The sequence below is a fragment of the Caballeronia sp. GAWG1-5s-s genome, from assembly GCF_023631445.1.
Classification (GTDB): Bacteria; Pseudomonadota; Gammaproteobacteria; order Burkholderiales; family Burkholderiaceae; genus Caballeronia.
Map to the genome: position 1 here is coordinate 228,560 of NZ_JALQDC010000030.1, position 115,343 is coordinate 343,902.

General features: G+C 63.2%; 94 protein-coding genes and 1 riboswitch (1 of these 95 cut by a window edge). Of the genes, 54 read left to right on the plus strand and 40 right to left on the minus strand.

The genetic code is table 11. The features are described from left to right. Positions 1–220: 220 nt before the first annotated feature. From NCR34_RS23430 to NCR34_RS23460, 7 genes are all read left to right on the plus strand, one after another. Positions 221–1,180, plus strand: coding sequence for a 4-hydroxyproline epimerase (locus tag NCR34_RS23430; protein WP_284506670.1), 960 nt, complete (start codon positions 221–223; stop codon positions 1,178–1,180). After that, a complete protein-coding gene (locus NCR34_RS23435; protein WP_248323397.1) occupies positions 1,162–2,382 on the plus strand; it encodes an NAD(P)/FAD-dependent oxidoreductase in 1,221 nt (406 codons plus the stop codon). Before NCR34_RS23430 ends, NCR34_RS23435 begins: the two co-directional genes overlap by 19 nt. Then, on the plus strand, positions 2,375–2,644 hold the full coding sequence (locus tag NCR34_RS23440) for a 2Fe-2S iron-sulfur cluster-binding protein (protein WP_248323396.1): 270 nt from the start codon (positions 2,375–2,377) through the stop codon (positions 2,642–2,644). The genes NCR34_RS23435 and NCR34_RS23440 overlap by 8 nt, the downstream gene beginning before the upstream one ends. Further along, positions 2,641–3,927 (plus strand): FAD-dependent oxidoreductase, encoded by a 1,287-nt coding sequence (locus NCR34_RS23445; protein WP_250501169.1) that lies wholly within the window; start codon positions 2,641–2,643, stop codon positions 3,925–3,927. Before NCR34_RS23440 ends, NCR34_RS23445 begins: the two co-directional genes overlap by 4 nt. Positions 3,928–4,152: 225 nt before the next feature. Beyond that, complete coding sequence (locus tag NCR34_RS23450) at positions 4,153–5,097, plus strand: dihydrodipicolinate synthase family protein (RefSeq protein ID WP_250501170.1); 945 nt, start codon at positions 4,153–4,155, stop codon at positions 5,095–5,097. A 224-nt stretch (positions 5,098–5,321) separates the two neighbouring features. After that, positions 5,322–5,609, plus strand: coding sequence for a DUF1330 domain-containing protein (locus NCR34_RS23455; protein ID WP_248323393.1), 288 nt, complete (start codon positions 5,322–5,324; stop codon positions 5,607–5,609). Between the two features lie 1,060 nt (positions 5,610–6,669). Then, entirely contained in the window at positions 6,670–7,884 is a 1,215-nt protein-coding gene (locus NCR34_RS23460; RefSeq protein WP_248323392.1) for a right-handed parallel beta-helix repeat-containing protein, read from the plus strand. A 104-nt stretch (positions 7,885–7,988) separates the two neighbouring features. Here the strand turns inward: NCR34_RS23460 and NCR34_RS23465 are convergent, their stop codons facing one another. Further along, positions 7,989–9,056: a tartrate dehydrogenase gene (locus tag NCR34_RS23465; protein WP_250501171.1), complete on the minus strand. Its 1,068-nt coding sequence runs from the start codon at positions 9,054–9,056 to the stop codon at positions 7,989–7,991. A 205-nt stretch (positions 9,057–9,261) separates the two neighbouring features. Here NCR34_RS23465 and NCR34_RS23470 point away from each other — a divergent pair, with 205 nt between their 5' ends. The 3 genes from NCR34_RS23470 to NCR34_RS23480 are packed head-to-tail and all read left to right on the plus strand — an operon-like array spanning position 9,262 to position 13,087. Then, entirely contained in the window at positions 9,262–9,819 is a 558-nt protein-coding gene (locus NCR34_RS23470) for a (2Fe-2S)-binding protein (protein ID WP_248323390.1), read from the plus strand. Next, positions 9,816–10,826 carry an FAD binding domain-containing protein gene (locus tag NCR34_RS23475; protein WP_250501172.1) on the plus strand — a complete coding sequence of 337 codons (1,011 nt, stop codon included), beginning with the start codon at positions 9,816–9,818 and terminating at the stop codon, positions 10,824–10,826. The genes NCR34_RS23470 and NCR34_RS23475 overlap by 4 nt, the downstream gene beginning before the upstream one ends. Continuing rightward, positions 10,823–13,087 (plus strand): xanthine dehydrogenase family protein molybdopterin-binding subunit, encoded by a 2,265-nt coding sequence (locus NCR34_RS23480; protein ID WP_248323388.1) that lies wholly within the window; start codon positions 10,823–10,825, stop codon positions 13,085–13,087. The genes NCR34_RS23475 and NCR34_RS23480 overlap by 4 nt, the downstream gene beginning before the upstream one ends. Before the next feature lie 32 nt (positions 13,088–13,119). On the opposite strand, the gene NCR34_RS23485 is transcribed toward NCR34_RS23480, so the two are convergent. The 5 genes from NCR34_RS23485 to NCR34_RS23505 all read right to left on the minus strand — a co-directional run bounded on the left by NCR34_RS23485 (position 13,120) and on the right by NCR34_RS23505 (position 15,730). Then, complete coding sequence (locus NCR34_RS23485) at positions 13,120–13,962, minus strand: alpha/beta fold hydrolase (RefSeq protein ID WP_250501173.1); 843 nt, start codon at positions 13,960–13,962, stop codon at positions 13,120–13,122. Then, positions 13,963–14,100: a DUF3563 family protein gene (locus NCR34_RS23490; RefSeq protein WP_248323386.1), complete on the minus strand. Its 138-nt coding sequence runs from the start codon at positions 14,098–14,100 to the stop codon at positions 13,963–13,965. A 76-nt stretch (positions 14,101–14,176) separates the two neighbouring features. Beyond that, positions 14,177–14,353, minus strand: coding sequence for a hypothetical protein (locus NCR34_RS23495; protein ID WP_248323385.1), 177 nt, complete (start codon positions 14,351–14,353; stop codon positions 14,177–14,179). Then, a complete protein-coding gene (locus tag NCR34_RS23500; RefSeq protein ID WP_248323384.1) occupies positions 14,350–15,183 on the minus strand; it encodes a class I SAM-dependent methyltransferase in 834 nt (277 codons plus the stop codon). The genes NCR34_RS23495 and NCR34_RS23500 overlap by 4 nt, the downstream gene beginning before the upstream one ends. 112 nt (positions 15,184–15,295) lie before the next feature. After that, complete coding sequence (locus tag NCR34_RS23505; protein ID WP_248323383.1) at positions 15,296–15,730, minus strand: GFA family protein; 435 nt, start codon at positions 15,728–15,730, stop codon at positions 15,296–15,298. A gap of 162 nt (positions 15,731–15,892) precedes the next feature. Here NCR34_RS23505 and NCR34_RS23510 point away from each other — a divergent pair, with 162 nt between their 5' ends. Next, positions 15,893–17,014, plus strand: a complete 1,122-nt coding sequence (locus tag NCR34_RS23510) for an AraC family transcriptional regulator (protein WP_248323382.1) — start codon at positions 15,893–15,895, stop codon at positions 17,012–17,014. 92 nt (positions 17,015–17,106) lie between these two features. Here NCR34_RS23510 and atzF read toward each other — a convergent pair whose 3' ends face one another. The 9 genes from atzF to NCR34_RS28085 form a co-directional block, all read right to left on the minus strand. Then, on the minus strand, positions 17,107–18,912 hold the full coding sequence (gene atzF, locus NCR34_RS23515; RefSeq protein WP_250501174.1) for an allophanate hydrolase: 1,806 nt from the start codon (positions 18,910–18,912) through the stop codon (positions 17,107–17,109). 17 nt (positions 18,913–18,929) lie between these two features. Further along, entirely contained in the window at positions 18,930–22,529 is a 3,600-nt protein-coding gene (gene uca / locus NCR34_RS23520; RefSeq protein ID WP_250501175.1) for an urea carboxylase, read from the minus strand. 177 nt (positions 22,530–22,706) lie between these two features. Continuing rightward, the gene (locus NCR34_RS23525; protein ID WP_248323379.1) at positions 22,707–23,348 is read right to left on the minus strand and encodes an urea amidolyase associated protein UAAP2; all 642 of its coding nucleotides are present in this window, start codon (positions 23,346–23,348) and stop codon (positions 22,707–22,709) included. Positions 23,349–23,362: 14 nt separating this feature from the next. Beyond that, positions 23,363–24,067 carry an urea amidolyase associated protein UAAP1 gene (locus tag NCR34_RS23530; protein WP_248323378.1) on the minus strand — a complete coding sequence of 235 codons (705 nt, stop codon included), beginning with the start codon at positions 24,065–24,067 and terminating at the stop codon, positions 23,363–23,365. Beyond that, positions 24,064–24,870 (minus strand): ABC transporter ATP-binding protein, encoded by an 807-nt coding sequence (locus tag NCR34_RS23535; protein ID WP_248323377.1) that lies wholly within the window; start codon positions 24,868–24,870, stop codon positions 24,064–24,066. Before NCR34_RS23535 ends, NCR34_RS23530 begins: the two co-directional genes overlap by 4 nt. Continuing rightward, positions 24,867–25,682 carry an ABC transporter permease gene (locus tag NCR34_RS23540; RefSeq protein ID WP_250501176.1) on the minus strand — a complete coding sequence of 272 codons (816 nt, stop codon included), beginning with the start codon at positions 25,680–25,682 and terminating at the stop codon, positions 24,867–24,869. The genes NCR34_RS23535 and NCR34_RS23540 overlap by 4 nt, the downstream gene beginning before the upstream one ends. A gap of 31 nt (positions 25,683–25,713) precedes the next feature. Continuing rightward, positions 25,714–26,784 (minus strand): putative urea ABC transporter substrate-binding protein, encoded by a 1,071-nt coding sequence (locus NCR34_RS23545; protein ID WP_248323375.1) that lies wholly within the window; start codon positions 26,782–26,784, stop codon positions 25,714–25,716. 58 nt (positions 26,785–26,842) lie between these two features. Then, a riboswitch (guanidine-I (ykkC/yxkD leader) is annotated at positions 26,843–26,939 on the minus strand. 297 nt (positions 26,940–27,236) lie between these two features. Beyond that, positions 27,237–28,406, minus strand: a complete 1,170-nt coding sequence (phaZ, locus tag NCR34_RS23550; RefSeq protein WP_250501177.1) for a polyhydroxyalkanoate depolymerase — start codon at positions 28,404–28,406, stop codon at positions 27,237–27,239. Between the two features lie 22 nt (positions 28,407–28,428). Then, complete coding sequence (locus tag NCR34_RS28085) at positions 28,429–28,563, minus strand: hypothetical protein (protein WP_256465417.1); 135 nt, start codon at positions 28,561–28,563, stop codon at positions 28,429–28,431. Between the two features lie 502 nt (positions 28,564–29,065). On the opposite strand from NCR34_RS28085, the gene NCR34_RS23555 reads away from it, so the two are divergent. From NCR34_RS23555 to NCR34_RS23570, 4 genes are all read left to right on the plus strand, one after another. Then, positions 29,066–30,244: a porin gene (locus NCR34_RS23555; protein ID WP_250501178.1), complete on the plus strand. Its 1,179-nt coding sequence runs from the start codon at positions 29,066–29,068 to the stop codon at positions 30,242–30,244. Positions 30,245–30,876: 632 nt separating this feature from the next. Further along, entirely contained in the window at positions 30,877–33,123 is a 2,247-nt protein-coding gene (locus tag NCR34_RS23560) for a multicopper oxidase family protein (protein ID WP_250501179.1), read from the plus strand. Positions 33,124–33,434: 311 nt separating this feature from the next. Next, a complete protein-coding gene (locus NCR34_RS23565) occupies positions 33,435–35,339 on the plus strand; it encodes a hybrid sensor histidine kinase/response regulator (RefSeq protein WP_250501180.1) in 1,905 nt (634 codons plus the stop codon). 240 nt (positions 35,340–35,579) lie between these two features. Then, complete coding sequence (locus NCR34_RS23570) at positions 35,580–35,852, plus strand: hypothetical protein (protein WP_248323370.1); 273 nt, start codon at positions 35,580–35,582, stop codon at positions 35,850–35,852. Here the strand turns inward: NCR34_RS23570 and NCR34_RS23575 are convergent. Together NCR34_RS23575 and NCR34_RS23580 are read right to left on the minus strand one after the other, a co-directional pair. Further along, the gene (locus tag NCR34_RS23575) at positions 35,849–37,264 is read right to left on the minus strand and encodes a sensor domain-containing diguanylate cyclase (RefSeq protein ID WP_248323369.1); all 1,416 of its coding nucleotides are present in this window, start codon (positions 37,262–37,264) and stop codon (positions 35,849–35,851) included. The two genes, NCR34_RS23570 and NCR34_RS23575, sit on opposite strands and share 4 nt — an antisense overlap. A 598-nt stretch (positions 37,265–37,862) precedes the next feature. Further along, positions 37,863–38,864 carry an SGNH/GDSL hydrolase family protein gene (locus NCR34_RS23580; protein WP_248323368.1) on the minus strand — a complete coding sequence of 334 codons (1,002 nt, stop codon included), beginning with the start codon at positions 38,862–38,864 and terminating at the stop codon, positions 37,863–37,865. A gap of 338 nt (positions 38,865–39,202) precedes the next feature. Here NCR34_RS23580 and NCR34_RS23585 point away from each other — a divergent pair, with 338 nt between their 5' ends. Then, positions 39,203–40,369 carry an extracellular catalytic domain type 2 short-chain-length polyhydroxyalkanoate depolymerase gene (locus NCR34_RS23585; RefSeq protein ID WP_250501181.1) on the plus strand — a complete coding sequence of 389 codons (1,167 nt, stop codon included), beginning with the start codon at positions 39,203–39,205 and terminating at the stop codon, positions 40,367–40,369. A 44-nt stretch (positions 40,370–40,413) separates the two neighbouring features. Here NCR34_RS23585 and NCR34_RS23590 read toward each other — a convergent pair whose 3' ends face one another. After that, the gene (locus NCR34_RS23590; protein WP_248323366.1) at positions 40,414–41,127 is read right to left on the minus strand and encodes a TetR/AcrR family transcriptional regulator; all 714 of its coding nucleotides are present in this window, start codon (positions 41,125–41,127) and stop codon (positions 40,414–40,416) included. Between the two features lie 376 nt (positions 41,128–41,503). Here NCR34_RS23590 and NCR34_RS23595 point away from each other — a divergent pair, with 376 nt between their 5' ends. The 5 genes from NCR34_RS23595 (at position 41,504) to hydA (ending at position 48,571) form a co-directional block, all read left to right on the plus strand. Continuing rightward, positions 41,504–42,784 (plus strand): Zn-dependent hydrolase, encoded by a 1,281-nt coding sequence (locus NCR34_RS23595; RefSeq protein ID WP_250501182.1) that lies wholly within the window; start codon positions 41,504–41,506, stop codon positions 42,782–42,784. Between the two features lie 85 nt (positions 42,785–42,869). Next, positions 42,870–44,204, plus strand: coding sequence for an NAD(P)-dependent oxidoreductase (locus NCR34_RS23600; protein ID WP_248323364.1), 1,335 nt, complete (start codon positions 42,870–42,872; stop codon positions 44,202–44,204). A 20-nt stretch (positions 44,205–44,224) separates the two neighbouring features. Continuing rightward, a complete protein-coding gene (preA, locus tag NCR34_RS23605) occupies positions 44,225–45,511 on the plus strand; it encodes an NAD-dependent dihydropyrimidine dehydrogenase subunit PreA (protein ID WP_248323363.1) in 1,287 nt (428 codons plus the stop codon). 88 nt (positions 45,512–45,599) lie between these two features. After that, the gene (locus tag NCR34_RS23610) at positions 45,600–47,087 is read left to right on the plus strand and encodes an NCS1 family nucleobase:cation symporter-1 (protein WP_250501183.1); all 1,488 of its coding nucleotides are present in this window, start codon (positions 45,600–45,602) and stop codon (positions 47,085–47,087) included. A gap of 20 nt (positions 47,088–47,107) precedes the next feature. Further along, complete coding sequence (gene hydA, locus NCR34_RS23615; RefSeq protein WP_248323361.1) at positions 47,108–48,571, plus strand: dihydropyrimidinase; 1,464 nt, start codon at positions 47,108–47,110, stop codon at positions 48,569–48,571. A gap of 253 nt (positions 48,572–48,824) precedes the next feature. Here hydA and adh read toward each other — a convergent pair whose 3' ends face one another. The 5 genes from adh to NCR34_RS23640 all read right to left on the minus strand — a co-directional run bounded on the left by adh (position 48,825) and on the right by NCR34_RS23640 (position 56,575). Beyond that, a complete protein-coding gene (adh, locus tag NCR34_RS23620; RefSeq protein WP_248323360.1) occupies positions 48,825–50,345 on the minus strand; it encodes an aldehyde dehydrogenase in 1,521 nt (506 codons plus the stop codon). A 575-nt stretch (positions 50,346–50,920) separates the two neighbouring features. Then, positions 50,921–52,132, minus strand: a complete 1,212-nt coding sequence (locus NCR34_RS23625) for a c-type cytochrome (protein WP_248324209.1) — start codon at positions 52,130–52,132, stop codon at positions 50,921–50,923. 93 nt (positions 52,133–52,225) lie between these two features. Continuing rightward, positions 52,226–53,965 (minus strand): methanol/ethanol family PQQ-dependent dehydrogenase, encoded by a 1,740-nt coding sequence (locus NCR34_RS23630; RefSeq protein WP_250501184.1) that lies wholly within the window; start codon positions 53,963–53,965, stop codon positions 52,226–52,228. A 459-nt stretch (positions 53,966–54,424) separates the two neighbouring features. Further along, complete coding sequence (gene pqqA / locus NCR34_RS23635) at positions 54,425–54,499, minus strand: pyrroloquinoline quinone precursor peptide PqqA (RefSeq protein WP_157695699.1); 75 nt, start codon at positions 54,497–54,499, stop codon at positions 54,425–54,427. Positions 54,500–54,637: 138 nt separating this feature from the next. After that, entirely contained in the window at positions 54,638–56,575 is a 1,938-nt protein-coding gene (locus NCR34_RS23640) for a sigma-54-dependent Fis family transcriptional regulator (RefSeq protein WP_248324207.1), read from the minus strand. A 602-nt stretch (positions 56,576–57,177) separates the two neighbouring features. On the opposite strand from NCR34_RS23640, the gene NCR34_RS23645 reads away from it, so the two are divergent. The 5 genes from NCR34_RS23645 (at position 57,178) to NCR34_RS23665 (ending at position 62,481) form a co-directional block, all read left to right on the plus strand. Continuing rightward, on the plus strand, positions 57,178–58,305 hold the full coding sequence (locus tag NCR34_RS23645) for a sugar ABC transporter substrate-binding protein (protein ID WP_248324206.1): 1,128 nt from the start codon (positions 57,178–57,180) through the stop codon (positions 58,303–58,305). A 36-nt stretch (positions 58,306–58,341) separates the two neighbouring features. After that, on the plus strand, positions 58,342–59,913 hold the full coding sequence (locus tag NCR34_RS23650) for a sugar ABC transporter ATP-binding protein (RefSeq protein WP_248324205.1): 1,572 nt from the start codon (positions 58,342–58,344) through the stop codon (positions 59,911–59,913). Beyond that, positions 59,910–60,890, plus strand: coding sequence for an ABC transporter permease (locus tag NCR34_RS23655; protein ID WP_248324204.1), 981 nt, complete (start codon positions 59,910–59,912; stop codon positions 60,888–60,890). The genes NCR34_RS23650 and NCR34_RS23655 overlap by 4 nt, the downstream gene beginning before the upstream one ends. Then, positions 60,887–61,873: an ABC transporter permease gene (locus NCR34_RS23660; protein WP_248324203.1), complete on the plus strand. Its 987-nt coding sequence runs from the start codon at positions 60,887–60,889 to the stop codon at positions 61,871–61,873. Before NCR34_RS23655 ends, NCR34_RS23660 begins: the two co-directional genes overlap by 4 nt. Positions 61,874–62,181: 308 nt before the next feature. Next, positions 62,182–62,481 carry a DUF4148 domain-containing protein gene (locus NCR34_RS23665; protein ID WP_250501185.1) on the plus strand — a complete coding sequence of 100 codons (300 nt, stop codon included), beginning with the start codon at positions 62,182–62,184 and terminating at the stop codon, positions 62,479–62,481. 36 nt (positions 62,482–62,517) lie between these two features. On the opposite strand, the gene NCR34_RS23670 is transcribed toward NCR34_RS23665, so the two are convergent. Continuing rightward, the gene (locus tag NCR34_RS23670; protein WP_248324201.1) at positions 62,518–62,859 is read right to left on the minus strand and encodes a hypothetical protein; all 342 of its coding nucleotides are present in this window, start codon (positions 62,857–62,859) and stop codon (positions 62,518–62,520) included. A 180-nt stretch (positions 62,860–63,039) separates the two neighbouring features. Between NCR34_RS23670 and NCR34_RS23675 the strand changes: the two genes are divergently transcribed. Both NCR34_RS23675 and NCR34_RS23680 read left to right on the plus strand, forming a co-directional pair. After that, complete coding sequence (locus NCR34_RS23675; protein ID WP_371747492.1) at positions 63,040–64,413, plus strand: erythromycin esterase family protein; 1,374 nt, start codon at positions 63,040–63,042, stop codon at positions 64,411–64,413. A gap of 233 nt (positions 64,414–64,646) precedes the next feature. Further along, complete coding sequence (locus tag NCR34_RS23680; RefSeq protein ID WP_248324200.1) at positions 64,647–65,438, plus strand: HAD family hydrolase; 792 nt, start codon at positions 64,647–64,649, stop codon at positions 65,436–65,438. 60 nt (positions 65,439–65,498) lie between these two features. On the opposite strand, the gene NCR34_RS23685 is transcribed toward NCR34_RS23680, so the two are convergent. From NCR34_RS23685 to NCR34_RS23715, 7 genes are all read right to left on the minus strand, one after another. Then, complete coding sequence (locus tag NCR34_RS23685; RefSeq protein WP_248324199.1) at positions 65,499–66,980, minus strand: M81 family metallopeptidase; 1,482 nt, start codon at positions 66,978–66,980, stop codon at positions 65,499–65,501. Continuing rightward, the gene (locus NCR34_RS23690) at positions 66,977–68,239 is read right to left on the minus strand and encodes a Zn-dependent hydrolase (RefSeq protein WP_250501186.1); all 1,263 of its coding nucleotides are present in this window, start codon (positions 68,237–68,239) and stop codon (positions 66,977–66,979) included. Before NCR34_RS23690 ends, NCR34_RS23685 begins: the two co-directional genes overlap by 4 nt. A 48-nt stretch (positions 68,240–68,287) precedes the next feature. Then, on the minus strand, positions 68,288–68,986 hold the full coding sequence (locus NCR34_RS23695) for an ABC transporter ATP-binding protein (RefSeq protein ID WP_248324197.1): 699 nt from the start codon (positions 68,984–68,986) through the stop codon (positions 68,288–68,290). Continuing rightward, positions 68,983–69,750 (minus strand): ABC transporter ATP-binding protein, encoded by a 768-nt coding sequence (locus tag NCR34_RS23700; protein WP_175943212.1) that lies wholly within the window; start codon positions 69,748–69,750, stop codon positions 68,983–68,985. Before NCR34_RS23700 ends, NCR34_RS23695 begins: the two co-directional genes overlap by 4 nt. Further along, complete coding sequence (locus NCR34_RS23705) at positions 69,747–70,769, minus strand: branched-chain amino acid ABC transporter permease (RefSeq protein WP_248324196.1); 1,023 nt, start codon at positions 70,767–70,769, stop codon at positions 69,747–69,749. The genes NCR34_RS23700 and NCR34_RS23705 overlap by 4 nt, the downstream gene beginning before the upstream one ends. Continuing rightward, complete coding sequence (locus NCR34_RS23710; protein WP_250501187.1) at positions 70,766–71,626, minus strand: branched-chain amino acid ABC transporter permease; 861 nt, start codon at positions 71,624–71,626, stop codon at positions 70,766–70,768. Before NCR34_RS23710 ends, NCR34_RS23705 begins: the two co-directional genes overlap by 4 nt. Positions 71,627–71,702: 76 nt before the next feature. Further along, a complete protein-coding gene (locus NCR34_RS23715; RefSeq protein ID WP_248324194.1) occupies positions 71,703–72,911 on the minus strand; it encodes an ABC transporter substrate-binding protein in 1,209 nt (402 codons plus the stop codon). 213 nt (positions 72,912–73,124) lie between these two features. Here NCR34_RS23715 and NCR34_RS23720 point away from each other — a divergent pair, with 213 nt between their 5' ends. The 16 genes from NCR34_RS23720 to NCR34_RS23795 all read left to right on the plus strand — a co-directional run bounded on the left by NCR34_RS23720 (position 73,125) and on the right by NCR34_RS23795 (position 90,362). Further along, positions 73,125–73,961 (plus strand): FadR/GntR family transcriptional regulator, encoded by an 837-nt coding sequence (locus NCR34_RS23720; RefSeq protein WP_248324193.1) that lies wholly within the window; start codon positions 73,125–73,127, stop codon positions 73,959–73,961. Positions 73,962–74,258: 297 nt separating this feature from the next. Beyond that, positions 74,259–75,491 (plus strand): urea ABC transporter substrate-binding protein, encoded by a 1,233-nt coding sequence (locus tag NCR34_RS23725; protein ID WP_206470334.1) that lies wholly within the window; start codon positions 74,259–74,261, stop codon positions 75,489–75,491. Positions 75,492–75,556: 65 nt separating this feature from the next. After that, on the plus strand, positions 75,557–76,426 hold the full coding sequence (locus NCR34_RS23730) for an ABC transporter permease subunit (protein WP_175943200.1): 870 nt from the start codon (positions 75,557–75,559) through the stop codon (positions 76,424–76,426). Between the two features lie 9 nt (positions 76,427–76,435). Next, entirely contained in the window at positions 76,436–77,515 is a 1,080-nt protein-coding gene (locus NCR34_RS23735) for an ABC transporter permease subunit (RefSeq protein ID WP_248324192.1), read from the plus strand. Further along, positions 77,512–78,222, plus strand: a complete 711-nt coding sequence (locus tag NCR34_RS23740; RefSeq protein ID WP_248324191.1) for an ABC transporter ATP-binding protein — start codon at positions 77,512–77,514, stop codon at positions 78,220–78,222. Before NCR34_RS23735 ends, NCR34_RS23740 begins: the two co-directional genes overlap by 4 nt. Then, positions 78,219–78,926: an ABC transporter ATP-binding protein gene (locus tag NCR34_RS23745; protein ID WP_248324190.1), complete on the plus strand. Its 708-nt coding sequence runs from the start codon at positions 78,219–78,221 to the stop codon at positions 78,924–78,926. Before NCR34_RS23740 ends, NCR34_RS23745 begins: the two co-directional genes overlap by 4 nt. Positions 78,927–78,938: 12 nt before the next feature. Further along, positions 78,939–79,925, plus strand: coding sequence for an acetamidase/formamidase family protein (locus tag NCR34_RS23750; RefSeq protein WP_175943192.1), 987 nt, complete (start codon positions 78,939–78,941; stop codon positions 79,923–79,925). 80 nt (positions 79,926–80,005) lie between these two features. Continuing rightward, the gene (locus NCR34_RS23755) at positions 80,006–81,160 is read left to right on the plus strand and encodes a transporter substrate-binding domain-containing protein (protein ID WP_206470330.1); all 1,155 of its coding nucleotides are present in this window, start codon (positions 80,006–80,008) and stop codon (positions 81,158–81,160) included. A gap of 1 nt (position 81,161) precedes the next feature. Further along, the gene (locus NCR34_RS23760; RefSeq protein WP_248324189.1) at positions 81,162–81,812 is read left to right on the plus strand and encodes an ANTAR domain-containing response regulator; all 651 of its coding nucleotides are present in this window, start codon (positions 81,162–81,164) and stop codon (positions 81,810–81,812) included. A gap of 44 nt (positions 81,813–81,856) precedes the next feature. Next, positions 81,857–82,621, plus strand: coding sequence for an SDR family NAD(P)-dependent oxidoreductase (locus NCR34_RS23765; protein WP_250501188.1), 765 nt, complete (start codon positions 81,857–81,859; stop codon positions 82,619–82,621). 29 nt (positions 82,622–82,650) lie between these two features. Further along, on the plus strand, positions 82,651–84,192 hold the full coding sequence (locus NCR34_RS23770) for an amidase (RefSeq protein WP_248324187.1): 1,542 nt from the start codon (positions 82,651–82,653) through the stop codon (positions 84,190–84,192). Positions 84,193–84,719: 527 nt separating this feature from the next. Further along, complete coding sequence (locus NCR34_RS23775; RefSeq protein ID WP_248324186.1) at positions 84,720–85,838, plus strand: ABC transporter substrate-binding protein; 1,119 nt, start codon at positions 84,720–84,722, stop codon at positions 85,836–85,838. 16 nt (positions 85,839–85,854) lie between these two features. Next, the gene (locus NCR34_RS23780; RefSeq protein WP_248324185.1) at positions 85,855–86,793 is read left to right on the plus strand and encodes an ABC transporter permease; all 939 of its coding nucleotides are present in this window, start codon (positions 85,855–85,857) and stop codon (positions 86,791–86,793) included. Further along, entirely contained in the window at positions 86,790–87,581 is a 792-nt protein-coding gene (locus NCR34_RS23785) for an ABC transporter permease (RefSeq protein WP_248324184.1), read from the plus strand. The genes NCR34_RS23780 and NCR34_RS23785 overlap by 4 nt, the downstream gene beginning before the upstream one ends. Positions 87,582–87,599: 18 nt before the next feature. Next, positions 87,600–88,670, plus strand: coding sequence for an ABC transporter ATP-binding protein (locus NCR34_RS23790; protein ID WP_248324183.1), 1,071 nt, complete (start codon positions 87,600–87,602; stop codon positions 88,668–88,670). 51 nt (positions 88,671–88,721) lie between these two features. Continuing rightward, complete coding sequence (locus NCR34_RS23795) at positions 88,722–90,362, plus strand: MFS transporter (protein ID WP_502800121.1); 1,641 nt, start codon at positions 88,722–88,724, stop codon at positions 90,360–90,362. Positions 90,363–90,492: 130 nt separating this feature from the next. Here the strand turns inward: NCR34_RS23795 and NCR34_RS23800 are convergent, their stop codons facing one another. Further along, positions 90,493–91,107 carry a TetR/AcrR family transcriptional regulator gene (locus tag NCR34_RS23800; protein WP_250501190.1) on the minus strand — a complete coding sequence of 205 codons (615 nt, stop codon included), beginning with the start codon at positions 91,105–91,107 and terminating at the stop codon, positions 90,493–90,495. Between the two features lie 296 nt (positions 91,108–91,403). Between NCR34_RS23800 and NCR34_RS23805 the strand changes: the two genes are divergently transcribed. The 5 genes from NCR34_RS23805 to NCR34_RS23825 all read left to right on the plus strand — a co-directional run bounded on the left by NCR34_RS23805 (position 91,404) and on the right by NCR34_RS23825 (position 98,340). After that, positions 91,404–91,568, plus strand: coding sequence for a hypothetical protein (locus NCR34_RS23805; protein WP_248324180.1), 165 nt, complete (start codon positions 91,404–91,406; stop codon positions 91,566–91,568). A gap of 462 nt (positions 91,569–92,030) precedes the next feature. Further along, complete coding sequence (locus tag NCR34_RS23810) at positions 92,031–93,329, plus strand: ATP citrate lyase citrate-binding domain-containing protein (RefSeq protein WP_250501191.1); 1,299 nt, start codon at positions 92,031–92,033, stop codon at positions 93,327–93,329. 11 nt (positions 93,330–93,340) lie between these two features. Next, the gene (locus NCR34_RS23815) at positions 93,341–96,040 is read left to right on the plus strand and encodes a CoA-binding protein (RefSeq protein ID WP_250501192.1); all 2,700 of its coding nucleotides are present in this window, start codon (positions 93,341–93,343) and stop codon (positions 96,038–96,040) included. Positions 96,041–96,208: 168 nt separating this feature from the next. Beyond that, positions 96,209–97,507, plus strand: coding sequence for an MFS transporter (locus NCR34_RS23820; RefSeq protein WP_248324177.1), 1,299 nt, complete (start codon positions 96,209–96,211; stop codon positions 97,505–97,507). A gap of 50 nt (positions 97,508–97,557) precedes the next feature. Further along, a complete protein-coding gene (locus tag NCR34_RS23825) occupies positions 97,558–98,340 on the plus strand; it encodes a substrate-binding domain-containing protein (protein ID WP_250501193.1) in 783 nt (260 codons plus the stop codon). A 14-nt stretch (positions 98,341–98,354) separates the two neighbouring features. On the opposite strand, the gene dctA is transcribed toward NCR34_RS23825, so the two are convergent. The 4 genes from dctA to NCR34_RS23845 form a co-directional block, all read right to left on the minus strand. Then, on the minus strand, positions 98,355–99,665 hold the full coding sequence (gene dctA / locus NCR34_RS23830; RefSeq protein ID WP_248324175.1) for a C4-dicarboxylate transporter DctA: 1,311 nt from the start codon (positions 99,663–99,665) through the stop codon (positions 98,355–98,357). Further along, complete coding sequence (locus tag NCR34_RS23835) at positions 99,662–100,627, minus strand: LysR family transcriptional regulator (protein ID WP_250501194.1); 966 nt, start codon at positions 100,625–100,627, stop codon at positions 99,662–99,664. Before NCR34_RS23835 ends, dctA begins: the two co-directional genes overlap by 4 nt. Positions 100,628–100,860: 233 nt before the next feature. Continuing rightward, complete coding sequence (locus tag NCR34_RS23840) at positions 100,861–101,307, minus strand: type II 3-dehydroquinate dehydratase (protein WP_250501195.1); 447 nt, start codon at positions 101,305–101,307, stop codon at positions 100,861–100,863. Positions 101,308–101,311: 4 nt separating this feature from the next. Next, positions 101,312–102,595, minus strand: coding sequence for an MFS transporter (locus NCR34_RS23845; RefSeq protein ID WP_250501208.1), 1,284 nt, complete (start codon positions 102,593–102,595; stop codon positions 101,312–101,314). Positions 102,596–102,780: 185 nt separating this feature from the next. Here NCR34_RS23845 and NCR34_RS23850 point away from each other — a divergent pair, with 185 nt between their 5' ends. Then, positions 102,781–103,566 (plus strand): IclR family transcriptional regulator, encoded by a 786-nt coding sequence (locus NCR34_RS23850; RefSeq protein WP_175943157.1) that lies wholly within the window; start codon positions 102,781–102,783, stop codon positions 103,564–103,566. A gap of 584 nt (positions 103,567–104,150) precedes the next feature. Here NCR34_RS23850 and NCR34_RS23855 read toward each other — a convergent pair. Continuing rightward, positions 104,151–104,342 (minus strand): hypothetical protein, encoded by a 192-nt coding sequence (locus tag NCR34_RS23855; RefSeq protein ID WP_248324172.1) that lies wholly within the window; start codon positions 104,340–104,342, stop codon positions 104,151–104,153. A gap of 514 nt (positions 104,343–104,856) precedes the next feature. Between NCR34_RS23855 and NCR34_RS23860 the strand changes: the two genes are divergently transcribed. After that, entirely contained in the window at positions 104,857–105,354 is a 498-nt protein-coding gene (locus NCR34_RS23860; RefSeq protein ID WP_248324249.1) for an SRPBCC family protein, read from the plus strand. 345 nt (positions 105,355–105,699) lie between these two features. Here NCR34_RS23860 and NCR34_RS23865 read toward each other — a convergent pair whose 3' ends face one another. Genes NCR34_RS23865 through NCR34_RS23875 form a run of 3 tightly spaced genes read right to left on the minus strand, consistent with a single transcriptional unit; the run spans position 105,700 to position 111,354 of the window. Beyond that, positions 105,700–108,804: an efflux RND transporter permease subunit gene (locus tag NCR34_RS23865; protein WP_250501196.1), complete on the minus strand. Its 3,105-nt coding sequence runs from the start codon at positions 108,802–108,804 to the stop codon at positions 105,700–105,702. Beyond that, entirely contained in the window at positions 108,782–109,912 is a 1,131-nt protein-coding gene (locus tag NCR34_RS23870; protein WP_250501209.1) for an efflux RND transporter periplasmic adaptor subunit, read from the minus strand. The genes NCR34_RS23865 and NCR34_RS23870 overlap by 23 nt, the downstream gene beginning before the upstream one ends. 26 nt (positions 109,913–109,938) lie before the next feature. After that, on the minus strand, positions 109,939–111,354 hold the full coding sequence (locus NCR34_RS23875) for an efflux transporter outer membrane subunit (protein ID WP_250501197.1): 1,416 nt from the start codon (positions 111,352–111,354) through the stop codon (positions 109,939–109,941). 496 nt (positions 111,355–111,850) lie between these two features. Between NCR34_RS23875 and NCR34_RS23880 the strand changes: the two genes are divergently transcribed. From NCR34_RS23880 to adhP, 3 genes are all read left to right on the plus strand, one after another. Further along, positions 111,851–114,178 (plus strand): DUF3141 domain-containing protein, encoded by a 2,328-nt coding sequence (locus tag NCR34_RS23880; protein ID WP_248324169.1) that lies wholly within the window; start codon positions 111,851–111,853, stop codon positions 114,176–114,178. Between the two features lie 108 nt (positions 114,179–114,286). Continuing rightward, positions 114,287–114,541 (plus strand): RNA-binding protein, encoded by a 255-nt coding sequence (locus NCR34_RS23885; protein ID WP_248324168.1) that lies wholly within the window; start codon positions 114,287–114,289, stop codon positions 114,539–114,541. Between the two features lie 494 nt (positions 114,542–115,035). Beyond that, positions 115,036–115,343, plus strand: the 5' end (the start) of a protein-coding gene (gene adhP / locus NCR34_RS23890) for an alcohol dehydrogenase AdhP (protein WP_250501198.1). The gene runs 718 nt beyond the window's last position; only the first 308 of its 1,026 coding nucleotides appear in the window; it begins with the start codon at positions 115,036–115,038; the stop codon falls past the right edge of the window.

Consider the following 115,343-nt stretch of genomic DNA (forward strand, 5'->3'; position numbering starts at 1 on the left):
CAAATATACGAAGCCGAAGATCGCCGCGTCTTGCGGGAAATAATCAGTGGCGATGCAGAAATCCGCATAGTTGCGCGGCGTTCGAGCGGCAGCGGCGCTATGTGCGTTGACTAGTCGGGTTTGTACCCGTGTTTGCGACACGCGAAGCTATGCCGATTTCATCACTCGCGCAGACGCGTTCGGCCAAGACGCTGGCAGTGCGCGCGCTTACCATTGCCTCATGAAAACACTCACTCACATCGAAGTCGTCGACTCCCATACCGGCGGAGAGCCGACTCGACTCGTTATCGCAGGCGGCCCCGATCTCGGTCGCGGTCCGCTGCCCGAACGCCTCGAGATTTTTCGCCGCGACTACGATCGTGTGCGCGCGGGCATCGTCAATGAGCCGCGCGGCTCGGACGTCATGGTTGGCGCGTTGTTGTGCGAACCGCACGATCCATCGTGCTCGGCGGGCGCCATCTTCTTCAATAACGTCGGCTTTCTCGGCATGTGCGGTCACGGCACTATCGGGCTCGTCGTTTCGCTCGCGCATCTCGGGCGCATCCAGCCCGGCGTGCATCGCATAGAAACGCCTGTCGGGATCGTCGAAGCGGAACTGCACAGCGATCTCAGCGTCACCGTGCACAACGTTCCTGCCTACCGTTACCGTACGCAAGTGCCGCTCGACGTGCCGAATCGCGGGCGCGTGCATGGGGATATCGCGTGGGGCGGCAACTGGTTCTTTCTCGTGTCCGATCATGGCCAGGCACTTGACTTCGCGCGCGTCGAATCGCTGACGGACGTTGCATGGGCGATCCGCGAAGCGCTCGAAGCAAACGGCATCACGGGTGAAGGCGGCGCGGTCATCGACCATATCGAACTGTTCGCCGATTCGACGACGCCCGATGTCGATAGCCGCAACTTCGTGCTGTGTCCCGGCAAGGCGTACGACCGCTCGCCGTGCGGAACGGGCACGAGCGCGAAGATCGCCTGTCTCGCGGCCGATGGCTTGCTTGCGCCGGGCGCGCTCTGGCGGCAGGAAAGCATCGTCGGCAGCGTGTTCGAGGCGCGTTATGAAAGCATGGACGATCACGCGGCGGGACGCGTGCGGCCGAGCATTCGCGGAACCGCGCATGTGAACGCCGAAGCGAAGCTCGTCTTTTCCAGCGACGATCCGTTCGCGTGGGGCATTCGCACGTGAACGCGCGTGCCGTCTCGGGACATGCCTGCCCGGATGTGATCGTGATCGGCGCGGGCATTGTCGGCGCGGCATGCGCGCGCGAACTCGCAAGCAAGGGCATGCATGTGCTCGTGCTCGATCGCGCGGGAATCGGCGGGGGCGTGACAGCGGCGGGCATGGGCCACGTCGTCGTGATGGACGATACGCCCGCTGAATTTGCGCTGTCGTCGTGGTCGCGTCAGCTATGGCTCGACCTCGCGCCGCGTCTCGACAAGCGTCAGGCTTTCGTGCGTTGCGGCACGCTCTGGGTCGCTGCCGACGACGAAGAATTCGATCTGGCGCGTGAGCGCCGCGATTCGCTCGCAAGCGAAAATATCGCATGCGACATGCTGGATACTCAGCAGTTGCGCGAAGCTGAGCCTGAACTGCGCGAAGGTTTCAGGGGCGGCATGATCGTCCCCGATGACGCCGTTGTCTACGCGCCGGCCGCCGCTGCGTGGCTGATCGCCGATGCATCGGGCGGAGGCCGCGTGAGTTGCAGGCTAGACGCACCGGTCGCGCGATTGACGCGCGAAGGCGTCGTGCTCGCGAGCGGCGAAGTCATCGCGGCGGGCGCGGTGCTCGTCGCGAATGGCTTGCAGGCCATCGACTTGATGCCCGAATTGCCAATGCAGGCGAAGAAGGGGCATCTGCTCATCACGGATCGCTATCCGGGCACCATCCGACATCAGATTCTCGAACTGGGCTATATCAAGAGCGCGCACAACGCGAGCGGTACGTCGGTGGCGTTCAACGTGCAGCCGCGTCCGACCGGGCAATTGTTGATCGGCTCGTCACGGCAGTTCGACAACGTGGATGCGGCCATCGAGCCCGAGATCATGGCGCGCATGCTTCGGCGAGCAAGCGAGTATCTTCCCCGGCTGCCGACGCTCAATGCAATTCGCGCGTGGACCGGATTCCGGCCCGCGACGCTCGACGGCTTGCCGCTCATCGGCCCGGCTGCCCAGTTCGTTAGCGACGATGCGGCGCACGTTCCGGTGTGGATTGCGACGGGACACGAAGGACTCGGCGTGACGACGGCGCTTGCCACCGCGAAGCTGATTGCCGCGCAAATGACGGGCGCGTCGTCACAATTGCCGATCGACGCGACGCCGTATCTGCCGTCGCGATTTCAGACGAGCCGCGTGACAGGTGGCATCAGCAACGGAGCCGTGCATGTCTGAGCGATCGTTGACGCTTCATATCGATGGACGCCCCTTGAGCGTGGCGAACGGCAGTTCGGTGCTGGCGGCCGTGGCGCTCGCCGCAGGTGGCGCGGGCTTCGTCACGCGGCGCTCGGTGAGCGGTGACGTCCGTGGTCCGTTGTGCGGCATGGGCATCTGCCAGGAATGCAGAGTGACGATCGATGGCGTGCGGCATCGGCTCGCTTGTCAGACGTTGTGCGCGCACGGTATGTCGGTTGAGACGGGAAGCGTAGCGCGATGAAGTTCGATGTCCTTATCATCGGCGCGGGTCCCGCTGGACTTCATGCGGCGCGTATTGCGGCAGAAGCGGGCGTGCAAGTCGGCATCATCGACGATAACGCGCTGCCCGGCGGTCAGATCTGGCGGCAAGGGCCGCAACACGCGCCGAAAGGCCCGGCGCGCGCCGCCATCGACGCGCTAGCTCGGCATAAGAACATCGCTCGTCTCTGTGGTACGCGCGTGGTGCAATCGCTGCCCGGTAAGACCTTGCTCGTCGAAGATGCGGCGCGCGGCTATCAGATCGGCTACGAGAATCTGATCGTCGCGACAGGCGCGCGCGAGCGCTTTCTGCCGTATCCCGGCTGGACGTTGCCGGGCGTGACGGGCGCAGGCGGCTTGCAGGCGTTGATCAAGGGCGGCATGCCGGTCGAGGGACAGCGTATCGTGATTGCGGGCACCGGGCCGCTTCTTTGGGCCGCGGCCATCACGGCGCGCCAACACGGCGCGACGGTGGCGGCTATCGTCGAGCAGGCTTCGGCAAGCCATGTTCGGCGCTTCGCCAGCGGCCTGTTGAAGACGCCCGCGAAGCTGTTGCAGGCGGCGCGCATGCGCTTCGCTCTGCGCGCGACGCCTTATTATCGCGGCGCTTACGTCGCGGAAGCGCACGGCGAGACGCACATGACGCGGGTGCGCGTGCGTCATGGCGACGAAGACATGAACATCGATTGCGATCGTTTAGCTTGCGCATATGGACTCGTGCCGAACGTTCAGATCGGCATCGCGCTCGGCTGTGAGGTTGTCGAGACACGATTCGAAACAGCATTACGTGTGGATGAATGGCAGGCCACTTCCGTGCCCGATGTCTATGCTGCGGGCGAGTGCGCGGGCGTGGGCGGCATGGAGCTTGCCGCGCTCGAAGGCCGCATAGCCGCGCATGCGGCGATGGGCGATCGCGAGCACGCTCGGGCGCTCTTCGCGGCGCGCGACGCGTATCGGCAATTCGCGCGACGCATGCACGAGGCGTTCGAGTTGCATCCTGAGCTTCGCACGTTAGCCCAACCGGGCACCATCTTGTGCCGATGCGAAGACGTCGCTTTCGGCGATGCCTCGAAGTATCGCTCGTGGCGCGACGCGAAGCTGCACACGCGCTGCGGCATGGGACCGTGTCAAGGGAAGATCTGCGGTGAAGCGGCTGCGTTCTGTTTCGGCTGGAGGACGGATGCGCAGCGTCCGCCGTTCGTGCCGGCGCGCATCGCAACGTTACTGGAGGTCGAGTCGTCTCTCGATGTCGATCACGCGCAATGAGCGATGCGGCAGGAGAGACAACGCGAATGCGTACCTGCAATGTTCGCCGACCGGGCGTCAGCACGCAAATCGGCAAACCCTACGTCGCTGTGCCAATTTCGTCACTGGTTTTCAGGAATCGACGCAAGCCTGAATGCTTCTGGCTTGTGATACTGCGGCATATCGCCAGTCGCATCGGCGAGTTCAATCAACGAATCATAGTCACCGAATGTCGAGGGCAACAACATGGGCAACAACATCTTCACGGGCACCATTCCGGCGCTCATGACGCCGTGCACGGCCGATCGCACGCCGGACTACGACGCGCTCGTCTCCAAAGGGCGCGAGCTCGTCGGCCTCGGCATGAACGCAGTGGTGTACTGCGGATCGATGGGCGACTGGCCCCTTCTGAGCGAAGCGCAGCGTCAGGAAGGCGTGGCGCGGCTCGTCGAGGCCGGCGTCCCGACTATCGTCGGCACCGGTGCGGTGAATTCGAAGGAAGCCGTATCGCATGCAGCGCACGCGGCGAAGGTCGGCGCCAGCGGCCTGATGGTCATTCCGCGGGTGCTGTCGCGCGGTGCGTCGCCTGCCGCGCAGAAGGCGCATTTCTCTGCCATTCTGGAAGCGGCGCCAGCGCTTCCCGCAGTCATCTATAACAGCCCTTACTACGGCTTCGCCACGCGCGCCGATCTGTTCTTCGAGCTGCGGGCCAAGTACCCGAACCTGATCGGGTTCAAGGAGTTCGGCGGCGCAGCGGACATGCGCTATGCAGCGGAGAACATCACCAGCCAGGACGAGAAGGTCACGTTGATGGTGGGCGTGGACACGCAGGTCTTTCACGGCTTCGTCAACTGCGGCGCGCGAGGCGCGATTACCGGCATCGGCAATGCGTTGCCGCGCGAAGTCTTGCACCTCGTCGATCTGTGCCGCAAAGCGAGCGATGGTGACGTGACGGCGCGTCGCCAGGCACGTGAACTTGAAAGCGCGCTTGCAGTGCTTTCATCATTCGACGAAGGCACGGATCTGGTGCTGTACTACAAATACCTGATGGTGCTCAACGGCGACAAGGAATACACGCTTCATTTCAATGAAACCGATGCACTCAGCGAAGCGCAACGCCGCTATGCAGAAACGCAATTCGAATTGTTCCGGAAGTGGTATGCCGGTTGGTCGAAAGAGATCAGTGCGTGAGCATTCAGGGGAAAGAGCGGCTTCGTAAGAGGCCGCTCAACGCGTGGGACGTCCGTAACGTACGCGCAATCGCCTTAATTGCGTCCATATCGTTTCCACGGCAGTGCGCGAAGCGTGAAAGCGAGCCATGCCGAGCTTTCTCGACATTGCTCTGTGCACCGAGGTCTTTGCCCCTTTCGTGGCATCATCGTGCACACCTTCACACCACTGCGAAAGCGATTGCCATGGCCACTTACATTGTTTTTACAAGAGAGAGCACGCAAGATCAGCAGGAACTCGACGTATATCAAAGCAAGGTCGGCGAGACCTTGCAAGGTCATCCCGTGAAAGTTCTCGCCGCTTACGGACCTCAGCAAGCCCTCGAAGGCGATGCGCCCGAGGGTGTCGTGATCGTGGAGTTCCCGTCGACCGACGCCGCGCGTGCATGGTACGACAGTCCGGCATATCAAGAGGTTGCGCAGCATCGGTTCCGAGGCGCGCGGTATCGCGCCGTTCTTGTGGAAGGCGTGTAGCGCACATCCGCAGTGACCGATTGGCTCGTTCCACCAGGTCGACCGGTCACGGCGCACTCGCGATAACCTCTGCCGGTGTCGACAACGCAACCGGCAGTCTTCACGTCCTAGATCGTGCCGATGCGCTCGCATCGGCATTGACTCCGGCATGCGTTTCGTCGATGTCGGCAGTCGCATTGCGATTCGTTATCGTCGCGTCGGTCTTCAAGTCACGTCTCGGACCATCTTCTCCCAAGCTCTGCCTTTTCTCCTTCTTCTCGTTTCGAGCTGTCCCAACTACTCTTGCTTTCGTGCGCCTCAATGCATCGCATACCGATGCGTTGTGCCGCTAGTGTGTGCGCCTTACCGGAGGTCGGAAGGGTGTCGTTTTGCACCACATAGCGGCTTCATGTAGTTAGGAACACGAATCGAAACAGCCAGTGCGCGAGCGATAACGCCCTAATTCACGCGCAAAGCTCAGAAGTAACTAGCCGCCTCAGCGCCTAGCCAAGGGAACAGAATGCCGAGAGACGTTGTAGCAAACACTTACTTCGTCGTGCAAAGCGGTAAAACAATCGCCCCGCGCATCGTGCGGCAGGCAACGGGATATATCGGTGAACGAAGGCTCATCGCTGGGTTAGAACGACCGCTTGTGCTCTTAGTCGGAAATAGCTACATCACTTGGGCAATCTGTTACACCAACTCTGAATAAGCTTATTAATAAAAGGGAATTATTTCGCCAAAACGGTCTGATCTTTGCCGTAAAGCAGACGAATGAAATAGTTTTCTCTACCTACGGTATGAATAAAAGAACGGGTTTTGCTCTTTCTTCCTGTTACAACACGAAACCCGATCGGTAGTTTGCGGACAGTACACTCCGGTCTCCTTGAGCAAACATGAATAATTTCCCGTGTCGTCGAATCGTCTACTCAAAGCACAGACCGAAAATTCCCTGATTAGCGTCTCTAACAATCTCCACGCATCCCTTACGCGTAGAAAGTTCCTGTCATTCGTGATGGCGGGTGCAGGCAGCGCCGCCTTGGCCGCCTGTGGCGGCGGTAGTGAAACAAATGCCGACGGGATGGGCGATACCGCCGCCGTCGCAAAGGCCGCGTCGTCGAACGGAACGACTATTCCGCCCGCAGCATCCATCACCGATAGCTCGGGCGCCGTCTGGACGCTCGTCGGCGGCCATGCGGTGCGCAACGGCACGGCGATGGGAACCGGCTCCCCGGTCGCGTACACGACGCTCGTCTACCTCAATGGCGCCATCTACGGCCGCAACACGGCGGGCAACTGGTTCAAGAGCGGCACGACGCCGTGGCAGAACCTCGGCACCGCAGACCCGCGTGGCACCACTGCAAGCAGCGGCTCGCAAGGCACGAGCAACACCAGCACGGCCGGCGTGCTGCAAGACAAGTCGTTCGGCGTGAAGGGCGATGGCTCGACCAACGACCGCGCGGCGCTTCAGGCTGCCATCGACGGCTCAGTCGGTCAGATTCTCCTCATCACGGGCAAGAGCCGCATCGACGCGACTGGCCTCACGCTGCGCTCGAACACGCATATCCGCTTCGCGCCCGGCGCGTCGATCAAGCTGCTGTCGCACAACAGCACCGGATACCAGATGATGCGCGTGTGGGACGTGAGCAACGTGAACATCGAAGCACCGTACCTCGATGGCAGTAAGGAATTGAACTCGGCCACCTCCGGCCAATGGGGCATGGGCATTTCGATCAACGGCTCCACTGGCGTCACGATCACGAACCCGACTACGATCAACTGCTGGGGCGACGGCATCTACATCGGCAATAGCCAGAGCGGCTCGAACAAGCCGAGCTCGAACGTGTCGATCAGCGGCCACCACGCGAACGGCTGCCGCCGTCAAGGCGCGACGATTGTGTCCGGCAGCGGCATCACGTTCACGAATCCGCTGTGGGAAAACATCTCCGGCACGGCGCCGTCGTATGGTCTCGACATCGAGCCGAACGACAACAACGCAGTGCTCCAGGGCATCAAGATCGTCAGCCCGACGACTCGGGGTTGCACCGGCGGCGGCATTCTGGTCTACCTCGGCGCGTTCCCTGGACCAGTCGCGAAGAACGTCGACATCCAGATCACGAACCATACCGACACCTGCACGAGCGATTCGTTCGCGGTCGGCGGTCTCCGGCTGAACGGCAGCGTCGTGACGGGCGCGATCACCACCACGAACCCGGTGTGGAAGCGCAACTGGTATCTCAGTCAGTGGGACAGCAACGGCCCGAAGGTGTCGGTCGTGAATCCCAAGGTCGGCTAAGCTCGTAGATCGAGCGACGTAGCGAACCGTTCTGAACAAAACGAACGGTTCGCTATGAAGCGTTTCGAATTAGTTAGCAACCCGTACGAAATAGCGATACCTGGTCAGCCGAGCCGTTGCTCGATAGCTTCGCCGACTTCCTTCGTACTGGCCTTGCCGCCCAGGTCGCCCGTGTGCGGCCCTTCCTTCAGCACGGCCTCGATGGCGGACAGAATCGCATCGTGCGCGGGGCGCTGGCCGAGGAAGTCGAGCATCATCGCGGCGGACCAGATCATCGCGATAGGATTGGCAATGCCTTTGCCCGCGATATCCGGCGCGGAGCCGTGCACGGGCTCGAAGAGCGACGGAAACGCGCGCTCGGGATTCATGTTGGCGGACGGCGCAATGCCGATCGTGCCGGTGCACGCGGGCCCGAGGTCCGAAAGAATGTCGCCGAAGAGGTTCGTCGCGACGACGACATCGAAGCGGTCCGGGTTCAGCACGAAGCGCGCGCACAAGATGTCGATATGCTGCTTGTCCCATGCGACGTCCGGATACTGCGCGGCGATTTCCGCGGCGCGGGCGTCCCACCACGGCATGCTGATGGAGATGCCATTGCTCTTGGTCGCCACCGTGATCTTCTTCGCGCGTTGCTGCGCGAGATCGAACGCGAACTTGAGCACGCGCTCCGCACCATGACGCGTGAAGATGGAGGTTTGCGACACGAACTCGCGCTCGGTGCCTTCGAAACTGACGCCGCCGACGGACGAGTATTCGCCTTCGGTGTTCTCGCGCACGATCATGAAGTCGATGTCGCCGGCCTTGCGGTTGGCGAGCGGCGAAGGCACGCCGTCGAAGAGACGCGCCGGCCGCAGGTTGATGTATTGATCGAACTCGCGGCGGAACTTCAGGAGCGACCCCCACAGCGAGATGTGATCGGGAACGCTTTGCGGCCAGCCGACGGCGCCGAACAGAATCGCGTCGGCGGTTTCGAGTTGCGCCTTCCAGTCGTCGGGCATCATCTGGCCGTGCGCGGCGTAGTAATCGCAGCTTGCCCATTCGATGTGCTGGTACTCCAGCGCGATGCCGAAGCGTTGGCTCACTGCATCAAGCGCGCGCAAGGCTTCGGGCATCACTTCCTTGCCGATTCCATCGCCGGGAATCACGGCTATGCGGTACTGGCTCTTTGACATTTCGGTCTGGCTCCTTCCTGTCTGGGCGTTTTTTCTGTTCGCGGGGCGCGGGTCATTTGCTGCGCTTGCCTGATCGTACCCGGGTTCTCGCGGTTCTTGCATTTTGAGTCAGGTGGTCTGGCGTTACCCGTCGACTCCTTGTCGCCGCCAACACGGCACAAGGCACGGCGCGTGCTGCGCACCGGGATTCCCGCAAGGAGATCCCATGAACACCTCATCGACCGCGACCACGCTGGACGCGGACGCGCCGCACGCGCAGCGCGTCGCCTGCACGCTGAAGATCAACGGCGAATCGCGTAGTTTCGACATCGAGCCGTGGACCACACTGCTCGACCTGCTGCGCGAACACTGCCAGCTTACCGGCACGAAGAAGGGCTGCGACCACGGACAATGCGGCGCGTGCACCGCGCTCGTCGATGGCCAGCGCATCAATACGTGTCTCGCGCTCGCCGTTTCGTACGACGGCGCGGCCATCACCACGATCGAAGGGCTGGCTGACGGCGACACGTTGCATCCGATGCAGCAGGCGTTCATCGACTGCGACGCCTTTCAGTGCGGCTACTGCACGCCGGGGCAAATCTGCTCGGCCGTCGGCATGCTCGCGGAAGGACACGCCCACGACGCCGCCGAGGTGCGCGAAGCGATGAGCGGCAACGTCTGTCGCTGCGGCGCGTATCCGAACATCGTGCAGGCCATTCTGCAGGCGTCGGGCGGGCAAGGCGTCGAAGGAACCGCCGTTCAGAACGAGGAGGCGCGCCCATGAACCGCTTCTCCTACACGCGCGCGAACGACGTATCCGCGGCGCTCGAAGCGCACCGCGCGCCGTCGGCGGCGTTTCTCGCGGGCGGCACGAACCTCGTCGATCTGATCAGGGAAGGCGTCGCGCGCCCCGAACGGCTCGTCGATATCCGCCGGCTGCCGATGACCGGCATCGAGCCGAACGCGGACGGCGGCATGGACATCGGCGCGCTCGCCACGAACAGCGCCGTGGCCTACGACGAACGCATCGAGTCGCGCTATCCGCTGCTGTCGAAGGCGATTCTCGCCGGCGCGTCCGCGCAGATTCGCAATGTCGCGACCGTCGGCGGCAACATGCTGCAACGCACGCGCTGCCATTATTTCTACGACACCGCCACGCCATGCAACAAGCGCCAGCCGGGCAGCGGCTGCGGCGCGATGAATGGCGTCAACCGCATCCACGCCATTCTCGGCGCGAGCGAGCATTGCATCGCCGTTCATCCGTCTGACATGTGCGTAGCGCTCGCCGCGCTCGACGCGTCCGTGCGCGTCGCGAGCGACGACGGCGAGCGCGTCATCCCGTTCGACGCGTTTCACCGGCTTCCCGGCGATACCCCGCACATCGACACGAACCTGCGCGACGACGAGATCATCGTCGGAATCACCTTGCCCGCCGATGGCTTCGCTCAACACAACGCCTACGTGAAAGTGCGTGATCGCGCGTCGTATGCGTTCGCGCTGGTGTCGGTCGCGCTCGCGCTCAAGCTCGACGGCAATCGCATCGAAGAAGTGCGTTGCGCGCTCGGCGGCGTGGCCCATATGCCGTGGCGCAACCGCGACGCCGAAGCCGCGTTGCGCGGCAAGACGCTCGACGCCGCCACGGTGCGCGACTTTGCGAGCGCAATGGTGCGCGACGCGCGCGGCCGTCCCGGCAACGCATTCAAGATCGAACTGACCGCGCGCGCCATCGAGCGCGCTTTCGAACAGGCATCGGGTATCAGCCTCGCCAGCAGAGAGGACGACGCATCATGAATTCTCCGAACGAACTGGAACGCATTGCGCGGCAGGGCGCGCACTTCAGCGGCAAGCCCGTCAACCGCGTCGACGGCAGAAAGAAGGTGACGGGCGAGGTGCGATACGCAGGCGAATTCTTCGCGGATGACATGAGCTATGGCTTCGTTCTTCCGAGTCGCATCGCGAGCGGGCGCATCGTGTCGATCGAATCGCGGCGCGCGCTCGAATTGCCCGGCGTGCTGATGGTGCTCACGCATGAAAATCGCCCCGAGTTGCCGCTCAACGATGCCGCGTGGAAAGACCAGTCCGCGCCGGGCGGCATGCCGTTTCGGCCGCTCTGGGACGATCGCATCTGGTATAGCGGCCAGCCGGTCGCGCTCGTCGTCGCGGAAAGTTATGAGCTCGCGCGTCATGCGGCGTCGCTGATCGAAGTGACCTACGAGCGCACGAGCCACTGCACGGATCTGCGCGAAGTCGAGGCGGACAGCTATCCGCCATCGACCGAAAAAGGCGGCTTCGAGCCGCCGCCACCGCCGCGCGGCGATGCCGACGGCGCGCTGGCCGCGGCCGCGTTCAAGATCGACTGCCGCTATTCGACGCCGGCTGAGTATCACAACCCGATCGAGTTGCACGGCTGCACGGTCATTCCCGAGCCGTCCGGCAAGTTCATCGTCTATGAAAAGACGCAGGGCGTGCTCAACACCAAGCAGTATCTGACGAAAATCTTCGGCTTTGACGACGACATGCTCGAAGTCGTCTCGCCGTTCGTCGGCGGCGCGTTCGGCTCGGGCTTGCGTCCGCAATATCATCTGCCGCTGGCCGTCATGGCCGCGCGCGATCTGAAGCGCCCCGTGCGCGTGGTCTTGACGCGGCAGCAGATGTTCACGTTCGCGCACCGGCCGATGAGTCTGCAACGCGTCGCGCTGGCCGCGAACCGTGACGGCAAGCTTGAGGCGATCATCCACGAGGCGGTGTCCGAGACGTCGCAATACGAGGACTACTGCGACGTCATGGTGAACTGGGCCGGACAGCTCTATGCGTGCGACAACGTGCGGCTCGACTACAAGGTGAGCAAGCTCGACGTGCCGACGCCCGCCGACATGCGCGCGCCGGGCGCGGCGCAGGCGCTGTTTCCGCTGGAAATGGCGATGGACGAGCTCGCCGAGGCGCTCGGCATGGACCCGCTGAAGCTGCGGCTCATCAACTATGCGGAGCGGGACGGTAACAAGAACCTGCCGTTTTCCAGCAAGGCGTTGCGCGAGTGTTTCGAAGAGGGCGCGGCACGCTTCGGCTGGGACAAGCGTCCGCTCGCGCCGCGCTCGATGCGCGAAGGAAACGAACTCGTCGGCTGGGGCATGGCGACAGGCATCTGGGACGCAATGCAGAACGAGGCGTCCGCGCTCGCGGAGATCGGAGCGGACGGGCGAGTCGTCGTGGCGAGCGCGACGGCGGACATCGGCACGGGCACCTATACGGTGATGACGCAGCTCGCCGCCGATGCGCTCGGCGTGCCGCTCGAACACGTCGATTTCCGTCTGGGCGACAGCCGTCTGCCGAAGGCGCCGCTCGAAGGCGGATCGTGGACCGTGTCGTCGGTCGGAAGCGCGGTGCATGCGGCGTGCACGCGGCTGCGCGGCAAGCTCGCGTCGCTCGCGAAGGAACACGGCGGCGATGCGTTCGCGCGCGCGCAGCCGGACGCGGTGCGGCTCGACGGCGATTACGTCGTGTGCGGCGAAGGCACCGAGCAACGACTATCGCTGCGCGAACTGCTGACGCGCGCGGGCCTGAACTCGCTCGATGCGCAGGTGACCGTGACGCCGCACGACAAGCAGCAGTCGTACTCGATCGCCACGCACTCCGCGGTGTTCGTCGAAGCGCGCGTCGATGCGGCGCTCGGCACCGTGCGCGTGACGCGCGTGGTCAACGCGGTGGCGGCGGGTCGCATCGTGAATCCGAAGACGGCGGCGAGTCAGGTGTCGGGCGGCGTGGTGTGGGGCATCAGCATGGCGCTGCACGAGCACGGGCAATTCGATCACGAACTCGGCCGGCAGATGAACCACAACCTGTCGGAGTATCACGTTCCGGTGAACGCGGATATACACGACATCGACGTGATCTTCGTCGACGAGCACGACGACGTGGTGAATCCGCTGGGCGCGAAGGGCGTGGGAGAGATCGGCGTGGTGGGCGTGGCGGCGGCTGTCGCCAACGCAATCTGGCACGCGACGGGCAAGCGCGTGCGGGATTTGCCGATAACGCTCGACACGCTCTTCGCGTGACGGATGCGCGGGCGTAAGTCCGCGCCGACTTGCTAGCCGTATCTGAGCGCTTGCTCGCAACGCTTCGATCCCGGTTCGAAGATATGCCGCATGATCGCGTCGTTGACTTCCTCTGCGTGCGTGAGCGGCCCCATATGACCCGCGCCCGCGACGATCGCAAGCCGCGCACGCGGCAACATGTGCGGCAAGCGCTCGGCCAATGCACGCGTGGGTAGCGGCGCGTGCTCGCCGCGCATGACGAGAACGGGCATGCGCAAGTCAGCGTAGGGCGCATCGGACGTGGGTTCATCGAGCAGCGCGCGAAAGTCGAGCGGCGCTTTTGGCACCCAGCGCGTGAGCGCGGCTTTCACGGAGGGCCGTAGCGCCTCCCACGCACCCGCGCCGCCCCAATAGTCGACGAACGATGCCGCCGCTCCCCGATAGTCGCCGCAACTCACGCCATCGGCCGTGCGCTTCGATATCGCGTTGATTTCGGCGAGCGCGCGCGCGCCATGCTGGCCCATCGTCTTCAGCAGATAAAACGCCGATGGCTCGTAGAGCGATAAGCTCGCGATACGCTGCGGCCGTTCCATTGCGGCGCGAAGCGCCACGCCGCCTCCGTACGAGTGCCCGATGAGATGCACCTTGCCGCAAGTCGAATCGATGAGATCGACGGTTCTTTCGGCTTCATCGGCGAGCGTGAACGCGTGCTCGCCGCTCCACGGTCCCGTGCTGTCGCAGCCGTAGTGCTCGGGCGCGATGAACGATACGCGCGAGCCGAGCGCCTCGCTCAACTTGCGCCACTGTGCTGCGCCCGCGCCCGAGCAATGCAGCGCGATGACAGTCGATGCCGGCGACATCGGCTCCTTCGAGAATGCGTTGCGCATATCGTTCATCTACCTCTCCATATCGAGCGCACGCATGCGGCGCTCCAGTTCGACGATATCCGAAGCCGATGCGAGATAAGCATCGCGACGGCTGTTCTCCGCTCGATCGAGCGCCCGCTTGAGCCACAAGAAAAGATAGATGAACACGATCGCCTCCAACCACGCAGACTTGCGCGGTCCTTCGCATCGAACATACGAGGCGAAGGACCGAACCGAGCAGCGCTCAAACCACGACGCCGATCCGCGATAGCGCAAGCCGAAGTGTGAAGAAGCACACGGACGACAACAACGGCATGCCCATGCATAAGGACTCGCGCCGCAACTCTGTCGAAGAGACGAGCACGTGCAGGCGCAACCCGAAGTCCAGCGCTTCGTCGAGCATATGTTTGAGCAGGATCATTTCCTTTCCACCACGACTTCGAGGTATTCACTCGGCAAGACGAGGGTCTCGTCGCCGGAACGATTGCGACTCTCGATGAGCGCCATCAGATCAGCGAGAAACGCGGCTTGCCGCTCGCCTTCGAGCGCGGCGAAGGCCTTGTTCATCGGGCCGTAATAGCTGCGGAATACGTCGACGAAATGCTCCGCCGACCGGTAACGGAACACGAAACCACGCTTCGCCGCGCTGATGCGCGCCGCACCGCTTCCGAGCAATTCGGCGATGCGCGTCTCGGTGCCCCACTGCGCAGGCGACTTCACGCCAGTGGGCGGCGTGATGTATTGGCCCATCGTCTTGAACACCTGTCCGATGAAGCTCTCTGGCGTCCAGTTCGCCAGGCCGATTTTTCCGCCCGGCCGGCACACGCGCAGCAGTTCGCTCGCCGCCTGTTGCTGGTTCGGCGTGAACATGACGCCGAACGTCGATAGCACGACATCGAACGATGCATCCGGGAAAGGCAAGGCCTCGGCGTCTGCTTCCTGAAAGTGCACCGCGAGGCCTTCCGCTTGGGCGCGTGCGCGACCCGCATCGAGCAGCGAAGCGACATAGTCGGTGGAAATGACATCGCAATAACGGCGCGCGGCGGCGAGCGTCGCATTGCCGTTACCCGCTGCGACATCCAGCACGCGACTGCCCGAGCGCAGGTCGAGCGCCTCGCAAAGATGCTCTCCGACGATCTGCAAGGTAGTGCCGATGACTGCGTAGTTGCCCGTCGACCAGGCAGCGTGCTGACGGACCTTGACGGCGGCGAGATCGGCGGCGGGCGAGAATGCGGTAGCGACTGCGGACATGACATGGCTCCTGATAGACAAGATGGCAGCGTCGCAAGACCACTCACGCGTGCTGCCTGTTTGCGGATTGCTACGGAACAACGCGAACAACGCGAACTACTTGAACAACGAACTACTCGGCGACGCTTAACCCAGAGCCGCCCATTTCCTTCGGCAAGTCCTGCATCTTCGGCAGACCGTCCTTCATCGGCAGCTTCGATTCCATGTAGTGCACATGCAGGCCTGGTTCGTACGGGAAGTCATCGATCACGGCGGCATAAACGTCGGTCAGCCCCCAATGCGGATGCTCGGTGAAGAGATGCCCGCCGCAATTGGTGCACCATTTTCGATAGCTGTGCTCAGTATTGTTGTAAGTGGCGATATGGTCCGCGCCACGAATGATGCGCAGCGCATCCGGCTTCCAGAGCGTGAACGCGTTGACGGGGCCCGCGGACCAGCGTCGGCACGACGCGCAATGGCAATAGCCCATGCCTTCCGGCTTCCCGTTCACCGTGAACTGCACCGCGCCGCAAAAACAACTGCCTTGGTAAGTAGCTGTGTCATTCATCGGAAGACCCCTCGTTAGTGTGGGTTGGCGAACGTTACGACTGGGCTTAACCTTGCGTCAGTGGTGTTTCGCGTGGATGCCAGTATCGGCGCGCGGACCGCTTCGTTGAATGACCGAGCGTCCAGATGTTTTGCGCGGGACGCCGAAACTTTGGGACTGGCCATGGATGCGCTTTCCGACGTTCTTCGTCTTCTGCGTCTCAGCGGAGCCGTGTATCTGAACGGCGATTTCACGGCGCCGTGGTGCGTGGTCGGGCAAGTCGCGCCCGCCATGTGCGCGACGTTCCTGCCGCGCGCCGAGCGCGTCGTGTCGTATCACCTCATTCTGGAAGGCAGTTGCAGGGCGGCGTTGACCGACGACCCCGCGTCGGCCATTCGCGTCGATGCGGGGGAACTGCTCGTCGTGCCACGAGGCGAGGCGCATCTGATGGGCAGTTCGCTCGATCTCGAGCCGACGCCCGCCGAGGAACTCGTGGCGAGATATCTGGCGACCTCCCCCGGCGACGTGATGCGCCTATGCGTCGGTGGAGAGGGCGCGGAAAAGGAAGGGGCAAAGGAAGCGGTTCGCACGCGGATCGTGTGCGGCTTTCTCGCTTGCGACGATATGCTCGTTAATCCAGTGCTTTCTTCGTTGCCGCGTCTCTTCAAGATCGACATGCGCAACGATCCGCAATCCGCGTGGCTCGAATCGTCGCTGAGATTCGCGGTGACGGAGGCGGCCGAGTGGCGTCCCGGCAGCGCGACCGTGCTTGCGCGGCTCTCGGAACTGCTCTTCGTGGAAGCAGTGCGGCGCTGCATTGCATCGATGCCCGAGGATCGTCGTGGCTGGCTCGCGGGCGTCGAAGACCGTTTCGTCGGCAAGGCGCTCGCGTTGCTGCACGCGCAGCCGGGTCATGACTGGACCGTCGATGAACTGGCGCGCCGCGTCGGTCTCTCGCGTTCCGCGCTCGCGCAGCGGTTCACGCAATTGCTCGGTCAGGCGCCGATGCAATACCTCGCGTGCTGGCGCTTGCAAGTGGCCGCGCAGGACCTGCTCGCCGGGCCGCGACCGATTGCGGCCGTGGCGGAACGCGTGGGCTATGAATCGGAGGCGGCGTTCAATCGGGCGTTCAAGCGCCAGTTCGGGATGCCGCCCGCGAGCTGGCGGCGTAGTCAGGGCCGCGCGGGTAGCGATGCCTCGTCGAGCGTCGTCGGTGCCGAAGCGGACGAGGAAGCGTGCGCGTCATTCGCCGTGCCAACGGGTGTGGGACCGCATCGCGAACATCGGATGAACGACGCAGCGTAACGTCCGGCACTGATCGCTATCGACCGCCGACGAGTCAAACGAAGCGATGCCGATCGGGCCAACGCGAATGGCTACGATCGGCAAAACGCCGGTCATCGCCGCTGTTCGGCAAGCCACGCTCGCCATCCCCCGAACGCCGAGATGTCCGTGCCCGATTGCACGCCATACGGTTCGCAGAGAAAGCCGATTACCCACGACCCGTCCGCGAGTTCGACCTTGCCCAAGGCAAGCGGCGAGGGAACGGTCGCGATGAACGAGCCGAGTTCGGCGAACGGCATCTCCCACACTTCCACCGCGATTTCGACGCCGTTTTCCGCCACGCGCCACATGCCCGGCCGACGCGTTCCATCGGCCGACGCCGGCAGCGCCGCGAGCCGATACGACGCAGCGGTGCGCGTTGCCTGCACGAGATGCGCGCCTCGCGCCAGCAGGTCCCGGTTGAGCGGCAAGCCCTGCATATGCGCGCCGCACACCGCGATGCGAACGCGATCGTTCGTGGCGATGCTTCGCTCGTCCGCCGACATCACGTTGCCGCCGACGCATGCGATGCCGCTCGCGCGTTGCAGCAAGTCGGCGACGCCCAGCAGATACTGGTCCGTGAAAGCGCGGCCGAAGACGGTGACGCCCCACGCCAGACCGTTCTGCATGAAAGCTGTCGGCGTCGCGACGGCGGCGTAGTCGAGCAGGTTCATGAAGTTGGTGTAGTGACCGAGCAGGGAGTTCGGTCCGATAGGATCAGCTTCCAGTTCGGCGAGCGTGACCGGACGCGGATACGTCGGCGTCAGAACGAAGTCGAGTGAATCGAGCGACGCATCGCAGATTGCCTTCAGCGCCTGCAAGCGGTACTGCGCGCGGAACAGGTCGACAGCGGTCGCGCCGGGCGCCTTCGCCAGCACGTCGCGGATGACGGGCAGCACCGCATCGGGCTGCGAGAGCATCAGGTCGCGCACCACGCTGTAACGCTCCGCGACCCAGGGACCTTGATAAAGCAGCTGCGCCGCCTCGATGAACGGCTCGAAGTCGATCTCGACGGCCTCGCCACCGGCTGCTTCGAGCATCGCGCGAGCCTCATCGAACAATGCGGGACTTTCTGCGCATCCCGCGAATTCCAGTTGCGCAGGCACGCCGAAGCGAAACGCGGCGGGCGTGCCGAATGCACGCGTCGTGTTCCACTGCGGATTCTTGCGGCTATAGGCATCGCGGTCGTCCGCTTGCGCGGTGAGCGCGAGCAGTTCGCTCGCTTCTTGCGCCGTCGCCGTGAAGTAGGTCACGCAGTCCAGCGTGCGGCAGGCGGGCACGACGCCGGCCATCGAAAGCAGGCCCTTCGTCGGCTTGAGTCCGACGAGGTTGTTCAGCGCGGCGGGCACGCGGCCCGAACCGGCCGTGTCCGTGCCGAGCGCGAAGCTCGCCACGCCGAGCGCGACGGCGAGCGATGATCCCGCGCTCGATCCGCCCGACGGATACTCCGGGCGCACGCTGTTGCGGCACTTGCCGTACGGCGAGCGCGTGCCGTTGAGACCGGTCGCGAACTGATCGAGGTTGGTCTTGCCGAGCGGTATCGCGCCGAGTTCGATGAGGCGCGCGACGACGGTCGCCGACTCCGATGGCGTGTAGGCGAACGCGGGGCAGGCGGCTGTCGTCTGTATGCCCGCGAGGTCGATGTTGTCCTTGATCGCGAACGGAATGCCGTAGAGTGGCATCGCTTCGGAGTCCTGCGCGTCGAGCCGTTCGAGATATGGCGCGAGTTCCGCTTCGCTCAAAAGGTGAATGAAGAGATTGAACTCGGGATTCAGCGTCGCGGCCTTGTCGCGCAATTGCGCAATCAACGCGCGCGGCGTGAGTGTCTTCGCGCGGTACGCGGACCGAAGCGTGGATAGGCGCAGATCGAATGACGGCATGGTGGTGTATCCCGTGTTCAGTGACGTTGGATGACGGCGACGCGCTGGCCGGCGCGCACGGGCGAGCCCGGCGCGACATGAATCGGGCCGACCTTGCCCGCGCATGGCGCGCAAACGGCGATCTCCATCTTCATCGATTCGATGACGAGCAGCACGTCGCCCGCGGATACCGCGTCGCCGGTCGCTACCTTCACTTGCCAGAGGCTGCCCGCGATCTCGCTGTCCACGGCGACTTCGCCGTCTTCGAGCGCGGCGAATTGCGCTTCTTCGACGGCAGGCACATCGAGCGCGTCCTCGGTCGCGCCCGCTTCGCGCCAGCGTTCGCGCTCCGCGTTGAACGCTGCCTGTTGCCGCGAGCGGAAAGCGTCGATGCTCGTGGATTCTTCCGCGAGAAACGCCTGATAGTCCGACAGCGACAACTCCGTCTGCTCGATGCGCAACGGATAGCGGCCCAGCGGAAAATCCGCGCGGATGCGAAGCAGCTCGTCCGCCGGGACTTCGTAGAAGCGGATCTGATCGAAGAAGCGCAGCAGGAAGTGCTGTCCCGCGAAATCCGCGACCTTGCGATAGCGGTTCCACATCTGCAACGTGCGGCCGACGAACTGATAGCCACCCGGCCCTTCCATGCCGTAGACGCACAGATACGCGCCGCCGATACCGACGGAGTTCTCCGCCGTCCAGGTGCGCGCCGGGTTGTACTTCGTCGTCACGAGCCGATGACGCGGATCGAGCGGCGTCGCGACGGGCGCGCCGAGATACACGTCGCCCAGGCCCATCACGAGATAGCTCGCGTCGAAGACAATGCGCTTCACGGCATCGATGGAGTCGAGATCGTTGATGCGGCGGATGAACTCCAGATTGCTCGGACACCACGGCGCATCCTTGCGCACGGTGGTCATGTACTTTTCGATGGCGAGCCGGCACGCCGGATCGTCCCACGAAAGCGGCAGATGAACCACGCGCGACGGCACGCGCAAATCGCGTTGCAGCAGCACCTGCTGCCACGCCTCGTCGACGATCGCGAGCAGGCGGGCGAGCGGCAGATCGTCGGGCCGATAGTGGACCTGTAGCGAGCGAATGCCCGGCGTAAGGTCGATCACGCCGGCGAGCGCCTGCGCTTGAAGCGCCTGCATCAGCGCATGACCGCGAAAGCGCGAGACGAGATCGAGTTCCGCCGGACCGATTTCGAGCAGCAGATGCGTGTCGCCGGAAACGCGCGCCACGAGCCTTTCACGGTCCGTGCCCGTATCGAGAACGATGGGCGAGGTCAGCGGCGCGGTCCGCTCAGGCAGAGCGTGCGGCGCGATCGTCAGCGTGTCGATCTCGTGACTGCGCTGGCGCGCGGCCTCGCGTGCCGCGTCGATACCGACCGGCACGAAGCGCACCTTGTCGCCCGCCTTCAACTGGCCGATGTGCCACAGGTCCGCTTCGATGATCGTCACCGGGCACACGAAACCGCCGAGGCTCGGGCCATCGGGGCCGAGAATCACCGGCATGTCGCCGGTAAAGTCGATCGCGCCGACCGCATACGGATTGTCGTGAATGTTCGACGGATGCAGTCCCGCTTCGCCGCCGTCCTCGCGCGCCCATTCCGGTTTCGGCCCGATCAGGCGCACGCCGGTCCGGCTGGAGTTGAAATGAATCTCCCACTCGGTGTCGAAGAATCGCTCGATATACGGCGCGGTGAAATACTCGGGCGCGCCGTGCGGTCCGTAGATCACGCGAATGGTGCGCACGCTGTCGAGCGGCGGCACGTTGGAAAGCGTCGCGCCCGCGTGCTGATCCGCGAGCGGATACAGATGCAGCACGTCGCCCGCGCGCAGCGCGCGGCCGCCGTGCCCGCCGAACTGGCCGAGTGTGAACGTGCTGCGGCTGCCGAGATACGACGCGACATCGAGCCCGCCGCGCACGCACAGATAAGCGCGCGCGCCCGCGCCGCGTATCGTGCCGAGCGCGAGCGTGGCACCCGCCGGAACATGGATGCTCGTGTTCAGCGGCTGTTCGACATCGTTGAGATGCACGGGAATCTGCGCGCCCGTGATGGCGACGACCGCGTCCGTGTTGAAGCGCAGCGTCGGGCCGCTCATCGTGATTTCGAGTGCGGCGGCATCCGCCGCATTGCCGAGCAGCCGGTTGCCGAGCCGCATCGCGCGGTCGTCCATCGGTCCCGACGGCGGAATGCCGACCGCCCAATAGCCGAGCCGTCCAGGATGGTCCTGCACGGTCGTCTGCGTGCCGCCGCTCACGACTTCCACGGTCGTCGCGCGATAGGCGAGCGCCTCCAGGCAGCGCGTCCACGGTTCGCCCGATGCGAACGGCGTGTCCTGCACGATCTGGCGCAGATAGTCGCGGTTCGTTTCGACGCCGTAGATGCGCGTCTCGTCGAGCGCCGCATCCAACGCGTGGCGGGCTTCGTCGCGCGTTGGCGACCACGCGATGAGTTTTGCGAGCATCGGATCGAAGTAGGGCGGCACCTCGCAGCCCGCTTCGATCCACGTATCGATGCGCAGCGCGCGGCCATCGGCGGGCGGGAACGATACATCCGTGAGCAGGCCCGGACTCGGCTTGAAATCGCGTCCCGGGTCTTCGGCATAGAGCCGCGCCTGTATCGCGTGGCCGCGCGGCGTGAGGCCAGCGGCGAGCTGCTTCAAAGGCGCGAGCGTTCCGGCCGCGAGCTCGATCATCCAGCGCACGAGATCGACGCCCCATACCTGCTCGGTCACGCCATGTTCCACCTGAAGGCGCGTATTCACTTCGAGAAAATAGAACTGGCGCGCCGCGCTGTCGTACACGAATTCGACCGTGCCCGCCGAGCGGTAATCGACGGCCTCCGCGAGCTTCACGGCGGCGTCGCAGAGTGCGTCGGATATGCCTTCGGGCAGGCACGGCGCGGGCGTTTCTTCGAGCACCTTCTGATTGCGCCGCTGCACCGAACAATCGCGCACGCCGAGCGCGATCGCGTCGCCGAGGCCGTCGCCGAACACCTGCACTTCGAGATGCCGCGCGCGCTCGATGTACTTCTCCAGAAACACGCCCGCATCGCTGAAATTGTTCTCGCCGAGGCGCTTCACGGCATCGAAATGCGTGGCGAGTTCGTCGGCGTTCCAGCACACGCGCATGCCGATTCCGCCGCCGCCCGCCGTGCTCTTCAGCATCACCGGATAGCCGATGGCCTGCGCCGCTTCCAGCGCCGCCGCCACGCCTTCGAGCAGTCCCGTGCCCTCGAGCATCGGCACGCCCTGACTCGCGGCGATTTCGCGCGCCGTGTGCTTCAGGCCGAAGGCGCGCAACTGCACGGGCGTCGGCCCGATAAGCGCGATGCCCGCCGCTTCGCATGCTTCGCCGAACGCCGCGTTCTCCGACAGAAAGCCATAGCCCGGATGAATCGCCTGCACGCCTTCGCGACGCGCGACCTCCAGAATCTTCGCCGTGTCGAGATACGTCACGGCGGCGGGGCCGTCGCCGAGCGCATGAGCGATGGGCGCTTCGCTGACGTGACGGCTCGCGCGGTCGGCTTCGGCGTAGACGGCGACGCCGGTGACATTCAGTTCGCGCAACGTTCGAAGAATGCGGCACGCAATCGCGCCACGGTTGGCAATGAGTATCTTCTCGAACATGGAGGCAGTCTTGATTCGGAGGCGGGCCGTCCCGCCGTGAGAATGGCGAGCCGTGGTCGTCCACGGCCGACACGACACGCGTTCAGCGATGCGCTTGGGTTAGTTCCTCGCGCGTGCGCGCGAAGCATCGTCCCGAGCGAACGAGCATGATGTGATAGATGAAGCTACGGATGCGCTTCAGTTCCATATCAAGAGCTCCGCGGGCGTCGGGTTATAGGCGTTGCACGGGTTATTCAGTTGTGGACAGTTGGAAATGAGCACGATCACGTCCATTTCCGCGCGCAACTCCACGTACTTGCCCGGCGCTGAAATGCCGTCTTCGAAGGTCAGGCCGCCTTGCGCAGTCACCGGCACGTTCATGAAGAAGTTGACGTTCGCGCCGATGTCGCGCTTCGAAAGCCGCCCGTCGTGCGCGCAGGCGCGCAGGAAGTTGTCGCGGCAGCTATGCATGTAGCGCTTTTCGAGCGCGTAGCGCACCGTATTGCTTTCCTGCGCGCATGCGCCGCCGAGCGTGTCGTGACGGCCGCAGGTATCGGCGACGATGGTGAGCATCGGATTGCCGAGATTCGAATACAGCACGGTGCCGGACGTCAGATAAAGGCTCTGCTGGCGGCGCAGGGTGCGTTGCGGATCGAATCGTTCGCGCGGATCGGCGAGGCTATAGAACAGCGTATCGACGGCCTGATTGCCTTCCAGATCGACGATGCGCAGCGTCTGCCCGGCCTTCACCTCGTGCAGCCAGGGCTCGCCCGCGGCGAGCGTTTCGCGATACACCGCGCTTTCGGGATGTTTGTCGCTGACGGTAAGCGTGCTGGTCATGAGTGGGTCCGTGCTCACAGAAAAAAGCGTTCGGTGTTGATGAAGCCGCGTACGTTCTCGTCGCACGCGGTGCGGCAGAGTTCGGCGACATCCGCTTGCGCCGTGCTCAGTTCGAGCTTGACGGGTTTCGGCGAATACTCGGGGTTCGGGTCGAGCGGATGCTGAATGGCCGTGAGCACGACGAGCGTGTTCATCGGCGCGTAAAGCTCCACGTAGTCGCCCCCCTTCGAGTTGCCGGGCACGAAGCGCAGCGCGCCTTCGTCGGTCACATCCACGCGGCTGAAGAGATTCAGCGTCATCATCAGATCGGAGATGCCGAGGCCCCACTTGCCCATCTCCACGAGCAGATTGTCTGTGCCGTTGCGATAGAACGCGTTGCGCAATTCCTGATAGCGGCCCACGCCGTAGCGCTCGGTCACTTCCTCTGCGTTCGATACGCCGCCAATGCTGTCGTGCCAGCCGCACGTATCCGCGACGATCGCGGCCAGCACGCGCCCCATGTCGGAGTAGAGGCAATGGCCCGCCGTGAGCTTCGCGGTGTGCTGGCACTTCAGCGAATCGGGAAGGTTCAGCCGTTCGCTCTTCTCCGCCGCGTTCACCATCATCACGCTGACGTTCGCGCCGCCGCGCAGGTCCGTCACGCGCAGCGACTGTCCGCGTTTCACGATGAGCGACGTATGCCCGCCACCGGGGACGGTTTCTTCGAGCAGCAATGTCATGGACGAATTCCCTCCAGTGAAACAAGTTCGATGTCCGAAGCACCGTGAACTGCCGCCTGCGCGATATGAACGGCCGAGGCGGAGTCGCGGGTGCGATCGAGCGGGATGTTGTATGTGATGCGCGCGCCGTAAGCGCCGGGCGCTTGCGGGTCCACGCGAACCTTGTCGAACACGAGCACGCGGCTGCCCAGCGTGAAGCCTTCTTTCAGGTCGTGCGTGACCATGAAGATGGTGAGCTTCGATTCGCGCCATAGCTCGGAGAGGAGCGCGTGCATGTCCTTGCGTATGCCCGGATCGAGCGCGCCGAACGGCTCGTCGAGCAACAGCACGCGCGGCTTCATCATCAGCGCCTGCGCGATGGCGAGCCGTTGCTGCATGCCGCCCGAAAGCTGCTGCGGATATTTGTTGAGCGCCGCGCCAAGACCCACGCGTTCGAGCATCGCGGCCGCTTCGTCACGCGCGGCGCGGCGCTGCGCGCCGAACAGCCGGCCCGTGAACTTCGCGCGCGGCAGTTCGAGACCGAGCATCACGTTATGCAGCGCGTCAAGATGATCGAACACGGAATAGCGTTGAAACACGACGCCGCGATGCTCGTCCGGCTCGCCCGGGAGCGGCGCGCCATCCAGCAGGATCTCGCCGCGCGTCGGGCGTTCCTGGCCGAGCAAGAGCCGCAGAAACGTCGACTTGCCGCAGCCCGAAGCGCCGACCATCGAGCAGAATTCGCCTTCCTTGATGGTGAGATTCAGGCGTTCCAGCACGACCTGATCGCCGTATTCCTTCCATACGTTGCGGACTTCGATCATCGCGCGCTCCCGCCGTACCACGGGAAGCACCATTGCGTGATGCGTCGGAGCAGCTCGTCGGTGAGCCACGCGAGCAGCGTGATCCACGCGACGTACGGCAGAATCAGGTCCATCGACAGATAGCGGCGCACGAGAAAGATGCGGTAGCCGAGGCCGTCGGTGGACGCGATCGCTTCCGCCGCGATCAGAAAGAGCCACGCGGCGCCGAGCGAAAGACGCAGCGCCACCAGCAAGCGCGGCAGCAGTTGCGGCAGCACGAGCCGCAGAATCAGCGTCCAGCTGCTTGCGCCGAGCGTCTGCGCCTTGACCCACAACTCGGCGGGAATCTCGCTTGTGCGCGCATGCAGGTCGCGAATGATCATCGGCGTGATGCCGACGACGATCAGCACGACCTTCGACAACTCGTCGAGCCCGAACACGATGAAAAGAATGGGCAGCACGGCAAGCGGCGGGACCATGGAAATGACCGTGATGAACGGCGAGAGCGTCGCGCTGACGAGCGGGAACGAGCCTGTCGCGATGGCGACGACGAGCGCGATCGCCGCGCTCACCACGAGGCCGATGCAAAGACGCCGCAAGCTCGACAGCGTGTCGGCCCACAACAGATACTCGCCCGTGCGCTTGTCCTCGGTGAAGGCGACCGACTTCACGGCAACGCTCATTTGCGCCGCGCTCGGCAACAGCTTGTCGTCGGGATTGACCGAAAGCCGCATCGACGATCCGGTGAAATAGACCGCAAACAGCACGACGAACGGCAACAGCAGCAGCATCAGGCCGCCGGTCCTGCTCGGATGTCGATTGATGAGTCGCATGGTGACCGCCTCGTTGAAGACTCGAAGATGATCAGAGCTTGCCCGCTGCGGCCATCTCGACATAGGTCGGATCGAAGCGCAGCTTGACATTGCTCTTGTTGCCGATCACGACGCCCTTGTCGAACGCCATGCCCACCGCGTCCGCGCTCTTCGCGTCCTGACCGAGCAGGCCGTGATCGAACGAGAACTTCGCGACGCGCGTCATGATCTTCGGCATGTCGGGGCTCGTGACGAAATCGAGCGCGGCTTTCGGCGTGTAGAAGAGCGCAGTGGTGGACAGCTGGCCTTTGAAGTTTGCGAGATCGGTGCCGGAAGACTTCGCCATTGCGCTGAGCGCGTTCGTGGTCTCGGCGGAGTTGCCGTGCATCAGCGCGACCATCTCGAACCATGCGCCGGTCAGCGCCTTGCCGAGCGCCGGGTTCTCCTGCAGCGTCTTCGTGTTGACGACCATCATGTCCATGATTTCGCCGGGAATCTTGCTGGAATCGAAGACTTCGGTGACGCTGGGCTGTGCCTTGAGATCGGCGAGCATCGGGTTCCATGTCACCGCGTTGTGAACGGCCGGCGTCGCGAATGCGCCTGAGATATCGGCATCGGATGTATTGACGACCTTGAGATCGCGCTCGCTCATATGGGCGCTGTCGAGCGCGCGTGCGAGCAGATAATGCGACACGGAGAACTGCACGAGGTTGACTTGCTGGCCCTTCAGATCGGCGATCTGCTTGCCCTTGCCCTTCATGAGCACGCCGTCGTTGCCGTTGGAGTAGTCGCTCACGATGAGCGCGGTCGAATCGACGCCGCCCGCGGCCGGAATGGTGAGCGCGTCCATGTTGGTCATGGCGCAGCCATCGAACTTGCCGGCCGTGTATTGATTGATGGACTCGACGTAGTCGTTCAACTGCACGACATCGACATTGATGCCGTACTTCTTCGCCCACTTCGACACGATGCCTTGAGTCTTGGCCTGACCCCAGGGCATCCAGCCCGCATAGATGGTCCAGCACACCTTGAAGTCGTTGCGGGGCGCGGCGAACGCGGCGCTCGAGGCGAGCGTGACGAGGGAAACGGCGGCGATGCCGAGACAGCGGACGAGCTTGCGCATGAGGTTGACCTCGGAGGAGACGGTTGGCGACGGCAGGGAGCAGCGCAAACATCGCGTTCTCTCCCGGGCTTTTGTCCCGCCGTGTAACCTCGTTCGAGGTCGACAGCTCTCGGACCAGCGTCTGCGAGCAGACCGGAACCCTAGCCGTCCATTTCAGATTGTTTGGTGAACCGGATGACGCGCCGGCTCCTTGCACAACGGTTAAAGCGGGAAGCGTGCCAAGCGCGGAGATTTGGGCTTCTCCGCGCTATGTCGGGCGAGACATGCGCGGTCCAGGTGATGGCTTGCACTGGAACGCGTCACGATGCACGGCTTTTGGGCGCGGTTTCTTTGTTTGCGCCGTTAAAGGGGGGTGAGAGGGAGCGTGGGCATGCAGTGTTGCCGAAGGTCGGGCGGGCAAGGACCGATAACCGCCGAGCTTCAGGACGCACGGGAAAGAGTGCAGGTCTCCATTAATGACCGTGCTGGTGCCGCCCGTCTTGCTTCTTGTCCGCGTTGACGCCTTGCCAGAATTCCGCGAGCGCCGGATGAATAGCGTCGCGCCAGCGAGGCCCGGTGAACAGATCGTAGTGGTTGCAGTCGTCGATGGTCAGTCGCCACTGCGGAGTGCGATCCGCGGCGCATAACGCATGCGCCGCGTGAGTCTGGCCCTCGCCGGTGATGTCGTCGCGATCTCCTTCGATGGTGCAGAGCGGCGTTTCTCCCAAAGTCTCGGGCCGTACTTTCCTTGAGTCGACGTGCCAGAGTCCGCGCGCAGGCAACGCGTCCTGAAAGACGACGCGAATGATGTCCAGGAAATAGGCCTCTGGCATATCCAGCACGGCTGCGTATTCGTCGAGTTCGCGCCGCGTGTTTGCAAAGGGTTCCGCCGAAAGATTCATGGCGCTTAGCCAGTAGCGCACGCCTATTGCGCTTTGCCGCTCGGGATGTGCCGCGAATAGCGCAGCGCGCTGGAGATGGCCGGGATAAACCCGCCTCGTCGCGCCTGCATAGGGTTGCGGCACGGTGTCGATGGTGAAGTCGCGAAACCAGGCGATATCGTGGTTGCTCGCGAACCGTTCGAGTGCCGTGGGATTGAGCCGCGCGTCCACCGGGCCGCCCATCAGCGTGATGCTTGCAAGCCGACACTTGCCCGCATCCGCCAAAAGCGCGGCGGCGGCGAGGGCCGCGGGCGCCGCCTGGCAGATTGCGAGCATATGGACGATGTCATGCTCGCGTTGCACGTGTTGCACGAAGCGTTCGAGCGTCATCACATAGTCGTCGAGGCTCAACGGGCCCGCATCGGGAGGAACGTCGCGGGCATCCTGCCAGTCGGTGACGTAGACGTCGCCGTCGTGTAGCAGCGTTTCGACGGCTTCCCGCAGCATCACCGCATGATGACCCGCGAGCGGCGCGCACAGCAGGATCGCGGTTCGCGTGCTGGAACGCGAAACCTGCGTCGCGTGTTTCTTCGCCGCAAAGCGGCGCAAGTCGCAGAACGGCACGCTATCGATGATCGTTTCCTGCACAGGACAGGCGATGCCCGCGCATTCGATGGTTCCTATTTCGAAAGCGGGTGATCGCCTGGCTCCGAACAACGTTGCATCCAGCCACCGTCCGTACGCGAGCCATGAATTAGGCATGCCTTCCCGTCTCCTCGGATGGTCAACAGCCTCCTCGAAGGTCCGCAACGCCGGGCGCGATGATGTTCATTGCCGTCTGGCGTATGGCTTCTTGCGTCACTGCCTGCGACGCCGCAAAGGCAAGCATTTCGATGAGGTCTCGAGCAATTTCGCTCATGGTCTTCTCCGGGTCAGCGTTCATGATTCCGGTGTGCCAAACGCCGCCCAATTACGGTAGTGCGCCGCCTCGGCGGGAGAGTCGATCTCCCGACTGCAACATGGCCGGACTTACTATTGATGTGCATTGCATGTGCCTGCACGGTGTTTCCTCGGCGGGATTCGAGGCCGGTACTGCGGTCGCTTGTCGCGTAACAGGCGAACAAGTGGACGGCAATTTCGACTCGGAAAACAAGGGTGTTCGATCACGAATTTTCGGCTCGCAAACGTCAACGGCAGGACAACCAATCAACGACTACTTAACCGTTTCATTCGAGCGGTCATCAGCCACAAAGCGCAACGCCACGTGTTGCGATTCAGCGACGAACCATGCGTCCGATAGCTTCGCAGACCAAATTGACGCTATTCTTTTGGGACGACGGAAGCTTCTCCGTAGAGAGGGCGTTGCGGCACGGGGTGGCGTGAAGCGTTTAATGAAAAACACTTCAACCGTGGAGTTGCACATGAAGAGAACTCTGATTGCCGGAGCGGCGCTGGCTACCCTGGCCGGTACGGCGCAAGCGCAAAGCAGCGTGACGCTCTATGGCCTGATCGACGCAGGCCTGACTTACACGAACAGCCAGATCACCGGCACAGGAGCCGGTGGTCACAGCAACTGGCAGATGACGAGCGGCGGCGTTCAGTACAGTCGTTGGGGGCTGCGCGGTGCGGAAGATCTCGGCGGCGGACTGCAGGCGATCTTCAACCTGGAGAACGGCTTCAACATCAATAACGGGCAGTTCTCATCTGCCAATCGCATCTTCAACCGTTTGGCCTACGTGGGCGTTTCCAGTCGCGACTTCGGCTCGCTGACCCTGGGGCGTCAAACGGACGACATGGTCGACTTCCTCGGACCGCTCTCGCTTACCGGAACGCAGTATGGCGGCACGCACTTCGCCCATCCGTTCGATATCGACAACTTGAACGACTCGTTTCAGATCAACAATTCGGTGAAGTATCAAAGTCCCGATTTCGCGGGCTTCAAACTCGGCGCGCTGTACGGGTTCTCGAACCTTGCCGGCGGCTTCGCGAATAACCGTGCGTACAGTGTCGGCATGTCGTACGCGTGGGGCCCGTTGAACGTCGGCGCCGGATATCTGCACCTGAACAATTCGGCAGCGACCCCGGCACAACTCAACACGAGCGGGGCGGTCACGGATACCCTGGGAACCTCGTTGTCAGGCCTGCTGACGCCAACGTCCGTGCCATTGGGCGCACTCGCTCGTCGGCAACAGACGTGGGGCGGAGGCGTGAATTATGCGATCGGGCCGTTGGTCGCGGGCCTGGTCTATACGCAAACGAACCTGACCGAACTGTTTCTGACTGGCTTCAACACACACTTCCAGAACTATGAAGGAAACGTGCGCTTTGCCTTGACGCCTGCAGTCATGCTCGCGGCCGCCTACACTTACTCACGCGCCGGAGGCAACGCGGGTGGCGGTGCGCCGCACTGGAATCAGGTGAGCGCGCTAGCCAATTACGCCTTCTCCAAGCGCACGGACGTGTACATTCAAAGCACCTATCAAAGCGTGAGCGCGAGGGCTGGCAACCCTCTCGGGGTCGCCTGGATCAACGGTATCAGCGCGCCCGCATCGACATCGAATCAGGTCGAGGCTACCGTGGGCGTGCGACACCGCTTCTAGGGTTAGCATCGAAACGTGGACGCCGAACCGCAGCGCGGTTCCGCGTCCATCTGAAATGCGGCCGGCCATGCACATCGCGCAGTACAGGCGCGACGTCGCGATGTTCTGTCGGAACGATGCGTTCGGCGATACGGCTGTCGAATCGCTCGAATTCGGACGGTAGAGAAGGCGCGTGATCGACGCGCCATCCACAAGACGCTCGCCAAGAACGTTGGAACGGACCCACAGAGAAACGCTCGCGGCGCAAGGCTGCGATCAGTCCAACGGCTCTCCCTCAGCCGGCTCTGAAAGCCGACGGCTTCGCCACGTTTTGAGCCGCAAAGAGCGCAGAAGCCACCATTTTCCGCACGCGTTCGAACGAGGGCTACCAGCAGCAAAGCTCGCTGCGGCCTAGCCGCGCGGCGGAATCTATCGAACTTTCGGCGGAAGGAGTCAGCCGTATTGCCGTAAGGTCTGCGGTCGGCCGCGCCTTGCGCTTTTGCGTGGCGTTTTTTTCCTGCTCATTGTCTGCGCCCGTCAGCATCGGCCGGCATGCGTCATCGCCGGGCGGCTCGTCGTCGAACTCACTTTGAAACAGCCGAGCCTGCATGTTGCACGGGCCACGCCTCTTGCTTACTGCTCCTAGCCTGGATATGGTCCGCCCGAATACCCTTACGCTGCTTCTCGCCGCGATGCTTTGCTCGACGCTCGCGCCCTTGACCTGTCAGGCGCAAAGCGCGCCGGCCGCGCGCTCCTTCGTCGATCTCGACGATACGAGCGACGCGGCATCCGATAACGCGGCAGCGTCGAAAGCAGGCGGAGGCGCGTCGCCAGCGATCCAGCAGCAGTGCTTGCGAGGGCTCAATCCGACAGGCAATTCCGCGTCGGTCATGCTCAAGGCGCAGATGGGCAGGTATCGCATCTTCAACCCCGACACCAACGCGTTCGATACCGTCAATCTCCGCTCGTACAACGGCTGTCCGACGGGACCGACGATCAGTGTGAAGCCCGGCGCCACGCTCAATGTCACGCTGAACAACGCATTGCCGGCGGATCCCGAAGCGACCTGCGCGAGTGTCGCCGACCACACGACCCCGCACTGCTTCAACCATACGAATCTGCATACGCACGGCCTGCATGTGTCGCCGTCCGGTTCTTCCGACAACGTGCTGCTCTCGGTGCCGCCGGGCGCCACGCAGAAGTACGCGTACCAGCTGCCGTCGAATCATCCGTCGGGCACCTTCTGGTATCACGCTCATCTGCACGGCTCGACCGCCATCGATGTATCGAGCGGGATGGCCGGCGTGCTGATCGTGCGCGGCACGCGGGCGGCGCGGGCGGGCGTCGCCGACGGCAGCGCGGATATCGACACCATCCTCACGCGAGCGGGCGGAAAGCAGCCCATGCGCGAACACGTGATGCTGTTTCAGCAAATCGAATACGGCTGCTTCGACAGTCCCACATCCGACGTCCCGCTCGTCGATCCGCTGACGCATCAATGGACCTGTCCGAAGGGCGCAGTCGGCGAGATTCGGGGTTACGACAAGCAGCTCACGTTCGCGGCCGACCCGCGCCCGGCGCATATTGGCCAATTCAACACGACGTGGGCCATTTCCGGCCGTTACACGCAGATCAACGGCGAGGTCCAGCCTGTCTATCCGAGCGCGACGAGCTTCATCCCGGCCGGCGAAGTGCGACGCTGGCGCATGGTTCACGGCGGCAACCGCGATACGATCAACGTGAAGATCGTGCGCGCCAACCTCGCTGCATTGGGTCAGGCGGATTCACCGTCTGTCACGCAAGCCCAGGTCGACAAGGCGGCCGGTTCGTTCACCGCTCTGCTTGGACGAAACAAGTCCGCGCTGGGACAAACAACGACGCTCGACGCCGTGTGCGGCGGCGAGACGGTGAAGCAGCTGGAATTCGCCGAAGACGGCCTGACGATGCAGTCGATGATCGAGAAGGACGTGAACACGCTCAACCCCGGCTATCGCAGCGACGTGCTCGTTGCGTTTCCGTCACCGGGGCTGTACTGCATACTGGATGAGGCGGGGCAAGCGGCCGCGACCATCAGCTTCCGCCCGAAGTCGGGAGCGGTGAAGGACCGTCGCCTGCTGGGCATCGCGCGCGTCGGTCAGGGCGTGACGATCCCGTCGACCACGCTCGGCAGTCACTCGAAGTACTGGCAGTACATTCGCAACCAGCTTGTCGAAGCGAATCCCGCCTTGCCGGAGCCCGCCAAGACCGATCTCGCATCGCTCGATCTGCGTGCGTTCGCACCGCGGATTCCCGTCGATGTGACGCCAGATAATCAGGTATCCGTGACATTCGACGTGACGCCGAATGCCGCGAATCCCGGCGCATTCCGCTTCGTCATCAACGGCGAGACGTATGATCCTTCGCTGATTCCTTTCAAGGGCGTGCTCGGGAACGTCGATCAATGGATCATCAACGCGACGGCCGCCGGTGGGCACGTGTTCCATATTCACGTCAATCCGTTCCGTGTGATGGACATCCGGAATCCGGCAGGCAATTCGATCTTCGATCCATCGGGCGGATGCACGGCGGCGGAACTGGCAACCGGCGACACCGAATACTGCGGCATGAAGGACGTGATCCGCGACACGTTCTTCGTCAAGCCCGGCTATAAACTCGTGATGCGCACGGCCTATCAGGATTTCACCGGCGAGTTCGTCATGCATTGCCACATCCTGGATCATGAAGACCAGGGAATGATGGCGAACGTGGCCGTCGTTTCGCCCGCGACCGCGTTACTCCAGCGCATGACCGACCCGATTGCATCGACATCGCGACAGGCTCTGCGTTGGGTCGAGGCGCGCGACGGCAAAAAGCAGAGAGAGCTCGATGCCGCGTTATCGTCGATTTGCTCGGCGAACTAGAAGTGCCACCGAGTCGCAAGATTCGATACAACGAACGCGCGGCTTCTTATTGCATCGCGTTGCGTAACAGACGTGCATCAGTGTTGCCGGCGTCCGGTTGAAGCGTGGCGCAAGCCGCAAAAAGTTCTGCCGCGTTCCGCTCCGTCGCACTTGACTCTTCGTGCATAAGCGGCTTAGCCGCATCGTTGTTATCCTCAAGCTCCGGGTCGCGCCGGAGCTTTTTTTTTCGTCGGCCGGGACGTCGCGGTGTCTTTTCGCATGCGAGGAATGGATAATGCGGCGGACAAATATTCGACAAGCGGGCCGCAAACATGATCGTTCGAATCGCCCAATATCCGCTCAAGAAGCGACTTCTGCTCGGTCTTGCGTCAACCGCCGCCATCCTCGCCGCGCAGCAAGCCCTGACCATGATCGCGCACGGACGGCTGCCGTTCCTTCTCATCAGCGCCGCGCTGCCGATCGTCACGGTGCTGTTCGGCGCTTTCTCGGGAGCCTTGCTGTGGGCGAGCGGCATCGCGTTCGGTGCCTTATGGATGCAGCCTGTCGGCACGCTCGCCGTGCCGCAGTCCGAAGACCGCGTCGTGTTGCTAGCCTACGCGATCGTCGGCGCATTGCTGGTGATGGCCGGGCAACAACTGTCCCAGTTGGCCCGTCGAGCGGGGCGGGCCGAAGCCGCGACGCATGACGCGGCAGATCGCCTTCTGCAAGTCGAGCGCGATGCGCGGCACCGGTTCGACGTCGCGCTCAATAGCGCGGGCATTCCGTTTTTCATCGTCACACCGGTCGTGCGCGAGGGGCACATCGCGGAGCTTCGTTGGGACTATCTCAACGAGGCGGCCGCGCGGCTCTTCAACCCGGCCGCAGGGGTGGTGGTGGGCAGCTCCACCTTGTATGTGCGGCCTGCGGGGTGGGACGCGGACCTGCTGCTCGACCGTCTCGCGCCGTTGGCCGAACGCGACGGGCGCGACGCTTTCGACGTGCGCGTCGATGGCGCTGACGGCGAGCAATGGTTTCACGTCGTCGCCGCGTCACTGGGCGGTTCCGTCGTGGCGTGGTTCGGCGACGTCACGCCGCGCGTGCGGGCAGAACGCGCGCTCTCGGACGCAGACCGGCGCAAGGACGAGTTTCTCGCCACGCTCGCGCATGAGCTGCGCAACCCGCTCGCGCCGATCAGACAGGTCGCGGAGATTCTGGAGCAAGCCGATCTGACCGACGAGCGCAGGAAGTGGTGCGTCGCGGTGCTGCATCGGCAGTCCGCTGCAATGGCGCTGCTGCTCGACGATCTGCTCGATGTGTCGCGCATCACGCGTGGCGCGCTCAGGCTTCGCAAGGAAACGGTGGCGCTCAGGGAAGTCATCGACGAAGCAGTCGAAATCGCGAGGCCGGTTCTCGAAGCCAAGGCGCACGAGCTTGTCATCCAACCGCCCGCCCGGCCCTTGCATGTCGAGGCTGACCGCCTGCGGCTCGCGCAAGTACTCGGCAACCTGCTGACGAACGCCGCCAAATACACGCCGCCGGGTGGGCGCATCGAACTGACCGCGACTGCCGACGATAACGCGATCGTGCTGTCAGTCGCCGACAATGGAATCGGAATCGATCCCGACAAGCTGTCCGCCATCTTCTCGATGTTCTCGCAGGTGAACCCCGATCACCACCGCCAGGGCGGGCTTGGGATCGGGCTTGCGCTGTCGAAGTCGCTGGTGGAGTTGCATGGCGGCCGACTCACCGCATCAAGCACGGGAAAGAATCGAGGCAGTTGCTTTTCCATTCACCTTCCGGCCGAATCCCGCGTGGTGGCCGCGCCGGCACCGGTCCGCGACCCGGCCGCCGTCACGCTGGCGGGGGCGAAGCATCGCATACTGGTCGTTGACGACAATATCGATGCGGCGGATGCGCTGAGCGCGCTGCTCGAACTTGAAGGGCACGCGGTGCGAACAGTCTATTCGGGCGAGGAAGCCATCGACATCCTGAGGCACTACGGCCCGGAAGTGATTCTGCTGGACCTCGGCCTGCCCGGCATGAGCGGGTGCGACGTCGCCCGGCGAATTCGCGCGACGTCGGCAACGAAGGACGTGACGATCATCGCCATCACCGGCTGGGGACAGCCGCAGGACCGGGAGCGGACTGGCCAGGCGGGATTCGACTTCCATTTCACGAAGCCCGTCGATGTCGTCCAGCTGCGTGAAGCGATCGAGAGCGCGGGCGCGGCTGCCTGACGTGGGCTTAGCCGGCGGCGCATTCGGGCCGCGCCGCGTGGACTACTCGCGACGAAGCTTTCGCGCTAGCTGTAGCGCCATTCGCGGGAAACACCGGTGACCGGCGAGCGCGATGACGGTGGCACAACGGTTCGCCAATTCGTCCGAAAAAATTGCTGAACGAGTTTAAGAACTGTGTACGAATTGCCGACCTTGCTCTAAGATCTGGGAAAAGCACTAGATAACTGAGAGAAGGCGGTCATGGAAGCTGAATACGAAATCCTGTACAAGGGGTGCACGCTGTCGCCCATCGTTATCGACGATGGCGAGTTCTATACCGCGATGGTCGTGGTCAATACGCCCAACGGCGACGTGCGCGCAAGCGGCGCGCTCGGCGAGTTTCCGTGCGCCTTGTCGGCCAGGCAGTTCGCCATTGCCCATGGCATGGCGGAGGTGGATCGCAGGGAACCGCCTGTCCCTGACTGGCCGACGCACATCAAGCTGCGAAGCGTTGCGCGGCCCGTGCGCAGCTAGTGGCTGAAGCGCTCGCTGCCGGCGGTTTTCTTCGAGGCAGTCGTCCGGTCGGAAAGCTCGGCTGCATCGACCACTCGATTGCGGCCGCGCGCCTTGGCCCGGTACAGGGCGGCGTCGGCGAGGCCCAGCAGCGCGGTGGCCGTCTCTGGCCCGTTCGGGAGCGTGCAAGCGACGCCGATTGATACGGTGACCGGGCCGCCACCGGGCGATGCCGAGGGAATACCGAGCTGCTCCACCGCCGTTCTGAGCGATTGTCCGACGCGCAGCGCCGCCGCCTGTTCACAGGCGGGCAGCACCACGACGAACTCTTCGCCGCCGTAACGCGCGACGAAATCGCTTTGCCGGCGCAAGGCGCTCGCAAGCGCGCTCGCGACGCGTTTCAGGCACTCATCGCCGGCGAGATGACCGAACGCGTCGTTGTATTGCTTGAAGTGGTCCACGTCGATCAGCAGGACGCACAAGGGCTGGCTGCTCGCGGAAGCCAATGAAAACTCGCGCGCGAAGCGTTCATCGAAGTAGGCGCGGTTGAAGACGCCCGTGAGGCCGTCTCGCGCGGAGGTCTCGACCAGTCGCCGGTGGGTGTCGGACAGATGCTGATAGAGGCCCATCGTCTCGTAGATGAGCATCCCGAGCACGGCGCTCGATGACACCATGGAGGCTCCGCGCGCGGCGTACCAGCCCACGCTGTAACGCGCGCTCGCCGACAGAGTCAGCGTCACGTCGATCAGCGCGCCGAGCAGCGCGACCCCGAGCCACAAATCCATCAGCGACCGCAGGCGGGTGGTCGAGACATGAAGTCCGAGCGCGGCGAGACTGATCGCTTCGACAATGAGTCCGGCGGGGCTGCTCGATAGCTGCGCATAGGACCCGGACTGCGCGACAAACGGCGGAAGATGCGATTGGCCGGCGGTCGCGAGCGCGCACAACGCGAGCGCCAGGGCGACGGCACCCAGCGCGATCGCTCTGCCGCGCGTCCGCTGCGTCAAGCTCGATGGAATGGAGCGGGATATCAACGAGGCCGTCACGAGGGCCGGGAAGCCGCCGTGCCAGAAGACCCAGATCCAGATCGCCGTTTGGGGGCCTGCGCCAAGCAGGCCGGTTGGCGAGAAAATCCCTGGAAACACGAGCAGTTGAATGGCGGCGATCACGCTGGTAAACGCATAAGCGCCGCTGAGCGCCGCGAACAGCAGCCGCCCCGAGACCGCGTACTGTGTCCAGAGCAGCAGCGCAGTCAGTCCTTCGGTGACCGTGACCCAGGTGGCGAATACCGGCAAGAAGGCGGGAATGACCGGTCCGGCATTCTTGGCGTGCGGCCAGACGAGCACGGCGGCAATAACCGACAAGGCCGCCGCGGCAGCGGCCATGGCGCGATGGCGCGGCGTGGATGGCAGGTGAAGTAGGGTGGTTTGCATCGTAGGAGGAGGCGTAAGTGCGATCGTTGCCGCTGTAGCCCCTCGGCCAAGGAATCTGAGCCCTTTATAACGGCCTCGGCCCACGGTTCTTGAAGAACCGTAGTTGCAACTGTTGCTATCGGTATCCGGCGACGGTAGCTTCGTTCGATCGACATGAGCGTGACCATTGTTTCGCACGAGCCTACACCGCTCGGATCGGCGGAGGAACTTCTTCGGTTCCGTTTCGAAGCGGATGACGGCTCGGGCGTGTCCCGGTAGCCATTAGATCAGGCTGCGCATTGCCTGCGTGATCGTCGGCCATCTGGAGCGCCACGATGCGGTCACTGAACACTTCGATCAATCGTCAGCACGAATCGCGCCGACTATGGACTGCGCTCACGTATATGGATAACGACGTCTTGCGATGAATCGTCGAGAAAAGCCGAGGGCCGCGAATGGACGAATAGCTCGCGGCGGAGCCACCGATATGTCATCGGCGGTGCGAGGTCAAGCTCGAACTCGCGGAGTTGAACTTTGCACTACCTAGCTATCGGCAGAGTCCAAGCAGCGAGCATTTCGAGGCGCCACGCGATCACTGAATGCCCGCTTACAAAACAAGTCAACGCCCGACTCCGCTCGCAGCGATCTGCTTCTCGACATACTTCGCAAACAGCGCGTGCATGGCCGTCGTCGGGTGCAGGTAGTCAGCGAACATGTAAGTCTGGTCGGCGTTCGCGGCGACGTACGTGGACGGCGAGCACAACAGCGAAGTGTTGCGCGGGGTCCTGGAGGGATCGCATGCCTGCGCCGTGTTGGATACCGTGAACCCGTTCGCCTGATAGTTCTGGATGGTCTGCGTGGTCCATGTATAGGCATCGACGAGAATAACCTTGCTTTGCAGGTTGTTGGCCTGCAACGCGGTGAGCAGCGTCGAATTGAACAGTTGCGAGAGCCTTGACAGGTTGCCGCCGCCATCGGCCTGCTGAATACCATCCGGCGCCAGCCCGACATTAGGCACGTTGACCACGACGACATGCGTCGCGCCGGCCCCGACGATCTGCCCGACCAGCCCGGCGAGCGTCGTCGCCGCCGTCTGCACCGTCTGGTCGGCGGCGGGCGGCGAGCCTGCCCGAAGCACGTCGTTCGAGCCCGCCCAGACGAGCACCAGCTGATTCGAATTGAAGCTCGTATGCGCCGACAGATAGCTCGAGATCTGCTGACTGACCGGCATCTCGATGTCGCCGATCAGATCGGTGAGGAACTGCTCCTGATTGGCGGGCGTCGCGACGGTCGATCCGCCCTGCGCGTAGCCGAGACCGCTTTGCGCCTTCAGTTCATGGCCCGGATCGACTACATAGGCCGCAGTCAGCGTGTCGCCATAGTACTGCGCGACATCCTGCGACCAGACCTGGCCCGGGTTCGTCGTGAACCGTCCGCCGCCCACCGCACTGGCTATCGGCGCATAGGTGCCGACATCGGACAGACTGTCGCCGAATGCCACGACCTGCAGTTTGACGCCGCCTGCCGGGCTCGTCGAGGTGGCGCTCGTCGAATTGTCGCCGCCACCGCCGCATGACGTAAGCAGTGCAAGAAGTAAGGTAGAAATTGTCTTTCGCATCATCGGGTAAATGTTCGGCCTTTGCACTTGCTTGTCCATGTCCTCGTTATGGGCTGCGGCTTCGCGCTGCAATTGCGCGCTATGCATCCCGTCCGCAAGATCCCTCCGACGAGACGGAGCAAAATTGATGCACAGGCGCACTCTTGAATCAGCGTGTTCGCGGTGGCGCTCACGTCGTTGAACAGCAAGAGAATCCACGACCGCTCCCGCGCCATCGGGCGCAGATGTTGCTCAGCGGGCCTTGCGCACTGTACCGTTGTGATCGCTCGCAGCGCGTGAGGGGTCTCGTATTCAAGTATCAATCAGCGTTCGATGTTTCTTCCACTCAGCAGGGGACGACGATGCGTGCTATCTCCTCAGGCGTTCGGTTTGCGTCGGCAATCAGCCTGGCTCTCTGCATCGCCGGGTGCGGGGGCGGAGAATCGGCTGTTGCGGATACTGCTGTCGCGAAAGAGTCGGCGCACGGCAGCGCTTCATCCGCCACCGATAACGCAGCGCCGAACGGCAAATCGCAACACGCCGCGCCCGTCCGGCTGCAACGCTACACGATCGACCCCGCGAAGGTCTTCGTCGCGGGCATCTCATCGGGCGGCTTCGCTGCGGTGCAAATGCACGTCGCCCACTCCGCGACGTTCAAAGGGGCCGCCATCTATGCCGGCGGCGTGTACTGGTGCGCGGGCTTAGGCGGCGCTGCGACAGCGCTAGCGAACTGCGGTGGCTTGACGCTTCCGACGAATCAGGCGTCGTATAACAGTACGCTCGTTGCTTCGGAAACCTATCTCGACGCGCAATCGGCCCTCGGCACGATCGACTCATCGACGAATCTGCGCGGACAAACCGTCTACCTCTGGTCCGGCACGCAAGACGAGGTGGTCAATCCACTGGAGATGGGCGACCTGAAATCCGAGTACCAGCATTACGGCGCGAAGATTCACTTCGACAACGCGTTTCCCGCTGCGCATGGCTGGGAATCCCCCGACGGCGAGCTTGCATGCGGCACGCTCGGGAGCCCGTACATGGTGCGTTGCTCGGCCAACGGAGCGACCTACGACTCGGTCAAGACCTGGCTGACCATGTTCATCGGCCCGCTGAAGCCGCGCAACGGTGGCAAGCTGTCCGGCTCGCTGCTTACATTCGATCAGACCGAGTTCGGGGCGTCGCCGAACCTCTCGATGAGTTCGACGGGCAGCGTGTTTGTCCCGAAAGCCTGCGCGCAAGGGCAGCAATGCGGATTGGTGCTGGCGCTTCATGGCTGCTTGCAGCAGGCGTCGCTGATCGGAAACCGTTGGGTCACCGAAGCAGGCATCAACGAGTGGGCCGACACGAACAAAGTGGTCGTCGTCTATCCGGACACCGTCGCGTCGTCCGCGCCGGGGCCGACGAACCCTAACGGATGCTTCGACTGGTGGGGCTACTCCAATCAGTACGATCCCAACTACGCGCTCAAGAGCGGCGCGCAGTTGTCCGTGCTATACGCGATGGTGCGACGCGTGACCGGACGACCGTAGTCGACGCGAAGTGAGGGCTGTCATGCGCGACCAGCGTGTGACGATCAGGCATGCGCTGCTTGCGATGCTCCCACGGCCCGCGGCGACACTGCCCCGCACGCGCGAATGACGAGTCGCACGACTTCTTCCGTCTGTTCGTCGAAGGCTTTTTGCGTGAGCGCCCGCTTGCCCTTGAGCGCGCGAATCTGCGCATCGAAGTCGGCGTAATGCTGCGTGATCGCCCAGATCATGAACATGAACGTATCGGCTTCGACCGGCGCGAGCAGGCCGCGCGCGATCCAGCTTTCGATAACCTTCACCCGCGTATTCAGCCACGGCTTCACGCGCTCGCTGAGCATGTCCTGCATGTGATGCGCGCCGTGAATGATCTCGCTCGCCCACACTTTCGAGCCGAGCGGTCGTCTTCTCGACAACTCCATTTTCGCGCGCACATAACCGCCGATCGCTTCCACCGGGTCGTCGCTGCACTCGAACGTATCTGCCGCGCGGTGCCAGTCCTCGAATATGTCTTCCAACACGCGGCGATAGAGCGCGAGCTTCGTCGGGAAGTAGTAATGCAGATTGGCCTTCGGCAAGCCGGCGCGCTCGGCGATCATCGCCGTGCTCGCGCCTTCTAATCCTTTCTCGGCAAACACCGCTTCCGCACAGGCGAGCAGATGCACTTCGTTGCTTTCGCGAATCTGCGCACGGCGTCGCCGCGCGGGCGGCGGCGCGTCTTCGTTCGCGGTGATGCTGTTGGTGGCTTCGTCGTGTCTCATCGTCGCGCTCTTTGCCGTCTGTGTTGCATCGTGCCTGAATCGCGCCGTGGGCGCACGCCGCGCTGCATCGCGACGAAAGCATCGGCAAACCTCGCATGCATGGATGCTGCGACGCAATGGCATGGTTATCGCTTTTTCCGCTCCGTGTTTGCCCGCACACGAAATACGTTGATTTGCTTATTTTAATCGGCTAAAACCTGTCCAACCGGACAGGATTTGAAGCGCGCGCCGGTCACCGGAAAGCGCGCTCTTTGCAACGCCCATCGCAGAACGAAGAGACGTGCACAGCACGGGTGCGCGAACGCACTAGAAGCGCACCGGCACGCACGAACCGGGGTCACTCACACACGAAGTCACATCGTCAGGAGCGAGGCGCATGAACGTCCTAACGGATGCAGTCACAGAGGCCGGTCTCGATACGTCCATCCGCGTCAACGGCGCGCGGCTGTGGGAAAGCCTGATGACGATGGCCAAGATCGGCGCGACGCCGAAGGGCGGCGTCTGCCGTCTCGCGCTCACCGATCTCGATCGCGAAGGCCGCGATCTCATCGTCAGCTGGGCGAAGGCGGAGGGCTGCACGGTGCATGTCGATCAGATGGGCAACGTGTTCATGCGACGGGCGGGCCGCAATCTCGATGCATTGCCGGTCGTGACCGGCTCGCATGCCGACTCGCAGCCTACGGGCGGCCGTTTCGACGGCACCTATGGCGTGCTCGGCGGGCTTGAAGTGATTCGCACGCTGAACGATCGCGGCATCGAGACCGAGCATCCGATCGAAGTCGTCATCTGGACCAACGAAGAAGGCTCGCGTTTCGCGCCCGCCATGGTCGCATCCGGCGTGTTCGCGGGCGTGTTTGCACTGGAGTACGGGCTGTCGCGCAAGGACGTCGACGGCAAGACCATCGGCGAGGAACTCAAGCGTATCGGCTATGCGGGCGATGTTCCGTGCGGCGGTCGCAAGCTGCACGCGGCGTTCGAACTGCATATCGAACAAGGGCCGATCCTCGAAGCCGAAGACAAGACGATCGGCGTCGTCACCGATGCGCAGGGCCAGCGCTGGTATGAGATCACCCTGACGGGCCAGGAAGCGCACGCCGGCCCCACGCCGATGCCGCGCCGCAAGGACGCGCTGCTCGGCGCCTCGCGCGTGGTCGATCTCGTCAACCGCATCGGCCTCGACCATGCGCCGCTCGCGTGCGCGACGGTCGGCATGATGCAGGTGCATCCGAACTCGCGCAACGTGATTCCCGGCCGCGTGTTCTTCACCGTCGATTTCCGTCATCCCGACGATGCCGTGCTCGCGCGCATGGATGCCGCGCTGCGCGAAGGCGTCGAGCGCATCGCGGGCGAGATCGGCCTGCAAACCGAGCTCGAACAGATCTTCTACTACGAACCCGTCAAGTTCGATGCGGCTTGCGTGGCATCGGTGCGCGCGGCAGCGCAGCGCTTCGGCTACTCGCACCGCCATATGGTCTCGGGCGCGGGCCATGATGCGTGCTATCTCGCGCAGGTCGCGCCCACATCGATGGTATTCGTGCCGTGCGTCGACGGCATCAGTCATAACGAAATAGAAGACGCCACACAGGAGTGGATCGAAGCAGGCGCGAACGCGTTGCTGCACGCCATGCTCGAACGCGCATCCGAACCGGCTTCCTGAGCCGCGCCGTTTTTCAATCATCACGTCCGGCCGTCCGCTCTCTTGCGGACGGAGGGCACCGTCACGCCTTCGACAAGGAACGCGCATGACCATGAAGACCATCGGCGATATCGCGAGTCATCGACAGACGCACGAGCGTCTCGCGTGCGAATTCTCGGACGTCGCGCCGCTTCTCGACGCGACCGCTGCGGCCGCTGCTTCAAGCCGCTGCCACTACTGCTATGACGCGCCATGCGTGCAAGCGTGTCCTACGCGCATCGACATACCGGGCTTTATCCGCAAGATCGGCAACGGCAATCTGAAGGGCGCGGCCTCCGATATTCTCTCGGCCAATCCGCTCGGCGGCATGTGCGCGCGCGTGTGTCCGACCGAGATCCTGTGCGAAGGAAGTTGCGTGCGCAATCATCCGGGCGACGAGCCCGTGCAGATCGGCGCATTGCAACGTCACGCGACCGACTGGGCGATGTCGAATGACGTTGCGTTGTTCAGCCGCGCGCCGGAAACCGGAAGGCGCATCGCGATTATCGGCGCCGGACCGGCGGGGCTCGCATGCGCCTATCGACTGGCGCTCGCGGGCCATCGCGCCGTGATCTTCGATGCGCGCAACAAGCCGGGCGGTCTCAACGAGTTCGGCATCGCGGCCTACAAGACGGTCGACGACTACGCGCAGCGCGAGATCGAGTGGCTTCATTCGATAGGCGGCATCGAAATCCGCACCGGTCAGGCGCTCGGACGCGACTTCGCGCTTGACGAGTTGCGCAAGCAATATGACGCGGTGTTTATCGCGCTGGGGCTCGCAGGCGTGCGCGAACTCGCACTCGAAGGCGAGTCGCTGAACGGCGTGATGAACGCGGTCGATTTCATCGAGCAGGTGCGTCAGGCCGATGACCTCGCGAGCGTGCCGGTCGGCCGTCGGGTGGTCGTGATCGGCGGCGGCAACACAGCCGTCGATGCGTGCGTGCAAAGCCGCAAGCTCGGCGCGACGAGCGTGACGATGGCGTACCGGCGCGGCGTCGAGAACATGAGCGCGACATGGGCCGAGCGCGAGTTCGCGCAGACTCATGGCGTGCACATCGTCACGCATGCGCAGCCCGTGCGTCTGATCGGCGAGAACGGTCAGGTGACAGGCGTCGAATTCCAACGGGACGCCGAGCGCTTCGTGATCGAAGCCGACATGGTCCTGAAGGCGATCGGTCAGACGCTCGTGCCCGTGGGCATCGGGCGCGAACTGCTGACGCTCGACGGCGGGCGCATCGTGACTGACGAGAATCGGCAAACAACGCTCGCCAAAGTGTGGGCCGGGGGCGATTGCGCCACCCACGAAGGGCTCGATCTCACCGTGCAGGCCGTGCAGGACGGCAAGCTCGCGGCCGCGTCGATCGACGCGTCGTTCGAGCTGACTGCAATCAAAGCCGCCTGATTCGAAGAGGAGACACGAACATGGCCGATCTTCGCTGCAACATCGCCGGCATCTCGTCGCCGAATCCTTTCTGGCTCGCTTCGGCGCCGCCTACCGACAAAGCCTACAACGTCAACCGCGCGTTCGAGGCGGGCTGGGGCGGCGTCGTGTGGAAGACGCTCGGGCTCGATCCGCATGTGGTGAACGTGAGCTCGCGCTACGGCGCGGTGCAATGGAACGGGCAGCGCATCGCGGGGCTCAACAACATCGAGTTGATCACCGATCGGCCGCTCGACGTGAACCTGCGCGAGATCGAGCAAGTGAAACGTGACTGGCCTGATCGCGCATTGATCGTTTCATTGATGGTTCCGTGCAACGAGAAAGACTGGAAGTGGGTCCTGACGCAAGTGGAGGACACCGGCGCGGACGCAGTCGAACTGAACTTCGGCTGCCCGCACGGCATGAGCGAACGCGGAATGGGCGCAGCCGTGGGGCAGGTTCCCGAGTACGTGGAGATGGTGACGCGCTGGGTCAAGGAAGGCACCAGGCTGCCGTGCCTCGTCAAGCTCACGCCGAATATCAGCGACATTCGCATGGGCTCGCGCGCCGCGTTCAAAGGCGGCGCGGACGGCGTGTCGCTCATCAACACGATCAACTCGATCGTCGCCGTCGACCTCGACCAGATGGCGCCCATGCCGACCGTCGATGGCAAGGGCACGCACGGCGGCTATTGCGGACCGGCCGTGAAGCCGATCGCGCTCAACATGGTCGCGGAAATCGCGCGCGATCCCGAGACTCCCGATCTGCCGATCTCGGGCATCGGCGGCATTTCGTCGTGGCGCGACGCGGCCGAGTTCATGGTGCTCGGGGCAGGCAGCGTGCAGGTGTGCACGGCGGCGATGCACTATGGCTTTCGCATCGTCAGTGATCTGGCCGATGGCCTCTCGAACTGGATGGACGAGAAGGGCTACGCGAGTCTCGACGACATTCGCGGCCGCGCCGTGCAGAACGTCACCGACTGGAAGTACCTCAATCTCAAGTACGACATCAAGGCGCGCATCGATCAGGACAAGTGCATCAAGTGCGGACTGTGTCATATCGCGTGCGAGGACACGTCGCATCAGGCGATCCTGAAGGAGAAGGACGGCAAGCGTCATTTCGAAGTGGTGGATGCGCAATGCGTCGGCTGCAACCTGTGCATGCACGTCTGTCCCGTCGAGCAGTGCATCACGATGGAACGCGTCGATGCAGGCGAATACGCGAACTGGACCACGCATCCGAACAATCCGGCTCGCGAGAACGTCGAGGAGCCCGCGAAAGCGGCCTGAATCACACGCAGCGCTCGTCATTGACCCCCGCCGCGCGCATCGCGCGCAGATGCGATAGCGCGGCGAACACTTAAGCGGAGTGCATCCGATGAATCAGACAGCGCGTAACGTCGAAGCGAGCAGCCTTTACAACGACGATCTGGCGCCGACCGGCCCGGCGCAACGCACGTGGAAGTGGTATCACTTCGCGGCGTTGTGGGTCGGCATGGTGATGAACATCGCGTCGTACATGCTGGCGGCGGGACTCACCGATCAGGGCATGTCGCCGTGGCAGGCCGTGATGACCGTGCTGCTCGGCAACGTGATCGTGCTGGTGCCGATGCTTCTGATCGGTCATGCCGGCGCGAAGCACGGCATTCCCTACGCGGTGCTCGTGCGTTCGTCCTTCGGCACGCAGGGCGCGAAGCTGCCGGCGCTGTTGCGCGCGATCGTCGCGTGCGGCTGGTACGGCATTCAGACGTGGCTGGGCGGCAGCGCGATCTATACGCTGCTGAACATCCTCACAGGTAATGCGCTGCACGGCGCGGCTTTGCCGCTGATCGACATTTCCATCGGGCAACTCGGCTGCTTTCTGCTCTTCTGGGCGCTGCAGCTCTACTTCATCTGGCATGGCACCGATTCGATTCGCTGGCTCGAAAGCTGGTCCGCGCCGATCAAGGTGGTGATGTGCGTCGCGCTCGTGTGGTGGGCAACGTCGAAGGCGGGCGGCATCGGTTCGATGCTCTCGGCGCCGTCGCAGTTCGTGGCCGGCGGCAAGAAGGAGGGCATGTTCTGGGCGACGTTCTGGCCCGGCCTCACCGCCATGGTCGGATTCTGGGCAACTCTCGCGCTCAACATTCCGGACTTCACGCGCTTCGCACGCACGCAGCGCGATCAGATGGTCGGACAGTCGATCGGCCTGCCGCTGCCGATGGCGCTGCTCTCCGTGATCTCCGTCGTTGTGACGTCCGCGACGGTGGTGATCTACGGCAAGGCGATCTGGGACCCGATCGATCTCACGAGCCGCATGACGGGCATCGGCGTGGGTGTGGCGCTCGTCATTCTCACGCTGGATACGATGTGCTGCAATCTCGCGGCCAACCTCGTCGGACCCGCTTATGACTTTTCGAGCCTGTGGCCGAAGGGCATCTCGTATCGCGCGGGCGGCATGATCACGGCGACCATCGCCATCGTCATGATGCCGTGGAAGATTCTCGCCACCACGCAAGGCTATATCTTCACGTGGCTCGTCGGCTACTCGGCGTTGCTCGGGCCGGTCGCGGGCATCATGATGGTCGATTACTTCTTTATTCGCGGCACGCGGCTCGATCATCGCGAACTCTTCGAAGAAGACGGCGAGTACTCGTATCACGGCGGCTGGAACATCGCCGCGGTCGTCGCGCTACTCATCGGCGTATTGCCGAATCTGCCCGGATTCCTGCATACCGCGTTTCCCGCATCCTTTCCCAACGTGCCCGCGTTCTTCAACACGGTCTACACGTATGCGTGGTTCGTCGGCCTCGTGCTGGCCGCGCTCGTGTATGGATCGTGGATGAAACTGCGCGGCAGCCCGCGTGCCGACATGCTGAGCGCTTGAACATCAACGGAGGACGACACATGCCTATTCTCATTCGCGGCGGCACCGTCATCGATGCGGACCGCAGTTATCGCGCCGATGTGCTGTGCGCCGATTCGCAGGCGGGCGGCACGATACTCGCCATCGGCCAGGACATCGATATTCCCGCCGACACGCAGATCGTCGATGCAGGCGGCCAGTACGTGATGCCCGGCGGCATCGATCCGCATACGCACATGGAACTGCCGTTCATGGGCACGACCGCAAGCGACGACTTCTATAGCGGCACCGCGGCGGGTTTGTCGGGCGGCACGACGAGCATCATCGACTTCGTGATTCCGAGCCCCAAACAGCCGCTCATGGACGCGTTCAGGGAATGGCGCGGCTGGGCGGAGAAGGCATCGGCGGATTACGGCTTTCATGTTGCCGTGACGTGGTGGGACGAGTCCGTGCATCGCGACATGGGCCTGCTCGTGCACGAACACGGCGTGTCGAGCTTCAAGCACTTCATGGCCTACAAGAACGCGATCATGGCCGACGACGAAGTGCTCGTGAACAGCTTCACGCGCTCGCTGGAACTGGGCGCGTTGCCGACTGTGCATGCGGAGAACGGCGAACTCGTATTCCAGTTGCAGAAGCAGTTGCTCGCGAAGGGCTTCAAGGGACCGGAGGCGCATCCGCTGTCGCGTCCGCCCGAAGTGGAGGGCGAGGCGGCCAATCGCGCGATCCGTATTGCACAGGTGCTGGGCGTGCCGCTTTACATCGTGCATGTGTCGGCGAAAGATGCGGTCGATGTCATCGCGAAGGCGCGCAACGACGGCCTGCGCGTGTTCGGCGAAGTGCTGCCGGGCCATCTCGTGATCGATGAATCCGTGTACCGCGATCCCGACTGGACGCGCGCCGCCGCGCACGTGATGAGTCCGCCGTTTCGCACGAGCGAGCATCGCGAGGCGCTGTGGCGCGGGCTGCAATCGGGCCAGTTGCATACCACGGCGACGGATCACTGCGTCTTCTGCGCGTCGCAGAAAGCGATGGGACGCGAAGACTTCACCAAAATTCCGAACGGTTGCGGCGGCGTGGAAGATCGCATGGCCGTGCTGTGGCATCACGGCGTGAACATGGGGCGTCTCACGCCCAACGAGTTCGTGCGCGTGACATCGACGAACGCGGCGCAGATCTTCAATCTGTACCCGCGCAAGGGCGCGGTGCAGGTCGGCGCCGATGCGGACCTGGTCGTCTGGGATCCGCAGGCGTCGCGCACGATTTCCGTGAAGACGCATCATCAGCAGGTGGACTTCAATGTCTTCGAGGGCATGACGGTGCAGGGCGTGGCGACGCACACGCTCACGCGCGGCGCGCTTGCATGGACCGATGGCGCTCTGCGCGCAGTGCGCGGCGCGGGGCAATATCTGAAGCGTCCGCCGAACGCATCGTATTTCGAAGCCGCGCGCGTGGCGAACAAGCTGAAGGAACCGCATCCCGTGGAGCGTGCCGAGACGGCTTGAGTCCGGCGCGATGAAAGAAGCCCTGCGTTGGAATGCGCGGGGCTTCCTTGCGATATCAGCGAACCTGACATCGGGGACGCCGACGATGAACTCGTCGACGGTGACAAAGCGGAAAGCGCACCACGTCATGCGCGGTCTTGATCTCTTCGATCAACGCGATGGCCTTAAGAAGCGCGACTACGCGCTTCATTCATCGCCGTCCCTTGAACGAGAGGAGTCGCCGCGCGATACGGCGGCTCCGCACGATCCAAGGTCAGAAGAAGCCAAGCGGCTTTTCGCTATAGCTCACGAGCAGGTTCTTCGTCTGCTGGTAATGATCGAGCATCATCTTGTGGTTCTCTCGACCGATGCCCGATTGCTTGTAGCCGCCGAACGCCGCGTGCGCCGGATACGCGTGATAGCAGTTGGTCCATACGCGACCCGCCTGGATCGCGCGCCCGAAGCGATACGCCCGCGTGCCGTCGCGCGTCCAGACGCCTGCGCCAAGGCCATAGAGCGTGTCGTTCGCTATGTCGAGCGCTTCTTCTTCGGTTCTGAAGGTCGTCACCGAAAGCACCGGTCCGAAGATCTCTTCCTGAAAGATGCGCATTTTGTTGTTGCCGCGAAAAACAGTCGGCTTCACATAGAAGCCTTTGGCCAGCTCGCCCTCGAGCGCGTTGCGTTCGCCGCCGATCAGACAGTCCGCGCCCTCTTGCTTGCCGAGGTCGATGTAGGACAGGATCTTCTCCAGCTGCTCCTGCGAGGCTTGCGCGCCGATCATGGTCTTCGTGTCCAGCGGATGCCCTTGCGCAATCGCCGCGACACGCTTCAACGCGCGTTCCATAAAGCGGTCATAGATGGACTCTTCGATCAGCGCGCGTGACGGGCACGTACACACTTCGCCCTGATTAAGCGCGAACATGGCGAAGCCTTCGATCGCCTTGTCGAAGTAGCTGTCGTCCGCGTCGAGCACGTCGGCGAAGAAGATGTTCGGGCTCTTGCCGCCGAGTTCCAGTGTCACGGGTATGAGGTTCTGGCTGGCGTATTGCATGATGAGACGCCCTGTCGACGTCTCGCCCGTGAACGCGATCTTCGCGATGCGCTTGCTCGATGCGAGCGGCTTGCCGGCTTCGAGCCCGAATCCGTTCACCACATTCACCACGCCCGGCGGCAACAAGTCTTCGATGACTTCGAGCAGCACCAGCAGCGACGCGGGCGTCTGTTCCGCGGGCTTCAGCACCACGCAGTTTCCCGCCGCAAGCGCGGGCGCGAGCTTCCATACGGCCATCAAAATGGGGAAGTTCCACGGGATGATCTGACCGACGACGCCGAGCGGCTCATGGAAGTGATACGCGACCGTATCCTCGTCGATCTGTGAAATGGAGCCTTCCTGTGCGCGCGCGGCACTCGCGAAGTAGCGGAAGTGATCGATCGCGAGCGGGATATCGGCCGCCATCGTCTCGCGCAACGGCTTGCCGTTGTCGATCGATTCGGCTACCGCGAGCCGCGCGAGGTTCGCTTCCATGCGGTCGGCCATCTTCATCAGCAGATTGGCCCGATCCGTCGTGGACGTCTTGCCCCACGATGCCTTCGCGGCATGAGCCGCATCGAGAGCGGCCTCGATGTCCGCTTCGCGCGAACGTGGAATCGAGGTGAACGGCTCGCCGGTGATGGGCGAGATGTCGTCGAAGTATTCGCCGCCGACGGGCGGCACCCACTTGCCGCCGATGAAATTCCCATACTGCTTCTTGTATGGGTAGTCGGTGCTCAGGAACTGCATCTCCGCATGGTTCATCAGTGTGCTCCTCGCATGTCGATAAAGCGGCCCGGCGCTGGCGATGCACGCCGCCGCCCCGACTACATTGCGAGTTCCATGCCATTGAGCTCGCGCGCGGGGTACGCCATGAGCGGCGTGCGTTTCGGCAAGACCGTACATTGCGGGCGCAAGCGGATGCTGTTCAGATTCGCAACAGGTGTATCGCCGTGTAGCACTCTTGAAGAGTTGAACTGTGTCGCTTGGGGTCTTCGCGCCACCGCCTGAAGTGGGCGCGTAACGCTGATACCGGCGTTGAGCTAGGTTCTTGCCTGCCGCTTGATGCCGATTCGCGGTAACGACGCATAACGCGCAGGGCACACGTGGGCGAGATGCCGCATTCGCGACGTCCGATAGGCGAGTCAATGGGGACACGGACACGCGACAGTGTGGGGCAGCTGTCGGACGTGAGCATGGCAACGCTGCGCGCGTCGCCTGAATGACGGGCGTCTCGCTGGGCGCCGAGACTCGCACAGTTCAGGTAGTGCTGAGCGATATCGAATCCACCGCGCTCTGTCGAGATCGAAAGAGCGCGGTGGCCGTCCGCAGAGGCCGACTCAATGGCCGGGCCCCGCATTAAGGGGCAGCTTCGAGGCACGCGCCATGTCGGCGGTCATCTTGTTCGGCCCCGGCTTGTATCCGTTCGACATGAGCAGGAACGCCATGATGTCCGCATAGTCCTGATCCTTCATCTTGCCCGGACGATCGGCGGGCATGTTGGTCGCCATGTAAGTGAAGATGCCGCCGACCGTCAGATGTGAATTCGCCGCCGGCGCGAACGACGGCCCTTGCAATGCGGGCGCCGTTACGCCCTGGAGTTGCGCGCCGTGGCACTTCGCGCACGAGCTTCCATACAGCGTCTTGCCGTGGGCGGTCTGAGCCTGTTCGAACGAAGGCGCCTCTGCGCCGACTTCGTTCGACACCTTGACGTTGCGGCCCATGCGCGAGGCGTTCGCGTCCGCGAGCATGATGCCCGAGAACGAGGGCGATGCCTGCGACGGCTTGTCGAGATAACCGGTCGATATCTTCTGCGCGGGCAGGCTCCACTGCTTCGTCAGTGCCTGAAGCTCGCCGTCCTTGCGCATGGCCGAGAGCGTATCGTCGATGAGCACGCGCGATGCGGCGGCCTTGGCGCCGAACGCGAAGGACAGGTGCCATTCGGCATAAGGCGAGTCGGCAGGCGCGATATCGAAGCTGCGTTGCGGGTGCGCCAGGCGATAAGCGACGACGGCCGGATACCACACGATGGCCTCTCGCGCGCGTCCGGTCGCCACTGCGTCGACCGTCGATGCACAACTCTTCTCCAGATCGAGCGTCACGTTCCTCCGTTGCACAGCGATGAGTTGCGCCGGACTCGCATAGGTGGCAGCGACGGTGCGCTTCGCTGCGCCCTGTAACACGGTGCCGGGTGCCTCGACGCTCACATATCCCGCGCGCAGATAACCGCTAGAGAAGCGCATCTTGCCGCCGGAAGCATCGGCGACCGTGGAGCGCGGAAAGCCCGCGATCACGTCGCAATCGCGCGTGAGCATCTTGTCGAGTTCCCTCAGCGAAACGCCGTCGTCATCGCCTTCGCCGATACCGCGCACGAACTCGAACGGAATATTGGCGCGCGCGAAGACCGCTTGTGCGACGGCGCGATCCAGCGATGCCGACGGGCTACCGGGAAACGTGCAGATCCGTACCGCGGCATGCGACAACGAAGGCGCGAGCGCGATGAATGCCGCGAGCATCCCCGCCGCGCGAAAGGTGTGGAGTGAATGAGTCATGGCAAGGCATCCGGTGGTATGAGAGCGCCGCAAAGCGCGCGAAGAGGGCGCTTTGCGGTCCGATCAGCGCTTCAAGTGCGCTTCAAGTGCGCTTTAAGTACGATTGAGTGCGAACACATAGAGCGTGCCGCCGCGCGGCACCTTGTCGGCGGCCTTGGCCATCGGACCGCCCCAGATGGGATTGGCGCCGCCGTAGCCCGCGAGAATCGCGACATATTCCTTGCCGTCGATCTCATAGACCGAAGGCTGCGCGATGATGCCGCTCGCGAGCTTGGGGCTCTTCCACAGGACCTTGCCCGTCTTTTCATCGAATGCAAGCAAGTGGCCGTCGAGCGAGCCGCTGAATGCAAGGCCGCCCGCCGTGGTCGCCACGCCGCCGTTCCATGGCAGCTTGGTCCAGTAGCTCCACACCTTCTTGCCGGTATCGACATCGATCGCCTGCAATTCGCCATAGCCCTTGCTACCGGGCTCGGGCTTGATCTCGAATCCCTCTCCGAGATAGGGCAGGCCTTCCATGTAGTTCACCGACTTGCCGGACAAGGACATGCACGCATGCAGCGCGGGCACGATGGCAAGATGCGTATCGGGATCGTACGACACGGACCACCAGTTCTTGCCGCCAAGGAAGCTCGGGCACGTCTCGATGGTCGTGCCTGTCTTCGGGTATCGCGCGGCATCCTGCACCGGCTTGCCATCAGCGGTGTATCCCGTGACCGAAGTCGCTTTCACGAACGGCCGCGCGTAGATCAGCTTGCCGTTGCTGCGATCGATGGCATGGAAGAAGCCATTGCGGTCTGCATGAATGATCGCGTCGTAGTCCTTGCCCTGATACTTGACGTTCGCGAGCACCGGCGTGTTCACGCCATCGTAGTCCCACGTGTCGTGCGTCGTGTACTGATAGTGCCACTTGAGATCGCCCGTTTTGGGATCAAGCGCGAGCAGCGAATCCGAGTACAGGTTATCGCCGGGACGCAGGTCGGCGAGCCACGGCCCGGGGTTGCCCACGCCCCAGTAGAGCGTCTTGCTTGCCGCGTCGTAGGTGCCGGTGAGCCATGCGGGCGCGCCGCCATGTTCCTGCATGCCGTCGGGCCACGTGTCGCCGCCCGGCTCCTTCGCGCCGGGCACCGTAAAGCGCTTCCATAGCAGCTTGCCATCGTTGGGATCGAGTGCGGCGATGAAACCGCGCGCGCCATACTCGCCACCCGAACTGCCGACGACCAGCGCGCCATCGAGAGCGAGCGGCGCGAGCGAGAATGCGTAGCCCGTGCCCGGATCGAACATGGCCTTCTTCCATACGAGCGCGCCGGTTTGCGCATCCAGTGCGGCGACCTCGCCGCTCAGCATCGCGACGTACACGTTCTTTCCGTAGAGCGCGACGCCGCGATTCACTACGTCGCAACAGGCGGTCTTGAACGAAGTCGCTTCGAGATGCGGCTCGTACTTCCAAAGCTGCTTGCCCGTCGCGGCATCGAATGCATAGACGTTGTCCTTCGGCGTCGTCACGAACAGGAAGCGCCCATTGACGATGGGCGTCGCTTCGAAGCCTTGCTGCAAGTCAGCGGGAAACTTGTAGCTCCATGCCTGCTTCAGGTCCTTGACGTTGCTCGTATCGATTTGCTTGAGCGGAGAGTGAGCGTGACCGTTGTAGGTGCGGTAATACGTGAGCCAGCCCTGATCGTCTTGCGCGCTGGTCAGGCGTTCATAGGTCACGCTGGTGTATTGCGCCGGCGGGCTGTCCGCCGCGATGGCCTGCTGCTGTGCAAAAGCGAATGTCGCTGCGGCGCCTGCTGCAAGGGCCGCAAAGCGCATTGCCGGGACCGGTCGGTTCATCATCGTCGTCTCCTGGGGATTTGAGTGCAACGTCTTTTCTGATTGCGCGTCTCTAGTGGATCGACATGCGCAACGGTTGCCCCACCATCAAGGCAACACATGTGCCATTGATCGAGAAATGGCGCGCAAGCCTTGTCCCATGCGGATGCGGCGGTCGATGCAACCGGAGTCGAAGCCGCAGCGCATAGATGAGCGGGTGTTGCAATCTGGAGTAGTGGAACGTGTGAGTGTTGCCGGATGGGGCAGCGGCGGGATCAGTCGAACAAGCGATAAACCGTGCGTCGAAAGGCGCCCGGGAACCATTCGGAGTGCGATATATTGATTCGACGCAGCGAGGATTGCGGAACGTCGAACGTGCTAACGTCGCGCGCGCACGGTCAGGCGTTCATGTGGAGGAGACAAGGAGAACGGCACATGTCCGGATCGGTGCCGCTGTGATCCGGACATGTGATGATCGAGGCTTCAGCGTGTGGCGATATACATCGTGATTTCGAAGCCGAAGCGCAGATCGGTGAAGGCAGGCTTAGTCCATTGCATGGCGTCTCCTTTGGATGTTCCGTGACGTAGGTCACGAACCGTTTCGCGACCGGCCGTCAATCTTGCAAAGTCCATGCCTTCGGAAATCGTTGTCCCGCCGCGACTGAGTTGTTCCAAAGTGGAACACCATGGAACAGTTCACCGCTCCATGATTGAACAGCCGGGCATCTTGCGATAAATGGTGTTGCGTGAAATCCCGAGCGCCCGCGCGGCAGCCGATACATTGCCATGATGACGCGCGAGTGCCGCGGCGATGACGGCCACGGTGACCTCCTGAAGCCGTTCGCAATCGAATGCCGGTGCAGTGCTTGCTTCGCTGATGGCCGGCGTATGGGCGCTCAGGTCATCGAAGAAATCTTCGGGAAGATGCTCGGGGCGAATGCAGCCATCGTCGTCGACCATCGCGGCGGCGGTGCGTAGCACGTTGCACAATTGCCTGAAGTTTCCCGGCCAGGCGTAGCGCTCGAACAGCGCCATGACGTCGTCATCGATGGACAGACGACTGTTGCATCCTTCCTCGGCGCTCAGCGTCCGCATCATGTTCGTGATGACCACGGAGAGGTCCGTGCGTTCGCGCAAGGGCGGCAATTTGACGACAAGCCCGTTGAGCCGGTAGTACAGATCTTCGCGAAAGGTGTTCTGAGCGATCATCTCGCGCAGATTGCGGTGCGTGGCGCAGATGATCGCCACGTCCACCGGTATCGACTTGCTCGAGCCGAGCGGATCGATCACGCGCTCCTGCAGCACGCGCAGCAGCCGCACCTGCAAGTGATAAGGCATGTCGCCGATTTCATCGAGGAAAAGCGTCCCGCCGTTCGCCTGAAGCACCTTACCGGCCGCGCCTTTGCGCCGCGCGCCCGTGAATGCCCCTTCCTCGTACCCGAACAGTTCGGATTCGATCAGGTTTTCCGGGATCGATGCGCAGTTCACCGCGACGAACGGCCCTCCGCGACGCGGCGAATCGCTGTGAATGGCTTGCGCGAGCACTTCTTTTCCCGTGCCCGTTTCCCCGGTGATGAGAATGGGAATGCCCTTGCCGATGACCTTACGGACCTTGCCGATCACGGCCGAGATTTTGGCATCGCCCGTCTCGAGCGATGCGAGCTTGGATGACGGCTCATGAGAAACGAGCGCGCGCGGGGCAGGCCGCGCGGCGGGAGTCGTCGCGTCGGCGAAGGGCGCGCGGTCGAGGCGCACGCGCGCGCACACGACGGTGCCGTTGTTGAGATTCAGCGAAATATGCGGCGCGCGGCTCGATTGCGAACGATCGATCAATTGCGCGCTTGTCAGGCCGAAAAGCGAGGAAAGCGTATGCGCGCGCAACGCCGACAGCGGCAGGCCGAACTGGAATTGTGCGCTGCGGTTGGCCGACAGGAAGCGGCCATCGAAGGTGAACGCCATCATGCCTTCCATGAGCGTGCCGAGGAATTCGGGCCGGCCATGAAAGGAGAGCTGCATCGTGCCCTGAAAAGTACTGGAAAACAGGTGGTTTTCGATCATCTGCACCGACATGCGCGCGAGCGCCATCGTGTGACGATGGTAGCTGCGATGATCGCCCGTTACGTCGAGCACGCCGATCAGATCGCCATAGGGATCGAGGATCGGCACGCTCGAACATGTGAGGAAACGGTTGGCCGCAAGATAGTGCTGGTCGCCGTGCACGACGGTGGCCGAGCGCTCGGCGATCGCGGTGCCGATCGCATTCGTGCCTTGCCGCTCTTCCGCCCAGTTCGCTCCGGGCCTGAGCGCGACTTTCTCGGCCCGCGCGAGGAAGTCGTCGTCTCCGGTGGAATGGAGGATAAGGCCTTGCGCGTCCGTGAGGACGATCATGCTTTGCGTATTGACGATCTGCTCGCGCAGGCTCTCCATGACCGGAGTCGCGTGCGCGCATAGCACGCGATTTTGCTCGAGCTTGAGCAGCAGGTCGGCGTGGGGGAGGACGTCGTAGTCGGGGCGCGTCGAAGCGTGGAGGCCGAACGTCTCCGATCGCTGATGCGCGTTGCGGATCGCCGGGATGAGCCAGCCGTTCTCCCTTTCATCGGGGACGCCCGCGATCTCGCGGATCTCGTCTTGCATCGTCTCCTCCTTGGTGCAAGTGCCGGTCGAATCGCCGGATAGTGTGGCGCCGAAATAAGCAAGCACTGGGCCAATGTTGACACGCGTCGACTGAAACCAACTGAAAGTATAGGGAAGGTAGCGGTGCGCGGACAATGCAACGTCTTCTCGGATCGATGCTACAGCGGTGCGCCATGTCTCGCGCTTGATCGAACACAAAGATACGAGACAGGCCGTCGCTCGTTCAGCGCCTAACCGTTGTTGAGCACTTGAGCACACATCCTCGAAAGCAACTCGAATCCAATACGCCAATTGCTGTGCAACGCAGCATCGTCGAGCTCATATCCAGTGTAAATGGACTAGGTTTTCGGCAAGGCTAACGCCCGCGCGTAAACCACTATCGCGCGTGAGTTTGTATGCCAGTACTGTCAAACGCGAACGCGTACGCGCGTGCCCTTCTGGCGTCTTGCACGGGCACCTTTGAACAGATTCTTCTGCTAGTCCGATTCAGTGGCGGTATCGCAAGTCCGCAGGAGTCGTGTTTCTCGCACATCGTGCCGCGCATCCGCGACGCGATGTGCGCGAGCATCCGGTGAATTCAATCCAACAAAAGAGGAGACGCCATGCTTGCAGGAATCCAGGTGCTTCGAGTGGCAGTCACGGCGGCGCTCGCGCTAGGCGCAAGCGCGGCCTTCGCGCAGGCGTCGATCGTTTCGGGCCCTGCCAGCGACCCCACGTGCATGGTCCCGTGGAAGAGCGACACCAAGTTCATCAAGTATCCGAAGAAGAACGCGCCGTACCGCATCGCGCTCGTGAATGGCTATATCGCGAACACGTGGCGCATTCAGATGATCAAGACGGCCAAGGCCTATACCGCGCAACCGGCAGTCGCCGCGAAGCTGAAGGAGTTCAAGGTCGTCTCGACAGGCGAGGACGTGCCGGCGCAGATCTCGGCCGTCAACAACTTCATCGATGCCGGTTATGACGCGATCATCGTGGATGCGCAGAACCCGTCCTCGTTCGGCCCGGCGATTCGCCGCGCGAAGAAGGCCGGCGTCGTGCTGATCGCATTCGACAACACGCTCGACAGCGAAGACGCGATCAACGTCGACGTCGATCAGTACGGGCTCGGCGTGCTATGGGCCAAGTGGCTCGCGGATCACGTGCCGAACGGCGGCAAGGTGCTCGAGGTTCGCGGCGTGGCAGGCACGTCGGTCGACACGGACCGGCACAACGGCTTCCAGAAGACGCTGGACCAGACAGGCAAGAAGTGGAACATCGTCCAGGTCTATGGCAAATGGGACGACGGCGTCGCGCAGAAGGCCGCCGCCGACGCCATCGCGGTACAAGGCCATTTCGATGGCATCTCGGCGCAGGGCGGCGACACCGGGGTCGTGCGCGCGATGCTCGACGCGAAGCATCCGTTCGTGCCGTTCGGTGGCGAGACGGAGAACGGCTTTCGCAAGTTCTGCGCGCAATACGGCAGTCAGGGCCTCAAATGCACGTCGGCGGGAAGCGGTCCGGCGCAGGTGGCCGTCGCGATCAAGACAGCGCTCGCCGCGCTCGACGGCCAGACGATACCCGTCGCGATCAAGCTGCCGCTCGACATCACGGACGATTCGAAGCTGAAGGCGGGCGTCAACTACTTCCCGAACGAGTCCGACAACTTCTTCGTCGGCAACTCGTTTCCGACGTGCGGCATCAACTTCTCGGCGCAGGAAATCATGAAGCAGACTCAGGGTAATCAGTAACGCGATCATGGCCGACGAGAAGAGGGGAGACGAAGCATGCGGCGGGATGAGGAGCGGCCGTTCTTTCAGATGTCCGGAATTTCGAAGAGCTACGGCGGCGCCGTCGCGCTGGATAACGCGGAGCTCGCGGTGCGCAGGGGACGCATCCACGCGGTCCTCGGCGAGAATGGCGCGGGCAAGTCCACGCTGCTGAAGGTGATGTCCGGCGTCGTGCAGCCGGATAAGGGCACGATGCATCTCGATGGCCGCGAAGTGTCGTTCGCGTCGCCGGCCGCGGCCAACGCGGCGGGCATCGTCTGCGTGTATCAGGAGCTCTCGCTGATCCCCGATCTCAGCGTGGCGGACAACATCTTCGCGTCGAACCCGCCGCGTCGTTTCGGCATGATCGATCGCCGGGCGCAGCGCCGGCAGGCCGAGGCCGCGCTCGCTCGCGCGGGCGCGCACGACATCAATCCGCTCGCGAAAGTCCGCGACCTGCCGCTGTCGCGCCAGCAAATGGTCGAACTCGCGAAGGGGCTCGCGCACGAGCCGCGCATCCTGATTCTCGACGAGGCGACGTCGGCGCTGACCGCAGCCGACGTGGCGCGCGTGATCGAAGTGCTCAAGCGTCTGCGCGAGGAAGGGCTCGCGCTGCTTTTCATCTCGCACCGGATGCACGAGGTGAAAGCGCTCGCGGACGAATGCACCGTCTACCGTAACGGCCGTCATGTGATGAGCTTCGAGGCGGGCACGCGCTCGGACAACGAGGTCGTCGAGATGATGATCGGGCGGAAGTATCAGCACGTCTTCCCCGACAAACCCGAACGCGAAGCCGACGAAGCTACGCAAAGCAGCGCCTCGAAACCGGTGCTCGCCTGCCGCGACCTCGCGTGGAACGACACGCTCCGAGGCGTCAGCTTCTCGTTGAGGCGCGGCGAAATTCTCGGGCTGGGCGGCCTCGACGGACAAGGCCAGCGTGAACTGTTGCTCGCGTTGTTCGGCGTGCTGCGCGGTTGCGCGGGCGAGATCGAGATCGATGGCCGTGCGGTCTCGGTTGCGAGCCCTCGCGCGGCCCGCGCCGACCGGATCGGCATGGCGCTGATTCCCGAGGATCGCAAGACCGAAGGGCTCATGCTGCCGATGTCCTTGCGCGAGAACCTGTCGTTTGCCGCGCTCGATCGCATGTCCACGGCGGGCGTGATCGATCGCGGCCGCCAGCAGTCCTTTGTCGACCGGATGATGAGCCTGCTCGCGATCAAGTCGTTCACCCTCGATGCCGCCGTGGACTCCCTATCGGGCGGCAACCAGCAGAAGGTGGTCATCGCGAAGTGGCTGATCCGGCAGCCGAGGATCCTGCTTCTCTGCGATCCGACGCGCGGCATCGACGTCGGCACGAAACAGGAGATCTATCAGTTGCTCCGGCGCCTCGCCGACGAAGGCGCCGCGATCGTGTTCTACTCGACCGACTACGACGAGCTGATCGGCTGCTGCGACCGCGTGCTCGTGCTCTACGAAGGCAGGATCAAGAAGGAACTCGCCGGTGCTGCCATCACCGAGCAGAGCCTCATTGCGAGCGCGCTGGACTTGCCGGTCGGTCAAACTTCGGCTTCAGAAGGAGTCGCGCCATGAGCGGCTTGCGTTACTGGTATGCGGAGAATCGCGGGTCGGCGTTCGCCTTCGGCCTGTTCGTGCTGATGTTCGCGATCTACCTCATCAACTATCCGTCGAGCCTGTCCGCTAACGTCATTCAGACGGCCGCGAACAAGGCGGTGTTGCTCGCGCTGGTGTCGATGGGCCAGACGCTCGTCGTGCTGACCGCGGGCATCGACCTCTCGATCGGCATGATGCTCGTGCTCACGAACTGCCTGGCATCGTGGATGGTGACGGGCGACGCGTCGCACAGCGCGCTCGGCATTGCTGGCGTGCTCGCGGCGGGCGCGCTGTGCGGCGCGCTCAACGGCGTCATCATCATCTTCGGCCGCCTGCAGCCGATCGTCACGACCATTGCCACGGGCGCCGTCTACTACGGATTGGCGCTGCTGCTGCGCCCGGTGCCCGGCGGATCGATCAACGAGGATCTCGCCGACGTACTCACCGGCAAAGTCGCGGGCGTGGTGCCGGCGAGCCTGCTGATCCTGCTCGCGGCCGTGGTGATCGTCTGGGTGCCTTTCAAGCGCTCGGCGGTCGGACGCGCGGCTTACGCGACCGGCTCCTCCGAGCCAGCGGCCTTTCTGTCGGGCATGCCAATCCGCCGCGCGAAGCTGGTCAGCTACACGCTCGCCGGACTGCTCGCTGCGATCGGAGGCCTCTTTCTGACGTTCTTCACGGACACCGGCGAAGCGAGCCTCGGCAGCGCTAATTCGTACACCTTATTTTCGATTGCGGCCGTGGTGATCGGCGGCGTGTCGCTGTTGGGCGGCCGGGGCAGCGCGATCGGCGCGATCTTCGGCGCATTCGCGTTCCGCTCGATCGGTGACTTGCTGTTCGTGTTCAACGTCGATGCACTGTGGCAGCCGCTCTTTCAGGGCATCATCCTGTTGCTCGCCGTTTCGATCGGCGCGTGCGGGCTGTTCAGAGTCCGCAACCGCCTGGAGTGGTTCCAATGAGCGACGTTCCCGCAAACGGCCGGACGACGTTCGTGTCGAGGCTCGCGCGCAGAATCGACAAGCCGATCCTGATCGCGTTCGGGTGCATCGTCGCGCTGCTTCTTGTCGGCGGCATGTTCTCGCGCAATTTCACGTCGCCGGAGTACATCCTGCTGCAACTGAAGGTCGGCGCGTTTCTCGGCATCATTGCGACCGGGCTCATGATGGTGATTCTGCTCGGCCATATCGACTTGTCGCTTCCGTGGACGATCACCGTCGGCGCGATGATGGCGTGCGCCGTCGCGGGACACGGCGAACTCGGACGCGTGCTCGCGATTCCCGCGGGCATCGGTTGCGGCGTGCTCATCGGCATCGTCAACGGCGTGCTCGTGGCGCTGCTACGCATTCCGTCGATGATCGCGACGCTCGCGACCAATGCCGTCGCGCAGGGCATCATGATCGTCTACACGGGGGGATCGTCGCCGCAGGATTCCGCGCCGGACGTGATGCGATGGCTTGCGGCCGGATGGCTCGTGCCGGGCGTGCCGAACGCGGTGGCGCTGTGGGTCGTGATCGGCGCCGCCACGATGTTCCTGCTGTCGCGCACGACCTTCGGCCGGACGCTGTACGCCATCGGCAACACGGAACGCGCGGCTTATCTTTCGGGCATCAACACGCGACTGGTCACGGTGGCCGCGTTCGCCGTGTGCAGCGGGTTCGCGGCCTTCGGCGGCGTGCTGCTGGCGGGGTATGCATCGAAGGCCGCGCAGTCGATGGGCGATGCCTACCTGTTGCCGGCCATCGCGGCGGTCGTGCTCGGTGGCACGTCGATTCTGGGCGGCCGGGGATCGTACCTCGGCACCGTGGCCGGCGCGATTCTCATCACGCTTCTACAGTCGATTCTCTCCGTCGCGCAGATGCCGGAGGCGGGGCGCCAGATCATCTACGGCGTGGTGATCGCGGCGATGCTGTTGCTGTATGGGCGGAGCAAGCGGCAAGGGTAGGGAGTGTGTTTGTCGATGTGGGTTAGGGCGGTGCGGTCTGAGACATCGCTCGCTTGTCAAATAGTCCCGAGACCGCGAAGAAGAGACGACGCGCGAAGCGCTACTCGTCGCGGTAGAGACGCTGCGCTTTCATCGACCTGCGCGCAATCGATGCCCGAACGTCAGTGGACTCGTCCCTAGGGTTATCCCTGATTTTGCAAGAATGACTTGTCGAAACGCTCGTTAATCTTAAGCATTCGCTTACCTATGCTGAAGTCACTGAATCGCAAGCAGGGCTGCTTGCGAAAACAAGACTGGAGGTAAGCATCATGAAAATCGCTACTATCATCATCGCCGCTGCGCTGGCTATTCCGGCCGCTTCGTCGTTCGCTCAAAGCCAACCGGTGACGCGCGCACAAGTGAAGGCCGAACTGGTTCAACTCGAACGTGCTGGCTATAACCCCGCCATGGATCGCGCGACGTATCTGGCGCAAATCCAGGCCGCCGAAGCAAAGGTTGCGGCTGAGAACGGGCAGACCAGCTACGGCGGTGTCGCTGACGGCTCGTCGGCTTCGGGCAGCCCGGCACACACCGGCAACAGCGTCGCGCCTGTCTATTTCGGCCACTAATCCCGGCCGCGACAGCAAAAACGCGCGACTGACGCGCTAATAAGATCGGCCGCTGTCGGACGCGACAGACGGCCGGTTCGCCTTTCCGACACCTCCGCCACCGGCAAAGCCGATGGCTTGCCCGGCACCGATCGTCCCGGGCTTTTTTGCGTTCACGGTAATCGAAAGCCGAATCGGGCGCGGGTAAAGAAGAAGCACGAGTCGGGTCAGGCGGGCGAGCGCCCGGATCTGGTTTGCGACGGAGATCTGCTGAGAGCCTCGTTCTTCGCCTGCGAGCACTTCAGACTCGCTGATATTCCTTTCCCCTTGCCGATCAATCGCTGGTTGAGCACGCCGTTCCAGCATGACGACCTTCGCACTGTGTCTGCCTATGTTCATCGCCTCGTCAGACAGCGATGCGTTTTTCCAGTCAGTACGAACTCGTCATGCTCACGGCGTCAATCCGAGAACATCGCTCGGCGAGCGTGCCACCAAAGTGCTTGAGCACGGCAGCAACACCCGACGCCGGGCGTGGCGCTTGCTGCCCCGACGGTCGTCCGCCCTTTCCTGGAAACGACTATGGATGCGTTCGCGCAGACCGGGAACACCAACGCGGCGCACGGGCAACCGGGGCGGCGCGAGTTGCCCGAGCTCATCCGCGCATCGGCGATGCGGCTGCCCGCGCTGGATGATCCCGATTTCGCGCAAGCCTTCGATCGCTTCGCGGACAAGCGCGTGGTGCTGCTCGGCGAGGCGAGCCACGGCACGGCCGAGTTCTACGAAGCGCGCGCCGCAATCACGCGGCGGTTGATCGAGCGGCATGGATTCGATTTCGTCGCGGTCGAAGCCGACTGGCCGGATGCAGCGCTGATCGACGAACATGTGCGCGGACGTCCCCGCGCCCGTCCCGACGCGCAGCCGTTCCGCCGCTTTCCGACGTGGATGTGGCGCAACGCGGAGTTCGCCGCCTTCGTCGCGTGGCTACGCCAGCACAATGCCCCGCTCGAGGAACACAATCGCGCAGCGTTCTATGGCCTGGACCTCTACAGTCTCTCCGAATCCATTGCCGCCGTGCTTGCGTACCTCGACGTGCATGATCCCGAGGCGGCGCGCGTCGCCCGAGTGCGCTATGGATGCCTCACGCCGTGGCAGAGAGATCCTTCCGTCTACGGCCGCGCTGCGTGGCAGGCCGGCTTCGGCAAGTGCGAGGAGGCAGTCGTTGCGCAGTTGCGCGACTTGCTCGACAAGCGCTTCGCGTCGGGCGCGAGCGATCCGGCGCTGCTCGACGCGACGCACAATGCACGTCTGGTCGCCGCGGCGGAGCAGTACTATCGCGCGATGTACAGCGGATCGGCCGAAAGCTGGAACCTGCGGGACACGCACATGTTCGACACGCTGCAAAGCCTGCTGGATGCGCGCGGAGCGCAATCGCGTGCCGTCGTGTGGGCGCACAACTCGCATTTGGGCGACGCATCGGCGACGGAAATGGGCCGCACGCGCGGCGAGCTCAACGTCGGGCAACTGTGCCGCGAACGCTTCGGCGAGCAAGCGGCGCTGATCGGCTTCGGCACGCACACCGGAACGGTCGCCGCGGCCTCCGACTGGGACGAGCCGATGCAGATCATGCAGGTGCGGCCCTCGCGCGAAGACAGCTACGAGTATCAGTTCCATGCGGCGGGCGTAAGCCCGTGTCTCGTCGATCTGCGCGCCGGCGCTGACGATGCGCTACGCGATGCGCTGAGCGAAGCGCGCCTCGAGCGTTTCATCGGCGTGATCTATCGGCCGGACACCGAGCTATACAGTCATTACGCTGAGGCCGAGCTGTCCAGGCAATTCGATGCCTACGTCTGGTTCGACACGACACGCGCGGTGAGCGCCATATCGTCTTCCGATGCGTCGGCGGACAAGTCCGCGAGTGCCGAAACGCCGGAGACGTTTCCGTTCGGCGTCTGATTTGGCATTGAGCTAGTTCATGCGCGAGCGTGTATGTCTATTGCTTTGACGAGCGCTTGAAAGCAGTGGGCGAGGACGCACGCGACGGCGGCATGCGGTTGTCACTGGACCATGTACGAGCCCATCACTGCTTCAAGTGGAAAGCGCGTGCAGGGTTATTGCGGGGCGTCGAATAGGCTTTCGGCTTCGCAGGCGGCAGAAAGACACATGATGTTGGCAATGACAGCATCCGCATGGATGCGAGCAAGATCGGGGCGTCGGCATGCGGTACCGGATGCGAGGCGCTGGCGACGCCTCGAAACTCAACGTACTTACGTCGGAGACAACGTTTCATGCTCAAAGCTGCGATTTTCGATATCGATGGCACACTGGTCGACTCCGTCGATCTCCATGCGCGCGCCTGGCAGGAGGCTTTCGCACACTTCGGCCATCAGGTGACGTTCGAGCAGGCCCGCAGTCAGATCGGCAAGGGAGGCGACAAGCTCATTCCGGTGTTTCTCACGGACGCCGAGCAGCAGGATCATGGCGAAGCGCTCGAGAAATGGCGCGGCGACCACTTTCGGCCGCACTATCTGCCGATGGTTCGGCCGTTCTCATGCGTACCTGACCTGATCGCGCGGGTCCGTAAAGCGGGGCTGAAGGTAGCCGTGGCGTCATCTGCCAAGAAGCGGGAACTCGACGTATATCTCGATCTCGCAGGCATCACCGACCTTCTCGATGCATCTACATCATCCGACGACGCCGAGGCCTCGAAGCCCGCGCCCGATATTTTCGAAGCCGTGCTAAAGAAGCTTGGCGTCGAGGGTTCGGAGGCGGTTGCGATTGGCGACAGTCCATACGATGCGCAGGCGGCGCGCGCGGCGGGCATGCGTTGCATCGGCTTCCTGTCGGGCGGGTTCACCGAGTCGAGTCTGCGCGAAGCGGGCTGCAGCGTCGTCTATCCCGGCCCGGGCGCGATGCTCGCCTGTTTCGATCTAGCCGGTCCTTCGACAGCGGGCGAGTCGGGGCAAAGCGCCTCTGACTAGGCGTTTTCGCGGGTAGAGGCGGGCAGCACGGTGCAGTGCTCGATGCCCGGCGGCCTTCGATCAATAGTGCGCGTTCGTATCGATCGGATAGACAGGCCGCTTCAGGTTACTGAACGCGAACAACCCGTAGTCCGAACTCGTCACGCCGCGGCTATCGCATTCGACGAGTCCGCCCGCAATGGGGACGAATACCGGCCTGCAATACATCCGCGATTTCAGAATCAGGAAGCGGGCGCCGCGTGGATCGATACCGACGCTTTCGAACACGCCCAGATCCCACGGCTCATGCGTGCGCTCGGTGACGAGGATGCGTGCCGCCCGCGTTTCGATGACGGCCGCGCGCCCCATGTATGCACGCTGTCCCGTGTAGGTCGGGCCGCTGATGATGTACTCGCCGTTGCTCAACGCACGCACGATGCCGGTCACTTCGAGCGGCGGCTTGCCACGCGACGCGACACTCGCGAGCTTGTTGCCGATGCGAACGGTGACCGTCGCGCCAACGCCCGCTTCGAAAAGGTGCGCAACGCTTTCCGGATCACACAACGGTCCGACGACGATGCCTTCTAGTCCCTGGCGCAACGCTTCTTCGAACACATCGGTCGTATCGCAGGTACCGCCCGACATGCAGTTATCGCCGTGATCGAGCAGAAGCACAGGCCCGTGCGCTTCGCGCGCAAGCGCCGCGCCCTCCGACACGGACTCTGCAAGCGGCGCGCTGCGATAGACGAAGTCCTCGCGCGCGTCCCATATCTGCCTGGCGATACGATTCGCCACCTCTTGCGCCTTCGCTCGCTCGCCGTTCGCGACCACCACGACGCTGATGCATGGCGCAGCGATATCCGCGAGCGAGAAGCCCGATAACACCGACACGGACAGCACGCCGTCTTCACGTTCGGCCGCGCGCGCGGCATCGACGGCGCGCTTCATCGCGCCATCGGCGGTCGCGCTCTTGAGCGTATGCGTGAGCAACGGCGGCTGCGCCCATGCAATAACCGGCTTCGCCCTGCCATGCACGAGATCGAGCAACGAGCGCGCTGCATGCTCGCCGCTTTCATACATATCGACGTGCGGATAGGTCTTGAAGCTCACGATCACATCCGCGTTGTCGATCATCTTCTGCGTGACGTTCGCGTGCAGATCGAGCGATACCGCAATCGGTGCATGCGGTAACGCGCGGCGCACGCGTTCCAGGAGATCGCCTTCACCGTCCGGCGAATTTTCGGCAACCATCGCGCCATGCAGATCGAGCATGACCGCATCGCAACCCGGAGCCGCCTCGATGATCGACTGACATATCGCGTCATACGCCTCGGCTGCCACGCGCCCGCTGGGATTCGCTGATGCCGATATCGGCGTGACGATCTGGGCATGTTCACGTTGTGCCGCATCGATGAATGCCGACATCGCTGTCCGCATGCCCGCGTTCTCTTTATAGGCATCCTCGCCATAGCAGGGACCGTCGCGACCGAAGGCCTCGAGCGGCGTCGCGACCGGCGAAAACGTGTTGGTCTCGTGATTCATCCGTGCGATGAGAATCTTCATCCGCATGCTCCTTCGACAGACGCGTTCGCCGCGCGCAACATTACTTGCAGCAGCACGTTGCACCCGGCTTCGAGATGATCGGCGCGCGCATCCTCGATTTCGTTATGACTGATGCCGTCCTTGCATGGCACGAAGATCATGGCGGCAGGGGCCACGCGCGCGAGATACACGGCGTCATGGCCCGCGCCGCTCACGATGTCCATCGACGTCAGACCGAGGGCATCGGCGCTCTCGCGCACCGATGCCACCAGCGATGCATCGAACGGTTGCGGCGCGAAGTAGACAACCTCGTCTATCGTCACCGGCAGGCTCGCCTGTGAGCATGCGTCACGCAGTGCGCGGTCCATTGCGAGAAGCGTCGCGTCGTCGGCGGCGCGCAGATCGACGGTCAGCTTCACGCGGCCCGGAATGACGTTGCGCGAGTTCGGATGCACGTCCACCCAGCCGACGGTGCCGCGCGCATGCGGTGCATGGTCCAGCGCAATGCGATTGACCGCGCGAATCACGTCGGCCGCGACGAGCAGGGCATCACGGCGTAGCTCCATCGGCGTCGGGCCAGCATGCGCTTCCATGCCGTCGATCGTCACGTCGTACCAGCGTTGACCGAGCGCTCCCTGCACGACGCCGATCACCTTGTCGTTCGCTTCGAGCACCGGACCCTGCTCGATATGCGCTTCGAAATACGCGCCCACGTCGTGCGCCGCGACGCGCTCGCCCACATAGCCGATGGCAGCGAGGGCATCGCGCACGGACACGCCTGCGCGGTCGACCTGTTCGAGTGCATGGTCGAGCGTGAACGCGCCCGCAAAGACGCCCGAACCCATCATCACAGGGACGAAGCGCGAGCCTTCCTCGTTGGTCCATACCGCGACTTCGATCGGCGCGGCCGTGCGCACGTTGTTGTCGTTGAGCGTACGCAGCACTTCCAGTCCGGCCAGCACGCCATAGTTGCCGTCGAACTTTCCGCCGGTCGGCTGCGTATCGATATGGCTGCCCGTCACGACAGGCGGGAGATCGTCGCGTGTGCCCGCACGGCGCGCGAAGATATTGCCGATTGCATCGACGCGCACCGTACAGCCGATTTCCTTCGCCCACGCAACGAAAAGATCGCGGCCCTGCTTGTCGAGCTCGGTCAAGGCGAGCCGGCACACGCCGCCCTTTTGCGTCGCGCCGATGCGGGCGAGCACCATCAGACTGTCCCAGAGACGCGCACCGTCGACGCGCAAAGCGGCGCGTGCCGGCATATCGTGAGCTTGCATTCGAGGTTCCTTCGCTTGAGTGTTGCGAGTGTGTTCCGAGCGCGACGTTCAGACGACGCCGACACCGAGGTAACGATCCTTGACCGATTCATCGGCGATGAACGCATCGTTCGTCCCTTCGTACACGATGCGTCCCTGCTCGATGATGTAATGCCGGTCCGCCAGTTGCGTGCACACTTCGAGGTTCTGTTCGACGAGCAGGATCGCCACGCCCGCCTGGCGGATCAACTTGAGTTGCGCGACGATCTCTTCGACGATCACAGGCGCGAGGCCTTCCACCGGTTCGTCGAGCATCAGCAAACGGGGATGATTCATCAGCGCGCGGCCGATCGCGAGCATCTGCTGCTCGCCGCCGGAAAGCTGTCCGCCGCCGTTCGTGCGGCGCTCTCTCAGGCGCGGAAAGATACGATAGATGTCAGCGAGTTGCCATGGCGAATCCTTGCGCGCGCCGAGCCGCAGATTCTCTTCGACCGACAACAGCTTGAAGATGCCGCGATGTTCCGGCACGAAGCACACGCCGCGCGCCGCGATCTTGTGAGGCGGCAGTTTCGCGAGATCGGCGCCCTTGAATCTCACGCTGCCTTGCGGAGTCACGACGCCCGCAATGCTCTTGAGCGTCGTCGACTTGCCCGCGCCATTGCGTCCGAGCAGCGTGACGGTCTCCCCTTCGCGGATAGCAAGCGAGACGCCCTGAAGAATATGGCTCTTGCCGTAATACCCGTGAATGTTATCGACATCGAGCATCATGCGCGGCCTCCGGTGATCATGTTGCCGAGATAGGCGCTGCGCACGCGATCGTCGCCGCGTATGTCGGCGGGCTTGCCTTCGACGAGGACGCGGCCCTGTTGCATCACCGTGATCGTGTCGGAGATATCCATCACGATATCCATGTTGTGTTCGATCAGTACGACCGTGTAGTCGTCGCGCAGGCTGCGGATCAACTGCTTCATGTCGCCGAGATCGTCGATGCCCATGCCCGACGTCGGCTCGTCGAGAAAGATCGCCTTGGGCCGTGCCGCGAGCGCCATGCCGACTTCGAGCCGACGCTGCTGACCGTGCGACAGCGCGCTGGCCTGCGTCGCTGCGAAGCGTTGCAATGCCAGGCGTTCGAGAATGCCATCGACGGTATCGCGGTGTTCGAGCGCGCCACGCGGCGGCGTCCATGCATTGAGCGCGCGTTTGGCGTCCACGCCTTGCGCGGCGAGGCGCAAGTTCTCGCGCACCGAAAGATTCGCGAACAGGCTCGTCACCTGAAACGAACGAGCGATGCCGCGTTTCACCCGGCGATGATCGGGCTCATGCGTCACGTCATGGCCATCGAATACGATATTGCCCGCCGTGATCGGCAGCGTGCCGGTCAGCACATGAAAGAGCGTCGTCTTGCCTGCGCCGTTCGGCCCGATCACCGAATGCACCGTGTTCCTGGCGATGCGCAGATTCACATCGGTGAGCGCCGCGAACTTGCCATAGCGTTTCGCGACGCCCTTCGCTTCGAGTATCGACGCACTCATGCCGGCTCTCCTCGATCCCGCTTCATCGCGCGAAATATGCGTTCACCCAGGCCCCACAAGCCGCGCTGCATGAAGAGGCTCACCGCGATCAGGACGAGCCCGAGCAGCAGCAGCCAGCGCGGCCAGAGCGTCGAAAGCCAGTCGGCGAAAAGCACATAAAACGCAGCGCCGAGCACGGATGAGAAGAGATTGCTCGTGCCGCCGATCACCGTCATCACGAGAATCATCTCGCTCGTGTGGTAGTCGATGTTGGAGAGCGGCGCGATGCCCGTCATCATCGCGTGAAGCGCGCCGGCCAGTCCCGTGACGGCGCCCGACACGACGAACGCTGCGAGCTTGAAGCGCCTGATGTCATAGCCGACTGCCGCGGCGCGCGCTTCGTTGTCGCGGATCGCGAGCAGCGTGCGGCCGAAAATCGAATGCGATACGCGCAGCATCAGCCAGAACGCGATGAGGAACAGGACGGCGACGAACGCGTAGTACTTCCACGGCGACGCTATGGAGACGAGCGGCTGCCCGAGGAGCGATAACGCAGGACGCGGGATGTCGAGCAGGCCGTTATCGCCACCGGTGAGTTCAGGTGTCGTATAAGCGAGAAAGTAGAACATCTGCCCGAATGCGAGCGTGAGCATCACGAAGTACGCGCCGCGCTGACGTATCGAGAACCATCCGACGACGGCGGCGGCAAGCGCGCCCGTGACGATCGCACCGAACAACGCGGCCGGAACCTGAAGTCCCGCCTTCGAAAGGATCAGGCCCGCGCTATAACTTCCCAGCCCGAAGAAAATGCCCTGCCCGAAGGACAGCAAGCCCGTATGTCCGAGCAAAAGATTGCAGCCGAGCGCGGCGAGCGCATAGACCAGCACTTCGGTTGCGAGCGATCCCGAGCGCATCGTCATCGGCAGAATGCAAACGACGATCGCCGCGAGCAACAAGAACCGATACCGATGCAGCGAGTCCCTGAAGGATCGCCGCGGTACGCTCACGTCGAGCGTATTCGAATTCAGCTTGGAATTCATGCGGTCCTCCCGAGCAGGCCATTCGGACGCAGCAACAACACGGCCGCCATCGCGACATAGATCATGAGACGCGCGCCTTCGGGCCATAGCGTGCTCATCACGCTTTGCACGATGCCGACCAGCAAGCCACCGACGAGCGCGCCGAGAAAGTTTCCCATGCCGCCGACGACAACGACGACGAACGCGACGCCGAGCGCCTCGATGCCCATGAACGGATCGACCCCGCGTATCGGCGCCGCGAGCACGCCTGCGAGCGCCGCCGTGCCCGCGCCGAGCGCGAACACGAGACTGAAGATGCGTGTCACATTGAGGCCGAGGAGGGACACCATCTCGCTCGACTCGCTTCGCGCGCGCACTGCGCTACCGAGCCGCGTGCCTTCGAGCACCCACCAGAGGATACCCGCGAGCACGGCCGTGAAGGCGATCACGAAGAGACGATACTTCGGGTAAATGAAGCTGCCCCACATCACGACGCCATTGAGCATATCGGGCACGGCGACGTTATCGCCGAGCGGCCCCCACATGAGGATCGCGCATTCCTGTATCACGAGTGCGAGCCCGACCGTCGCGAGAATATGAAACTCGTGCTGCTGCGCATACACATGCCGCAGCACCGCTTTTTCGACGATCCACGCGAGCGCTCCGACGACCACCGGCACGACGACGAGCGCGGTCCAGAAGTTCATCGACCACTGCATCGCCTGATAACAGAAATACGCGCCCAGCAGATAGAACGCGCCGTGCGCGAAGTTCACGAAGCGCAGCAGCCCGAACACGATCGACAAGCCGACCGCGAGCAGAAAGTACAGCATGCCTACGCCGATGCCGTTCACGACCTGCAACAAATAAACGTTCATGGTCTTGCGTCAGAAGAGTGACGGCGCGAATGCGGGCGATGCCTGCACTCGCATGAGCACAACGCGATTCACGACCTCAGGCGAGCTTGCATTGCGTCTTGTCGAGCGGCAGGAAAGACTGGCCGGAACTCACGATGTCCGCGTAGTCGTCCTTGTCCTTCATCTTGCTCTTGGCCTTGCCCTTCAGCAGGTAGTAGTTCTTGAGCACTTGATGGTCGCCCGCGCGAATCTCTTCGGGACCGGTCAGGCCCGCGTACTTCATGCCTTCCAGCGCGGCGACGACTTTCTTCGGATCGGCCGTGCCGGCCTTGACGATGCCGTCGAGCAGAATCTTCGTGCAGATGTACGAGCCCGCGAGGCTGTAGTTGGGATTGGACTTGTAGGTTGCATTCACGCGCTTGACCAGTTCGTGATTGAGCGGCGTGTCGATCGCATGCCAGTACTGCGCGCCGAAATAGACGCCTTCGCAGATATCGGGGCCGAGTGCTTCGAACTGTTCTAGACCGGATGCCCACGCCATGAGGATCGTGCAATTGTTCTTCATGCCGAAGCTCACGGCCTGCCGCAACGTATCCGACGATTGCGAACCGAAGTTCAGAATGAGCAGCACATCCGGTTTGGCCGCGACCGCATTCGTCAGATAACCACTGAATTCTTTCTCGTTGAGCGAGTGATAACTGTTGCCTACATGCTCGATGCCCTTCTCCTTGAAGATCGCCTTTGCGGCCGACAACAGGCCGTCGCCGAATACGTATTGCGGCGTGATGGTGTACCAGCGCTTCGCCTTGGGCATGGTTTGGATCAGCGGGCGAACCGTCTGTTCGATCGCGCCGAAAGTCGGCACCGACCAGCGGAACGTCGCGCTGTTGCAGTCCTTGCCGGTGAGTTCGTCCGCGCCCGCGGTCGTGATGAAGATGCCATCGGCTTTCTCGGCTTCCTTGCCCATTGCGAGCGCTTCGGAAGAAAGAATGCCGCCCGCGAAGTAGCGCGCGTTCTTTTGCTGCGCGATTTCCTGCACGCGCCGCACGGCCGTTGCGGGTTTTCCCTCGGTGTCGAGCGTCGCATAGGCAAGCGGCTGACCGAGCACCTTCCCGTATTGATCGATGGCGAGCTTCATGCCGAGATCGGCGTACTTGCCGTTGGCCGCGAACGGGCCGGACATCGGCACGGGGCAAGCGAACTGAATGGGCGAGCCTTGCGCAAATGCGCTTCTTGCGACGAGCGCTTCCAACGATCCCGGAATGGCCGACAGCGCGGCCAGCTTCAACATGTTTCGGCGATTCAAGATTGACGCTCCCTGAGAAGATGACCCGCGCAGCCGCCCCGCGTTTTGTCGTGATACGTTGAAAGCCTCGGCTCGTTCATCCCATTTATCATGATAAATAGAATGAACCCGATGCTAGGAACAATAAATTCGCGTGTCAATACGGCAAAATTCCGGTTTGCGGAGCCACCGTGCGCCCGCGTATGAGTCGTCAGAAAGAAAGGGAGCATCGACATGGTGATGGAGCGTGCCAAACGCACCGGCGCGGCAATCGAGATCGCGCAGCAGACGATCAAGCAGCCGAAGCGCGCTGATCTTGTCGCTGAGGAGATCAAGCGGCTGATCACGGAGAAGGACCTGAAGCCCGGCGACAAGCTGCCGCGTGAGGTGGAATTGCAGCAACTCTTTTCCGTGAGCAAGAGCACGATCCGCGAGGCGCTCAAATCGCTGGAGGTGCAAGGTCTCATCAAGGTGACGACCGGACCATCGGGCGGCGGCACCATCGTCGAAGTGCCGCTGGATCGCACCTTGCAACTCTTGCAGAACTATCTGTTCTTCAAGGACGTGACCATCGACGATATCTACACGGTGCGTCAACTGCTCGAACCTGAACTGGCGGCGGGCGCCGTACCGCATCTGACCGACGAGGACTTCGATGCGCTGGAAGCCAGCATCGCGTGTTGCGATGAACCGGCATCGGCGCATATGGGTCGCGACATCGTGAGACAACGACAGGAAGACGTGAACTTTCACGATATTCTTGCTGCCGCGAATCCGAATCCGTTCTTGCGCTTCGCGTGCGAACTCATCAACGAGATGATCCGGCAACTCATCGAGTTCAGAAACGATACGCCGCAAGCAGAACACGAGAAGTTCGGCCGCGCGAATGTGAAGATCCACAAGGCGATAACTCAGGCTGCGCGCGCCCGCGATGCGGACAAGGTGCGCGAGCTGATGGTGATTCACATGACAGAAGCACCGCGCTATGTGAAGCGTATGAAGGGTAAGTTGCGCGGGCGGCTCATTCTCGATTCGGAGATCCGCAAACGCGTCAATTCGCGCGGCGCATGATTCATGCACGACCGTGCGGATCGTGATCTATTCCGACCAGTCGCAATCGACAGGCGACGACGCGGGCTCCTGTCATCGAATGAGAGATCGCAACGCGTTTCGTGGTCCTCCTATTTTTGACCGCCGTTGACAAGCAAAAATTCTACGCATTAGACTTGCCCCATCCCTCGCGGCCTGACAAAGATGTCCGCCCGAGGACCCGGCACAGAAGCCCCCTGACGAACCGACGGTTCGTCAGGGGGCTTTTTTTTGTTCGCATTTTTCCCTTGTATCTGCGCCCACTTCTGGAGAATCCGCATGTTGCTGAAGCCGTCGGGCTGGTTGCGTCTCGCCCTTACCGCAGGACTTGCACTGACATCGCTCGCATCGAGTGCCGCCGATCCCGTGAAGATCGGCCTGCTGGAAGATGCCTCGGGAAACTTCGCACTGGCGACGATTCCGAAGATTCACGCCACGCAGCTCGCTGTCGATGAAATCAACGCCAAGGGCGGCATCCTCGGACGTCCGGTTTCATTGATCGCCTACGACACTCAGTCAGACAACACCAAGTTCCAGGAACTCGCACGGCGTCTCGTGCAGACCGACAAGCCGGATGTGATTTTCGGCGCCTTCTCCAGCGCATCGCGCGAGGCCATACGACCCATCATGGATCGCGCGCATCAGCTCTACTGGTACGACAATCAGTACGAAGGCGGCGTGTGCGATACCAACACGTTCGTCACGGGCGCGGTCCCCGAACAGCAATTCTCCACACTGATTCCGTGGATGATGCAGAAGTACGGCAAGAAGGTGTACACCATCGCAGCCGACTACAACTTCGGGCAGATTTCCGCCGAATGGGTGCGCAACATCGTCAAGGAGAACGGCGGCACGATGGTCGGCGAAGAATTTATTCCGCTGTCCGTATCGCAGTTCGGCCAGACGATCCAGAACATTCAGAAGGCCAAGCCCGACTTCGTCGTGACCTTGCTGGTCGGCGCGAATCAGGCTTCGTACTACGAGCAGCAGGCTTCGGCCCATCTGAATCTGCCGATGGCGAGTTCGGTGAACGTCGGTCAGGCGTATGAACACAAGCGCTTCAAACCGCCCGCGCTCAAGGACATGTACGTGACCGCGAACTACGTGGAAGAAGTCGATTCGCCCGCCAGCAACGACTTCAAGAAGCGCTTCCACGCGAAGTTCCCGAACGAGCCGTACATCAATCAGGAAGCGGCGAACGCGTACGACGCCATCTATCTGTATAAGGCGGCCGTCGAAAAGGCCAAGACGACGAATCAGGATGCGGTGCGCAAGGCGCTCGAAACCGGAATCTGCACGGAAGGCGCGCAAGGCAAGGTCTGTATCGACCCGAAGAGCCATCACGCGAGTCATACCATTTACCTCGTGCATGTGAAGGACGATCACTCGGTCGACATCCCGAAGGTGTGGAACGACGTCCAGCCGTACTGGCTCGGCAAGGTGGGCTGCGATCTGCCCAACAAGCCGGATCATCGCCAGTACACGCCGTCTAACCTGCCCAAGAAGTCCTGATCCGGGCCGGCGCGCGCTCGCGGAACATAGCGAACGCGCGTTTGCCTTCTGAACGTGGAGCATGCATGGCCACCTTTTCGGTTCTCTACTCGCTTATCTATCAGTTCGGCGACAGCTTCGCCTATCTGGTGCTCGCGGCGCTCGGTCTCGCGGTGATCTTCGGCATGATGGGCGTGATCAATCTCGCGCACGGAGAGTTCATCATGTGCGGCGCGTACGTGACGATCATCGCGGCCAAGCGCGGGTTGCCGCTTCCTCTCGCCATGCTGCTCGGCGCGCTCGCGGCGGCGCTCGCGGGCGTCGTAATCGAACGGCTCGTCATTCGTCATCTGTACGACCGCTTGTTCGATTCCGTTGTCGCGACGTGGGCCATCAGCCTCATCGTGCAACAGACCATGCTGCTCGTCGCCGGTCCTTCGATAGAAGGCATCGGCACGCCGTTCGGGTCGTTCTCGCTCGGCGACTATTCGTTTTCGACGTATCGCGCGCTGTTGCCGGGCATTGCGCTCGCCATCCTGTTCGGGCTGTATGTGCTGTTCTTCAAGACGAACTACGGCGTCTGCGCCCGCGCCACGATTCAGAACGCCAACATCGCGCAATGTCTCGGGCTGCGCACGGACCGGCTCTACACGCTGACTTTCGCGCTCGGCGCGGGGCTCGCCGGGCTGACCGGCGCGCTGTATGCGCCGACCATGACCGCGGTGCCGACAATGGGCAGCAACTTCATCGTGCAGGCCTTCGTGTCGGTGGTGGTCGGCGGCGCGAACGTGATTGCCGGGACGACGCCCGCTGCCGCCGTGCTCGCCGTGATCCAGACCGCGCTCACGGCCTCGTATGGTCAGTTGTTCGGACAGATCGGCTTGCTGGTGACGGTCATCGTGGTGATCCGGCTGATGCCGCAAGGTCTCGGCAATCTCTTTTCCCGCGCGCGCTAGGAGGCAACCGTGAAGCAAACGAAAGAGCCTTCGCGGCTGTCCCCGGCCCGCGCCGCGCGCGCGGTCCAGTACGTGCCGTGGCTGGTGGGGCTCGCGCTGCCGCTCGTCGTGGACGCCACCACGAGCGGCAATCTCGCATACTGCCTGTTGTGGGCCTTTGGCGCGGTCGGCCTCGCCGCGATGTGGGGCTATGGCGGCATCCTGTCCTTCGGGCAGACGGCCTTCTTCGGATTGGCGGGCTACAGCTACGGCATCTTCACGCTGAACTACGGCGATGCGTGGTTCGATTCGTGGCTGGGACTCGCCGCGGGACTGGCGGTGAGCGTCGTCGTGGCGGCGCTGATCGGCTACATGATCTTTTATGGCCGTATCAAGGGCGTGTTCATCGGTATCGTCACCTTGTCGGTGACGCTCGTGCTCGAAACGTTCATGTCGCAGACGGCAGGTCCGCAATGGGCGATCGGCGAAGCGCGTCTGAACGGCTACAACGGCATGGGCGGCATGCCGCCGCTCACGATCCCGTGGCCAGGCGGTCCGCTGACGCTGGAAAACGCGAGCTTCTACTACCTCGTGCTGATCCTGTTGATCGTGGTCTATGCCGGGATGCGCAAGCTGCTCGACGGCACGTTCGGGCTCACGCTCATCGCCATTCGCGAGAATCCGCAGCGTGCCGAGATGCTGGGCGTCGACATCCGCCGGCATCAACTTCTGGTCTTCGTGCTCGGGTGCACGCTTGGGGGCTTGTCGGGCGCGCTGTACACGATCTGGGGCTCGTACATCACGCCTTCGACCATGGGCCTCACCTCCGCGGCCATGCCCGTCATCTGGGTGGCGACGTCGGGCAGGAAGAGCATCGGCGGAACCGTTCTCGGCACCGCGTTGCTGGTGTGGCTCTCACAGAACCTCGCGGTGTACGGCAGCCAGTACGCGCTCATTCTGCTCGGCGCGATTCTTTTGATTGTCGTGCTGGCGGCGCCGGAAGGTCTGCTGCCGTTCGTGACACGGCATTTGCGGCGTCTTCGGCGCCGCGCGGATCAGGATGCGCGTCTGGGCGGCGCATGTCTCAAACGGGGGGAGGGCAAGTCATGACCAAGCTCTTGGAAACGCGCGGACTTAAGAAGCACTTCGGCGGCGCGCATGTCATCAACGGCATCGACTTCAGTATCGATGCAGGCGAGATCCGCTGCGTGATCGGCCCCAACGGCGCGGGCAAGAGCACGTTCTTCAAGCTCATCACCGGCGAGCACCGGCCGTCCGAGGGCAGCGTGATGTTTCTCGGCCAGGACATGAGTCATGTGCTGCCGCACGAGCGCATTCGCATGGGCATGAGCATCAAGTTCCAGATTCCCGGCGTGTTCCCGGATCTGAGCGTGCGCCAGCATCTGCAGTTGTCGCTGCATCGCGCAAAGGACGACCGGCCCGAAAGCCTCGATGAGCTGTTGCAGCGCTTCATGCTGGAAGACGAGGAGCATGTGCTCGCTCGCAATCTGTCGCACGGAAAGAAGCAATGGCTCGAAATCGCCATGGCGGTGTCGCTGCGTCCGAAGCTGCTCTTTCTCGATGAACCGGTGGCGGGCATGTCCGTCGAGGAAACGCATGCGACCGGCGAGCTCATCAAGCGTCTCTCGGCGGCCGGCCTCACGATGATGGTCGTCGAACACGACATGACCTTCGTCAAGCAGATCGCGTCGCGCGTGACGGTGCTCCACGGAGGAAGCCTGCTCGCCGATGGTCCGCTCGACGAGATTCTCGCCCGCGACGATGTCGCCGAAGTCTATCTGGGGAAGAAGAAATGAGTGCGTTGCTCCAGGTGTCGGGTGTAGAAGCGGGATACGGCGGCGGCCGCGTGTTGAACGGCGTGTCGTTCGGCGTCGGACGGGGCGAAGTGCTGGCGCTGATCGGCCGCAACGGTGTCGGCAAGACGACGCTGATGCGCGCGTTGATCGGTCTGATCGGTCTCGATGGGGGAACGATCGCACTGGATGGCGAAGCCATCGGCCACGAGAAGCCCTATGTCCGCGCGCAGCGGGGCATGGGCTACGTGCCGCAAGGCCGCGAGATCTTCGGCGCGTTGACCGTTGCGGAGAACCTGCAGGTCGGCGCGCAGGCCAATCGCGCGCAGGCGGCGCGAATGAAGGACACGGTCGTCGGCTACTTTCCGATTCTGAAGAAGCGGTATCAGCAGAAAGCGGGAACCATGAGCGGCGGCGAACAGCAGCAGCTTGCGATCGCGCGTGCGCTGATCAGTTCGCCAAAGGTGGTATTGCTCGATGAGCCGTCCGAGGGCATCCAGCCGTCCATTGTCGATCTGATCGGCGAAACGCTTCAGCAAATCGCGCATGAAACAGGGATCGGCGTCGTGCTGGTCGAGCAGGACATGGGAATGGTCGAACGCATCGCGACGCGCTGCTGCGTGATGGACAAGGGCCGTATCGTCGAGACGCTGAGCCCGGCGCAACTCGCGGACGAACAACTGATTCGCCAGTATCTGGCACTGTGACGGAGACGAAACATGAAATGGCTTGAAGACTCGATCATGATGAAGCGTGGCGTCGGCGCGGATCGCGAACCGGTGGAGCACCATCTGACCGAGGAAATGCAGAAGACCTATCACTACACGATCGGGCCGTACTCGCAACCGGTGTTGCATGTGAAGCCCGGCGATCGCGTGGTGGTGGAGACGCGCGATGCGTTCGAAGGCAAGATCAAAGAGGAGACCGACAAGCCGTCCGAGGTGCTGAAGGTGCCGTTCCTCAATCCGCAGAACGGCCCGATCATGATCGAGGGCGCGGAGAAGGGCGATGTTGTCGCCGTGTACATCGAGAAGATGGCGCCGCGCGGTGACGATCCGCACGGCTTCTGCTGCATGATTCCCAACTTCGGCGGACTGACGGGCACGGACTATACAGCGCTCTTGAATGAGCCGCTGCCGGAAGTGGTGCGCAAGATCAGGATCGACGAAGAAAACGTGTACTGGAGCAAGCGCAATACGCTGCCGTACAAGCCGCATATCGGCACGCTGAGTCTTTCGCCGGAGATCGACTCCATCAATTCGCTCACGCCCGACAACCACGGCGGCAACATGGACGTGCCCGACATGGGACCGGGCAGCATCACGTACTTGCCGGTGCGCTCGCCGGGCGGGCGGCTCTTCATCGGCGATGCGCACGCCTGTCAGGGCGACGGCGAAGTCTGCGGCACGGCGGTCGAATATCAGAGCACGACGACCGTGCGCGTCGATCTCATCAAGAAGTGGCAGATCGACTGGCCGCGGCTAGAGAACGAAGACGCGCTGATGAGCATCGGCAGCGCGCGGCCGCTGGAAGACGCGACGCGCATTGCCTACCGCGAACTGGTGCTATGGATGGCCGCGGAATACGGCTTCGACAAGTGGGACGCGTACATGATGCTGAGCCAGGTCGGCAAGGTTCGACTGGGCAATTTTGTCGATCCAAAATACACGGTTGGCGCAATGGTCGCCAAGCATTACCTCAAGTAACGCGCCAGTTGGCGCGTCCAAGGCAGTCGGCATCACGCGCGGGGCGTCCTCTCTCCGCGCATTCCAGAGCGTGTCACGAAATGGCTTTGTCCGATCCCATCAGAGTGGGTCTGCTGTGCTCGACGAGCGGCTCGACCGCTCTGCTCGAGCAGTCGCAATGGCGCGGAGCGCGCCTCGCCGTCGAGGAGATCAATGCGCGCGGCGGCATCGGCGGGCGCGAGCTCGTCGCGATTCACTACGACCCCGCGTCCGATCCGGCCGTGTTCCGCGAGCTTGCCGAGCGGCTGATCGTGAAGGACGGCGTCAATACGATCTTCGGCGGATACACGTCGACGAGCCGCAAGGCGATGCTGCCCGTCGTCGAGAAGCACAACCGGCTTCTCATCTATGCGCAGATGTACGAGGGCTTCGAGTATTCGGACAACATCATCTACAGCGGCGCGTCGCCCAATCAGAACGGCGTGCAACTGGCGGACTTCATGACCGAGACCTTCGGCGCGCGCGTGTACTTCGTCGGGTCGAGCTACGTCTATCCGTACGAATGCAACCGCACCATGCAGGAGCTGCTGCTGCAGCACCCCGAAGGCGCGATTCTCGGCGAACGGTATCTTTCGCTCGACGCCACGCGCGAGCAGTTCGAGCAAGTGGTCGCGGACATCCGGCGCAAGTCTCCGGACTGGATTTTCAGCACGGTCATCGGCGCGACGGTGCCGTATCTCTACGATGCGTACGCGCACGCCGACTTCGATCCGTCGCGCATGCCCATCGGCAGCCTGAATACGTCGGAGACCGAAATCCACGCGATGCAGCGCGGCATCGCGGCAGGGCACATCACGGCAGCGCCTTATTTCCAGAGCGTCGATACCGAAGAGAATCACCGCGCCGTCGCGCATCACCAGTCGCGCTACGGTTCGGACACCCCGACGGACATGAACTGGGAGGCCGCGTACTATCAAATGCACATGTTCGCCGAAGCCTACGCACGTTCGGGTTCCGACGAGATCGGCGTCATCATGCCGCATCTGCTCGGATCGGAATACGCGGCGCCGCAGGGCCGGGTGCGCATCGATCCCGTCAATCATCACATGGCGCTCTATCCGCGCATCGGCCGTGTAAACGCCGATGGCCAGTTCACCATTCTGCGCGAGTCGAAATTCGCCGTCGGTCCCGACCCGTACATGACGCGCCAGAAGCTGGGGGACTGGGTCACGAAGCTGAGCACGCGAGAGTACTGACGTGAGCGCGCGAACAGACAGAGGTCAGCGAAGCCTCACCGGTTCGATTCTCGAGCGCAATGCACGGGTCGTCGTTTTTCATCCGGACGACGATGACGGGCTGACGCTCACGAACCATCTCAGGCGCATGGGCTTTCAGGTCGAGCGATGCTGGCCGCCCACGGACACGCTGCCGGAAAAGACGGATCTCGTGTTCCGGGCGTTGCTGCCCGAAGAGCGCGCGCCGAAGGGCGAGTGGTGCGGCCCGGATGCGCCGCCCGTCATCTGCGTGGTGGCGTACGAGAACCCGACGTTCATCGATCAGGCGATCAAGATGGGATCGGACGGCATCGTCACCACGCCGATTCGCGCCTCCGGGCTGCTGTCCACGGTGGTGATGGCGCTCTATCACGCGAGGCGCGCGCGTCAACACACGCAGCGCATCGCGAGGCTCGAACAGAAGCTGCTCGACAGCCGGCACTTGCAGGAAGCCAAGAGCATCCTGATGACCATGCATCGCTTGAGCGAGCGCGAGGCTTACGACATGCTGCGCGCGCAGGCAATGGAGAAGCGCGTGACGATCGACGATATCTGTCATTCCGTCATTCAGGCAGGCGAAGTCTTGCAGATCGCACGCGGGCTGGATTCGGACGACGGGCGCGACAGGGAGTGACCGCGTCGCGCCGCCCATTCATCGACACTTAAGGAGCGGCGAATATGGACCTGCAACTGAAGGGCTTGAAAGCGATCGTGACCGGCGGGACCAAGGGCATTGGTCTCGCGATCGCGCGGACGCTGGCTACCGAGGGCGCCGATGTGGCCATCTGCGCGCGCGACGAAGCCAGCGTCGCAGCGACGGCGAGCGCGCTATCCGAACTGAGCGGCGCGCGGGCGTCGGGTGCGGCCGTCGATGTCTCCGATGGCGCCGCGCTCAAGGCGTGGGTCGAGCGTGTCGGCGCGGAGTGGGGCGGGCTAGATATCGTCGTGGCGAATGTGAGCGCGCTGGCCATCGGCAACGACCTCGAGTCGTGGCGCAAGGAGTTCGAAACCGATCTGCTCGGCACGGTCAATCTCGTCGATGCCGCCATGCCTTCTCTCACCGCGAGCAAGGCGGCGTCGATCGTTGCCATATCGAGCGTGTCGGCACGCGAGATCGACTTCGCGGCCGGGCCTTATGGCGTCTTCAAGGCCGCGATCGTGCATTACACGCAGGGGCTCGCGAATCAATTGGCCTCGAAGGGCATTCGCGCGAACACGGTTTCGCCGGGCAACGTGTACTTCGAAGGCGGCGTATGGGACTGGATCGAGCACAACGATCCGGCGCTGTTCGAACGGGCGTTGGCGTTGAATCCGACCGGCCGCATGGCGAGGCCGCAGGAAATCGCCAATGCGGTGGCGTTCGTCGCCAGTCCGGCAGCGAGCTTCGTGAGCGGCGCGAACATCGTCGTCGACGGCGCGCTCACGCGTGGCGTCCAGCTCTGAGCAATCAATCAACTCAACGGGAGCATCGAATGGAAAAACGCAGCGCAATCGACGTCGATCTCGCGACCCTCACGGTGGATGCCGTGCAGGACGGATTCAGGACCGGCCGGTTCACGGCGGAAGAACTGGCGCGTGCCTGCTTCGACTGGATCGAACGTCATAACACGATGTATAACGCGCTGATCTTCCTGAATCCCGCCGCGATCGACGACGCGCGCAGGATCGATGAGCGGCGCGCCGCGGGTGAAGCATTGGGGCCGCTCGCTGGCGTGCCGGTGGTCATCAAGGACCCGATGGACATGGTCGGCTTTCCGACCACCGCGGGATGGTCGAAGTTGTACAGCAAGACGGGCGGCATCGACCTGATGCCCGAGCGCGATGCGCCGGTTGTCGCGCGCATGCGCCGCGCGGGCGCGATTCTGCTCGGCAAGACGAACGTCCCGATTCTGAGTCATACCGGATCGCATGCCAACGACAGTTGGGCAGGCCCGACGATCAACGTCGCGATGCCCGACCGCGTGCCGGGCGGCAGCAGCGCGGGCACGGCGTCGGCGGTGGCTTCGGGCATGGCGGTGCTCGGACTCGCCGAGGAGACCGGTGGATCCATCCAGAACCCTGCATCCGCGCAGGACCTCGTCGGCATCAAGCCGACCATCGGGCTGGTGCCGAACGCGGGCGTGATGCCCTTGTCGGGCAATCGCGACGTGGTCGGGCCGATTGCGCGCAACGTGAAAGATGCGGCGCTGTGTCTCGACGTGATCGCCGGTTACACGAGCGAAGACCCGAAGACGCTCGCCGGCGTCGGCCGGCAGCCGGAAGGCGGCTATGCGTCGGCGCTGAACCGTGACGCGCTGCAGGGCAAGCGCATCGGTCTGTACGGTCCCGGCTGGCGCGATCAGCCGCTTTCCGACGAGGCCGCGGCGCTGTACGAGCGCGTGAAGGGCGAGCTCGTATCGCTCGGCGCGACGCTGATCGACGATCCTTTCCAAGGCTCCGGCTTTGCCGAACTGCGCAGGACGACTCCGCCGCTGCGCAATTTCGACGCGCGCGGTCTCGAATCCATCCCCTACGACGTCGAGAAATATCTGGAGCGTCTCGGCAAGAACGCGTCGATCAAGAGCTTCGCGCAATTCGCGGAGGCCACGAAAGACGAAGACGCTTTCGCACCGAACGGCGTGTTGAACTTCATGCATAGCCTGGCGGATTTCGAGGCCGCGCGGGCGAACCCGTCGCAGCCGCCGGAGATGCCTGAATTCATCGAACTGAAGGCGCGTTATCTGCGAATCTTCGAGCGCGTGTTCGACGAGCAGAGGCTCGATGCCCTCGTCTTTCCGCAGATGAGATGCGAACTTCCGCCCTTGCACGGAAAGGACACCATTCAGGAGACGACGGTCGGGGAGATCGACATCGCGGGCGTGCCAGGCATCGCGGTTCCCGCCGGTTACTACGAGTCGGGCTCGCCGTTCGGGCTTATCTTTGTGGGTCGCCAGTGGGACGAGGCAGCGCTGCTGGGCCTCGCCTACGCCTATGAGCAAGCCGCGGGCAGGCGGAAGGCGCCAGTGCTCGGCTGAAGCTCCTTGCTCGCACGCGGGCTGCCGGTTCTGATCGCCTATTCACGGGCTTGAATGCGGTCGACAACACCGTACGCTGCTGCGCGTGCCGCTCGCTCGTCGATCGAAGCGCTGCGATCAGCCGGCGCTTGCTGCCCGATCGTTTCTGGACTATGCGGGCATCGTGACGCCGCGATGACCCGCATGCGCGACTCATCAGCAACCTGCGGCTCGGACTGTACGCGTTCGTCAACAACGACCTGCGATGCGCCGAGCAATTGCTGGCTCCGCCATGATTCCTCTCGTTCGAGACACGGCCCACATCGACACAACCGCCCGTGTGCGCTGATGACGGCCTTTCTGCCACATAAAGGACGCTCGCTTGTCAAAGCACCAATAAGAATCGCGCTAACGCCGCTATTCAGCCGCCATCCGCCATAAGCGCAGTCGTACTTTTTTGGCGGCTTGCAAATTCACGTATTTGAAACTAGCCTGCACCAGCAATCGGACGATCTCTTCAACGCACCACCTTCCTTTCGGGAACATCGATGACGATGAAGCGTAGCTGGGCGGGCCGTTTTCTTTCGATCTCCACGGCAACGGCGCTCGGGGCGGGCGGCAGCGGCGCCGTATCCGCCGCGCCATCCGAGGCGCTCGTCACCGCCGCGAAGCAGGAAGGGCAATTGACCACGATCGCGTTGCCGCACGACTGGTGCGGATACGGCGCGCTGATCGACGCGTTCCAGAAGAAGTACGGCATTCACGTCAACGAGCTCAACCCGGATGCGGGTTCGGGTGACGAGATCGAAGCAATCAAGGCGAACAAAGGCAACAAGGGTCCGCAAGCGCCGGATGTGATCGACGTCGGGCTGTCGTTCGGTCCGTCCGCGAAGAAAGAAGGCTTGTTGCAGCCTTACAAGGTGTCGACGTGGGACTCGATCCCCGCTGCGTCGAAGGATGCGGATGGCTACTGGTATGGCGACTACTACGGCGTGCTCGCGTTCGAAGTCAACGCGGACATGATCGACAAGCCGCCGTCCGATTGGGGCGATCTGCTCAAGTCCGACTATCGCAACGCGGTCTCGCTCGCGGGCGACCCGCGTTCGGCGAATCAGGCGATTCAGGCCGTCTATGCAGCGGGCGTTTCGCAGACGAAGGGTGACGGGTCCAAGGCCGACCAGGCGGGCCTGAAGTTCTTCGCCGATCTGAACAAGAGCGGCAACTTCGTGCCGGTGATCGGCAAGGCCGCGTCGCTTGCGCAGGGCACGACGCCGATCATCGTGCGCTGGGACTACAACGCGCTTGCCGACCGCGACACGCTCAAAGGCAATCCCAAAGTGCAGGTGATCGTGCCGAAGACGGGCGTCGTCGCAGGCGTGTATGTGCAGGCAATCAGCGCTTATGCACCGCACCCGAACGCGGCGAAACTGTGGATGGAGTTCCTTTACTCCGACGAAGGGCAACTCGGCTGGCTCGCCGGATACTGCCATCCCATGCGCTATAACGAACTGGTCGCGCAGAAGAAGGTGCCGCAGGCGCTGCTCGCGAAGCTGCCGCCGGCATCGGCTTACAGCAACGCCGTGTTCCCGACGCTCGACCAGCAAAACGCGACGAAAGACGCCGTCACCAAGGGCTGGGATCACGTCGTCGGCGCGAACGTGAAGTAGCCGCGAGTTCGCTGCAATGAGCGTATCTCCGCAGCCAGGCGCTTCGGGCCCGGATCTGCTGACGCCGGTCGCGCCCGCGCCGCAGTCCGGCCCCGCTCGCGCTAGCCGTGGCGCCGGCTGGCTCAGCTATGCCGGCGTCGCGCCATTCTTTGCGTTCGCGCTGCTGTTTCTATTGCTGCCCACCGCTTTTCTGATGATCGGCGCCTTCCAGGATGCGCAGGGACACTTCACGCTGGCAAATCTTCGCGAACTGTCCCAGCCCGCCGTGCTCGATGCCTACTGGATCAGCGTGAAAGTGAGCGTGGCATCGTCCGCCGGCGGGACGCTCTTCGGCGCGTTGCTCGCCTGGGCCGCGGTGCATGGCCGCCTACCGGCGTGGATCCGTCCGACGCTCATGACGTTTTCGGGAGTCGCCTCGAACTTCGCGGGCGTGCCGCTCGCGTTCGCATTCATCTGCACCTTGGGACGCGTGGGTCTCGTGACGGTGCTGGCGCGCAAATACCTCGGCGTCAATCTCTATTCCACGGGCTTCAGCATCCTCAGCTTCTTCGGGCTGACCATCACCTACCTGTACTTCCAGATTCCGTTGATGGTCCTCATCATCACGCCCGCGCTGGACGGTCTCAAACGTGAGTGGCGCGAAGCATGCGACTGTCTCGGCGGCACGGCCGCGCAGTATTGGCGCTACGTCGGATTGCCGGTCCTGTGGCCGAGCCTGCTCGGCGCGGCGCTGCTGCTCTTTGCCAACGCGTTCGGCGCAGTGGCCACGGCCTATGCGCTGACAGGCAGTTCGCTCAACATCGTGCCGATCCTGCTGTACGCGCAGATTCGCGGCGACGTGCTGCATAATCAGAACCTCGGTTATGCGCTCGCGCTGGGCATGATCGTGGTCACGGGCTTGTCGAACGGCGGCTACATCTGGTTGCGCGCGAGAGCCGAAAGAGGGCGCCGATGAAGACGCAATCGCGCGTGGGCGCCTGGGTCGCGATGATCGTCGGCACCCTGTACTTTCTGATTCCGCTCGCCGCCACCTTCGAGTTCAGCCTGCGGATGCGCCGCGATGGCTACAGCTTCGACGCCTATCGAGTCGTGCTCGGCGATCCGCATTTTCAGGCTTCGTTCGGCTATTCGGTGCTGATGGGCCTGCTCACCATCGTGATCGGCGTGCTGCTCGTCGTGCCCACCGCGTATTGGGTGCAACTGCGTCTGCCGAAGTTGCGGCCCGTCGTCGAATTCATCACCCTGCTGCCGCTCGTGATACCGGCCATCGTGATCGTCTTCGGCTATCTGCGCATCTATAACAGCAGTTCGATCCTGCCGCTCACCAGCAACGAGCGCGCGACCGATCTGCTGCTCGTCTTCGGCTACGTCACGCTGTCTTTGCCCTACATGTATCGCGCCGTCGATGCGGGCATGCGCGCCGTGGACGTTCGCTCGCTGACCGAGGCCGCCGAATGTCTCGGCGCCGGCTGGACGACGATCCTCTTCCGCGTGATCTTCCCCAACGTGCGCTCGGGGATTCTGTCCGGCGCGTTTCTGACGTTCGCCGTCGTGATCGGCGAATTCACGATCGCGAGCCTGCTGGACCGTCCGGCGTTCGGACCTTATCTGCAATTGATCGGCGCGAACCGCGCATACGAACCGTCGGCGCTGGCGATTATCGCATTCATCGTCACATGGGCATCGATGGGCGTGATCCAGGTGTTCGGATCGGCGCGCGCACTGGCCGGCCGTAAAACCTGAGCCGACGAGGCCGCAAGCATGCCATTTCTCGAAATCGACGATCTTCACAAAACCTTCGGGCCGAACGTGGCCCTGCATCGGTTCGACATGACGATCGAGCAGGGCGAATTCATCACGTTTCTCGGTCCCTCGGGCTGCGGCAAGACGACGGTGCTGCGCATGATCGCCGGATTCGAGACGCCCACGCGCGGCACCATCCGTCTGAATGGACGCGACGTCACGCATATGCGCACGCGCGATCGCGCCGTGGGCATGGTGTTCCAGGCGTATGCGCTTTTTCCGAACATGACGGTGGCGCAGAACATCGGCTTCGCGTTGAAGGTTGCGAAGCGTTCGCAAAAGGAGATCGATGCGCGCGTCGCCGAGATGCTCGAACTTATCAAGCTGCCGCAACTCGCCGGGCGGTATCCGTGGCAACTGTCAGGCGGACAGCAACAGCGCGTGGCGCTGGCTCGCGCGCTGGCGAGCAAACCGCAGGTGCTGCTGCTCGACGAACCGCTGTCCGCGCTCGATGCGAAAATCCGCGTGTCGCTGCGCGAAGACATTCGGGGGCTGCAGCGTGAGCTCGGCATCACATCGATCTTTGTCACGCATGACCAGGAAGAGGCGTTGTCGATCTCCGACCGTATCGTCGTGATGAACGACGGGCGCGTGGAGCAGGTGGGTTCGCCGCTCGACATCTACAACTTTCCGCGCACGCGCTTCGTCGCATCGTTCGTGGGAACGCTGAATATTCTGGCGGGACGCGTGATCGATCCCGGCACCGGGCGCATCGCGGTCGATGGTCAGGAACTCGTGACGTCGCGCTCGCTGCCGCCGGATGATGCCGGCAAGGAGCGATTGCTGGCGCTGCGTCCCGAAGCGATCGTGCTGGAGCCGCCGTCGAACGGCCGCAATTCGCTCGCGGCCACCGTCGAGCAGATCAGCTTTCTCGGCGCCGTGGTGCGCATTCGCGCGCGCGTGAGCGACGCGGTCGTTTCAATCGATGTGTTCAACGATCCGAACAGGACCCTGCCGGAATACGGGCAGCCGGTTGCACTCGGGTTTTCGCATGACAACCTTCTCGTGCTGGATGAGAACCCGCGCTAGCTTGGCGTAACAGCAAGCGCTTCATGGATGCGATCGGCGCCTTGCATTGTTATGCTACTCATCATCGATGAGAGCGGGGGCAACTTGGTCGACCGGGAATTGCTCGACAGCGAGCCGAAACAGCCGTGCGCCGTGCCTGCGCAGGCAAGCCCGTGCGACGCGCTTTACATTCGCTCGCAGCCAACGAGCGTGGACCGTCCGTGCCGTCGCGCGCGTCTCGCGCTCGCCGCGACGATTCTCGGGTCGAGCATGGCGTTCATCGACGGCTCGGTCGTCAATGTCGCGCTGCCCGCCATTCAAAGCGACTTCAGCGCGAGCGTGCAGGCGGTGCAGTGGGTGGTGAACGCGTACCTGCTTTTTCTCGGCTCGCTCGTGCTGGTCGGCGGGTCGATGGGCGATCACTTCGGCCGCCGCACGATCTTCATTGCGGGCATCGCGCTGTTCACGCTCGCGTCGGCGGCTTGCCGGTTTGCGCCGAGCGTCCATGCGCTGATCGCGGCGCGCGCGTTTCAGGGCATCGGCGCCGCATTGCTCGTGCCGAGCAGTCTCGCGATCATAGGCGCCGTATTCGAAGGCGAAGCCCGCGGGCGTGCAATCGGCACCTGGGCCGGCGTGGGCGCGATTACATCGGCGGTGGGGCCGGTAGCAGGCGGCTGGCTCGTCGATGCATTGTCGTGGCGAGCCATTTTCTTTCTCAACGTGCCGCTTGCAGCGGTGACGATCGCGCTCGCCGTCTTGTCGGTGCCCGATAGCCACAAGCTCGATGAACCTCGACAAGTCGACTGGCCCGGCGCGCTGTGCGCGGCAGCAGGACTTGCCGCGCTCACATACGGCCTGACCGACGCCGCCGCGCACGGGTTCGCCGATCCGCTGGTACTGTCGGCGCTCGGCGCGGGTCTCGTCGTGCTCGCCGCATTCGTGCGGATCGAGGCGAAAAGCCGTTACCCGATGATGCCGCTCGACGTCTTTCGCTCGCGAGATTTTGCAGGCGCAAATCTCGTGACACTGCTGCTTTACTTCGGCCTCGGTGGCGTATTTTTCTTCCTGCCCTTCACGCTGATCCGCGCACATGGCTACACGGCGACGCAAGCCGGAGCGGCGCTGCTTCCGGCGCCCGTCATCATCGGTTTGCTATCGCGATTGACCGGCGGCCTGACGAGCCGCTTCGGCTCGCGCTTGCTGTTGACAGTGGGGCCAAGCGTCGCCGGACTCGGTTTCGCATTGCTGGCGCTGCCGTTTGCGGGCGGCAGCTATTGGAGCGGATTCTTCCCTGCGCTTGCCGTGCTCGGCCTCGGGATGACGATCACCGTCGCGCCGTTGACCACGACCGTCATGAATTCGGTGCCGGCCGACCGCGCGGGCATTGCGTCGGGCATCAACAACGCCATTGCGCGCGTGGCTAGCCTGCTGGCGATTGCCGTGCTCGGCATCGTGTTCGTCTGGTCGCACCACGCGGCGTTGTCGGCGCGGCTCGATGCGTTGCACGTGCCGCAGAATGCACGCGTGACTGCGACGTCGTTGCAGCCGGGAATCGAGTCTGCGACAGCGGCGGGCGATGGACGTGCGCTACCGGTCGCACGGGCAGACGCCGACGCTATCGCTGACGCGCTGCACGCCGTCGCGCTGGTCGCGGCCGCGTGCGCGTTCGCCGGAGCGGGAATTGCGGCGGCGACTATTCAGCCGCGCGAGTGATGGAATTGTCGTCTTCATCGACGTCCGTTTTCAGCGGCTCTTCAGCATGCTCCGGGTAAGATCAGTGGCGCGGACGGTTTGAGTTCAGCGCGCAAGCACATGATCGTTAGCCGATGACGCACCCATATCGCTATGCCGAGGCGACCGGCAAGCCGGCGATGAATTCATCGATCGCGGCGAACAGCGACGCGCGGCGCACGCCGTCCTGAGCCTCTATCGACAAACCTCCCATCAGCGTCATGCAGAGCGCGGCGATCGCTTGAACGTTGGCGTTGGCATCGAGTTCGCCTTCCTCGCGCGCCTGTTTGAGCCGCGCGGCGATCGCTCGCGCCACGTTGCGGCGTTCCGCGCGCAATTCCTCGCGTAGTTCGGCGTGCTCCATTCCAACCGACATGCCGCCGAGAAAAATCATGCAGCCACGTGGGGCCTGGCCGCTCGTGAACAGTACGACGCTCGCGCGGAACATCGCGCGTAGCGCGTCCAGCACCGATTCATGCGCGCGCAACTGCCGAACCGCTGCGCCGCCTTCCTCGCGCGCGTAGAGGGCCAGCGCCTCGCGATACAACTCCTGCTTGCTGCCGAAGGCGGCATAGATGCTTGGCGAATTGATGCCCATGGCATTGACGAGGTCGGACATCGAGCAGGTGTCGAAGCCTTTGGCCCAGAACACCTCCATTGCCCGCCTGAGCGCCGCATCGCGATCGAAAGCGCGCGGCCGGCCACGCGATCTTTGGGGCTCTTCCATGGGGCGCTGTCTGTCTAGCGTCATATTGTCTCCCGGCCCCACTGCACGCGGCGGCATTAATGACGTGCATGGAAATCACAATTATATGTCGAGCGTAACAAAATGTCTGGACCTTATCGCGCGATCGTCATTTAATATATGTGTCGATCGTTACATAAACCAGAGCTTTGGAGCTTTCCATGAGAACGTCTATTGCCGCTTTGTCTGCCGCGCTTTTCATTGCTGCGCCTATCACAACTTTCGCAAGCAGTGCTGCGCCTGTCGCCTCACCGGCGAGCCCTGTTTATTCAGTGTTCGTGGATCAACCGACGGGTTTCGCGTTCGTGAAGATGCCGTCAGGCTGGAAGTTCGTAGGGGCCGTATCGAAGAATGACGCGCAGCATCTGCCGGCCAACGTGCTGAGGTCCAGTTCGCTGCCCGAGGACTACGCACAGTCGACGGCTGCGGCATCACTGAAGTGAGTAAGTGGGGAACCCGGCTTTCGCTGGACTTCATGCGCCGGCAAGTGCATGCGAGGCCGACCTTGTGACGCGACTCGACGTTGACTCGAGTCGTCGCACTGACTTTCCACGCCGCTTCTTCGCATTGATAACGTCCGAACATCAATGCTTCAGAAAATTGCACTTTTTGTTTCGACCTTCTTGCGCAAGTATCTGATCTCAAGACGTTGATAAAAGAGAACGCGTCGGAGACAGGCACGAAGCGCGGATCAGCGTTTCGCTGCATCCCAGTGCACGCCCGTTCGCGGCTGCCGTCAACAGTCATCGACGCATAACTCGCGTAATCAATCTCGCTACTTGAGTCCTGCCGCCGCTTTCGAGCGCATCTAGCGGCAGCGGTGCATCTCGCGCCTGCCGCAGCGAGTCGATGGACCTTCCGTATCCACTTCATCCGTCATAGCTCAAATTCAGGAGACACGTCACATGCAGATCACCGGAATGTTGCACGGCTCGCGCCTGTTGCAATTCGTCGGCTTTCCGTCGAGCGAAGTGCTAGGCCCGGGCGCCAGCGAAGAAGAGATCAAGTCGCTCATCGACCGTCACGGCCAGATATTCATCAAGCCGGTGTTCAAGGGTGGCGTGGGCAAGAAGGGCAAGGCGGGCCTGCTCGGCCGCGCAACGGATCTGAAGACGGCGCTCGCCGAAAAGGAACGACTGTACTTCGCCGAACACGCGGTCGGCCATGTGAAAGCCAAGGCAAACGGGGTGACGTTCGAAGCGGGCGTGCCGGCCAAGCACGAAGTCTATTTCTCGATCACGGATTCGACGCGTTTCCGCGCGCCGACGATGACGCTTTCGCACATGGGCGGCATGGACATCGAGGAAGTCGACCCGAAGCACGTCGCGATGGTGCCGTTCGATGCGCTGACCGGATTGAAGGCGTTCGTCGTCGCGAACGCGCTGAGCGAGATCGGCGCGCCGCGCGAAATCATCTCGCCGCTCGTGCAGCAGTTGCCGAAGCTCTGGGAGCTGTTCCACGACTTCGGGATGACGACGCTGGAACTCAACCCCATCCGCATGCGCGAGGACAAGAAGGGACGTCTCACGCCCGTCGCATGCGACTTCAAGTGCGGATTCGATCGCGACGATCCACGCTTCTCGCGGCTCGGCCTGCCACCGCATCTGTTCGCCGCCGACTACTCGGATTTCGAACAGGAGATCAATCAACTGCGCACGCACCAGGGGCAAAGCGATGTCTACGTGATCAACGACAAGGGCACCATCCTCGCGCCTACCTTCGGCGGCGGCGCGAACTCGCTCGTCACGGAAATGCTCGGCGATGCGGCGATCATCTCGTCGGACTTCGGCGGCAATCCTCCGTACGAAAAGATGAAGGAAGTGGCGCGCATCTGCTTCCGGCACTGGCTGAAGCAGTCGAATGTGCTGTTCATCATCGGCGGCAAGTCCAACAACACCGACATCTTCGAGACCCTGCGCGCGATGGCCGATGCGCTGCGCGAGCACTTCAGCGCGCACGGCCCGACGCCGCTCTATGTCGTGCTCGGACGCGGCGGTCCCAACCTCGTGCGCGGCATGTCGGCGCTACGCGACACCTGCGATTCGCTCGGCCTGCCGTATCGCCTTTTTGGCTTCGATTCGGACATCAGCGAAGTGATCCAGTACGCGCGTCGGGCCGATACATGGATGCAATCGGGCGGACGCGCGCAAGTGGCGGCGCGCATCGGCGCGCGCGACGCGCAATCGCATACGGCATCGGCTTGAGGAGATCGGACATGCACAAGCAAGGCATTAGTCATTTCAAATACTTCGTCGGCATTCAGTCGCTGGCGGATATCGCGACGCGCGAAGACCGCGTCTGCGTGCTCAATATTCTCGGTGGCGAATCGTCGGACGTGACGCCGGTGAGCCACGCTTTCTCGGGCGGAAATGTCGTCTTCGGCACGGCGCCGGGCAAAGGCGGACAAGTGCTTGCGACGCCCGCGGGCGACATTCCGGTCTTCAACAACGTGCGAGAAGGGCTGGAGGCCGGGCATCGGTTCAACTGCGGCGTGGTCTATCTGCCGCCTTCGGCCGCGCGCGACGGCGTCGCCGAACTGATTCGCGTGAATCCCGATCTGCGCAAGATCTTCATCATCACGGAGAAGATCGCCGTGCACGATGCGCGTGAGATTCGCGCGATGGGTCAGCAGGCGGGCATCGACATCTTCGGCGCAAACGGGCTGGGCGTGGCGGACTCCTGGCAGCGCGTGCGCATCGGCGGCGCGCTCGGTGGCGACGATCCGGGCGCGACCTTGCGCCAGGGATCCATCGCGATCTTCTCGAACTCCGGCGGCTTCAGCACCACGATTGCGCAGTACCTGCGCATGAGCGGCTGGGGCACCTCCACAGTCATTTCCAGCGGGAAGGACGTCTACATCCACTACGCCGCGCCGGAATTCGCCTTCGCGCTTGCAAACGACGCGCGCAGCAAGGCTGCCGTGTTGTACTGCGAGCCCGGCGGTTACTACGAAGCCGACGCGAACTTCACGAAACCCGTGGTCGCGTGCGTGGTGGGCCGCTGGAAAAGCCGTCTGACGCGCGCAGTGGGACATGCTGGCGCGATGGCGGGGGGCGCCGACGATGCGCTGGCGAAGGAACGCTGGTTCAAGGAGAAATTCGGCGTCGAACGGCTTTTCACGCCCGACGATCCATGCTGCTCGGCGAAGGGCGCGGTGGTAACGAACATCGCCCATATTCCCGCCGCGCTCACGGCGGTGATGCGGGCGAACGCCACATTGCCCGACTTCGAGCCCGAAGGCAGTCTCGCGCTCAAGCCGTGGTTCGGCTCCGATCAGGGGCTCCAATTGCCCGACGATCTCGCGCTCGCGGTCGTGAAAGCCGTCGCGCCGTATGACGAACAGGTCGCGCGCGTGAACGACCAGATCGGCGCTATTGCTCCGCGCCAGCCATTGAAGGATGCCTCGGGCGCCTCGCAGATGGATGCGAAGACTCAGGTGAGCAGCCTGCACGGCGTATCGATGCTCGAAGCGGCCAAGCATTCCTTCGAAGCGAACGTCTGCCTCGCGCTGTTGCACGAGTTCGGCGGCGCGAACGACGAAAAACTGATGAACGTCGCGGTCGGCGCAGCGGTGAACCTGTACGGCAAGCCTGAACTGTCGGCCGCGCAGGCGGCGCGGGAGGCCGGCAATGCGCCCAACGCGGTGCTCGCCGCCGCCGCTGCGATCGTCGGGCCGAATCGCCAGCGAGCGGCGCGCGAGGCGGCCAGGCTGATGATCGACCGCTTCGCCGCGGCAAAGCTCGTCGACGCGTTCGACGACGACTTCGACATCGACGCGATCGACACCGAAGGCAGCGCGACCCTGTTCTCCGACGAGCGCGATCCGAAGGCCGAAGCCATGCTCGCCGGCCTCGCCGCCCGTGGCGTGAGTTCCGTGTTCGTGCGATGGCTTGCCGGCGGCCCGGGCCATCCGCGCGCGGACGCCGTGCTCGCGGCCATCACGACGACACTCGCCTGGGGCCCGCTCATGCGCAAGCGCATCTCGCGTCTGACGGCGGAAAGCCTGCCATGGTGGACGACGCTCTTCGGCACGCTGATCGGCGCGTCGGCGGACGCGTCGCGCCATCGTCCGGACAGCTTCTGCGATCTCTCCACCGATACGCTGCTCGGCGAGCGCTCGCTGACGGAAATCGCGTTCGCGGCGTTGCTCGGCCTCGAACCGTCCGCCGACGATCTGTTCGCATTCAGGACGTTGACCGGATTGCTGCTCACGAACGGACCGGGCGCGATCTCGGCGCAAGGCGCGAAGGGCGCGGTATCCGCCGATGGCCCCGAATCGCCCGAACGCGTGCAATTGAACAAGGCGCTGACGGGTTTTCTGACGCACACGGGCTATACGCACGGCGGCAACGGCTACGAGGGCATCGCCTTTCTCACCGATGCGTTTCGCGACAGCGCCCTCGACGATCCCGCGGACCCGCAACACGGCGTCGATCTCGAAGCGCTCGCGCGCCGTTCCGTCGAGCATTACGCGCGATACAAGGCGAGCCAGAAGCAGGCCGGCAGCCTCGACATCGCCAAGCTGCCGGGCGTCAATCACCCGGGTTTCAAGGACAAGCCGGTGAATCACGATCCGCGCGAGGTGTTTATCGCGGAGCTGTACGAGGCGCGAGGTGAGTACAACGCGTTTCATGCGTACTACCGCGCGCTGGTGCAGGCCTTGTTCGACGCGGGCGTCTCGCGCAATGTCTACTGCGTGAATGTCGATGCCGTGATCGCCGCGCTGCTGCTGAAAATGCTGTGGCAGCCGCTCAAGCGCGGCGCGTTCAGCGAGGCGGATCTCGAAACCGCCGCGTTCACGATCTTTCTGTATCCGCGCATGCTCGGTTGCGCCGCGGAAATCGACGATCACCTGAACCGCGGCCGCAACATGGACACGCGCACGCCCGCTTCACAGTGCCGTTTCGTGGCCTGAGCGCTGACATCCGGGAGGTCGGCCGAGCCGACCGTTTCCGGCGATTGATAACCACAGAACATCAATCGTTGAAAACATTGCACTTATCGTTTTGATGGCGGCAGGCCATCATCCCCGAAATACAAGAGCGGACAGACCGCACATTTCGGGACTTCAGGAGACACATCGATGCATCCCTCACCTTCGACCCTTTCGCCGGGACATTCAAAGGCTGCGGCGGTTTTCCGCGTAACGGCCGGCAATTTCCTCGAGCAGTTCGACTTCTTTCTGTTCGGCTTCTACGCGACGCAAATCGCCGGCGTGTTCTTTCCGGCATCGAGTGAATTCGCTTCGCTGATGATGACGTTCGCCGTCTTCGGCGCCGGCTTTCTGATGCGTCCGCTGGGCGCGATCGTGCTCGGCGCCTACATCGACGATGTCGGCCGCCGCAAGGGCCTCATCGTCACGCTTTCCATCATGGCGAGCGGCACCATCCTGATCGCATTCGTGCCGGGCTATGCGACGATCGGTCTTCTGGCGCCCGCGCTCGTGCTCGTCGGACGTTTGCTGCAGGGGTTCTCGGCAGGCGCTGAACTGGGCGGCGTGTCGGTCTATCTCGCCGAGATGGCCACGCCTGGCCGCAAGGGCTTCTTCACGAGCTGGCAGTCGGCGAGCCAGCAGGTTGCGATCGTCGTTGCCGCGGCGCTTGGCTTCTTGCTCAATCAGTCGCTCGACACCGCGGCTATCGCGAGCTGGGGATGGCGCGTGCCGTTCTTCGTCGGCTGCATGATCGTGCCGTTCATCTTCATGTTGCGTCGCAATCTGGAAGAAACGCAGGAGTTCAAGGCACGCCAGCATCGCCCGAGCATGAAGGAAGTGTTCCGCACGCTGGCGCACAACTGGGCCGCCGTGATCGCCGGCATGATGCTGGTGGCGATGACTACGTCGAGCTTCTATCTCATCACGGTGTATGCGCCGACTTTCGGAAAGACCGTCCTGCACCTGAGCACCGCGGACAGTCTGCTCGTGACCTTGTGCGTAGCCGTGTCGAACTTCGTGTGGCTGCCGATCGGCGGGGCGCTCTCGGACAAGGTCGGCCGCAGGCCGCTGCTCGTCGGCATGACGCTGCTTGCTATCGCGACCGCATACCCCGCATTGTCGATACTCGCCCACGCGCCGAGCTTCATCAACATGCTGCTCGTGCTGCTTTGGCTCTCATTCATGTACGGCATGTATAACGGCGCGATGGTCGTCGCGCTGACCGAGGTGATGCCGGTCGAGGTGCGCGTGGCGGGCTTCTCGCTTGCTTATAGCCTGGCGACGGCGGTGTTCGGCGGCTTCACGCCCGCGATTTCGACGGCGCTCATTCACATGACCGGCGACAAGGCGGCACCCGGATACTGGATGAGCTTCGCCGCCGGCTGCGCGCTTCTGGCGACGTTCGCGCTCTATCGCCGGCGCGCGGCAAGGCTGACTCCGGCGCACTGATGCGACGCTCGTCGCGACGAGCGTCTATCGAACCCTACACGACTTCGATCATGAAGAATTTGCTTTCGAAACTCTGCGCGGCGGCGCTCATCGCCGCCTCGGCCGTTGCGTCCAGCGTACAGGCCGCCGACCTGCACATCATGAGCTCGGGTGGCTTCACCGCGGCATACAAGGTGCTCGGTCCGAAGTTCGCGTCGGAGACGGGCAACACGCTCGACACCGCGCTCGGTCCGTCGATGGGCAAATCGCCCGAAGCCATTCCCAACCGCCTCGAACGGGGCGAGCCGGCCGACGCCGTCATCATGGTCGGTTATGCGGTCGACGAGTTGATCAAGCAGGGCAAGGTCGTGCCCGGTTCGCGCGTGGAACTGGCGGACTCGCGCATCGGTATGGTCGTGCGCGACGGCGCGGCGAAGCCCGATATCAGCTCGGCGGAAGGCCTGCGGCAGACTCTGCTGCATGCCAAGTCGATCGCCTACTCCGACAGCGCGAGCGGCGTCTATATCGAGCGGGAGCTGTTCACGAAGCTCGGTATCGAGGACCAGGTCAAGCCCAAGGCGAAGATGATTCCGCGCATACCGGTGGCTTCGGTCGTCGCGAACGGCGATTATGAGATCGGCTTTCAGCAGGTGAGCGAGTTGCTGCCGGTCAAGGGCGCGACGTTCGTCGGAAAGATTCCGGAGTCTTTGCAGTCTGTCACGCGTTTTGCCGCCGGCATTCCGGTGAGCGCGCAGCATCCGAAGGAAGCGAAGGCGCTCCTCGACTATCTCGCATCGCCCGGCGTGCAGGCCGATGTGAGATCGACCGGGCTCGATAGCGTCGCCGCGCATTGATCTAGCCTGCGCGGTCAACTTCCCGAGGTACTGCTCGCGTGGTCCTCTGCGCCGTCGGCGTCTACCGGCGCCGGCGCGCGCAGCATTTGCGCAAGACGCGCGCGATCGCAGGCGCCATCCCACATCGAAACGAAGATCACCGCGCACGCGTTGCTGACCACGCTCGTGAGCGCCCGCGCTTCGGACATGAAGCGGTCGATGCCCACCAGCAGCGCCACGCCCGCCAAAGGAAGATCCGGCATCACGGCCAGCGTTGCGACGAGCGCCACCAGGCCGCTTCCGGCCACGCCCGCCGCTCCTTTCGACGTCAGCAGCATGACCGCGAGCATCATCGCGATCTGCGACGCCGAGAGCGACACATCGCACGCCTGCGCGATGAAGATCGATGCCAGCGTCAGATAGATCGCGGTGCCGTCGAGATTGAACGAATAGCCCGCGGGCAGCACGAGTCCGACGACGCCCTTGTCGCAGCCGAGCATCTCCAGCTTCGTGAGCAGGCGCGGCAACACCGGTTCCGTCGATGAGGTTGCCAGAACGATGAGCAGTTCCTCGCGCAGATAACGCAAGAGCCGCCACAGAGCGAAGCCGTGCAGGCGCGCGAGCGGAGCGAGGACGAGCGCGACGAACAGCACGCACGCCACGTAGAACGACACCATCAACATGCCGAGCGAGCCGACCGAGTGAATCCCGAAGCGACCCACCGTGAAAGCCATCGCGCCGAATGCGCCGAGCGGCGCAAGCCGCATGATCATAGCGAGGATGCGAAACAGCGCCTGCGCGAAGCCCTCGATGAGCGCGAGCACGGGCCGGCTCGCAGCCGGATGCAGATTCAACGCGAAGCCGAATAGCAGCGAGAGCAGCAGCACCGGCAGCACCTCGCCCTTTTCGAAGGCGCCATACATCGTATCGGGGATGACGTTCAGCGCGAAGGCGACGAAGCCATCCGGATGCGCCTGCTTCACATACTGCGCGAGATTCGTCGTATCGAGGCTTCGCGGGTCGATATGCATGCCCGCGCCGGGCCGCATCAGAAAGGCCGTGACGAGTCCCAGCGCGAGGGCCACCGCAGTCAAAAAATAGAAGAGTCCCAGCGCCCGGAAGATCACGCGACCGATTGCCTTGCCGCTCGCGACCGAGGTGATCCCGGAGACGATCGTGCAGAAGACGATCGGCGTGATCATCATCCTGACGAGGCCCACGAAGCCGTCGCTGACAGGCTTGAGATGCGAGCCGGCTTGCGGCCAGAAGTGCCCGAGCGCCATGCCGAGCACCATGCCCAGCACGACCTGCACATAGAGCAGACGGAGCGTTCTCGCCACCCTCACGACGCGGGCTTCCTGCTTGGGCGCGCTTTGCGGGCTACGTCGTCGGTTGACGTGCCGCTACTCCTGACATCGCCTCTCATATCCAGAATCGTTTGATGAAACTCCTGCGCGGCTGGCGTGAGCGTGCGTCCGCGGCGCCTCACGATGCCTACTCGTCGCTTCACGACAGGGTCCACCAGCGGCACACTCGTGAGGATGTGATGATTGCGTCCCGGCATGGCCATCGACGGTACGGCAGCCACGCCGAGGCCCGCTTCCACCAGACCCAGCATGGTCGTGACGTGACGCGTTTCGCATACGCTGGGCGCGCGCGGCGACACGGCCGAAAGAGCCTGATCGAGCAACAGACGATTGCCCGACGTCTTGTCCACGGAAACGTAGTCGTGCTCGTAGAGTTCGTTCCAGGTCACGCGTTTCTTGCGCGCGAGCGGGTGGTCACGACGGCAAGCCGCGACGAACTGCTCCTGCAGCAGCACTTTGAAGTCGACCTCGGACTCCTGGCTTCCCATGAAGCTGACGCCGAAATCAGCCTCGCCGCTGAGAACGGCGGAGAGCACCTCGTTCGCGCTCGCATCGAACAATTTCACCCTGATGCGCGGAAAACGGCGATGGAAGCTCGCAACCGCGCTTGGCAGGAAGTAGTAGGCCACGGATGGCACGCAGGCAATGGTGACATGACCCAATCGGCTCGACGAGACATCGCGGATGCCGAGCAGGGCGACATCGAGATCGTCCAGCAACTGCTCCGCGCTCGGCGCGAATGCCCGGCCGACAGTCGTGAGCGTCACGCTGCGCGTGGTGCGTTCGAAGAGACGCACGCCGAGCGCTTCCTCCAGCTTGTCGATCCGGCGGCTCAGCGCTGGCTGGGAGATGTTCACCGCCTCGGCTGCCTTTCGGAAGCTGCCCAGTTCCACCACGGCTCTGAATGCCTGCAAGTCGTTGAGGTCGAAGTTGACGCCCACGGGCCATTCTCCGCGTTCTTAGATGCCGATATTGTGCATGACGCAGCGGGCGCGTCTATTCCTGCGGAGAGGGACGTGATGTGGATCGGAAGGGGGCGAGGGTGGGGGCCAGTTCCTGAGGGTTCTCGGGCCTGCGTCGTTAAGCGCCCGAGGGCGAGGCGATCGACGGCATTTCGGTGCTTTCGTTCGCCTCTGCTAACGGCCGCTTACCGCGACGATGATTCACTCAAGCATTAGCTCTGTGCGGTCCAAAGGTCATCGACAGCGCGAATCGCGAGCAAGTACCCGTTCGCGCCCGCCCCGCAGATCACCGCGGTCGCGGCCACCGAGATTGTCGAGTGACGGTATTCCTCGGAGCGCCGGTGAATGTTCGTGATATGCACTTCCACCACCGGCTGGCGGATCATCTTGACTGCGTCGAGCACCGGAATTCGCCCGAACGAAAAGCCGGCCGGGTTGATGACGAGCGCGGCGTCCTGCAGGAATGCTTCCTGAATCCAGTCGATCAGTTGGCTCTCGCTGTTGGTCTGACGGAACACGCAATCGAACTTGAGATCCTCGGCAAGCGCGAGACAGTTTTGTTCGATGTCCTTCAGCGTCGTATGGCCGTAAAGGTGCGGTTCCCGCAGCCCCAGCATGTTCAGGTTGGAACCGTTGAGGATATACAGTTTGCGAGTCATGGTTTCAATGGGTGGCGCTGCGTTCGAGGGCCGTGTCTTTGGTTTCCCGCGACGTGGCGATCATGAGGAAGGAGAGCAGGTTCAGCGAGCCACACACAGCGACGATGGCCCACGGTGAACCGTGAAAGGCATTGAGCAGGGCCACCGCGACGATCGGCATGGGCCCGCCGGTGAGCAGATTGGCCCCCGAGTACGACAGCGCGGACCCCGTGTAACGCGCTTCGGTCGGGAAGGATTCGGCGAACCATACCGGCTGGATGCCGCTCTGGAACTGCGTGAAGCCGAGAAATGCGCCCATCACGGCCATCGTCATGGCGACCGAGTGCTGGTTGAGGATCGGAAAGTAAATCAGACAGCAGACGAGCGTGCAGAACGAGCCGATCATCAGCGCGCGCTTACGCCCGATCCGGTCGCTCAGATAGCCGCCCGCGAGCGCACCCGCGATGGCGCAGACATTGGCCACCATCAGCAGCATGAAACCGGTCTGCTTGGGCACGCCGAGGTTCTTCGTGAGATAGCTCAGCGAGAAGACCACGATCAGATAGAACAGCGCCGCCGGGCCGCAGAAGAACAGCGTCAGACGCAGTGCGGTCCGCCAGTGAAACTTGAAGACGATGCCGAGCGGATTGGCGGCGCGCGCGCCTTCGCCCTTTTTCTTCAGCGCCTCGAACGCCGGCGTCTCGCTGACCTTCATGCGGATATAGATTCCGAGCAGCACGAGCACGAAACTCGCGAGAAACGGGACTCTCCATCCGAAGGATTCGAAGTCATCGGCCGAAAGCAGGGCGGACAGTGCGAAGAGCGAGAAATTCGCCAGGATCTGGCTGAGCGGCGAGCAGATGCCGAGCAGGCCGGAATACCATCCGCGTTTCGTCGCGGCCGCGTGTTCGACGGCCATCAGTTGCGCGCCGGTCGATTCTCCCCCGAGCGCGAACCCCTGGATGATGCGCAGCGACACCAGCAAGGTCGGCGCAAGAATGCCGACCTGCTGATAAGTGGGCAGCAGGCCCATCATGAACGAGGACGCGCCCATCACCGAAACCGTGACGAGCATGAGGTTGCGCCGTCCCCAGCGGTCGCCGAGCATGCCGCAGATCACCGCGCCGAGCGGACGCGCCGCGAGCCCCGCCCAGAAGCTGGCGAGCGACGCAAGCAGCGACGCAGTCGGGTCGAGCGATGGAAAGAACAGCTTCGGAAAGATCGTGGCTGCGACCACGCCGTAGAGCGCGAAATCGAACCACTCCAGCGCCGTGCCGACGGTCGCGCCCGCCACTGCGCGACGCGCCATCAAGTGGGCCTGCGCGGATCGTTCGCCCGCGGCCATGTTGGGGTCAGCGGTAACTGACATGGATGTCTCCTGGTTCTCGGATGTTGGCGTTCGTTTCTCGGACGAACAAGTGTTATTGTTGGCTCCACCAACGCCACATGTTCCGGACCGGAACTGCGTTTCATATCGCGAAAGCTCGACGATCCATGTCGCTGAAGAACGGCCTGAGAATTCTGGATTTCCTCGCGTCGCAGGGCGAAGGCACGGGGCTGCTGGAGATCGCCGATGCGTTAGGCATGCCGCGGAGTTCATGTCATCGCGTGCTCGCCGAGCTGGTCGAAAGCGGTTATGTGCGTCAGTTCGCCGACAACAGCCGCTACATCCTCACGATGCGCATGACGTCGAACGGCCTCGAGTTTCTGAGCCTGACCGGCATCGCGGACATCGCGCAGCCGATCATCGAACGTGTCGCGGCGCAGACCGGCGAACTGGCGCGGCTGTCGCTGGTGGATGGCGACGCCATCATCTGGGTCGGCAAGGCGGACGGACAGCGCACGGGCTTTCGCTATGATCCCGACATGGGTCAGGCCGCGCGGCTTTCGTGCACGTCGACCGGTCACGCGTGGCTCATGACGATGTCGGATGAACAAGCGGCCGCGCTCGTCTTGAAGCAGGGCTTCGGTCAGCCGAAGGAATTCGGCCCTAACGCGCCGACGACGCTGAAGGCATTGTTCGGTTTCCTGCACGCCGCGCGCGTGCGCGGCTACGCAATGATCGACGAGGTGTTTGCGCCGAGGATGTCGGCGGTCGCGGCACCGGTGGTCAGCGGCTCGCGTTGCGTCGGCGTCATTAGCCTGGCGGGCCCGCGCAAGCGGCTGACCGCAGAGAAGATCCACGAGTACTCGGAACTGCTGCGCGAGGCCGCCAATGAACTCGCTCAGCTCAGCAATATGGCTGGGTTTCCGAGCCGGCCACCTCTGGGCAAGGGATGAGGGAGCGGGGGCGGGACTCGTCAGGGAGCCTTCATTGCTGGAATACAAAAGACCGGATAAATGCGTTGCGCCATGAAGAACGGCGCCGCGACGGCCACTAGAATTCCCGCCTAATTTCAATGTAATTGCCGTTGCGGTCCAACTGACAGTCGAGCAAGAACTGACTCACTTCCGCTAAGAGTCAGTCAGTTTCCGCCGCAAACCAATACGCATTGGGTCATCGCCGCAAAGTCTCTAATGACAGCTTCCAGAACCCTTGGTTTAGTACGACTCATAAAGCCCATGCCAGTGAATCGTCGATTCTTAGTGCGGTAGGTGTCTCGCCGACGAGCCAGCGCGGCGGAAAAAAGCAGCGCCTGCATGCAGCGGAGCACTTGGCTCTGCTCGAGGCGACCTTCGACGAATCAATATCGCGCACGTTGTCGAGTTTTAGCGCCGCTTCTTGCGAGCGGCTTCGTCTCCAGGCGCATCAATCTCGTTTCCCAGCCGCTTCAGCCGATACCGCAACGGCCGGAAAGCAGCCCTTGCGGTCTTCCTCTTTCGCTTGCCGTTCGACCCCGAGGACCAGACCCGCATCTCGACGGTCAGAGCTTCATGGGCACATGCGGGGGAGCGGGCTCGGGCTCGTTCTCCAGAGCAGTCATTGAGTGAATGACACCCCATAGCTCGACAAGTGCTTTTTCCTTCTCCACGTCATGCCCTCCGATGACCTGTGCCATCTCGGTCCGGGAAAGCTCCTCTTCGTGGCGAAGGTCGACAATGTTCAGTGCGCACATTTTGGTCACCTATTTCAGTAAGGCCCGAAGGCCGGGAGAATTGAGCGCGTATGGCGTCGCTCGCCCTCTTCATCACAGGTTCCGTGCCATGCGATGCGCGACACAGCGGCCGGCGCGTAAGTCATTGAAGTTAAAGGAAACGTCGACGCGGGAAACTGCCGTCCGAATGGCTCGTCGGGGCGAACTGTCGGTTGGCCCACGACACATCGGGGCACGGTTGTTGGGCGTCGCAGACTGGCGAGTTGCCGTGTAACGCATGGCCGCCAGTGTGCGTCAGGACACTGCACGTCTATTCCCCCCGACTCGACCGCGGGTTGCGGAGACCCGGATATGATCTACTATCCTCCTCGAGTGGCTTGGTCGATGAAAGATAAAGCGACGTACTAGAAAGGTTAGCCGCGAGAACAGGCCGCACCGATGCTGCAAGTCGCGATTAACGCGCTCGGCGGCGGCCAGTAACCGACGAGGCCATTGAGCCGATTCCGAACGGGGAGTGAGCGCTCTGGAGGCAATCGTGCACGCGAGCGAATATCGGTTCGTTACCGTCTGGAAGATCGGGGCGCCAATTCAGGCGGTATGGGACGCCGTTCACGATCCGGCTGCGTGGCCGCAATGGTGGACCTGCGTCGAGCGCGTGAGCGAAGTGGAAAGCGGCGCGGCCGATGGCGTGGGCGCATTGCATCGTTACGTGTGGAGGGGTCGCCTGCCGTATCGCGTGCGCTTCGATATGCGCGTCACGCAGGTTAAGCCGCTCGTGTTGCTCGAAGGCGTGGCGAGCGGCGATGTGGAGGGGATCGGGCGCTGGACGTTCTCATCGAGCGATGAGCTCACCGCCGTCCGATACGAATGGCGCGTGCGCACCGGCCGTGGCTGGATGAATCTGCTCGCTCCCGTGGCGCGCCCGCTCTTCGAATGGAATCACGATTACGTCATGCAGCAAGGCGGCGAAGCGCTCGCAAGGCGACTCGGCGCGAAGCTGGTGAGCATTGGTCATCGTGGGCGGAATAGCTAAGACCCGAAGCCATGCAACTCGCGATTGCCTGCTCAGACCACAGCCGGTCGATAGGGCGCCGAAGCAGAACCGAGGCCGCGTAGCCCCGGCATGTGAAGTCGCGCACTGGACCCGCTCGGCGTTGCTCAAGAGCCTTCCGGGTGTTCCCTCATCCTTCGAGGGGTGATCTGAACTCCGCATCATCGTATAACCGCCAGCAACGACACGTCCGCATGCTCCGCTGTAGAACCTTTCTGAGGAAGCTTCGAACAGGTGCTGACGAGTCCTGCTGCGCGCAGCGAAGTGAGCAACGCATCCATGCTCCCCGCCTGATGCGTCCATGTTCTTTCGGCCGTGCTCACGTCTTCATTCGGCCGCAGCCGTTTGCCGCCCCGCCGGAGGCGCTGCATCGACGGCCCGGGGGCGCTGCCCGCGCTGGACTTTGAACCACGCGGCATATAACGCCGGCACGAAAAAGATCGTCAGCACCGTCGCCACCGTGAGGCCTCCCATGATGGCGATTGCCATTGGGCCCCAGAAGACGCTGCGCGCCAACGGGATCATTGCAAGCACCGTGGCCGCGGCGGTCAGCATGACGGGACGCGTCCGATGGATCGCGGCTTCCAGCACCGCATTCCAGGGATCGAGGCCCTGTTCGGTCTCCTTGCTGACCTGATCGACGAGGATGACCGCATTGCGCATGATCATGCCGGACAAAGCGGTGATGCCGAGGATCGCCACGAAGCCGAGGGGCGCCCGGAAGATCAGCAGCGCGGCCACGACCCCGATGAGCCCGAGCGGTGCGGTCAGAAGCACCATGAACATCTTGGAGAAGCTCTGCAACTGCAGCATCAGGATTGACAGGATCGTGATCAGCATCACCGGAAACACCGCCGCCAGAGCCTTGTTCGCCTTGTCGCTTTCCTCGACGGCGCCGCCCACGTCGATCCGATAGCCAGACGGCAGCTTCGCCTCGATGCCCGCGAGCCGCGGCACGATCGACTGCGTGGCCGAGACGCCCTGCTCGCCATCCTTGACGTCGGCGCGCACCGTGATGGCCATGTCGCGGTTGCGCCGCCACAATACCGGCTCTTCGAGCACGTCGCGCACACGCGCGACCTGAGACAGCGGTACGACCGTTCCGTCGCGTGTGTACACATTGACGTTCTTCAGCGTGTCGAGATCGAGGCGCTCGGAAGGCACGGCGCGCGTGACGATGTCGACCAGGTCTTCGTGCTCGCGCAACTGCGACAGGGCCGCGCCATTCATGAAAACCTGCGTCACGAAGGCGACGTCCGCAGGCGCCAGGCCGAGCGCACGCGCCTTGTCCTGGTCGAGATCGACGCGCAGCGTGCGCACCGGGTCGTTCCAGTCGAGTTGTACGTCGCGGACCTTCGGGCTCGACGCCACCACCGCCTCGACCTCGCGCGCGATCTCGCGAACCTTCTGCTTGTCCGAGCCGACGACGCGGAACTGCACCGGGAAGCCAACCGGCGGACCCAGTTCCAGGCGCGTGACGCGGACCCACGCCGCGGGGAACGTGTCGTTGGCGATCGACATCAGGCGCGAGCGCACGCGTTCGCGCGCTTCCAGGCCTTTGGTCATCACCACGAAGACGGCGTAGCCGGGGTTCGGCAGTTCGGGGTCGAGCGCCAGGTAGAAGCGGGGCTGGCCGGCACCGGTGTATGCCGTGTAGAACTTGACATCCGCGTCCTTCGCGAGCACCGCCTCCATGTTCTTGACTTGCTCGGTGGTCGCAGCAAACGAAGCGCCTTCCTTCAAGCGCAGTTCGACGATCAATTCCGGCCGGTCGCTGTTCGGGAAGAACTGCTGCGGCACGAGTTGACTGCCTGCGACGGCCAAAGCGAATGCTGCGACCGTCGCGCCGATGACCCACCATCGCCTGGCGATGGCGAGCTCGATCATTCCACGCAGCTTGTTGTAGAACGGCGTGCGGTAGGGGTCGCCGCCGTGGTCGTGCTTTTTGATGTCCGGCAGAATCTTCACCGCGAGATACGGCGTGATGATCCCGGACACGAACCACGAGAACAGCACGGCGGTGCCCACGATCCAAAAGATGCCGCCCGCGTACTCGCCCGTCGTCGATCTGGACAAGCCGATGGGCATGAAAGCCGCAGTGGTGATCAGCGCGCCGGTAAGCCGCGGCAGTGCAGTGGACGAATAAGAGAACGCGGCGGCTTTCACGCGGTCCCAGCCTTCCTCCATCTTCACCACCATCATCTCGACGGCGATGATTCCGTCATCGACCAGCAAACCGAGGGCGATGATGAGCGAGCCGAGCGACACGCGCTCGAGATTCCAGCCCATGCAGAGCATCACCAGCGCGACCACGCCGAGCACGATGGGCACCGAAAGGCCCACGACGATGCCGGTACGCCAGCCGAGGCTCAGAAGGCTCACGACCAGCACGATCGCCAGCGCTTCCAGCAGTGAGCGCTCGAACTCCCAGACCGATTCGCCGACCACGGTCGGCTGGTCGGCCACGCGCTCGAGCTCGACGCCGTACGGCAGCTCCGACTGCACCCTGGCGATCGTGCCTTGAAGCGTTTTGCCGAGTTCGACGATGTTGCCGTCGTCGGTCATCACGATGCCGAGCATGAGCACCTGTTGCCCGTTGTGGCGGATCGTGTACTGCGGCGGGTCCTCGTAGCCTCGCGTGACGGTAGTGAAGTCGCCGAGCTTGATGACGCGCCCGGCGGCAGCGATCGGAACGTTGCGGATGTCGTCCAGGTCGTTGAACTGACCACTGACCCGCACCATCAGGCGGTCAGTTCTGGTATCGATCTGGCCGCTTGCTTCCACCGCGTTCTGATTGCGCAGGCTTTCCGCAATCTGGAGGGGCGTGATGCCGAGCGCGGCGAGGCGCTCGTTGGAAAACTCGACATAGACCTTCTTGGCCTGCTTGCCGTAGACGTCGACCTTCTTGACCATCGGCACCCTGAGCAGGCGCCGCTTGATGTCCTCGGCGATGTCGCTCAGCTCCCATTGACTGATGCCGTCGCCCTTGACCGCGTATAGCAGGCCGGTGACGTCGCTGAACTCGTCGTTGAAGATCGGACCGATGACGCCGTCAGGCAGCTCGAGCTTGATGTCGCTGAACTTCTTGCGCGCCTGATACCAGGCTTCGCGCTGGTCCGCATGCGACGTACCGCCCTTGACCGAGATCAGCATGCCGGCGTATCCCTGCCGGGCGTAGGTCTTGACCTTGTCGAAGTGGTCGAGCTGCTCGAACTTCTTCTCCATGCGGTTGACTACCTCGTCCTGCATCTGTTGCGCGGTCGCGCCGGGCCAGATCACCACCGCCGTCATCGAAGGCACCGAAAAGTTAGGATCTTCCAGCTGACCGAGCCTGGTGAAGCCCAGCACGCCTCCGATCGTGATCGAGAGGATCAGGAACAGGACGATGGCGCGATGGTTCAGCGCCCATTCAGTGAGATTGAGCGACTTCATGTGAAACCTTCTTCGTTTCGACTTCGCTCCGAACGCCGCCAAGTACCACCTTCAGGCCCGGTGCCATCTTGTGCACGCCCGCGGTGACCACCAACTCGCCGGCCGGCAGCCCGGAGACAAGCACGTCGTCGTTGCGATACCCGCGCAGCTCGACGGGCATGAGATCGACCTTTCCGGTTGCGTTGGTCCCTTCTTGACGAACCACCCAGACTGCGGGCCGGCCATTATTCTGAGTGATCGAACCAGCCGGGATAGCGGCCACGTCGTTTTGCGCCGCCGGGCGCTCGACCACGAGCGTCGCGGTTGCGCCAAGCGGCAGAGATCGGGGCACCGCGGGCTTCAGGCGCGCGCGGAAGGTGCGGGTTTGCGCCGCAGCCTGGGGCGATAGTTCACGCAATACGACATCGAACGTGTCGGCGGATGCGCTGGCAAGCCATGCCTTGTATCGCGACGTCTTGAACGACTGCACATGGTCCTCCGGCACATTGACGACGATCTCGGGCTCGGCGTCCTTCGCGATCGAGACAATGGGCTGCCCTTCGGCCACCACCTGGCCGGTCTCGAACTTCACGCTCGTGACGACCCCGTCCTGCTCCGCGCGCAGCGTGGTGTATTCGAGACGATTGCGGGCGAGTTCGAGATTGCGCGCGTCGGCTTCGGCGGCGGAACGCGTCGTGCGCGCGTTCGTCTGCGCTTTTTCGTCGTCGGACGGACTGACCGAACCATCGGCCTTGAGCGCTTCCAGCCGCTTTCGATCCGACTCGGCTTGCCGGGCCTGCGCTTGCGACGCGGTCAACTTCTCCTGCGCGGCCTGCACCGCAAGCCTGTAATCTGTGCCGTCCAGGACGGCGAGGACGTCGCCTCGATGCACTTTCATGCCCACGTCCACCTTGCGGCTCACGATCTTCCCGCCGACGCGGAAACCCTGATCGACTTCATAGCGCGATTGCACGGAGCCGAAGTATCGATCCGTCTCCTGAGTCTTGTCGTAGCGGATCTCCGCTGTGCGAACGACACGCAACGCTTCAGGTGGCGGCTTTTCCGAGCAGCCTGACAAGATCGCGGCGAAGCATATGACTGGAAGCGCCCGGCAGACATGGGTTCTCACGACAGTTCCTCGTTTCGGACGATGGTTCAGGATTTCGGGGAATGTGCTGCATCCGCACCGCTCGATGTCGCGGAGGGCTCGAACACTTCCCACCCGCCACCGAGTGCCTTGTACAGTTGCACGCTGTCGAGCAGCAGTTGGGTGTTGGCGTCGTTGGCGCTGACTCGCACTGACAAGCGCGAGCGCTCTGCATCGAGGAGCGGCAAAAGATCGGTCTGCCCGCGGTCGTACAGCGACTGGGCGCGTCGCAGGGCCGCCTCGGCCGAACTGGCGGCGCCATCCAGCAGTTGCGCGCGTTGCCGCTCGTCGTCGAGTGCGACGAGCGAATTCTCGACATCTTCGAGTGCGCGCACGATCGCGTTCTCGTAGCGAAGCACCGCTTCCTTCTGCCCGCTCTCGGCGATGTCGTTCAGGGCTTGCGTCCGTCCCGCGTTGAAGATCGGCATCGCGAGTAATGCGGCTACATTGGTGAAGCGCGCCGCGCCGAGCGCCATGCCGTTGACGTCGAGCCCCTCGCGGCCGAACAGGGCCCCGAGGAAGAGACGGGGGAACCATTCGGCCTTCGCCTGTTGCCGACGCGCATTGGCTGCGTCGAGTTGCGCCTGCGCGGCGAGCAGATCCGGCCGGCGTTGCAAGAGTGCGGCTGGCTGTCCGGCGCGCGCGGTCGGAGCGGCAATATCGACGCGCGACGGCGCGATACTCGACGCGGCGAACGCCTGATCGCCGATGAGCACGGCGATGCGATGACGCGACACCGCGGCCAGCGTTTCCAGCGGCGGTATTGCGGCGTGGGCCGTCGCCGCTTCGGTCTGCGCTCGCTCGACGTCGAACGGCGTGGCGAGGCCGACGCGCTGGCGAGCCGTCACGAGCCGTAGCGTCTCGTCACGCGCGGCCGAGATCGCGCGGACCGTATCGAGTTGCCGCAACGCGCCGACGAGCGTGAAGTAGTTCGTGGCCACGTCCGACACGACCAGCAGACGCACGCCTCTCGCGACGTCCTCCGCCGTGCGCGTGTCCGCGGCGGCCGCTGCGGCGCCCGCGCGCAGTCGGCCAGCGATGTCGATTTCCCAGGAGACGTCGACGCCGGCTTGCCAACCCTTCGTGTCGGCGGCCTCTGGCACGGTCTGCTTGAAGAACGAATCGAAACCGGTCTTGTGATCGAAGGCTGCGCCATAAATCCCGACGCTGGGAAACAGCCATGACCGGCTGATCGTCTCGCCGGCCCGCGCCGCGCGCACGTGCTCCATTGCAACCTTGATGTCGCGGTTCTCCTGCGCCGCCCGACGAACCAGGTCCCCCAGCACCGGGTCACCGTAGCTGTCCCACCAGGCGGTCTCGGGTTCATCGACGGATGCCGGCGCCGCAGCGAATCGGCCGGGCATGTCGACGGAAGGGTGCATGTCGGGGGCCGCGCAACTCGCCAGTACGAGCGAAAGCGCCACTGCAAGCGTGGCCGCGAGCGCACGCCGTGACCGCTTTGCCATGTGAGGCGCGCAGTAGCTACTCTCGCTCATGATCCAATACTCGACGATGAACATAGGGTGGCCATGACAAGTGAGCATCGTTGCCCCGACCGACCTGGACGTGAGCCGAATGCCTCAGTCGATGCGTGCCGTGGGGGATGGTTCGTCTTTGTCGGTATTCAACCTATCCGCGCCGCGACGGGATTTCTTTGATGCACATCAACGTGCCGTCTACCCGAAAGATCGTCGCGCAATGACTGCGACGGCGTAAGTTTTCATCCTCCAAGTTAGCGCTGCTTCTCGATCGCTTTGCTCGACGTGCCGACCATCGACATGTGCAGATATGGATGCGTCGCAGCCGACGGCCCGGTTGATCTGTATCAAGCCAGCGTCTCGCGGCTACGAGCAACATGCTGCAAACGTCGCAACCGCTAGCGCGACGATTGCCCATTCACTCTATCTGCGAGTCTCCCCCATGGATGCAGGAACGCAACTGTCCCGCAGCCACGACATTGCCCTCAAAGTCGGGTTGCTTTTTCAGAAGCGCAGTCAGCTCGCTTGCGAGTCTTTCCAGGCGCGTATGCGCGAATCGCTCGGTGGCAGTTCAGCGGCGTGGCCTGCCACGCTCGCAACGCCGACGGGCGCGCAGAATGGCTGGCGCTATGCAGTCGATTCTGTGCAGCGGTCGATACTCTTCTGGGACACGATGCGCGAACGCGGCAACAACTTCGTGCACATGGAACTCGAGGGTGGGCCCACGCCCGTATTGCACTTTCAACATGAGACGCTTCTCGACGGCCGCAGCTTCGAACGACCGGTGAACTATGCACTGCTGAAAATCATTCCGCCCGACGGCGTCAGAATCGATATGAAGAAGCGGCCTTACGTGATCATCGACCCGCGTGGCGGACATGGTCCCGGTATTGGCGCTTTCAAGGACGACTCACAGGTGGGCGTTGCATTGCGTGGCGGACATCCTGTGTACTTCGTCATATTCTTCGTCGACCCCGAGCCCGGGCAAACGATGCTCGACGTGTGCGCAGCCGAGCAGCAGTTCGTCAAGAAAGTGCGTGAACTGCATCCCGACAGTCCGAAGCCTGCGATCGTCGGAAACTGCCAGGGCGGCTGGGCGGCCATGATGCTCGCAGCCGCCGATCCGGAGGACACCGGACCCATCGTCATCAACGGCGCGCCGATGTCCTATTGGGGCGGCGCATGGCGCGAAGGGGAAGGCGACAACCCGATGCGTTATGCCGGCGGCATGCTCGGCGGCACCTGGATGTCATCGTTCGCCGCTGATGTGGGCAACGGAAAGTTCGACGGCGCCCATCTCGTGCAGAACTTCGAGAACCTGAACCCCGCAAACAGCCTTTGGGACAAGTACTACAAGGTGTATTCCAACATCGACACCGAGCCGCCGCGCTTTCTCGAGTTCGAACGCTGGTGGGGCGGTTACTACCTGTTGAACCGCGACGAGATCGAGTGGATCACCCGCAATCTCTTCGTCGGCAACAAGCTATGGTCCGGCGGTGTGCAGTCAGATAATGGAAAAACCTTCGACTTGCGAGAAATACATTCGCCGATCATCCTCTTTGCGTCGATGGGCGACAACATCACGCCGCCTCAGCAAGCCTTCAACTGGGTTGCGGACGTGTATGGCAGCACCGAGGAGATCAAGGCGCGGGGACAGGTGATTGTTGGGCTCGTGCATCAGGACATCGGCCATCTTGGTATCTTCGTATCAGGCAAGGTCGCGAAAAAGGAGTATTCGCAGATCGTCTCCGTGCTGGAGGCGATCGAGCTGTTGACGCCGGGCCTGTATGAGATGGTCATCACCGAGCGCCCGGGCGATGCGGAGCGGACTCAATACGATGTCGAGTTCCGCGAACACCAGCTCGAGGACATCCGTGCGCGGCTCAATCGCTTCAAGCGTGTCGACGAGAAGCCATTCGAGATTGTTGCTGCGGTCTCGGACTTCAATCAGCATGCCTATGAACTGTTCGCGCAGCCGCTCGTGCAGTTCATGTCGAACGAAATGAGCGCCAAGATGCTGCGCGAATTGCATCCCTTGCGCCTTCAGCGCTGGGTGATTTCGGATGCCAACCCGTGGCTATGGTGGCTCGGTCCGGCCGCGCAGACCGTCAAGGCGCACCGGGAAGCGGTCGGCCCGGACGATCCGCTACGCACGGCCGAGAGCAAGGCTTCGGACCTGGTGAGCGCCTCACTCGATTACTACCGAGCGATGCGCGACGCGCTCACTGAGTCGGCGTTCTTCTACATATACGGGAACATGTTCTCGCTCTATCTCGCCGACAAACAGAAGGCGGCGGGGCCTCAAACGGAAGCAGAGCCGGACCTGCGCAGTCTCGCAGTGGTCAAGAACGCGCTGGCATCCGTCACGCACGGCGGCTTCGCCGAAGCATTCGCACGCATCTGGCATCTGTTGTCGCCCAAGGGAGAGCCCGTCTCGCTGGCCGAACTCACACTGGGCCAGGAGATGCTGAAGGACTATGGCGGCTACCTTCCGGCGCTTCCGATCGAACAGTGGCGCCGGATAGGGGGTGAGCAGGAAATCATCGTGCAATTCGAGCCGGAACAGGCGCTTCTCACGCTGCCCGTGCTTCTGGCCGAGCGCGCCCAGTGCGGGAAGCTGCTCGCGCTGCTCGACAAGATTTTGGCCGATGAGCGGGTTCGCCAGATCCGCCCCACAGAGGCGCAGACGGCGATGCTCGCGCGCATTCGAAACGTGTTGAAACGCGACTCTGAGCGCGAACGGCGAAGCGTGGCGATGGCGCAATCCTAGCGTCGGATTGATAGCGATCGGCAGGTGCCGTTTGAAGGTTCTAATGCCATGCCGTGCAAATCGAAGGCAGTCCGACAGCGAGGACTCGACGGGTTCGAGGGCAACATCATGACATTCGTGCTAGTGAACAATATCGAAGCGGAAAGCTCTGACGACGAGATCAAACAGTTCTTGGCCAAGTATGGCTTTCCTCCGTGCGACGGAATCGAGCGTGTTCCTGGGGACGGCTCGGCGCCAGCGGCCGTGCTGATATTCGAAAGGGCTGATCCGGAGCTGCTGCGGCGCCTGCAGCCGCGCGTGCACGACCTGTTCTGGAAGAATCGAAGAATCGTGGTACAGGTCGTGAAGGACCGGCCGGAGTGAAATAGTCGTCGAGTCGTCGGAGCCTTCCTGGCGTTGCGTCAGACAGTGCAGAGAGTCGCTTTCCATGTGGCCGACGTCTTCCGGAATGGTGCGACCGATCCGCGCAACACAGCAAGCGACCGGATTGATGTTGGCCCGCCTCTGCGACGTCGCTGCCTGAGTACACGGCTCAACGTTCGCGCCTCGCGCGACTCTTGGCCGACAGGGGTTAGTCGCTGCGGCGTTCGTCGCTTCGTCGTCGAATCCGTGAAGGACTCGCCGCTTTGGCCACGCTCACGCGAGGGCCCTGGCTGCGTATCCGATGCCGCTCATCTTCACGGATTTACGCCTCGTTATCGCAACAACGCCGGATCAAAGACGCGATGACAGAAGGACATGTGGTCTCGTGCTTCGCTTGACCTGAGTCAAAGGCCCCGTAATGTTGCCGCGCATACTGACCGCACGTCCGGTGCCTCACCACACGAGTCGCCGTCTTTCGTCCACGGGAGTTTCTCATGAGTACATCGATGAAAGCCGCTGTCGTTCATGCGTTCGGCGAACCTTTGCGCATCGAAGAAGTGCCGGTTCCGACGCCGGGCCGCAACGAGATACTCGTGAAGATCGCGGCGTCGGGTGTCTGTCACACGGATATCCACGCAGCCGACGGCGACTGGCCCGTGAAGCCCACGCTGCCGTTCATTCCCGGTCATGAAGGCGTCGGTTACGTCGCCGCCGTTGGAGCGGACGTTACGCAGGTGAAGGAAGGCGATCGCGTCGGCGTGCCGTGGCTCTACACGGCGTGCGGGCACTGCGAGCATTGCCT

What these genes read in the sequence shown, in the direction of transcription:
- NCR34_RS23595 (WP_250501182.1), top strand. Translation starts at nt 41,504, where the DNA reads ATGAACGTCCTAACGGATGCAGTCACAGAGGCCGGTCTCGATACGTCC.
- NCR34_RS23570 (WP_248323370.1), top strand. Translation starts at nt 35,580, where the DNA reads ATGGAAGCTGAATACGAAATCCTGTACAAGGGGTGCACGCTGTCGCCC.
- NCR34_RS23575 (WP_248323369.1), bottom strand. Translation starts at nt 37,264, where the DNA reads ATGCAAACCACCCTACTTCACCTGCCATCCACGCCGCGCCATCGCGCC.
- preA (WP_248323363.1), top strand. Translation starts at nt 44,225, where the DNA reads ATGGCCGATCTTCGCTGCAACATCGCCGGCATCTCGTCGCCGAATCCT.
- NCR34_RS23585 (WP_250501181.1), top strand. Translation starts at nt 39,203, where the DNA reads ATGCGTGCTATCTCCTCAGGCGTTCGGTTTGCGTCGGCAATCAGCCTG.
- NCR34_RS23555 (WP_250501178.1), top strand. Translation starts at nt 29,066, where the DNA reads ATGAAGAGAACTCTGATTGCCGGAGCGGCGCTGGCTACCCTGGCCGGT.
- NCR34_RS23530 (WP_248323378.1), bottom strand. Translation starts at nt 24,067, where the DNA reads ATGACATTGCTGCTCGAAGAAACCGTCCCCGGTGGCGGGCATACGTCG.
- NCR34_RS23885 (WP_248324168.1), top strand. Translation starts at nt 114,287, where the DNA reads ATGACATTCGTGCTAGTGAACAATATCGAAGCGGAAAGCTCTGACGAC.
- NCR34_RS23700 (WP_175943212.1), bottom strand. Translation starts at nt 69,750, where the DNA reads ATGAGTGCGTCGATACTCGAAGCGAAGGGCGTCGCGAAACGCTATGGC.
- NCR34_RS23840 (WP_250501195.1), bottom strand. Translation starts at nt 101,307, where the DNA reads ATGACTCGCAAACTGTATATCCTCAACGGTTCCAACCTGAACATGCTG.
- NCR34_RS23600 (WP_248323364.1), top strand. Translation starts at nt 42,870, where the DNA reads ATGACCATGAAGACCATCGGCGATATCGCGAGTCATCGACAGACGCAC.
- NCR34_RS23770 (WP_248324187.1), top strand. Translation starts at nt 82,651, where the DNA reads ATGGAAAAACGCAGCGCAATCGACGTCGATCTCGCGACCCTCACGGTG.
- NCR34_RS23710 (WP_250501187.1), bottom strand. Translation starts at nt 71,626, where the DNA reads ATGAACGTTTATTTGTTGCAGGTCGTGAACGGCATCGGCGTAGGCATG.
- NCR34_RS23795 (WP_502800121.1), top strand. Translation starts at nt 88,722, where the DNA reads ATGCTACTCATCATCGATGAGAGCGGGGGCAACTTGGTCGACCGGGAA.
- NCR34_RS23880 (WP_248324169.1), top strand. Translation starts at nt 111,851, where the DNA reads ATGGATGCAGGAACGCAACTGTCCCGCAGCCACGACATTGCCCTCAAA.
- NCR34_RS23450 (WP_250501170.1), top strand. Translation starts at nt 4,153, where the DNA reads ATGGGCAACAACATCTTCACGGGCACCATTCCGGCGCTCATGACGCCG.
- NCR34_RS23650 (WP_248324205.1), top strand. Translation starts at nt 58,342, where the DNA reads ATGCGGCGGGATGAGGAGCGGCCGTTCTTTCAGATGTCCGGAATTTCG.
- NCR34_RS23495 (WP_248323385.1), bottom strand. Translation starts at nt 14,353, where the DNA reads ATGATCCTGCTCAAACATATGCTCGACGAAGCGCTGGACTTCGGGTTG.
- NCR34_RS23720 (WP_248324193.1), top strand. Translation starts at nt 73,125, where the DNA reads ATGGTGATGGAGCGTGCCAAACGCACCGGCGCGGCAATCGAGATCGCG.
- NCR34_RS23645 (WP_248324206.1), top strand. Translation starts at nt 57,178, where the DNA reads ATGCTTGCAGGAATCCAGGTGCTTCGAGTGGCAGTCACGGCGGCGCTC.
- NCR34_RS23625 (WP_248324209.1), bottom strand. Translation starts at nt 52,132, where the DNA reads ATGACTCATTCACTCCACACCTTTCGCGCGGCGGGGATGCTCGCGGCA.
- NCR34_RS23460 (WP_248323392.1), top strand. Translation starts at nt 6,670, where the DNA reads ATGGGCGATACCGCCGCCGTCGCAAAGGCCGCGTCGTCGAACGGAACG.
- NCR34_RS23810 (WP_250501191.1), top strand. Translation starts at nt 92,031, where the DNA reads ATGCAGATCACCGGAATGTTGCACGGCTCGCGCCTGTTGCAATTCGTC.
- NCR34_RS23505 (WP_248323383.1), bottom strand. Translation starts at nt 15,730, where the DNA reads ATGAATGACACAGCTACTTACCAAGGCAGTTGTTTTTGCGGCGCGGTG.
- NCR34_RS23820 (WP_248324177.1), top strand. Translation starts at nt 96,209, where the DNA reads ATGCATCCCTCACCTTCGACCCTTTCGCCGGGACATTCAAAGGCTGCG.
- NCR34_RS23705 (WP_248324196.1), bottom strand. Translation starts at nt 70,769, where the DNA reads ATGAATTCCAAGCTGAATTCGAATACGCTCGACGTGAGCGTACCGCGG.
- NCR34_RS23670 (WP_248324201.1), bottom strand. Translation starts at nt 62,859, where the DNA reads ATGAACATAGGCAGACACAGTGCGAAGGTCGTCATGCTGGAACGGCGT.
- NCR34_RS23440 (WP_248323396.1), top strand. Translation starts at nt 2,375, where the DNA reads ATGTCTGAGCGATCGTTGACGCTTCATATCGATGGACGCCCCTTGAGC.
- NCR34_RS23590 (WP_248323366.1), bottom strand. Translation starts at nt 41,127, where the DNA reads ATGAGACACGACGAAGCCACCAACAGCATCACCGCGAACGAAGACGCG.
- NCR34_RS23470 (WP_248323390.1), top strand. Translation starts at nt 9,262, where the DNA reads ATGAACACCTCATCGACCGCGACCACGCTGGACGCGGACGCGCCGCAC.
- NCR34_RS23540 (WP_250501176.1), bottom strand. Translation starts at nt 25,682, where the DNA reads ATGCGACTCATCAATCGACATCCGAGCAGGACCGGCGGCCTGATGCTG.
- NCR34_RS23430 (WP_284506670.1), top strand. Translation starts at nt 221, where the DNA reads ATGAAAACACTCACTCACATCGAAGTCGTCGACTCCCATACCGGCGGA.
- NCR34_RS23675 (WP_371747492.1), top strand. Translation starts at nt 63,040, where the DNA reads ATGGATGCGTTCGCGCAGACCGGGAACACCAACGCGGCGCACGGGCAA.
- NCR34_RS23565 (WP_250501180.1), top strand. Translation starts at nt 33,435, where the DNA reads ATGATCGTTCGAATCGCCCAATATCCGCTCAAGAAGCGACTTCTGCTC.
- NCR34_RS23580 (WP_248323368.1), bottom strand. Translation starts at nt 38,864, where the DNA reads ATGATGCGAAAGACAATTTCTACCTTACTTCTTGCACTGCTTACGTCA.
- NCR34_RS23695 (WP_248324197.1), bottom strand. Translation starts at nt 68,986, where the DNA reads ATGATGCTCGATGTCGATAACATTCACGGGTATTACGGCAAGAGCCAT.
- NCR34_RS28085 (WP_256465417.1), bottom strand. Translation starts at nt 28,563, where the DNA reads ATGAGCGAAATTGCTCGAGACCTCATCGAAATGCTTGCCTTTGCGGCG.
- atzF (WP_250501174.1), bottom strand. Translation starts at nt 18,912, where the DNA reads ATGCCGTCATTCGATCTGCGCCTATCCACGCTTCGGTCCGCGTACCGC.
- NCR34_RS23680 (WP_248324200.1), top strand. Translation starts at nt 64,647, where the DNA reads ATGGATGCGAGCAAGATCGGGGCGTCGGCATGCGGTACCGGATGCGAG.
- hydA (WP_248323361.1), top strand. Translation starts at nt 47,108, where the DNA reads ATGCCTATTCTCATTCGCGGCGGCACCGTCATCGATGCGGACCGCAGT.
- NCR34_RS23535 (WP_248323377.1), bottom strand. Translation starts at nt 24,870, where the DNA reads ATGATCGAAGTCCGCAACGTATGGAAGGAATACGGCGATCAGGTCGTG.
- NCR34_RS23730 (WP_175943200.1), top strand. Translation starts at nt 75,557, where the DNA reads ATGGCCACCTTTTCGGTTCTCTACTCGCTTATCTATCAGTTCGGCGAC.
- NCR34_RS23750 (WP_175943192.1), top strand. Translation starts at nt 78,939, where the DNA reads ATGAAATGGCTTGAAGACTCGATCATGATGAAGCGTGGCGTCGGCGCG.
- NCR34_RS23545 (WP_248323375.1), bottom strand. Translation starts at nt 26,784, where the DNA reads ATGCGCAAGCTCGTCCGCTGTCTCGGCATCGCCGCCGTTTCCCTCGTC.
- phaZ (WP_250501177.1), bottom strand. Translation starts at nt 28,406, where the DNA reads ATGCCTAATTCATGGCTCGCGTACGGACGGTGGCTGGATGCAACGTTG.
- NCR34_RS23745 (WP_248324190.1), top strand. Translation starts at nt 78,219, where the DNA reads ATGAGTGCGTTGCTCCAGGTGTCGGGTGTAGAAGCGGGATACGGCGGC.
- NCR34_RS23740 (WP_248324191.1), top strand. Translation starts at nt 77,512, where the DNA reads ATGACCAAGCTCTTGGAAACGCGCGGACTTAAGAAGCACTTCGGCGGC.
- NCR34_RS23780 (WP_248324185.1), top strand. Translation starts at nt 85,855, where the DNA reads ATGAGCGTATCTCCGCAGCCAGGCGCTTCGGGCCCGGATCTGCTGACG.
- NCR34_RS23825 (WP_250501193.1), top strand. Translation starts at nt 97,558, where the DNA reads ATGAAGAATTTGCTTTCGAAACTCTGCGCGGCGGCGCTCATCGCCGCC.
- NCR34_RS23775 (WP_248324186.1), top strand. Translation starts at nt 84,720, where the DNA reads ATGACGATGAAGCGTAGCTGGGCGGGCCGTTTTCTTTCGATCTCCACG.
- NCR34_RS23690 (WP_250501186.1), bottom strand. Translation starts at nt 68,239, where the DNA reads ATGCAAGCTCACGATATGCCGGCACGCGCCGCTTTGCGCGTCGACGGT.
- NCR34_RS23475 (WP_250501172.1), top strand. Translation starts at nt 9,816, where the DNA reads ATGAACCGCTTCTCCTACACGCGCGCGAACGACGTATCCGCGGCGCTC.
- NCR34_RS23790 (WP_248324183.1), top strand. Translation starts at nt 87,600, where the DNA reads ATGCCATTTCTCGAAATCGACGATCTTCACAAAACCTTCGGGCCGAAC.
- NCR34_RS23445 (WP_250501169.1), top strand. Translation starts at nt 2,641, where the DNA reads ATGAAGTTCGATGTCCTTATCATCGGCGCGGGTCCCGCTGGACTTCAT.
- NCR34_RS23685 (WP_248324199.1), bottom strand. Translation starts at nt 66,980, where the DNA reads ATGAAGATTCTCATCGCACGGATGAATCACGAGACCAACACGTTTTCG.
- NCR34_RS23560 (WP_250501179.1), top strand. Translation starts at nt 30,877, where the DNA reads ATGGTCCGCCCGAATACCCTTACGCTGCTTCTCGCCGCGATGCTTTGC.
- NCR34_RS23845 (WP_250501208.1), bottom strand. Translation starts at nt 102,595, where the DNA reads ATGGCGCGTCGCGCAGTGGCGGGCGCGACCGTCGGCACGGCGCTGGAG.
- NCR34_RS23665 (WP_250501185.1), top strand. Translation starts at nt 62,182, where the DNA reads ATGAAAATCGCTACTATCATCATCGCCGCTGCGCTGGCTATTCCGGCC.
- NCR34_RS23630 (WP_250501184.1), bottom strand. Translation starts at nt 53,965, where the DNA reads ATGATGAACCGACCGGTCCCGGCAATGCGCTTTGCGGCCCTTGCAGCA.
- NCR34_RS23815 (WP_250501192.1), top strand. Translation starts at nt 93,341, where the DNA reads ATGCACAAGCAAGGCATTAGTCATTTCAAATACTTCGTCGGCATTCAG.
- adh (WP_248323360.1), bottom strand. Translation starts at nt 50,345, where the DNA reads ATGAACCATGCGGAGATGCAGTTCCTGAGCACCGACTACCCATACAAG.
- NCR34_RS23855 (WP_248324172.1), bottom strand. Translation starts at nt 104,342, where the DNA reads ATGTGCGCACTGAACATTGTCGACCTTCGCCACGAAGAGGAGCTTTCC.
- NCR34_RS23485 (WP_250501173.1), bottom strand. Translation starts at nt 13,962, where the DNA reads ATGAACGATATGCGCAACGCATTCTCGAAGGAGCCGATGTCGCCGGCA.
- NCR34_RS23465 (WP_250501171.1), bottom strand. Translation starts at nt 9,056, where the DNA reads ATGTCAAAGAGCCAGTACCGCATAGCCGTGATTCCCGGCGATGGAATC.
- NCR34_RS23655 (WP_248324204.1), top strand. Translation starts at nt 59,910, where the DNA reads ATGAGCGGCTTGCGTTACTGGTATGCGGAGAATCGCGGGTCGGCGTTC.
- NCR34_RS23755 (WP_206470330.1), top strand. Translation starts at nt 80,006, where the DNA reads ATGGCTTTGTCCGATCCCATCAGAGTGGGTCTGCTGTGCTCGACGAGC.
- NCR34_RS23610 (WP_250501183.1), top strand. Translation starts at nt 45,600, where the DNA reads ATGAATCAGACAGCGCGTAACGTCGAAGCGAGCAGCCTTTACAACGAC.
- NCR34_RS23785 (WP_248324184.1), top strand. Translation starts at nt 86,790, where the DNA reads ATGAAGACGCAATCGCGCGTGGGCGCCTGGGTCGCGATGATCGTCGGC.
- NCR34_RS23510 (WP_248323382.1), top strand. Translation starts at nt 15,893, where the DNA reads ATGGATGCGCTTTCCGACGTTCTTCGTCTTCTGCGTCTCAGCGGAGCC.
- NCR34_RS23525 (WP_248323379.1), bottom strand. Translation starts at nt 23,348, where the DNA reads ATGACCAGCACGCTTACCGTCAGCGACAAACATCCCGAAAGCGCGGTG.
- NCR34_RS23725 (WP_206470334.1), top strand. Translation starts at nt 74,259, where the DNA reads ATGTTGCTGAAGCCGTCGGGCTGGTTGCGTCTCGCCCTTACCGCAGGA.
- NCR34_RS23800 (WP_250501190.1), bottom strand. Translation starts at nt 91,107, where the DNA reads ATGGAAGAGCCCCAAAGATCGCGTGGCCGGCCGCGCGCTTTCGATCGC.
- NCR34_RS23660 (WP_248324203.1), top strand. Translation starts at nt 60,887, where the DNA reads ATGAGCGACGTTCCCGCAAACGGCCGGACGACGTTCGTGTCGAGGCTC.
- NCR34_RS23455 (WP_248323393.1), top strand. Translation starts at nt 5,322, where the DNA reads ATGGCCACTTACATTGTTTTTACAAGAGAGAGCACGCAAGATCAGCAG.
- NCR34_RS23865 (WP_250501196.1), bottom strand. Translation starts at nt 108,804, where the DNA reads ATGAAGTCGCTCAATCTCACTGAATGGGCGCTGAACCATCGCGCCATC.
- NCR34_RS23480 (WP_248323388.1), top strand. Translation starts at nt 10,823, where the DNA reads ATGAATTCTCCGAACGAACTGGAACGCATTGCGCGGCAGGGCGCGCAC.
- NCR34_RS23500 (WP_248323384.1), bottom strand. Translation starts at nt 15,183, where the DNA reads ATGTCCGCAGTCGCTACCGCATTCTCGCCCGCCGCCGATCTCGCCGCC.
- NCR34_RS23640 (WP_248324207.1), bottom strand. Translation starts at nt 56,575, where the DNA reads ATGCAAGACGAGATCCGCGAGATCGCGGGCGTCCCCGATGAAAGGGAG.
- NCR34_RS23850 (WP_175943157.1), top strand. Translation starts at nt 102,781, where the DNA reads ATGTCGCTGAAGAACGGCCTGAGAATTCTGGATTTCCTCGCGTCGCAG.
- uca (WP_250501175.1), bottom strand. Translation starts at nt 22,529, where the DNA reads ATGTTCGAGAAGATACTCATTGCCAACCGTGGCGCGATTGCGTGCCGC.
- NCR34_RS23765 (WP_250501188.1), top strand. Translation starts at nt 81,857, where the DNA reads ATGGACCTGCAACTGAAGGGCTTGAAAGCGATCGTGACCGGCGGGACC.